This window comes from Candidatus Vesicomyosocius sp. SY067_SCS001 (genome assembly GCF_014706615.1).
Lineage (GTDB): Bacteria > Pseudomonadota > Gammaproteobacteria > PS1 > Pseudothioglobaceae > Ruthia.
Genome location: NZ_CP054877.1, coordinates 692,055 through 807,397 on the forward strand (window position 1 = coordinate 692,055; position 115,343 = coordinate 807,397).

Here is a 115,343-nt window from a genome sequence, read left to right on the forward strand (position 1 = left end):
ATCATTTAAAATTTGAGTGGTTTTATAGGAAATTGATAAATGATTAACTAATAACATTTAATAATAAAAATGATAATGATTCCTATCATTATATAAGATATATCAATGATAATATCATATTAACTAAATTTTACAAAAAGACTTTAATGGAATTCTTTTGTTATTATTAATATCTGTCATGACAGTATCAAAATCCTCTGGTTCTACCACCAGAAATTGTCCCATCATTCCTGCGTCTTCATGTTCCAATATATGACAATGATACATATAAGGGTATTGAGTATCTGCGTAGTGATCAAATTTGGCAACTACTCTTACAGTTTCTTCTGGCATAAGTAGTACGGTATCTTTCCAACCACTTTCATTTTCATTTGGCGGTGTTGGATCTGAACCATCTCCTTGTTCTCTATCAAGGATTTGAAATTGAATATCATGAATATGAAAAGGATGAGTAGTATGTGCACCGTTGGTAATTCGCCAAATTTCAATATCACCTTTTTTAACTACTTCATTAATCACATTCATGTCCATTTGAACACCATTAATTAGATGTAACATATACTCACCTTCAAGTACAATACCATTAATAACTTTAAACATGGAAGTGAAAACTCGTTTGTTGATTTTAAAACCACTCATAACTGTTAATCCAAAATTCCTAGTTTTAATAGCATCTGACTCTTTTAATCGGACTATTTTAGTGAGTTTATTAGGAATTTTTCTAACAACATTAGTACTTGATTTATTAACGTAAATACTCATGACATCAAAATTAACTTTATCTAACGTATCTACCGAATCCGACAAACGGCCTGTACCACCTACTTTAAACGGTCCACCAAACTGATGACCGTTAAGTTTTTGTTTATCATAATATTCAGCACTAAAACTCTTAAACCGTAAAATTGTATTCTTGCTATTACTCAAATCAAGCAAAATTTCTACTCGTTCTGCAGGACCTAGCAATACCCTAGTAAGTAAAACTGGTTTTTCTAAAAAACCACCGTCACTAGCAATTTGATAAAACTGAATATCTCCTTCAAAACCTAAATTGTAGATTCTTGCATTAGAGCCATTAAGTATTCTTAGTCTAATCACTTGGGCAGGTACATTTAAAATAGGTACATGCTTACCATTTACCAAAATTGTATAGCCTTTCATTCCACCTGATTTATCAAAATCACCTTTATTTAAATAAAGCAATTGGGCTTTTTCATCAAACCTCCTATCTTGAATAACCACAGGTAAATCATCAACGCCATAAGTTTTAGGAATATCTAATAATCTAGAAGTTTCATCATCAATTAAGAAAAAACCTGCCATACCCTTATACACTTGTTCACCCGTATAACCCTCAAGATGAGGGTGATACCATTGAGTTGAAGCTAATTGATTAATACGCCAACTAGGTTTCCATGTTTTATTAGGTGGAATAATTTGATACGGACCACCATCTTCTTTAGCCGGCAAATGCAATCCATGAAAATGTACGGTGGTATTAACTGATAAATAATTAGTTATTTCAAAACCCACATTATCCATATTATCCACCCGAATAGTTGGACCTAATAGACTATCACCATAACCTAATACACATGTTAACTTACCTTTAAAAATTTCTGTTGTATTATAATTAATTGAAAATTTAAATATTCTTTTACCGTTAACAACTATAGGTTTAATAAGTGGCGGAACAATAAAAGATCTGTCTGCATAATCAGGATGAATAAATTTATCAGAATGCTTACCACTACAGCCCACTACTAGTGCACTAGTAGACAAAATAGATGTTTTAATAAAATCTCTACGTTTCATAACTATTCTCTTTTAATCTTTGGAACCAAAATAATCTCATAAAATATGACATAAAATATGACATAAAATATGACATAAAATTCTTACTTTTTTATTTGTTTATAGATAACAATAAAAGGAAATAATAACAAATCTTTCAAACTTTTAAAGTTTCTCATCTGTGTTCTTTCTAAGCCAAATTTAATTTTAGTTATATTGTTTGAAAGAATTAATGTACCAAATAAATAGTCCCAAATTGACAAAAAACCACCAAAATTAGTATTCATATGATTCTTAGAATGATGAATTTGATGTTGTAGAGGAGAGATTAAAAATAGCTCAATCACATTTCCAAAACCTAGCTTGATATGAGAATGTCTAAGATTAGAACCTAATAATGAAAATATAAAAACAAACAAATTAACACCTAAGATATCATAGATACTCACCAAACTGCCAAATAAAAATACAAAAACACCTGTCACAAAACCGATACTTAAAGAATAGCGAAAACCGAACAACAAAAATTCAATAGGATGCACTCGATAAAACGTAAGTGGATTTAAAACTTTAGCACTATGGTGTACTTTATGAAACACCCATAGCCATGGCACAAAGTGTAATAAACGATGTAACCAATAACGGGTAAAATCACTTAAAATAAACAAAATAAATGTAAATAGCACCATTACTTGTGTATAAGAGAAAGTTTCTATTCTCACAAAACCGTATTGATTTAACAAGACAATATTAACAAACAATGCAACTTCTTTAGCACTTATGATCACTGGTAATATAATCATAACTCTAAAGAGTATAGAAAAAATAAAATAACTATAATCCAACAAACTAGAAGGATGTAGCCAAAGTTTTTTTGATAACACAATACGTTTTTGTTCTGGATGAAACTTTAAAAAAACAAACGCAATCATCAATGAACTTAGTAAAAATAACCAATAAATTCGCCTATGTGGATCCATTAAGTATTCAAACGGATTAATCTCCATCAGCATCTAACACCTTAGAGACAAATCCCAATTTATCCATTAAAGAGATATAATAAGCTTTCATAAGCCTATTGGTTGATTGATATAAAAGTTTACCTTTATCGTTAATAAAATCAAACTCAGACATATTATTAGCATTAGCAATTGAATCATTTAATGCACTAATAGCCTGGTCGATCTCTTTTCTTGCTTTAAATTGACGCGATATATCACCAAAATCTTGATAATCTGGTGAATTAATAACCTGAACTTGTGTTTCAAGAATAGCTTTAATAGCATTGACACTATTACCACTAGTTGCATACTCTGCTCTATAATTGTTGGGTTTATTCTTAAATTTTTTACTCAAACCAGCTACATCACCAACGCGCCACTCTTTAAGTTTATAGGTACCAGCAATTAAAGTATTTAGCAAAATTGCACTAGCATATTGCTCACTTTCAAGGAATTTTGACTGATACATTTTATAACCATCTAAAATTTCTAACAAATAGTTTTTGATTGACTTAGCAATTATTAACGCCATATTTTTAACTCTCGGATGAAACAAATCTTTTGTAAAAAGAATATATTCCAAAGCATTAATAGTTTTGTGTGAATACTTATACATAGCATTAAATAGCTCATCATTACTATTAATAATTAAATCTAATTGAGGTTTAATATCCTCGTTATTCCCATGAAATATATCAATGTATCTTGGTATATCTAAATAATCTTCATTTAAATCACCTAATAAATAAGTAGTTTCGACTTTTTTCCAACTTGAAACTAAGTTACCAAATTGCATTTTAATTCTTGTAGAATTAGATTGATTAATATCATCAATTAATAGCTCAACATTTTTAATAGCTAACATAATATTGACAATAATAACTTGGTTAAAAAATTTTTCACCGACTGCGTTTACAACAATCGATACAAACAAAATAATAACAACTAAGTATCTCATCAACTTACCCTATATCTCATTCAAAAATTGCAATATTTTACCTCTACTACTAACAGGTAAATTCATAAACAAAGTTTTAGACTTACCAGACTCACCACCATGCCAAATAATTGCCTGTTCTAGGTTGCGTGCACGACCATCATGCAAAAAATTCTTATTATCTTTAAGTATTAAAGAGACTCTGCCCAATCTCCACAATGGAGGTGTGCGCCATTCATTACCTAAAGCATCAAATTCTGAACGACCATCTGCTAAATCCTTTCCCATGTCATGTAATAGAAAATCACTATATGGATATATAGTAATATTAGGCAATAAATAACTTGGAACATGACATTGTGAACATCCTATTTTAGAGAATAGTCTTTGTCCTTGATATTGGCTAATAATAGATTTTGGTAGTTTCAAATGTGTCAAATAATAACTAATAGCATTTAATCTTTGCGCTGTTAGCTCATGTTTTTCTCCATCTTTTGATGAATTAATACATTCAACTTGCATTAATGTGCACGACTGATGTTCGTAAATAGGATTAGTTAAACCCATATCATTAACAGCAGCATTGGCTGATTGATACTTTACTGTTGGTGCAGAAGCTTTCCAAGCATAACGACCAATCTCAATTTTATTAGTCTGTTCTGACCAAACCCTATTAGCTTTACCAGAAATACCATCATGATTAGCATCATTAATATCTTCATTAGCTAGAATTTGTTCATCAGTAATTTGTTCTAATAACCCCAAACCCACAAGTGCTGGTGCAATTCTAGCAGAAATAATTGTATTAGGAAGCAAATCACCATAACCCAATTTCTCTAATTTAACTATTGGTTGTTGCAAACTGATGATAGTGCCATCAGTATAATGAATATTTTTAGTTGAATAATGCACCAAAGACTTAGCTTCAAAAGGCACACCAGGAACTCCATTAATACTAATTTGAACACCATAATTAGGTTCAGGAATAAAACCAAGTTTAGCTATTATTCCTTGATGCTCATCAGTACCATTTGAAGGTATGGATAAGTGTATTACGTGCGACTTATCAACAATATTATTTACTTCAAATACTTTTCCACGACCATTTTTTGCATGGCAATTAATACAAGTATTAGCACTAAATAATGGACCTAATCCATCACGTGCTGTTGTTGAACTAGGAGCCTCTACCCAAGGAATACGAAAAAAACTTTTTCCTAAAATAAACTTATCCAGTTTATCATTACTTAAATTAGGTTGAACTTGCGTAAAAGATTGATTTAACTCGTAAGTTGATAAATTACTAAAATCATTAGCAAAAACCATTTCCATTAGACTAATAACAAGCAATAGTATGATTAAAACTGCTAAATATTTATAGTTTAATTTCCCCAACATCCATTATATTTCCAACTGTTAAATCAATACCATTTGATTTTGCTACATAAATCATTTGATCACCAATGGCTCTTAACTCATTTTTAAGTTTTTTTATTTGCCTAGCTTGAGAATCATTCGGACGAATTTGATAATCAAAATGACGGCTTACTTGTGCCAATGTATTCATTTGATTAATTTTAGTATTTACTGATGCAATTAAACCCATTAACTTAGTCTTATCTTTCATAGCATCAATAAGTGCTACACCATAGTCAAAACTATTATAAGTACCGAACAACAAATTCTTAAAACCTTGAAAATTTTGCGTTATATCACGATGTGTATTATCAGAAAAACAACTATGCTCATCTTCTTCAGATGGTGTTAATACTGCTATTGCAATACGTTCATTAGCAAGTTCAGATTTAATAAAAATACCTAACCCAGAAAAAATTTGCTTAAGTGCCACCTTTGCATTAATATTCTTAGTCACATCAGAATTTTTACCCAATAATGCTGCTTTATAATTAGTACTATCGCCATCTGCCCAAGCCGAAGTTATTGACTCTAAATCAGCAATAATTAGACTTACTGCTGCATTTAAATATTGTTTACGACGATCAGCATTTGCATTAATCGTATAATCAGTAAGTGCTCTCTGACCTGCTAACAAAGCACCATGAGTTACATTATCTTTTATAAAATTAGCATAATCCTGATCTTGACCCCATAATAAAAACTCAATAACGTGATAACCTGTTGCAACATTAGCATAACCACCATTTCCATTAAGCGCTGCTAACACGTCAGAAGTAATTATACTTACATCAATTAATAAAGGATTTTCCCCGCCTGGATTAAACATACCTGGGGTGTCAATAATATTACCTGATGTTTTTCTACCCTTGGAATTGGTTATATAGTCAATCATATTTTCATCTAATGGCCAAGCATTTAATCGCCCTTCTGGTGCCCCATAAGATGTATGCCAACCTTCCTCTACATCAATAGGCCCATTAGACAATCTAAACGCTTCAGTTTGACCATAAGATTCACGAGCATTCAGCCATGCAGCTTTTGCATTTCCCATTGTTTCTATTGTAGGATTGTTTGTAAAATCTTTCAGTTTTGTCCCTAATTTTTTGGCATCATTCAGAGCATCCATATAGTTTACAGTTGCAATATTTGCATAAGTGATTAACAACGGATTAATCTCATCTCTACTCAAGAATACACTTGCAGCAGAAATTATCATTACCACTGTTAAACCAAATGAAATCATCAATTTTTTTTGAATTGTCATGTATATTTTCTCCTTACACTTATAAAAATTCTATAGTTGTTATTATTAACACACAAAAGCGTGTTAATAAACTATAAATTGATTTTTATCTGTCCATTTTATTATTTTCAATAAGATAATTACACCTTATAACTGATCAAAAACTATAAGCTAAGACCTAAAAATCATTCAACCTAAACCATTGCCTAAATTAGACCTTAAACGATAAGGATTAGAACTAGCATAACCCGTTATATCATTTTTAAAATAATTCACGCCAATAACAATAATATATCAACCACTGTATCTGTAATAATATTCATATACTTAATACTATTTATCCTATATATTTTAATTATAAATATCTACAAAACTACTTCTGCAGACTTGATGCCTGTGTATATTACTATTAATACACCTTCTTTTATTTTATGAAAAGAGTTAATTTCTTCAAGTTAATAAATGATATCAGTTATTATTTGCATTTATAATAAAATATAAAAATTATGTAATATATCATTTTCTTAGCTATTAAGAAAAAATAAAACCTCTTAAATACCAAGCTATGCTATTCATTAAATTAATTGCCATAGATCTAGCATTTGGATTTGATTTTATGATTTATATTATTAACAGTACATTTATTACAAAATCAAATTTATCTTAAAATTATATAAGCTCTACTTTTGATTTATTTATATGCTATACAGAAAAAAGTATGAATAAATTATTATCACCTCTGGATATATCTTAACTAATTGCATATTATAAAAATATAACATAAAATAAAATGGTCATTATTCATCTTTTTACCACTTTGGATTTAACTAAACGTACTCAAGCCAGTCAAAAAGTTACTCTTGTAGGTATTGCTGTTGATTTTTTATTAGCCATATTGAAAGTTATTACAGGTTCTATTGGAAATTCTGGTGCTTTAATTGCAGATGGTGCCCACTCATTTTCTGACTTATTATCTGATGGATTAGTTCTATATGCAACTAAACATTCAACCCTTGATGCTGACGAAGAACACCCTTATGGACATAATCGGTTTGAAACAGTTGCTATTCTAGGTCTTGCAATTATTTTAACCATTGTTGGTTTAGGTATTATTTTAAATGCAATAATTAAATTAACTAACCATATGACACTTTCACACAGTGCCTTGCTTTTAAATATTACTATCTTATCAATTTTTTCTAAGGAAGCTTTATATTGGTATACTCTAAAAGTAGCTAATGATTATGAATCTGATTTATTAAAAGCCAATGCTTGGCATCATCGTTCAGATGCATTATCTTCAATTGTAGTACTAATCGGCATTCTTGGCAGTTTAAATAATTATCCATACTTAGACAGTATTGCAGCTATCGTTGTGGGTGTTATGATTATTTATATTGCTTGGAAATTAGGTTTAAGTGCAACTAAAGAACTAGTAGACACCTCTATTGATGCACAACAAGTAGCAGAATTAAAGAACGCACTAGTACAAATTAATGATGTTAATAGTGTTCATTCTCTACGTACTCGCAAAATTGGACACACTATTTCTTGTGATGTACACATACAAGTTGATCCTTTTTTAAGTGTTAGCGAGGGACATATGATAAGTATTAGTGTTGAACGTGTAGCTAAAAAATGCTTAAAGAACTTAAACGATGTAACAGTTCATATTGATGTAGAAGATGATGAAACTAATTCTCCTTACAAAATATTGCCAGAACGTTCAGAAGCATTAGTAATTCTAACTAAAGCCCTACTTAATAAAAAATACAGCAGTGAAATTAGTCGTATTCAATTACATTATTTAGAAAGTAAAATTCATGTAGATTTTTACTTACCGCTTAAATGCATTCAAACTGACAATACTGCTGATAAAATACTCTCTAAATTACAAGAAATTGTTAACAATCTTGATAATTTTGGAAAGATTAAGGTTTATTTTAGCCAAAATTAAAAGACAACGATAAGTATGTTAATAGCACTTAATAATGTACCTACTACACCCTATCTGGAGTCTTTTAATAATCTCTTCGCACCATAAATAATGCCTATTCTTTTAACATCGTGTTATTTTTCCCACAATAGTTTTTAATTGAATTAGAAACTATACTCAACTATTACCTTGATAATTTATACCTGTTACTAAAATAATAACACCTCGATATACTCAAGTTTAATTACTATATTAAAATTTAAACGATTATAACTCATAAAAAGAACATTTAATGACTATAACATCAGACTAATATTTTGAAAAAATTTACTAGATTTATATAAAAATAGTCCTAATATACTCAACCAATATCTATAACCATTAAATTTAAACTTATTAGACTCAAATAAACCAAAATCAACCCCTAAAATTTCATTAAAAATATTTAATAATTTTTCTAGGTTTATCTGACACATATTACACCCTTATGATATACTTTTATTTTTTAAATTTTAAGGATTAAACAAATGGCAGTATTAGAACTAAATCTAAGTAATTTTGATGAAACCATTCAAAATAATGACATTGTTATACTAGATTTTTGGGCTCAATGGTGTGGTCCTTGCAAACAATTTGCACCCACTTATGATGAAGTTTCTAACAAAGTAGATAATGTTATTTTTGCTAAAATAAACACCGAAGATGAACAAAAACTAGCAAGTAATTTTCAAATTCGATCCATCCCTACTCTAATGATTTTCAGAGAACAAATTGAAGTATTCTCTCAACCAGGAGCAATGTCAGGTTCTAATTTAGAAGATGTTATCGCTAAAGCTAAAGCATTTGATATGAACAAAATACGTGAAGAAATTAAAGAGAAAAAATAATTATTATTATAACTTTAAATAATTTTTTTCACTAAATCCAACCATGATATCATCACCAATTATCAATATTGGGCGTTTGATAATTGTTGGGTTTTTCAATACTAATTCTAAAGTAATATTACCTTTCTCTTTATTATTTAAATTTCGATAAGTAGTAGAACGCTTATTAATAAGATTTTCCCAAGTGACTTTATCTACAAATGTTTGCAACTTAGTTTTATCAATCGGATTATCACGAAAATCAATAAATTCAAAATCAACCTTATGATTAATTAAGAATTTTTGTGCTTTTTTAATGGTATCGCAATTTTTAATCCCATACATTGTAATCATTGAACTACCTCATTATAAAATTCTAAAATTTCTTTATTATCATTATCAATAATGATACGTACACCTTTGATTAAATAATACAAATACGATACACTCTGACTAACCAATTCCACTCTACTAGGTTCACCAAATAGATTAATAATCATCTCTTTTGATAAATCTACTTTAGGTATAAAGGTTAATGACTTAATTTTTAGATCTAACATTGATATTTTAGTCATCAAATTAAACGTTGTTTTCCTAACGCCTGAAGGCATAACTCTTAATTCTTTAATGTTGTTATTTAAATATTTAGTGTCTTTTTGATCAAATATTAAATTTAAAATAACACTAGCATTAATACCACCTACTTTTGTGTTAGAAAAAAATACTTCTAATTCTTGCTCTTTACTATCACTTCCAAACATAGCAATCTCAGCCTCAGAACCAAATAAATGTATTGCGTCGATAAGACTACTATGACCCATGGTTAAATTAAACACAACCGTATTACCTTGACTATTAATAAAACTTTGCCAAGGCAAAGATTGATTCTGTGGCATTTGTATGTTACGAGTCAATAGGTAAAATAGAGTAAATATTACTACTGCTAGTAATAATGTTATTGATATAATTTTACTTTCTATCATTAATTATCGCTTAAATGGAGGTTTGTTAGCTTTAAAACGTAACCAATTAAGTGTTTTAAAGGTTAAGTTATGATTGATTAATTTAAGTTCTAGTTGTCGCTTACCTGGAAACTCCATTAAAAATAAACCTAATAAAATTGATATTAATCCTTGGCCTGGTGTCACTAACATAATAATACCAATAATTAATAATATTAAACCCATTAGTGTCTTAAGTATCAATTTAATCAAATTAAAAGGTCTTCTTGTTTTTAATTTATTTTCTGAATTTTTTAGAAAATAATTTAATGGCATTAGCCCTAATAAATAAGGTATTAACAATAAACTAATGATAAAAATCACTCCAGAAATTATACCTATAATTACTAGTATATCTTCTAATTGATTTATAAGTATTACTATACTATCTAATAACATAACAATAAAAATATCATAGGCCTATCCATTGGTTAAAGATACCTGTATATTAGTACCAAAAATACCACTAATAATCAACTCTTAATTTTAGTCAAAAATAATCAAGCAATGCTTTGGCTTTCCTTAATAACCTAGCGGTAGAAGAACCAGCTCTTATGCATAAATTTAGTATTAGCTACTAGAGTTAATTAAAAATTAATCAATAATGCCCTACCCGATATAACTTTAACCAATAAACTCATCCTTTTGATTCGCGTCATAATATACCTAATATAAATAACAATGATTTAATCATTTTATCTGTTTTTACTTGTTTATCATATTTTTCAACATCAATAAAACTAACAATCATTGATTGATTTTTTCCATAATTCACTATTTACTTTAACTTTAGCGTTCGTTACATGTTAAATTAAGGTTTTCATTATTAAGCAAGATATGAAATATCAGCAACTGATAAAAATAAAGATCTAACCCAGTTAATTAAATTTAAACGCTCTTGTCTTAATGCAATATCATCAGTATTAACCATAACTTTATCAAAAAACTCATCAATCATACCCTTGAGGGCAATAAGTTCTTTCATATTTTTTGTGTAATTAATAGAATTAGAAATGCGTTTAGCGAGTATTTTTGTTGCCTTAAATAGTGTTTTTTCCGCTGTTTCTATCAAAACTGAATCATTAACTTTGATTGATAAGTCCGAGCAATTCTTCAATATATTAGTAATACGTTTATTTATTTCAATCAGATTTTCTAATTCTTGATTGTTAGTAAATGTATTAAGCGCTCTAACACGTAGATGAAAATCATAAGGTGATTCTGGACACACTGCCAAAACTGCATCAAAAACCTGCATACTAACCTGATGCTTCTTGTAATAAGCCCGCAAACGCTCCATCATAAATTGATAAATATCGTTAGCTTTATTAGTATTTACAACAGATAAATGAGCATTTAATGATTTACTAATCAGTTCTTTAAGATTAATATGAAATTTTGACTCTAACATAATCCTTAATAAACCTAATGCCATCCTTCTAAGTGCATACGGATCTTTAGATCCAGTTGGGTCCTGGCCAATACCAAAAATACCAGTAATTGTATCTAATTTATCAGCAATCGAAACTACTAAACCTTCGCTTGTATTTGGTAAAAAATCACCTGAAAATTTTGGCTGATAATGTTCACTAATAGCCACCGACACTGCTTTATTTTCGCCATCATTAAGAGCGTAATACCCCCCCATTATACCTTGAAGGTCAGCAAACTCACCTACCATATTTGTAACCAAATCACTTTTACAAAGCAAGCCAGCACGACTACTGTCTTTAACATTGGCACCAATAACGCCAGCAATATATCCTGAAAGCATCTCAATACGTTTAGCTTTATCACCCATGGAGCCCAAAGATTTCATAAACAAAACTTGGTTTAACCTATCTAGACGAAATTCAAGGGTGTATGCCTTATCTTGTATCCAAAAAAATTCTGAATCATTTAAACGGGAACGAATAACACGCTCATTACCATCAATAATAACTGATAAGTCACTAGACTCAATATTAGCAACTGAAATAAATGATGGCATCAAATTGCCATTCATATCTAACATATGAAAATATTTTTGATGCGATTTCATCACAGAAATAAGCACTTCTTCCGGAATATCCAAAAATTTAGATGAAAAACTACCTGAAAATGCACATGGATATTCAACCAATGCACAAACTTCATCAAGTAAAGGTTCATCAATAACCGCCATAGCGTTGTTATTTTGCGCTACCTCAGTTACCTGTTTACGAATAATAGCCTTACGCATATTAAAATTAACCTCAATTTGAGCCTTTTCAAGAATAATTTTCTGATAATCTTTAGCGCAACTAATATCAAAAATACATTCACCTGTGAAACGCAACCCCCTGGTTATGTTTCTAGAAATCAAACCCATGATTGAGGCTGGTACGACATCAGATCCTAACATCATAATCAACCAATGTATTGGACGTACAAAATACGTATCCAAATTACTCCAGCGCATTGGCTTGGCAATAGGAATATTCTGAATAGCAGTATTAACAATAGATTCAAGTAAATCTATCGTTTTTAAACCTATTTGTTGTTTGGTAAAGAAATAATATTGCGTCTTGCAAAATGATTTTTGTGTTAACATATTCTTATCAACCCCACAGGATTTAGCAAAGCCTTCAATGGCTCTATCAAGCTCACTAATTAATGGCCCTTTACGTTCAATAGTTTGATTATTTTGCTGAAGTTGAAGGTCATTAACCAATACCGCTAAACGACGAGGCGTGGCAAAAGACTCAACTCTTGAATAAGACAACTTAAGATTATCAAATTCAGTAGTTAAGTTGTATGTAAGCGCATTAGATAGATGTTGCAGGCTTTTCGGTGGAAGTTCTTCACATCCTAATTCTAATAAAAAGTCTTGTGTATTCATAAAAGTTTGAATGTATATTTTATTTAAATAATTTAAAATCTAAACTTTCAGACTAATAAATCGATCATCACTCTATCTGATAAGCGCAATATAAATCTCTTATAAGTATCAAAAATAAAGATTAATTGTACGTTAAAAGACTGAAAAGATTATGCTTTCCTTATTATCCTGAATACTAATAAGCAAATACATTTACAGCTCTTTATAAATTATAAATATAGCTAAACGATATAACTACAGTACTTCTATTTAATCTTATCTAAAATAATCAGATCAAAAAATTCACTTCATTAATCAAACTTTTATATGCTATATATAAATTTATCCTGACATAAAATTAACATTATTTTAATTATTTTTAAACTTGTCTTAATTTTGTTAAATTTTAAATAGCTAAATAAATCTGGAATAAAGCTTAGAAAAATAGATCAAATCTGGTTTATCTAAGCGAATTCCCACTACTGCCATATTATTTTGCATCAATATTTTAACCAATACTGCTAAATCATTCGTATATAAATGTTATCCCCTAATTTAGGGGATAACAGGTACATATTGTTCTGTCTATTGTCACAACCTAAAGTACTAATTTCTTGTACTAATGTATCGATATCATTCATATGCACTCTTGAGATGCATAAAATGTCTTAGTCTTAGTTTTAGTTTTAGTTTTAAATTAATTAATTTTTCCATCCTTGTGTACAATCTAAAAAATACCAAACGCGCATCATACCAGTATCACCACTTAACATAAGTTCCAATGGGGTTTTGTGTTTAAATTTTTTAACCGGGCGCTTTAACCAAATTGTTCCATATTCTTTATTAATTGGAAAAGTTGTACCCAAAGACTCGTTAATACCTAAAATTATTTCAGTACGTTTTATCAACCTCTCATCAAAATCAAACGATTTATATAAATTCCTATACAAACGCAAATGTCTGGACTTAATAACCCCATGCAAATCTAATAGCTTCAGTTGCTCAATATCTTCTAAATGCCAATTCTCTAAGATTTTAAACAAATACAAAATAAGATTTGATTGAGCCTTAGAATCTAACTTTAAAATATCCATTAATTAACCTTAAAGTAAAACAAGACTTGTGCATCAAATATACTACTATCAGGAACATATGATAACGGAGAAGCTTTATAAACAGCACGCTCAATTGAATCTTTAAATGATTGTACCTTGATACTACTATCAATATTACAAGATTTAAGGTTAGCACTCTTTAACTTGGTCATCTAAATCTTGCAAAATCTGCACATCACAACTCCAACTATCTTTAGCGTCTTGATAATGCCATTTTTCTTTTATTCTTAACGCGATTTGATTATTGATATAGTTTAACTTTAGCTCATTTAAAATATATTCTTGAGCAATAAGTCTATCTTGATCTTCTTCAGCCTGAACTTCTTTTTTTAAAAAAGAGTTTAATTTGTTCTTTTTTTAATTTTTAGCTTCAAGAGCTTATTTTCCAACTTGTTTTCTCTCAATTTCAGCAATAATTTTAGCTTTCTTTTCTTGTTTAATCTTAGTCTTTAGTTGTTTCAAATGTTGCTGTTCCTTGTAACGCTTATTCTCAACTTTTTTCTATACACTGTAGTTCTTCAAGGCGCTTTTCTCGCTTTTGCTTAATATTAATTAACCGTTGTTTTTCTTTTTTAATTTCAGTTAAATCAATTATCATTGCTTTTGGTATTTAGCCTAACTTAACAGTCTGTTTTGGAATTTTCCAGCATTGAACATTTGAGTATAACAAACCAACAACCAACCCAACATGAAGAACAATTACCACCCAAAAAACAATAGGATATTGTCTAATAATTTTAGGTAATTTAACTTCTTTAAAGAAATTAAATTTCATTATCTAAAATCTAGAGATTCAATCACAATACCAACTTTATCAACCCCATTTTTTGTAAAATAGACATTAAAGATACAACAGTACCGTAATCCACTGGTCTATCGCCATGAACAAACACCTTTATTTTCGGATAAATCTCAAGCCTAACATTAACATAACCAACAATAACACTTAATGGTAGTTTTTCACCTATAACAACATCATAATCTACATCATTAAGTGAATTAATAAAATATTTACCTTGTTTATCAATGGTAATAATCGTAGGTTATTGCGTAAAATACACGATTTTTGCCTCAGCAAAAGGTGAGTCAACTTCAATACCTTATTCAATAATAGACGTAGTCATCATAAAAATTACTAATAACACTACCATCACATCAATATATGCTACAGTATTAATTTGTGCATCTATAGCAAGTCTGTAACGTTTTAGTAAAAAATCATTGTCTATTTTTAACTTATTTTTTGTCTTGGGAACAAAATAAATAATTGTTCAATAAAAGCTGAATATTTATTATTAATTAGACCTACTTGAGTAAATTAAACAATTATAGGTAATAGTAGCAGGAATAGCGAAAAATAAACCAAATACCGTTGCAATAAGTGCTTCAGCAATTCTATAAGCAACAATGGTGATGGTTGCCTACTTTACTGATGCCAAGCCAATAAAAGAATGCATAATCCCAAAACTATACCAAATAAACCAATATATGGGCTAGATGAGGAAATTCATAGCTAAAACACTTAAGACGTCATCTAGATAATCAACTTCATTATTAGCTATAATATTCATGCATACGATAAGCACTCTCAGCATTTATTACTAATTCTTGGTTAGTATAATTAAGCTCCTAATAACCTGCGTTAAAAATACACTCTATTGAACTTTGATTAGTATCTTTTTAGAAAGTTTGGTATGCTAATTTTTTCTAAATTAACATTAGTTGAAAACTTTTAATAAAAAATTTAATACCCTTGCTAGTATCAATCAAGATTTTCTTTTTTGATAAAATAAGCGTCCATGAATAAATACTCATAAATACCAAAATAAACATCACTACTTGCACAACAAAATCCGCACTAAGAATTAAGCTAAAAATTGATAAACTATCATCCATTGATTTTCTCCAAAATTACACTAGTAATATCACAAATATTTAGGACTAATTACATTCAAATAAGGCATAGTTATTTGCGTTCTAAATAATACCTTATTTTGCTCTAAACCCATTATTTTTGCAAAAAATCAAAGATTAACACATTATGATTTTTTTTCAAAATAAACGATTAATAAATCATTAAATTTGACTAGAAATCAACACTCAGAACATAAATAATTTGACAGTAAAAATAATAGCTTGATGCTATATTAATCGATCTTACTCAAAACCTAACTATCATGAAAATTTTCTACGTCCTCTTTAAATAAATCTAAAAGAATAATAAAAATACAACAGCATTAACAATATTCTCATATATAAACAAGAATATTTAACTTACTTATTAATTAAATAAATCATTCACCTTTAAACCCGTTAGTTAGTTAAGCCTAAATGTGCATAAGCTGCATCTGTAGTACTACGACCACGTGGTGTACGAATAATAAAACCCTGTTGAATCAAATATGGTTCTACCATATCTTCTAAAGTTCCACGTTCTTCACCAATAGAAGTTGCTAGTGTATTCAAACCAACAGGGCCACCAGAAAATTTATTCATAATAATAGATAGATAATCACGGTCTAATTGTTCAAGTCCAGCTTCATCTACCTTAAGTATTACTAACGCTTCTTTAGCAATATCTTGATGAATCATACTATTGGCTTTTACATCGGCAAAATCACGAACACGACGTAATAACCGATTAGCAATTCTAGGTGTTCCTCGAGAACGCTTAGCGATCTCTAATGCGCCTTTTGATTCAATTTGAATCTCTAAAATATCCGCCGAACGTTCAACAATCATTCTTAAATCTTCAACATTGTAAAACTGTAAGCGTTGAATAATACCAAAACGATCTCTAAGAGGTGAGGTTAGCATACCAGCACGAGCAGTAGCGCCAATTAACGTAAAAGGTGGTAATTCAAGTTGTACAGAATGCGAAACCGAGCCTTCACCAACCATAATATCTAATTTAAAATCTTCTAAAGCTGGATAAAGGATTTCTTCAACTACAGAGTTAAGGCGATGAATTTCATCAATAAATAAAACATCATAAGGATTAAGTTTTGTCAAAATTGCTGCTAAATCTCCTGAACGCTCTAATGCTGGACCAGAGGTTTTCTTAATACCTGTAGACATTTGATTGGCAATTACATTTGCCAATGTAGTTTTACCTAAACCAGGAGGACCATAAATTAAACAGTGATCTAATGTATCCTTACGTTTTTTTGCTGCTTTAATAAACAGCATCATTTGCGACTTAACATCATTTTGCCCAATATAATTATCTAAAGAATTTGGACGTATAGAAGTTATTACCAAATCTTTATTATCCTGGGCTTTTTCATCTATTAAAAATCTTCCTCTATCATGCTAAATTACTTAATTATTTATGCTATTTTAACCGATTAAAACTCATTAATTAGTAGTTTGATTTTAATAGGTTCGATCGTATTATTAAAACGAATCACCTTTGGATATTGAATAATATCAATCAAATTGATAACAACTAATTTTAGTTAGCCAATAACAAGTACTATTTATCTCATTTTTAAACAATATCTTTACTAAAATATCAATAGACAAGTACCATACTATTTTACTCCCCATTCATTGATTAAAAGTTATCCTAATTAGCTCAACATTAATCAATATTTTTCTGACTAGACTCAATCTAAGTAAAAACCAAAGGCTATGCTTTAATGTAGATTTATAATCATGGTAGTGAAAATTCACTTCAGAATCTAATATTTATGTATCATTATTAACGCTCACACTCAATCTATCATAAATTTTCCAAATACTTGGTAAAGTTTGTTGAAATGCTAACTTTATAGATTGGACCTTAGGTACTGATAAACTTGATAAAAACAAGGTATAATTATTATTATATCGTTTCATATAAGCAATCCTATTGTAGCGTGAAACTTGTCATTTGGGTATAATTAAGCATTTATTTGAGTTAGTTTTGCTGAATTTATGTCGCAAATTGCAATTTTAAGTATCAACCATCAACTTGCACCTGTTGAAGTGCGAGAAAAAGTCGCTTTTACACCAGATAAATTAACTCAAGCATTGAGTGATCTTCATGGTATTTATGGTATTTATGCTTGCATTATTTTGTCTACCTGTAATCGTGTAGAGATTTATGTTAATTCTGACAATGAAAACCCTAAAGAAGTATTAAGTAACTATCTTGCCAAAATACACGATATCACACGTGACAGAATTAACCCTTATTTAAATTATTTTGAGGACAATGAAGCGCTTACGCATGTTTGCAATGTTGCTACAGGTCTTGATTCATTGGTACTAGGAGAGCCTCAGATTCTAGGCCAATTAAAAGATGCATACCATATAGCAAAAGAAGCTAAAACCTTAAATAAATTATTAGAAAAACTATTCCAACACGCATTTTCAACGGCTAAAAAAGTACGTACTGATACTCAAATTGGTGTTTCACCTGTTTCAATTGCTTATTGTTCGGTTAAACTTAGTGAAAAGATCTTTGAACGTTTATCTGAACAAACTGTTTTACTTATCGGCGCAGGAGAAATGATTGAATTATGTGCACAATACCTAAACAAAAAAAAGGTGAGTAACATGATTATTGCTAATAGAACCATTGAAAATGCACAAAAAATTGCTAACTTATATCAGGCACAAGCTATTAGCTTAAAACAATTTTCATCTATTATACACAAAGCAGATATTATTATTTCTTCAACAGCAGCTTCAGTACCTATTATTGGCAAAGGACTGATTGAAAGTGCCTTAAAAAAACGCAAGCATAAACCAATATTTATGCTTGATATTGCCATACCTCGTGATATTGAACCTGAAGTAGGACAATTAGATGATATTTATTTATACACTATTGATGATTTAGAACAAGTGATTAATGATAACATTGGCAATAGAGAAAAAGAAAAAAACCTAGCACAGGAAATTATAATCAAACAAAACCAAGTGTTTAATCAATGGTTGAAAGTTTTACCTAATGAACAATTAGTACGATCTTATCGTTCTAATGCTAACTTAATTAAAGATAAACTCTTAGAAAAAGCCATAAAACAGATTAAACATAGTGGAAATTATGAGAATATTATTCGTAAATTTGCTGATCAACTAACTAACAAACTATTACACTTGCCTTCTAAAAATATAAAACAAACCTCTGCTAATAATCTATCTCAGTGCGAAGGTTGTATACCCAATATTAAAAAATAATGAATTCATCTATCCTGGCTAAATTAGAGCAATTATCAATGCGTCTTGAAGAAATAAGTATTATGCTATCTGATCCAGAGATAGTTAGTAATGTTAAAAAGTTCACAAAACTATCCATTGAATACGCTCAATTAACCCCAGTCAACCAACAATTTCAAACCTATTTATCACATCAAAAAAACCTAGAAGATGCACAATTAATGCTATTTGAAGACGACATGGAAATCAAAACTATGGCTAAAGAAGAAATACTTAATACTAAAAAAATTTTAAGTCAACTTGATCTAAAACTTAAGAAATCTATCTTACCAAAAAACCCTAACGATTCTCGAAATATTATTATTGAAATTAGAGCAGGTACAGGCGGCGATGAAGCCAGTATTTTTTCAGGTGATTTGTTTAAAATATACTGTCGATACAGCGAAAAGCAAAAATGGACAATAGAAATTATTAGCTCTAGTATTGGTGAACACGGCGGTTTTAAAGAAATTATTGCTCGTATTAGCGGAATAAATGTTTACTCAAAATTAAAATTTGAATCTGGTGCACATCGTGTACAACGCGTACCAACAACTGAAAACCAAGGTCGAATACATACTTCTGCTTGTACCGTTGCCATCATGCCTGAAGTTAAAAATATTGAAGAAATCAATATTAATATAAATGATGTTCGTATCGATACTTTCAGAGCCAGTGGTGCAGGCGGTCAACATGTTAATAAAACTGATTCTGCTGTACGTGTAACACATCTTCCAACTGGAACTGTAGTTGAATGCCAAGATGGTCGTTCACAACATAAAAATAAAGCCCAAGCAATGTCAGTATTAGCATCACGCATTCTTGATGCACAACAACAAGAACAACAAGAACAACAATCATCAACTCGTAAAGAGTTAATAGGTAGCGGCGATCGATCACAACGTATCCGTACCTATAATTACCCGCAAGGACGCATTACCGACCATCGCATTAATCTAACCTTATACAAACTAACAGAAATTATGGAAGGTGATTTAAATGCAATAATTAAGCCCTTAATTATCGAACAACAAACTAATCAACTAATTGAATTAAATAATCCTTAAAAAATACTATACCAATCAAATATAGAAAAACCATACTTATAGTAAATAGCTACCACTATGATTATTTAGATAAAATAAGAAAATATAATCAATTGTTAATATTTAGATCTTTAGATAGATTTTATACGGTTCTTAACCTATTACTACCTCTTAAAAGAGCTCAATCAAAATATTAAAATAACCAAAACTTTTTAAACAAAAATATTATTATTGGTAATGGCAGATTAAGATACAAATAGGGGTAGATACAAACACATATACACAACAGTAATCTAAGTTAGTAAACAATAAATATAATTTTACTTAAAAGTTCTTTCCACCTAAAAAAGAATTAACACAAACATTCTATTATTCATAACTATACTTCCTTTAATCTTACTGGACAAGAAGGCTAAATAATGTTTTTATTAAAATTATTCCCACAATATAAGTGAATATAATACTTTGACAAATCTATAAGATATTATTCACATTTTTTTAAAAGATGTGTCTTATTCTTCCTCTTTCTAAATATAAATAACTCCTTGAGTATTTATTTAAAGCAAAAAAATAATAATTATAATAAAATTCTAGATACTTCCTAAATTTTTTAGAAGAAATAATGGTCGTTTTATAAACTTCATAAGTTATATTAATCTCTTTAAATTAATTTTTTATATGCAAGTTGTGATAATAAGAATAACCCACCTAGAGTAATTACAATCGCTGGTCCTGTTGCTACATCATAAAACATTGAAACACTAATACCAATAGTAACTGCAACCATAGAAATAATAACTGACTGAAATACCATGCCGCTAGGTGTATTAGAAAATGCTCTAGCAACGGCTGGTGGAATAATCAATAAAGAGGTAATTAAAAGCACACCTACAATTTGTACTGAAACAGACACAGCTAACGCAATCATTAACATAAATAACAACTGATAAAAATCTCTATTAAGACCTTGTGCAACTGCTAATTCTTCATTTAAAGTTAGTAATAATAAACGCTGCCAAAAAATAATGAGTAGTAATCCAAGTACTGTCAAAATTACATACACCCAAATAATATCAGAGTTAGTGATAGATAAAATATCACCAAATAAGAGTGAAAAATAGTCCGTATTAGTTTCGCCAATAAAACCTAAAACGACAATACCTAACGATAAAAAAATATGTGAAAAAATACCTAAAATAGTATCGTTAGATAAAAAATTTTTTCGTTGCAAGATAACAATAAATATTGCAAATATTATACCTACCATTACCAAGCCAAAATGCATTCCTAAGCCACTAACAAAACCTAAAGATGTACCCAAAAGTGCTGAATGTGAAATAGATTCTGAGAAATAACTCATACGTTTCCAAATAACAAAACAACCCAATGAACCTGAAATAATTGAAATGCCAATGGCTGCTAAAATAGCCCTAAAAATAAAATCTTCCAAATGGATTAGTGACAACCCTTACAAAAACCGTATAAATACAAGCAATGATCGGTCAGTTGGTAACCATATTTATTAGCAATATCATGCTGATGTTGCTCAATTACCTCATCAGAGAATTCATCAATTTTACCACACTTAACGCATACTAGATGATCGTGATGTTCTACATTTGATAGCTCAAACACACTTTGACCATTATCAAAGTTAAGTTTATTTACCATGCCTGCCTCTTCAAACTGAGTAAGTACTCTATAAATCGTAGCTACACCCACTTCTGCACCTTGCATCATCAAAGTACGATAAATATCCTCGGCGCTCATATGATGATTATCACTAGTTTCTAAAATTTCCAAAATTTTTAATCTTGGTAGTGTAACTTTAAGCCCCGCACTTTTTAAATCCTGAGCATCCATATCTAATATCCTTAATGTAAAATTAGTTAATAATTTTCAACTATTTTAAATTAAAAAACCAGTAAATGAACAAATTAACTTTGATTGTATTCTTAATTCTATTTCTATCTGCATGTTTACCTAAAATACCAGGCATATCATTACCAATATTATATAAAAATGACATCCATCAAGGATCAATACTGGAAAGATTTAAAGTTAATCAATTAAAATTAGGAATGTCAAAAGATGAAGTACAAAATCTAATTGGTTCACCAAGCATTATTGATACTTTTCATAACAATCAGTGGGATTATATTAATCACTCTACTTTACATAAAAAAAACAATATTCATTATCGCCTGATATTGAAGTTTAATAATAACAATTTGATACATATCAATACCAGTGGTATTAGCTCATTATCACAGTTAACTGACAAAGAAAGAAAAATAGAAAACAAACGTATTAGAGATAAACAAACATCAGAAAAAGCTAAAGTAGTAGTAAAAATTACTAAAGAAAAAGCTTTGTCTAAAACTAAAATATTAAAGAGTAATTCAACCACCATATTCATAAATTAACAAATTAAATAGAAAATATTGTCAACAAATAAATAAGTTGTTAATATAAAAATACCTTGGTATAAATTCTAATAATTAACTACCTGTAAAATCCAATTAAATTTTTAGATATTAACTTATCACTAATAGCCAATGCAATACCATTAATACTTACTTCAGTTAATTGTTCTAATAGAGTCTTTTCTTTTTCAAATAAAACTCTTGAATCAATACCAATAATATGTTTAGCAACATAATTCGTATCTGCAATACCATCTATTAACCCTAATTTATTAGCATCTTGACCTAGCCAAATCAAACCTGTAAACAAATCTTTATGTTTTGATAGCTTGTCACCTCTACCTGCTTTAACAGCATTAATAAAATTTTGATGCAATTTATCTAATACATGAGTTTGAATGTGCTCTAATATTTTTTCATTTTCTGGAGAAAAAGGGTCTAACAAGCCCTTATATTTTCCTGCGGTATAGAGCCGTCTTTTAATACCTAATTTTTTAATGGCATCAACTGCGCCAAAACTAGACATAATAACACCAATACTACCAATAATTGAAGATTCATCGGCATATATTTCATCAGCAGCTGAAGCGATATAATAACAACCTGAAGCACAAACATCTTCAACCACCACATAAAATTTTTTATCAAATTGTTTTTTTAAACGAATAATAGCCTTATAAATCCTACTGGATTGTACAGGCGAACCACCTGGTGAATTAATTCTTAAGATAATAGCTTTTGCATTTTCTGACTTAAATGCACTACGTAATAACTCAATAGTCTCATCAGCATCAATTGAACCTGAACTTTGAATGGTGCCACTTAGCACTACTTCAGCAATAAAAGGAGATTCTTTTTTAAGTGCTATCTTTAATACGCCATTTTCGCTCACACCAATATAAGATATAAAAATAAAATAACTAACAAATAATATACTAAATATAATACGCCAACGATATTTGGATTTATTTTGACGTACAAATTCTTGTGCAATATCGGCTAGTTGTTCATCAGCGGTACGTTTCATATATAATCTTCATTTATGTTAAAAGTAGATAATCTTAGTTGCCAAAAAGGCTACAACCTTTTATTCAGCAATCTTTCTTTTAAAGTTAACTCAGGTGATATTTTACGCATTACTGGAACTAATGGTAGTGGTAAAACTTCACTTCTTAAAATTCTAGCCGGGCTTGATGTCCAAGAACAAGGTAATGTTTTTTTAGACAATCATAAACTCAAGTCAGAAGCCTACCAAAAAGAAATTTTTTATTTAGGCCACTTGTCAGCACTCAGTCAAGAATTAAGCACTCTTGAGAATCTTGAATTTTTGACAGAGCTTAATAAATCTACCAAACAAATACAATTAACTAAAGCATTAAAAAGTATCGGTTTAAAAGGTTATGAAAATGAATACTGTGACAAGCTTTCAGCAGGGCAGAAACGACGTGTTATCCTAGCAGGCTTATTCATTTCTAATGCGAAAATTTGGCTATTAGATGAACCTTTTACTGCACTTGATACTGAGGGGGTAACAATCATTGAAAGTAGAATTACAAAACACTGTAAGCAAGGTGGATTATGCTTATTTACTACACATCAAAATTCAAACCTCCTTAATCAAAAAGTGTTAGAACTATGAATATTTACCTACAAGCATTAAAACGTGACTTACGTATTGCTGTTCGCAACCCTTCTAGTATACTAAACCCTTTGTTATTTTTTATAATATCAGTATCATTATTTCCCTTAGCTATTAGCTCTGAGGCTGCTATACTCTCCACAATTGGATCAGGCATTATCTGGGTTACTTCAATGCTCTCCATGTTACTTTCACTTAATGCTTTATTTCATCATGATTTTGAAAATGGTGTTTTAGAACAAATAGTGATTTCTCACCATTCACTACCTTTACTTATTCTATCAAAAATTACCGCTCATTGGATTTTGACTGGTATTCCTATTATTCTATTATCTCCTTTATTTGGATTATTTTTATTTCTTGATAACAATGGTGTTTATGTATTAATGATAACGCTATTATTAGCCACTCCAAGTTTAAGTCTTATTGGAGCTATTGGGGCTTCACTTATTGTTGGTATAAAAAATTCTGGCATGTTATTATCTTTGCTGATACTACCTTTGTATATTCCTATTCTTATTTTTGCTTCAAGTGCTGTCTCTCAAGCACAATTTGGTTTAGTAATTACAGGTCAATTGTATTTTTTAGCTACCATTCTCATATTAAGTTTAATGAGTGCACCATTTATTAGTGGTATTGCTTTAAAGATAAGCCTAGAATAATCAGTTATTTGTGCTATAATTTTAACTATCACGCTGATTTGTCCCGATTGCTAGCGTTGCTACCAAAATAGGAAGCTAAAACAAGCTAAAGTAGGTGTTCTCCTTTATTTGGAAACCCGCTTTAAGGGTTTTTTTGTTTTTATAAAGGAGAAAAAAATGATATTCACTTCTGAATCTGTATCCGCTGGACACCCTGATAAGATTTGTGATCAAATTTCTGATGCTATCTTAGATGCAGCATTAACACAAGATAAAAACTCACGTGTTGCTGTTGAAACATTAGTTAAGGGTAATCATGTCGTACTAGCTGGAGAAATTACCACAGGCGCCAATATTGATTATGAAAAAATTGTGCGTAATACTATTATTGATATTGGTTATGACAAACAAGAGTATGGTTTTAACGGCAACACTTGTAATATTACCAATTTACTAGGCGAACAATCTCAAGACATTGCTATAGGTGTTAACGAATCATCTAATCACGAACAAGGGGCAGGAGACCAAGGTTTAATGTTTGGTTATGCTTGTAATACAACTGATACATTGATGCCAGCCCCTATTCTATATGCGCATCTTTTGGTTGCGCGTCAAGCGAAACTAATGAAAGATGGTGTATTACCTTGGTTACGCCCAGATGCAAAATCTCAAGTATCCATGATATATAACGGTCATAAAATCGTAGGTATTGATGCCGTCGTTTTATCAACCCAACATGATAATGATATTTCGCTTACAGATTTACGAAAAGTTATCTTAGAAAAAGTAATAAAACCCGTACTACCTAGTAAATGGCTAAGTAATAAAACTCAATATCACATCAACTCAACAGGTCATTTTGTCATTGGTGGTCCGGTAGGTGATGCAGGCTTAACAGGTCGTAAAATTATTGTCGATACTTATGGGGGTATGGCCAGACATGGTGGTGGTGCATTTTCTGGTAAAGACCCATCAAAAGTTGACCGTTCTACAGCATATGCAACACGTTATATAGCTAAAAATATTGTTGCTGCTGGTTTGGCTGATAGATGTGAAATTCAAGTCTCTTATGCTATTGGTGTAGCAGAACCTATCTCAATTAATGTAGAAACCTTTGGTACAGGAAAAATCAGTAATCAAGCAATTGAACATTTAATACATAAACACTTTGATTTACGTCCTAAAGGCTTAATTGAAATGCTTGATCTTAAACGCCCTATCTATCAACAAACCGCTAGTTATGGCCACTTTGGACGTACAGAAAATGACATTAGTTGGGAAAAAACTGATCGCGCTCACTTACTAAGATAAAAATATTATTGGTATAATAATCAAAGTGAATAACTCAACCTTAAATAATAAAGATTACAAAATCGCTGATATAAAACTAGCTGATTATGGTCGTAAAGAAATAGAGCTTGCAGAAGCGGAAATGCCAACACTTATGGCACTTAGAGAAAAATATAAAAATAAACAACCTTTAAAAAATGCTAAAATTATTGGCTGTGTTCACATGACTATTCAAACCGCTGTTTTAATTGAAACACTAATCGATTTAGGTTCTCAAGTACGTTGGTCAAGTTGCAATATTTTCTCCACTCAAGACCACGCTGCTAGTGCTATGGTAGTAGCTGATATCCCAACCTTTGCCTGGAAAGGCGAAACTGAAGAGGAATTTTTATGGTGTATTGAACAAACTATTTTAAAAAATGGTAAACCTTGGGCGGCCAATATGGTGATTGATGATGGTGGAGATTTAACCCAAATATTACACGAAAAATATCCAGAAATGTTAGCTAACATTCACGGTATTTCTGAAGAAACCACAACAGGTGTCCATCGCTTATTAGAAATGATGAAAAAAGGCTTACTTAAGGTCCCTGCTATTAATGTAAACGACTCAGTGACTAAGTCAAAAAATGACAATAAATACGGTTGTCGTCACTCTCTAAATGATGCTATTAAACGTAGTACTGATATGCTCATGTCAGGCAAAAAAGTACTAATAATTGGATATGGCGATGTTGGTAAGGGATCTGCACAAAGCCTACGTCAAGAAAACATGATTGTTAAAATCAGTGAAATTGACCCAATTTGTGCAATGCAAGCTTGCATGGATGGTTTTGAAATTATTTCTCCTTATATCAACGGCATCAATACAGGTTTAATTAACGACATTAATAAAGATCTGCTAAATACAACTGATTTAATCGTAACCGCTACAGGTAATATTAATGTTTGTGACAATGCCATGCTACAAACCCTTAAATCAGGAGCAGTAGTTTGCAATATTGGACATTTTGATAATGAAATTGACACTCAATATATGCGTGATAATTGGCGTTGGGATGAGATCAAACCTCAAGTTCATCGTATTTTTAGAACAGACAATAAAAATGACTATTTAATTTTACTGTCCGAAGGTCGTTTAGTAAATTTAGGCAATGCAACAGGACATCCAAGCCGTATCATGGATGGCTCATTTGCCAATCAAGTCTTGGCACAAATTTACTTGTTTAATGCAAAATTTGCCGATAATGGAGGTAATATTTATGTTAAAGTTCTTCCTAAAAAACTAGATGAAGAGGTAGCTGCAGGTATGGTGAGCGGTTTTAATGGCGTACTTACGATACTGACAGCTACTCAAGCTCATTACATTAATGTCCCAAAAAATGGTCCGTTCAAGCCTGAGAGTTATAAGTATTAAGCTATATTAAGTATTTCACAAAAAATACTCTGGTGCAGGACTTTTATAATAATTTTACGGTAAAATTTTTTATTATTTTTATTAAATTAATATGTCAATTCAAAATTTGGATACTTGTGTTTCATTCCAAAATTTAATCTTAAAACTACAAACTTTTTGGAACTCAAAAGGATGTGCTCTATTGCAACCTTTTGATATGGAAATGGGGGCTGGAACCTTTCACCCTGCTACATTTCTAAGAGCTATTGGTCCTGAACCTTGGAAAGCAGCTTATGTACAACCATCCCGTCGCCCTACCGATGGCCGCTATGGAAAAAATCCAAATCGATTACAACATTATTATCAATTTCAAGTGTTACTCAAACCATCACCAATAAATATTCAAGATTTATATTTAGAATCTTTAGCTAAAATTAATATTGATTTAACTAAGCATGATATACGCTTTGTAGAAGATAATTGGGAATCACCAACTTTAGGAGCTTGGGGTTTGGGTTGGGAAGTTTGGTTAAACGGTATGGAAATTTCTCAATTTACCTACTTTCAACAAGTTGGCGGCTTAACTTGTAAACCTATATCAGGGGAACTTACTTACGGATTAGAACGTTTATCTATGTACTTACAAGGTGTTGATAGTGTATTTGATTTAATTTGGGTTGAAGGAATTAGTTATTCTGATGTGTTTCATCAAAATGAAATTGAACAATCGCAATATAACTTTGAGATTGCTAATACCGAAGTATTATTCAGGCAATTCGATGAAGCAGAAACTATGCATGAAAAACTAATTGAAAGATTATTGCCCTACCCTGCTCATGAGCAAGTCATTAAAGCTTCACATTTATTTAATTTACTTGATGCGCGTCATGCTATTAGCGTAACAGATCGCGCACGGTTTATTCGTAAAGTACGTGCTATGAGTAAAAAGGTGGCACAAACTTATTACGACTCACGTAAAGCTTTAAACTTTCCAATGCTTAAACAACTCACGAAAGTCAAGCCAAGTAAGAAATAATATGAATATATTTGCCAAAATTTATTTAAGGATTCTTAACTTGGTTGAAAGCAAATATATCATTTACTACTTATCAGTAGTTAGTTTTTTAGAGTCTAGTATTTTACCTTACCCACCACCTGATATAATACTAGCGCCAATGACACTCAAACACCCTGAAAAAGCTTACTATTTTGCTTTTATTTGTACTATTTTTTCAGTATTAGGCGGCTTAATCGGGTACTTTATAGGTGAGATATTATTACAATTTTTGCTAAATTTTGAACTTATCAAACCAGAATCAGTCACATATATAAAGACATCTTTTAATACTTATGGTATTTGGGCAGTTGGTATTGTAGCATTTAGCCCTATTCCTTATAAATTGGCTACCATTACTGCTGGTATTATGTCCATGGCATTATTGCCATTTATTATTATTTCAATCATTACACGTGCAACTAGATATTATCTAGTTGTTTCACTAATCAAAGCTTATGGTCAACAATATGATCAGTGGCTAAAAAAATATATCAATCATTTAGGCTATATTTTAATTATAGTTATTGCACTAGGTGCTTGGTATGCCAGTTAAACTTTTAACTCTTGGGCTAAGCTTGTTATTAATAACAAGTTGTTTTTATCCTCAACAAGAAGTTATAATTATTGAGAAATCTACCAATCTACAAAACATTAAAAAGATAAACAAAAAAATCAATATATGGTCTATGCCAGTTGAAAGTAATATAAGCAAGACCTTCTCAATAAAAAATAAACATTTAGGATTAACTTTCAATACCAATACTGGAAAAAATGTACGTACTATTCGTAATGGTGAGGTAGTCTATGCTGGTGATAAAATAAAAAATCACGGGAAAATGATTATTATTCGTCACCCTTTTGGATTTTACAGCTCATATACACAAAATAAGACTTTAATGGTGAAAAATGGAGATTCTGTTACCAAAGGACAAATAATTGCCATTACTGGTAATGTTCCATTCTACTTTGAAATGAAAAAGTTTCAACAAACAATTAACCCACTCAAGTATCTAAAATAATAAACTAAAAATTAATTAAAATAAAATCAATGAATGATTTTTTAAAAAACATAATATCTTATCAGACTATTGCTCAAATTATTCAAAATACAGTACTGAAATTTATTACCCAACACAAATACTACAACTTCTCACTAAAGGATGCATAAGATGCAAAATAACCATTGTATAAATAAATTATACATTCGTACTTTTGGGTGTCAAATGAATGAATATGATTCTAATAAAATGGTTGATATACTTAAACATTCCCATGACCTAACACTAACTGATGATGCAACTAGTGCTGACGTATTATTACTTAACACTTGTTCAATTCGTGAAAAAGCCCAAAATAAATTATTCCATCAGCTTGGTCGTTGGAGTAAGTTAAAAGACAAAAATCCTAATTTAATTATTGGAGTAGGCGGTTGTGTCGCTTCACAAGAAGGTAAGTTAATCCTTAAACGTGCACCTTATGTGGATATTATTTTTGGTCCACAAACCTTGCATAGATTGCCAAAGATGCTTAATGATACACTCAATAATAAGAAAACTAGTATTGATATTTCATTTCCAGAAATTGAAAAGTTTGATCATCTACCAAAACCAAAAACCAATTCTGTTACCGCTTTTGTCTCAATTATAGAAGGTTGTAGTAAATATTGTACATTTTGTATTGTACCTTACACACGCGGTGAAGAAATATCACGTCCATTTAATGATGTCATAAATGAAGTTAAAATTTTAGCCAGTCAAGGTGTTAGAGAGGTTAACTTGCTTGGACAAAATGTCAATGCATATCAAGGTTCTATGAATGATGGAGAGATTTCTGATCTGGCGCTGTTAATCAATATTATAGCACAAATTAGCGGCATTAAACGTATTCGATACACTACCTCACACCCAACTCAATTTAGTGATAGTTTAATAGAAGCTTACGCTGAAGTACCAGAATTAGTTTCACATTTGCACTTACCTGTTCAAAGCGGCTCTGATAAAATTCTTAGATTAATGAAGCGCGGATATATGTCTATTGAATACAAATCTAAAATTAAAAAATTACGTAAAATTCGCCCAGATATATCTATATCAAGTGATTTTATTATCGGTTTTCCAGGCGAAAATGAAAAAGATTTTCTTGATACCATAACACTGATTGATGAAATTGGCTTTGATAAATCATTTAGTTTTATCTATTCCCCCCGACCTGGCACACCAGCTGCAAGTTATCCTGATAATGTCGATATGCAGGTTAAAAAACAGCGTCTAGCACTGATACAAAAAACAATAAACAACAACACTGAACACATCTCTAAATTAATGATTGGTAGTATACAAAAAGTATTGGTAGAAAATATAACTAAAAGAGGAAATGAATTATTTGGACGTACAGAAAATATGCGTAACACGCATTTTAAAGGTGACAAATCTCTAATTGGTCAAATTGTCAATGTAAAAATCACCAAAGGTCGTGGTAATTCTTTAATGGGTGATTTGCTAACTTAAATTTAGATAGGTTTTTAAAGAAAAAAGACTTTCCAAGTATTCTCCTTATAACCATGATTATGTTGTAAAATTAATGTACTTTTACTAAGTAAATATAAAACAAAAGATTTTTTATATTGTTTTTGTGAATTAAGATGACAAATTATAGTTAATTTACCAATAAACCTTATATCTATCTATTATAAGAATCAATATGTTTTTAAAATGCATAATAACAACATTTTATGTACTAATATTTATATTTCAATAATTATTAATGATAAATTCAATATCATCTGCAATTTTAATCGGGTCATGCGGAGTAGGAAAGCCAGCAAATATTTGCCCATCTGGATTGAGTAGATAAATCCAAGCGGTATGATTAATTAAGTAGCCAGATTCTAGAATATCTTTTGATAAAAGCTTATCATTTTTAAATATTATTAACTTACCATTTTTTTCATAAACCACCCGTTCATAATATACACCAAATGGTCTAATAAGCTGATTAATTTGTACTTGATCACCAGACACGCCTAAAAAGTCCTTATCAAAATGAGTCACATAAGTTTTTAACACACTAGGTGTATCTCTAGCTGGATCAAAGGTAATAGCAACAAGGTTTGGTATAATACTTACACCTCTTTTAATCAAAGTAGACTTGAGTATTGACATATCCATTAATACAGTAGGACATACATCTGGACAGTGTGTATAAATAAAGGATAGTAACGTCCATTTTCCTTTAAAGTTATTATTATCAAATTTATTATTGTTATGGTCAACTAACGAAAAAGAAGACAATTTTTTATCAGGATTATGAAGGATATAAGAAACTTTAAGTTGTTTTTCTAAATCTTGATAACCTTTACTAGAGTTTACAAAATATAATGTAGAAATGACCAACACAACTACCACAATACCACTAAATAATTTATTATTCATAAGACTAATACATAATGATTACTCATTATATTTCCTTAATTATATAAGATTTTACTTTATTGGAGAACTACCAAGAAATGGTTTTAACTTTCAACTATAGGATTAAATAATAACTTTGAAATAAATTCTATATACTTACTATTTCCACGCTATTAATCAAATTAGCATATTCAAATATAACTATTTTTGAATATGCAACAACTACAATAATTATCTTTGATAAAACTCTTAAGTAAATATTAAACAGATTTACTCCTAACAAGAAATAAATCATCTTTTAGAGACTTTTGCATAAGTAAGCGATAATGGTGTAATTATTACTTTAATAAAAAAGTTAAAACTTTTAGTATATACCTCTGTACTATTTTATAGCTTAATATTAATTAAGCAAAATCTTTTTAATATATTTCTTACTCGTGCATTATACTATGGTGATTATCTATCGTTTTCTTTCCTGTTCTAACTTCAGCATGTACAATTTTTGTCAAACCATTGTCAAAGATCAACTCAATCATCACTATATCACCTTTATGTAACACTAACTTAGGACTAATCAACATAATGTGCCAACTCCCTGGTTTTAAATGTAGCTTACCTTTAGCTGGAATTATCATAAATTTCTGTTTAACCATTTTCATCATATCATCTTGTGCCACAGTTCTGTGCAATTCAATACTCTTATAGTCACTAGAATTTACAGAAAGTAATTTAATATCATTATTGGTATTATTATTAATTTGCATAAAAAGACCCAATACTGATGCATTAGTTGGTGCTAAACGTATCCATGGATCATTTATCATAATTTCAGATGTAATCTGGTTCATTTGATGATGTTCCATTGTAATGGATACATACAAGATTATTAAAATAATAAATGCTAATATAAGTTTCTTTACTTTATTAAACATAATTTTTACCTTTATTAAAAATTAAAGTTGTTACTGTTATTCTGCTCTCAAATTAGAAACAGAATAACAAAATATCTTCGTATTTATGCCTATTAAAAACGCAAAAAAGTAGCATGCTCCAATCTAGCTACTTATAGCATATCATATTACCATAAACTATACTATAATCATTAATATAAAGGAAATACAAAGGTTTTTAAAGGAAATACAAAGGTTTTATTATGATGTCAACAAAATAGACAAGACATGAATAATTAAAACTGTTACAACATTTTAACTGAATATTATTTTGAATGACTACTGTAAAAGAGCTACATATATGTTTATCTATAAAATCAAAATAATATTTTGCGTTAGCAATTATAATGTCCAATACCTTGATATTTAATAAATATTAACGACAGCCTAAGCCTAATTCAACAAAATTTTGATTGTGCTGTTTATTGTCCGAATTAATACACACTTGTTTATAGCTCTATATCAAATATATTGTAAAAACTTACCACTTTGTTACATAAATAATATACACTCTATTTTTATTAACATAAATCATCTATGCATATATGCATACTTTATTCTTCAATATTATTAAAAATCAAATATGATGTTAATTATGCAAAGCTTTCTATTTAATTAATATCCATCTACACATATACAAAAATAATGGTTTTAAATGATAAAATATACACAATGTAATTTCATCTTTCAAATTAACAACACAAGAAAATTAATCAGATATTTTTGACTAGAACTTAAACCCCATTATAAATAGTTTAGGTATTTATATTACCAATAATAAGGATATATAATATTATAGAAAATAAACAACGCATGATCACTCATGTATTATAATATTTAGTGAAATTATTTAAGAAATAATACTATTATGATACATTAAGTGGAAATAATTATTAATACTCACTCAAAATAATAACTTAACAAAATAATGGTTATTCATATTAATAATTAAAATTAGCAAAACTATATAAATAACATTAAAAACTATAAAGGTACTAAACTTATTTTTCAGTAACACGCACCATTAAAACAATATATTCTAAATGATTAGAATACGTTCTGTAATTGAGGCATAAATTAGATTTTTACCTAGCAATATGAATAAAAAATTGACTCTTAATTTGTGCCTTATTTATGATGAAGTGTATGAAATAATGAACTTAAATTCCTGGATAAAATATAATTGAGATCGTACCACTAATATTTATACTAGGAAAAATTTTAAATAAGACAAGAAGTACCACTATAGAATAAAATTCTATTTTATTATTTTAATGTATGAAAAATTTAAATAAAAATACTAAAGTTATAGTTGGCTTATCAGGCGGAGTTGATTCTTCAGTAACTACGCTATTATTACTTAAACAGGGCTACCAGGTAGAAGCATTGTTTATGAAAAATTGGGAAGAAGATGACAAAGGCAGATATTGTAGTGCTAAACAAGACTTATCTGACGCACAAAGTATTACCGATAAACTTAACATAAAATTACATACTATTAACTTTTCAGTAGATTATTGGGACGATGTATTTACACATTTTCTAAAAGAATACAAAAAAGGTCGAACACCTAATCCTGATATTTTATGCAATCAAAAGATTAAATTTGGAGTATTTTTAAAACATGCTATATCACTGGGTGCAGATAAAATTGCTACAGGCCATTATGCTCGTATTGCTAAAAAAAATGGAACTTATCAACTCAAAACAGGCTTGGACCACAACAAAGACCAAAGTTATTTTTTACATCTTTTAAGTCAATATCAACTCTCAAAAAGTCTATTCCCTTTGGGTGATACCAATAAAATTGATGTACGTAATATTGCTACAGAAAATGGCTTTGTCACCGCTAAAAAGAAAGATTCAACTGGCATTTGCTTTATTGGTAAACGTAAATTTTCTGAGTTCTTAGCAAACTATCTACCAAAACAACAAGGTAATATTGTAGACGAACAAGGGCAATTTATTAAGCACCATCAAGGTTTGGCTTTTTATACAATAGGTCAGCGCAAAGGCTTAAAAATTGGTGGAGGTTTTGGTAAATCAGGTAAACCCTGGTTTGTAGCAGATAAATGTATTGAACGTAATGAGCTAGTAGTTGTACAAGGTGATCATACACTGTTATATTATCAAACCTTAAATACTTCTAAGCCTTATTGGATTAACACACCCCCAACACTACCACTGACATGCAATGCCAAAATACGCTATCGTCAGCAATCACAATCTTGTATGATTAGCCAGAATAATAACAAGCAATTAAAAATTATTTTTAAGCAATCCCAACGTGCCATTACTCCAGGACAATCCATTGTTTTTTATGATGATGAAACTTGTCTTGGCGGCGCAATTATTGAGTACAGATAAAATGAATAAATTACACGAACAAACTCTGGCACTAGCTAGTATATTACAAACTACAACACTAATTGATCAACTTGCTTCAACTGGCACTTGTGATGCAAATAGCAATCAAGCTAGCTTAAAAAGTATAATTACCAGTAGTACCAAACTTGAAGAGGTTTTTAATCAGAAACAAGATTTATTAGTTGGTATCGATGCGTTAAAAGTTGTATTAGGTAATAAAACTAAATGCATACAACATATAATATTTTACGCATTGGCCTTGATTAACCTTGAAAAGAAATTGATGAAAAATCAAAAACTACTCAATCAAATTACTTTAGAAATTGACTTAATTAAAAATCAAGATTTTTTTGAGATTTCTCATATAAACTCAGTAGCACGTTTAGCTAAACTTTATAAATCAACCTTAGGTGGTTTAAATCCTAAAATTATGATCAACGGACAACAAATTTACTTATCTAATAAACATACTTCAAATCACATTAGAGCGTTATTATTAGCTGGTATTCGGGCAGTATCTTTATGGAAATCTCAAGGTGGTAAAACTTGGCATTTATTACTAAATAAGAAAAAGATACTTAATTTAATTAATACCTTAGAAGGATTAAATTAATAATACCGACACTCTATAGACTTTTATCGTTGAAGAGTCTATAATCACATCCATATTCAATATATTTTATTACTTTATTTAACATAATGGCTAATTCAGCAAGTTCTAGAAAACGCGCAAGACAAGCGGTTAAACGCAATAAACACAATTCACAAATTCGCGCTAAAGTTCGCACTTTTATTAAAAAAGTTACTTACGCTTTAGAAGCAGGTAATAAGGAACAAGCACAGAATTATTTTACAATGATGCAAAAGATGATTGACCAAGCAACTAATAAAGGGTTAATACACAAAAACCAAGCGGCTAGAAAAAAATCACGCTTAAATTCACAAATCAAAGCATTATAAAATTAGCAATAAAATTATTAAAAACCTACTTTTAATAATTTTTGATGTTCTCGTTTATACAATAGTATAAACCATCTTTGAAAAGGTATAACTTTTCAAAAAATTAGTTATACTAATATCTCATCATAATCAATTTTAATAGAAAGTATCATGATAAGCAAGTCAGACAAAATATTATTTAGAAATACCATTAAAAACAGTGCCCCTATTAATAAAGACAAAATCGCACCTCAAAACTTAGCTAAGAAAAAAGCGTTTAAAGCCTATAACTATATTACTCACGGCAGTTTAACTGGGTCAGCTGTAATTAACTATGCCAAAAATAGCGTTTCACCAAAAATAATCAAAAGAATGAAACAAGGTAATATCAATTACGCACCAATATTAGATTTACACGGTCAAACTACCATTGAAGCCTGTCAATCATTATCTGAATTTATTCACTATCATCAACACCAGAAATTTATCCATATTATTCATGGAAAAGGTTATAATTCTAGCCAGGATAATGGGCTTTTAAAAAGTCAAGTAGTTAGTTTTTTAAGTCAACATCCTGAGGTATTAGCTTTTAATTCTTGCCCACCCAAAGATGGTGGAACAGGTGCAGTATTTACCCTTTTAAAACAAAACTAAGTTTGTGTTTAATATTGATGAGATTTACACAATCTCTAGTTTTCTATCTATCTGCAATAAAACCATTGAAAATAATATTCCTATTTGCTGGCTACAAGGAGAAATATCTAATTTAACACGACCAACATCAGGTCATTGGTATTTTTCTCTCAAAGATAATACAGTTCAAGTTCATTGTGCTTTATTTCGGTTCAATCAACGTTATATTAAGTTTAACCCTAAAAATGGAATGGAAGTTTTAGTTCGTGTTGTGCCTACCTTGTATGAAACTAGAGGTGACTTTCAGCTCGTTATCCAACGAATTGAACAAATAGGTATTGGTAATTTAAATCTTGCCTTTAAACAATTAAAAAAAGACCTTGATGATGAAGGTTTGTTTGATAATATCCATAAAAAACCATTACCTAATACTATTAACACTATCGGTGTTATTTCTTCATCCACAGGTGCAGTTATTCAAGACATTATTAAAGTATTGAATAACTGCTATCCATTTGTTAAAATTTTGTTATTTGACTCAATAGTTCAAGGTCAAAATTCAATAGAAAAATTTACAAATGCCTTGAATATAGCTGACCAATCTAGAAAGTGTGACGTTATTATTATTGCCAGAGGTGGAGGTTCATTAGAAGACCTGCAGGCATTTAATGAAGAGATATTAGCAAGAGCAATCTTTAACGCAAACACTCCAATTATCAGTGCAATTGGGCATGAAACTGACACTACAATTGCTGATCTTGTTTCTGATATTCGTGCACCTACACCAAGTTTTGCCGCCATGTTAGTTACGTCTAACCGATTAGAACTGCTCTCCAATACTCATAAATTATACAAGCAACTACATCAATCTTATCGACAGGCCTTATATTATTACCAATCTCGTCTTAATCAACTTAAATTAAAAATACCAAACCCAAACAAACAAATTGATTTTTTAAATCAAAAACTTAATTATTTAAGTACTAATCTTACTACTTGCAAAGAATCGATATTCACTTTAAATAATGCTAAACTTAATTCTCTTTTCACCACTTTAAAGCAACACTCTCCTATTAAAACAATTAAACACGCCAAGTCTTTGAATCAAATATCTTTGAATAAAATTAAAAACCAAATTAAGCAAATAATCAACACTAATAATAATATTCTATATTTAGTAACTGAAAGACTTCAAAATATAATTACAGCTCTAACTAATAAACATAAAACCAGATTATCTATTCAAGCCAACTCACTTCATCACTTGTCGCCACTTAATATACTTGCACGGGGTTTTAGTATTACTAGTAATACTAAAAATCAAGTATTATCATCAGTAACTAATATTAAAATCAATCAAACCATTATCACTCAAATAGCTAACGGAACACTCTACTCTAACATTGAAAAAATTGAAAAAAATTAACTTTATTATCCTGATTTTATGACAATATCTATCTATATTCAGCATATCAATACTTTCAAAAACAAGAAAGAAATACATTAATTATTAAAGATTTTACTACTATAAAAATTACTTTTACAGTACAAGCGCCACGCTAGTAAAAAGAAAAAATATTTCAATAAGCCTTAAACCTTAAACATATCAATCAAATTAAACACAAATTCCTTTTTATCAAAGACCAAAAAGCTATTTGCTTAAAAATCCTTATTTAATGGTAAATTTATCTAAATTTGTTAAAGACATTATTACCAGCCCATTTTTTTAGACTTAAATATTTTTATAATAAACAACCATATCTGCCAAACCTTCTAAAGAATATAAATACAAGCCCATCAGAAAATAATAAATGATATTAATAAAGTATTAACGATAACACTATATTTATTAACTACAAACAAGACTGGATCAGTGTTTATATTCACATACATAAACACCTAATAAAACAAAGTTAATTAGTTAAACAAGGAAATAAAATTAGCACTATTAGACAAGCTAGACGCGCCATAGTTCATCACTTACATTGATGTATTTATCTTAATCAAAATATAATGAATTCAGAATTGTTACTAAACACTAAATTAAAAATAATAAACGCTATGTCGTATGATGTTATCTTAGCATTTGCTTTGGTAAAAACACTAAATAGCAACTTTGTTTTATGTAATAACTCATATAAATCTTAACTCTATTATGAGTTAACAATGCTAGAAACCACTAAGCATGAAAGCTTAAAGGTTAAAAATTACATAAACAACAACAATATTACTCACAAATAAATGTCAATATAATTCTAGTTATATAGTTTAGATTTTTATATCAATTTTTTTGATAAAAGAAATAGAGTATTACACTACAATATTTCTAATATGATTTTATCAAAAATTGATTTGTATTAACATTACCAATAAAAAACCTATGCTATAATGATTATATATTATACAAGATATTGGGGATAAAGAATGAGTTCAACTATTGATAATAGTAATATAAGAGGCAATATTCTTATGTTAAGCACCTTAATTATAACTTTAATATTACCGCTAACATTAATTATCTTATCTTATATCGGTATTATCTCTGGTACGTCTGAATATATCTATGCATTTGCAGTCATAATATCTATGATTTATATTATTGGAGGTACCATTTGGATGTTTACCCAAGATTTAAAAGATAGTAAACAACTCTTTGACGGCTAATATTATCGCTTGTTCAGTTGAATATCAAAATATTTATACAGTTTATCCAAGTGTAGAAAAAACCAAATAATCTATTTATATTTTTTATAATTATCAGTCAGATTATAATTATTCTCTTAGTGTCATTAATTATACTAGTTAGTTTAAACGCTTGATAAAAAAATAAACAACTATCAATTAATCTTAAAACTAAATCAGAAGCAAATTTTAGAATCTATTGATAGATACAAATTTGAACTAATTAAAAAAGATGAGAAATATTATCCATTGAATCAATCAAGATAAAATTTAATTGAAAAATGTCTAACGATTATTATTTAATTATTCCTGCTGGTGGTATAGGTACACGTATGCACTCTGAAAAGGAAAATATTAACAGGAAAATTAAAATTTCTAAACAATACCTAAAATTATATAATGGACTAACTATACTCGACCAAACATTAAAGATATTACTTAGTATTGATAAAATCAAAGGCTGTATTATTGCACTTGCAAATAAAGATTATTTATTCAATAAATCAATATTTAATAACCACTCAAAATTAATAACAACAGTTATTGGTGGAAAAGAAAGAATGAACTCTGTTTTTAATGGACTTAAAGCACTCACATATTTTGCTAAAGACGATGATTGGATATTAGTTCACGATAGTGTTCGTCCATGTGTTAAAGCATCAGAAATAATCAATTTAATGAACCAACTAGAACATCACGAAACCGGTGGATTACTTGCAACTAAGGTTGTAGATACCATTAAACAAGCTAGCAATAATATTGTCAATACTACTATTGACAGGTCAAATCTTTGGCAAGCTCAAACACCACAAATGTATCGTTTTAGCGTGTTATTAAAAGCCTTAAATACTGTTATTAATGATGGTATAAATATTACCGACGAAGCCAGTGCTATTGAATATTTAAGACTGAAATCGGTCTTGGTTAAATCTAGCAAAAGCAATATTAAAATTACTAACTCAGAAGATTTAGAACTAGCAAATTTTTACTTAGCCCAATATAAAGAATGAAAATAAAAACTGGACTAGGACAAGATTCCCACGCATTTTGTGATACAAATAAACTGCTTATTTTGGCAGGTGTTGTGTTTGACTATCCAAAAAGTCTTAATGCTAATAGTGATGGTGACGTGGTTTTTCATTCAATTACAAATGCTATTTCTTCTATTACTGGTATTAACATATTAGGCAATAAAGCAGATACTTTATGTAAACAAGGCGTAACTGATAGTGTTGAATATTTAAAATTAGCATTTAATGATTTAAAAAAATGGAAAATTCAACATGTTGCTATTTCCATTGAATGTTTACATCCTAAAATTTCACCCATGATTGGAAAAATGAAACTTAGTATTTCTAAATTACTAAACATTGCACTTGAAGATGTGGGCATTACTGCCACTACTGACGAAGGACTAACTGAGTTTGGAAAAGGTAATGGAATTCAAGTTTTAAGTATTGTTACGGTGATAAAACAATGAAAGATTTGCGCATGGTGTTTAAATCTAGAATAACCAATATTCATTTTGTTGGTATTGCTGGCTCTGGTATGAGTGGTATTGCTGAGGTGTTGCATAACCTTGGTTATGGTATATCTGGTTCAGATATTAGCCAAAATAAAATTACCGACAGATTGAAAGAAATGGGTTGTCAAATTTATTATAACCACCATCAGGATAATATAAAAAATGCACAAGCGGTTGTTATTTCTAGTGCAATTAAAGATAACAATCCAGAAGTAATAAAAGCACATCAACTCAATATCCCAATTGTGCCTCGCGCAGAAATGTTGGCAGAATTAATGCGTTTTAGATTTGGTATAGCAATTGCAGGTACTCATGGGAAAACCACCACTACCAGTATTATTACCCATATTCTTAATATGGCTGAACTTGACCCAACTTATATTATTGGGGGAATATTAAATTCAAGTGGAATTAATGCCAAATTAGGTGAAAGTGACTATTTAATTGCTGAAGCAGATGAATCTGATGCTTCATTCTTACACTTACAATCCATGTTAAGTGTAATTACCAATATTGACCATGAACATATGGCAACTTATGACAATAACTATCAAAACTTAAAAGATGCCTTTGTTAGTTTTAGTGCTAATTTACCGTTTTATGGTACATGTATTATATGCATAGACGATAAAGGCGTAAAAGAAATATTAAGCGAAATTCATAGACCAATCATCACTTATGGTTTTAATAATGATGCTGATATTCAAGCCATTAATGTCAAGCAAGTTGATATGCAAATGTATTTTGATATTATTTATGATAAATATACAAAACCATTTCCTATTAAGCTAAATTTAATTGGTAAGCATAATATTCTTAACACATTAGCAGCCATTGGTATTTGCTGTGAACTTAATATTAAGATTAATATCATCCAAAAAGCATTGGCTAATTTTTCTGGCGTTGCTAGACGACTTGATTACCATGGAAAATTAAATATTAATAATCTCCAAATATCTTTGTTTGATGATTATGGTCATCATCCAAAAGAAATAAGTGCTGTATTTGAATCACTTAAAAATACTTATCAAAATAAACGTTTAATTGTTATTTTCCAGCCACATCGCTATTCTAGAACACAGGATTTATTTGATAATTTTACCCATATACTTAGCACTGCTGATGCACTCATATTACTAGATATATATCCAGCCCAAGAAAAACCAATTGCTCATATTAATTCTTCCACCTTAGCTGATGCAATTAGAAAATATTCTAGCCTAAATCCAGTGGTGATAAAAAACCCAAAAAAAATCTTAACTATATTACCTAACATTGTGCACAATAACGACGTACTATTAACTTTGGGTGCAGGCGATATTCATACATTACCTGAGTTGCTAAAATTCAACTATACCTAAAAATAACTGATTTGATATTATGTAATGAACCCATGAATTCACATTGTTCATTTAGAACAGGTGGATTAGCACAATATTTTTTTATCCCAAACGATTTAAAAGATTTATCTAATTTTCTTAAAACCAACACCAAGCCACTGTTATTTTTAGGGTTAGGAAGTAATTTACTTATACGTGACCAAGGATTTAAAGGTGTAGTAATTAAGTTGAGCAACTTCAAACAAACAAAAGTTGAAAAAAATACTCTATGGGTTGAAGCTGGTGTAACATTGGCAAAACTATCTAGGTTATGCTATGAAAACTATCTATACGGTGGTGAGTTCTTATCTGCCATTCCAGGTACTGTTGGTGGAGCACTAATGATGAATGCAGGGGCATTCGGTTTTGAATTTTGGCAACATGTTGTTAGTGTAACTACTATTAATCAATTAGGCGTTGTATTTAAACGAACAAAAGGTAATTTTGATATTGGATATCGACATGTTCACTCTCAACACTCCAACGAATATTTTATTAATGCAACATTAAAGTTTAATCAAACAAAACCACAAATAGATATCAAACAATTACTAGATAAGCGTAATCAATGCCAGCCTACTGGTAAGGCAAGTTGTGGCAGTGTATTTAAAAATTCAAAAAATTATTTTGCAGCAAAGTTAATTGAAGATAGCCAATTGAAAGGTGTTTGTATAGGTGGTGCTTGCATATCAAACAAACATGCTAATTTTATCATCAATCAAAATAAAGCCAGTAGTTCTGATATTATAAATTTAATTACGCACATTCAACAAACCGTAAAATCGAACTTTGATATTGACTTAGAGTTAGAGGTAATAATTAAATGATTGCAGTACTAATGGGAGGGAATTCCGCAGAAAGAGCAATTTCTCTTAGAAGTGGCGAAGCTATTTATCAAACACTCAGCAATCAAAATATTGATTGTTTTACATTTGACTGGTATGGGGATAACTTATCAGAACTTTGGAAACAAGAATTTGACCAAGTATTTATTATACTACATGGTCGTGGTGGTGAAGACGGGTATATTCAAAAACAACTAGAAGACCGAGGTATTTGTTATACAGGATCTGATTCGAATTCTAGTCATAACAGCATGGATAAAGCACGTACCAAAATAATCTGGAAACAGCACGATCTTACACTTGCACCTTCTATTATTGCAAATATTCACCGACCTATTAATCCTATTAGCTTTCCATTACCTTGGGTAGTTAAACCCACTTTAGAAGGTTCCAGCATTGGCATTAGTAAAGTTGATAATCAAATACAATTAAATGATGCATTAATGCTTGCCTGGCAATATGCTCCATATGCTTTAATTGAGCAATGGATTAAAGGTGATGAATATACAGTAGCAATTTTAGGTGATAAAGCCTTACCAGTTGTGAAAATTATAACTGATCAAAATTTTTATGATTATGAGTCAAAATATCACTCAAATAAGACTCAATATTTATGCCCTTGTGATCTAAGCCCAACTCAGGAAAAAGAATTACAAGACATTGCACTTAAAGCATTTTTTGCTATTAATGCCAAAGGATGGGGGCGAGTAGATTTCATTATTAATCAACATAATAAACCTTATTTATTAGAAATAAATACCGTTCCTGGTATGACTTCACATTCATTAGTTCCTATAGCGGCAAAAGCAATAGGCATAAACTTTAATAAACTAGTAACATCAATTATTAATGAAATATAAAAGTATAAATAGTTTAAAAACCTACTTATCAACTAATATTCAAAATATTTTCTACTATTCCATTTGAACTTGTTATATAAAATATAGAAAATACTCATATAAATGAATTCTTAAAAGTTGATATTTGATTGGAAAATTGATAAAAAACTTTTAATTTCATAACAAGCATTAATACAATAAATATTATCCTTTATCACTAAAATATATCAACTAGAGCAATAAGATAATCTAAAAAATAGATAAAAGTTAAATTCTATTTAAATATCTAAAGGCCAATCGATAGAAATATTGATAAAATTCCAAGTGGTTATAATAACTAAAAAATACATATTTAATTGAATGTATTACATATACCACAAAATTAACAATAAAATATATCATTGATATTATCAAATAACTTCTTTTTCTACTTAAATATTATTCATTCTGATAAGAATATCAGAGAAACTATAAAAAATAGAGCGTTAAGTCGGTACTAGTAGTATAGAAATTTACAGTATATATTTTAAATTCATAAATAAAAAAGTAACACTCTTAACGGTATTATCTTAATTAATCAGCAATACATTCATATTTTTATTTTATATTAGAATTAATAACATTAATAATAACAATTAATTTTTGTCTAGGCTGTAATGGTTGTTCATCTATCAATTGATTCCATTTTTTAAGTTGACTAATTCGCACACCAAATTTATGTGCAATGGTAGACAAATTATCGCCACTTTTAACATAATAAATAATTTTCCTATCAATGCTTATGCCTACATTGATTAATTCTGACAAATCTTTAGACTTTCTTGAATTGGGTTGCCATAATACCAATTTTTTACCTACTTTAAGTAGTCTTGTTTTAGTAATATGATTCCACTTTGCGATATTATCCACATGAATATTATATTTTCTAGCGATACTCCATAAACTATCGCCGTTCACAACCCTATGAACTACTTTAGTACCAATTTTTTCCGGATTTATTTTTTGAACTTCTCTTTTTTCTTTTGAGATAAAATAATATTTATCATGTTTTTGTGAAACTGGCACAATCAAATATTCATCTACTTTAACCATGTTATTATGCAAATTATTCACACTTTTTATCTGACTTATTGTAGTGTTAAATAGATGAGCAATCTTACTTAGACTATCACCATAATTAATCTGATAACGTACCCATTTCACTCTATTACTTTTTGGATATTTGGACAAATTTTCTTTAAAGATTGCAACTTTATCAATCGGTAATAGTAAATTATAAGAACCATCGCTTGGTGTTGCCCAGCGTTTAAGTCCTGGATTTAAAGTATATAACTGTTCTAAATCTAGTTGTGCCCATTCAGAAATTAACACTAAATCAAATTGCGAATCAAGCTTAATAGCTTGAACTTTAGGTGTATTGTTAACTACTGTGAGTATTTGTCCGTATTTTTTAGGATTCTTGATAAGTTCTGCTACTGCCAATAATCTTGGTACATAGCCTCTAGTTTCTTCTGGTAAATCTAGATGCCAAAAATCAGCTAGTTTACCTTGTTGTTTATTTTTAGTAATAGCTTTTTGTACACGCCCTGGACCTGAATTATAAGCAGCAATTGCTAATAACCAATCTCCATTAAATAGTTTATTAAGATTTTTTAAATACTTAACTGCCGCCTTAGTTGAAGCAAGTACATCACGACGAGCGTCATACCACCAATTATTTTCTAAACCATAGAGTTTTCCAGTCGAAGGAATAAATTGCCACAAACCTGAGGCCATACCATGTGAATAAGAAAATGGATAATAAGCTGATTCAATAATTGGCATTAAAGCAATCTCAATCGGCAACCCAGCAAGTTCTACTTCCGTTTTTACTAAATACAAATAAGGACGTGCACGCTTAGTAATACGCGTTAAATAGTCAGGATTTTTTTTAAACCAATCAATATGCCAAAACAATTCTTTTTGACTGGGTACGCTTAACATATAACGATTGGAAATATAACACCATAAATCCTTCTCAATAACCAAGTTATTAATAGTATTAATTTGTATAGGATTTGGCACTACTTTTGTAAGAGTATTTAAAACTATAGCACCCTCACAAACACCAAATAATAGGAAAAAAATAAAAAAAAATAGTTTACAAAACTTTAAGATGTTGAACTACCTACACATTTAGGCGAGTCTGGCACACCATTTTTCATCTGCCACTCAGCAGATGTATAAGTATGTATTGATAATGCATGAATATAAACCATCTCTTCTTTAAATAATTGGTTAATAAAACGATGCCTTTCAATCAGTTTTAAATCATCAAAATAATCACTCACTACAATTAACTTAAAATGAGATTCCCTACTAGGGCCAGAATGGTTATGAGATTCATTAAAAACCTTAAGATAACTTGGACTTAATGCTATTTGTAATTGTTCAGTTAAATATTGTTGCATATTACTCATATCACACTACCTTCAAAAAAATTCAAAATTATCAGAGAATAAATTTTCTCTAAATACGTCTTGTTTCACAAAAATATCCACTATAGTTTTAACTATTGACAATAGTTCACAAGCATAAATCTTATAATCACTAAACAATCAAAATTAGCTAACACACCTTCGTACATATAACCTACTTTTACCTTACAAGTATTATTTGCTTATGATAATATAGGAATAAGGTTAATATTTTTATGGTTTTTAGACTATTATTTAGTCAAATCTATCTTATCTCTAACACCCCACAATAAATATATATTATTCTCCTAAATTTAATATCAATTTACAAGCTTGACCATCACTATAATAGGGCTAAACTCAGTTTCTACAGCTACTAAAATAACTAATTTTTTATTTTTTCTATAAGATAAAAATTCCATTTAGGTTCTTTAATTTTAAGTAATGATGATTTTTATTACAACTTCTTAAAGAAAAAATTGGTAAATCTTCAATTAAACGAATGCGAAATTCAATCAAATCACTGTCACTAGATACATTAACAATAGAAAACAATAGAAAAAACATGAATATCAAAATCAGGATGGACTAAATCAATCTATTGCCATACTAAATATTCTAACAAATTAGAGCTAAGAATTTTTAAAAATATTTAAACTATATCATAAGGCAGTATTATCACTTTAATATCTACAATATTTCCTAAAACCCAACTACTACCAAATAAACATTAGTTTTTACTCCATAAACCAATCCATCATTTATAATATTATCCTCAGTATCAGGTTGGAGAATACTACTCTTGAATTAATCTTCAATTGTAAACATATGTTTATCATTTAATAAATTTGACACTGACATTATAATGTAGGTTATATTTCATTAATACCTAATAATTAAAAGCTTTTTATGCCAATCCAAATCAATAAAACTGTAATATTTTTAATGGGTCCTACCGCTTCAGGTAAGACTAATTTAGCCATTAAATTAAGCCAACAATTTAAAACTCGGCTTATTAGCGTTGATTCTGCTCTTATTTACAAAGGAATGAACATTGGCACTGCCAAACCAGATAAGGCAACCTTAAAAAAATATCCTCACCACTTAATTAATATTTGCAATCCAGAAAGTTCATATTCAGCCTTTGATTTTATACGTGATGCTAACAAACAAATCAAAACCGCTTTTGCTAGAAATGAATTACCCATTTTAGTAGGTGGTACCTCATTTTATTTTCATGTACTAGAACACGGATTATCCAATTTACCAGAATCAAGTGCTAAATCAAAAAAAAAATTCAACCAATTACTTAGGAGTAAAGGTGCAATTGAACTACACCAGGACCTTAAAAAAATTGACCCTCAAGCAGCTAATAAAATTCACCCAAACGATTCACAAAGAATCATACGTGCACTTGAAGTATTTAACCTAAGTGGAAAAACAATTAGTGAATTACAAGGCAACAAAAAACCTATTATTGACCATCCCATTAAAAAAATTATTCTCATGCCTAAACGAAACGAACTACATGCAAAAATTGAAACTCGCTTTTTATTAATGATGAAGAATGGTTTTTTAAACGAAGTTCAACATCTTAAACAAAATCCAAACATACACCAAAATTTATCTTCAATTCGTTGTGTTGGCTACCGACAAGCATGGCAATATTTAAACGGGAAAATAGATAAAACAGAAATGATAGAAAAAATTATCATCGCCACTCGACAACTGTGCAAACGCCAAAGCACTTGGCTAAAAAATGAAAAATACGCCTTAGTTTTAAACAATTCCAATCTTACTAAAGCAGTTACATTCATCAACTCATAAAATAATCGCAGAAATAGAACAACCTATCTCTTAGATTTTTGTTTTTCTTACCAATGAAATATACTTCTCATAAAGTCCATCTTTTATATTAACCAAAGCTATCCTAGTAGGACTTTTTAAAATCTAAACTAAACACAATCTTTAAACACACGTCCTCTATGCTCAAAATTATCAAACATATCAAAACTAGCACACCCTGGAGATAATAGAATTACACCCTTATTAATCATTGAACGAGCAATATTAACAGCCTCTTGCATGCTGTTGGCATAGATAAAGTTGTTAGTGTTAATTTCTTGCGAAAATTGGTAGGTACTTTGCCCTATAAGGACGACTCCAGTAATGCCCTTATTGATGAATTTGAATAATAGAGTGTAGTCTTCTTTTTTGGCAATACCACCTAGAATTAATACGATATTTTGATATTTGTACATTAAAGCTTGTATTGCTATTATGGTAGAGGTTGCATTAGTAGCTTTTGAATCATTGTAATAATCAATGTTTTGTTTTTTAGCTACCCATTCAAGTCGATGTTCTAATGCTTTAAAATTTTTAATGCTTTGTATCATAGACGATATTGGTAGCTTTATTTGGTCGCCTAAAGCAAGGGCTGCAAGTATGTTCTTTATATTGTGTTCCCCAATTAGTTGTACTTCATCAATACTCATCAATGTATTATCACCTTTAAGTAAATAACCAATATTATGGCAAGTAACCGTACCAAAATCATTTGCTTTTTTAGGTATATTAATACCAAAATATTTAACATTAGTTTGTTTAGGAATAAGCGGTTCGTCTAAATTAACTACCGAATATTGACAATATTGATATAGACTTAATTTAGAATTAATGTAATACTTAAAACTTTTGTATCTATCAAGATGATCAGGTGTAATGTTAAGAACAACACCTGTTATTAGATTCAAGTGATAGCTGTAATCTAATTGATAACTAGATAATTCTAATACGTAATATTCTATTTTTTCATTTAAACAATCCAGTACAGGAATACCAATATTGCCACCTATAGCAACTAACATACCTGAATCAGCAATCATTTGTGTTAACAATTTAGTCACAGTAGATTTGCCATTAGAACCTGTAATACCAATGACAGGCGCTTTTGCAAACCTTGAAAATAATTCAATATCACTAATAATAGGAATGTTCTTTTTCATTGCCAAACGAACAATCATTTCACTCTGAGCAATACCAGGAGAAATAAAAATCTCATCTACTTCTGTTAGAAGACTTAATGTCCACATCCCAAGAATGGGTTTTGACTTGAAAAACAAGCTAGTATATTTATATAAAAAAGGCGGGTTCATGCGACTATCAGCAATTTTATAATTAATATTTTGTTCTGATAAAAAACGAGCAATTGAAAATCCTGTTTTTCCTAAGCCTAAAATCAATTTCATACAGCTATTTATCTGTAAAATAACTATATTTTATACTTTCAAATACAGGACATAATTCATGAATACAAAAGTCAATACTCAAATACGTGACATTAACATTAATAGTATTTTAAAAAATACTTACCAATTACTATCTGCAACCTTGTTATTTAGTGGACTAATGGCATATTTTGCTATGTCTTTAAACCTACCAAACTTTGGTTTTTTAATCACCATTGGTGGTTATTTTGGATTACTATATTTAACCAATAAATTGAAAAATTCAAGTTACGGAATTTTAGCAGTATTCGCATTAACGGGCTTTATGGGACTAACATTAGGACCTATTATTGGCGCTTATACAACAACTTTTTCAAATGGCTCTGAACTAATTGCTATGGCAATGACAGGTACTGGTCTTATCTTTTTATCTTTGTCTTTTTATGCTGTTACTTCAGGTAAAGATTTTAGCTTTTTATCTGGTTTCTTAACAGCAGGTATTATTGTAGCATTTTTAGCAGGAATTGCCGCTTACTTTTTTACTATACCAGCATTATCATTGACTGTATCTGTAACATTTATTTTATTAATGAGTGGATTAATTTTGTTTGAGACTTCAAACATTATCCACGGTGGTGAAACTAATTACATTATGGCAACAGTAACACTATTTATTTCAATTTATAACTTATTTTTAAGTTTATTACAGTTGCTAGGGGTGTTTTCTGGAGAAGATTAGTTTTTAACAAAAAAGTAATCTGGATACCGAACTAATATTGGAATTATTGTTAACAATAATAAACGATTTTTCTCAGAAAATACTTTAAAACAAGATTAATGATAATTATCATTTTAACTAGAGTAAATTGGATACTATTTTTCAAGATTTATATGGGTAAATTGAATACTATGGATATATAAACGTTCTTAACAAATAGTAAAATAGTTACGCTACGATTTACTTGATTATCATATTAGACATAAACAAAAACTTATGTGTATATATCAGAAAAAAAATAAAGCTTAGTGATTTATTACATTATTACCCCAGATGATAAAATATCACACTTTCACAAGTAGAATTCGATAGTTAGATATAAGTAAATTATTAACACATTATTGAAAATAGAATTAACTTTAAATTAATAAATTACTTACCCATTAATAACTAATGTACACATAAATATCCTGTGAGTATAATGTAGCATTTGATTGTATTTAATATAGGAATGTTGCTTGTGAATATTGGAATTTTAGGACTAGGCACTGTCGGTGGTGGTGTAGTAAACGTATTAAATAAGAACCAAAAACAGATTATACGTCGATCTGGTAATAATATTAATGTAACTCATGCGGCTGTGAGAGATATAACTCAAACACGAATTTGCCCTACTAAAAATATTAAACTTACTCAGGACCCGTTTAAAATTGTAAATGATAATGATATTAGTGTCGTTTTAGAATTAATAGGTGGCGTAGGATTAGCTAAAAACTTAATCGAACAAGCAATTAAAAACGGCAAACATGTTGTAACTGCTAACAAAGCTCTAATTGCTACATATGGTAACGAATTACTATCCTTAGCAAAAGATTACAACACATATCTTTTATTTGAAGCAGCCGTTGCTGGTGGTATTCCTGTTTTAAAATCTTTAAAGGACGGATTAAGTGCTAATCAAATTGAACTAGTTGCTGGAATTATTAATGGAACAAGTAACTTTATACTAACTGAAATGCACAACAAAGACAGAAATTTTCAGGATGCCCTAAAAGAGGCGAAATCACTTGGTTATGCTGAAGCTGACCCTACTTTTGATGTAGAAGGGATTGATACAGCGCATAAATTAGCAATTCTTGCCTCAATGGCATTCGGATGTGAATTACAATTCAATCAAATTACAACCGAAGGAATTAGCAATATAAGTAGCGAAGATATTACTTATGCAACTAAACTAGGTTATACCATTAAACATATCGGGATTGCTAAAAAACTAGACGATAAATTACAAATGCATGTGCGACCAACTTTAATACCTACAACACATTTACTATCTAATGTTAATGGGGTAATGAATGGTATATTAATCAAAGGAAATGCAGTTGGTGAAACACTTTATTACGGTGCTGGTGCTGGTGATGAAGCGACGGCAAGTAGTGTTATTGCTGATTTAATTGATATTATCAGAAATACTGCAAACCATGATATTTTTGGTTGGAAATCATTAATTAGTATTGCAAATTGCAATACTAATAGTATTGCAAGTATTTTCTACTTACGTTTATTAGTCACTAATAAACTAGGGGTATTAAAAGATATTAAAAAAACTTTAGCTAATTATGATATTAATATAGAGGCTTTTTTTCAAAAGAAGATTAACCAGAAAAATAATTTACATATTGCCCTTATTACTAACCTTACTAATAACAGTAAAATAAACAAGGCAGTAACAGATATTCAAAAATATGATTACATTTTAGATAAGATTAAAATAATTTTTGTTGAAACACTTAATTAAGGAATATATAATGAGATATACAGGTTTAATTGAATACTATAAAGATAGACTCCCTGTGAATGATAAAACTAAACTTATTAGTTTAGGAGAAGGGAATACACCACTTATTAAGTTGGTAAATTTACCTAAAGAATTAAGTAAAGATGTTGATATTTATATCAAATATGAAGGTCTGAACCCTACAGGTTCATTTAAAGATCGCGGTATGACTATGGCAGTTACTAAAGCGGTAGAATCTGGCTCTAAAGCAATTATTTGTGCTTCTACAGGCAATACTTCAGCATCCGCAGCAGCTTACGCAGCACGTGCTGGTATTAAGGCGTTTGTACTAATACCTGAAGGTAAAATTACACTAGGTAAATTAGCTCAAGCAATGATGCACAGTGCTATTATTATTCAAATCAAAGGTAACTTTGATGATGGCATGCGTTTGGTTAAAGAAGTATCCAAACATGTCTCTGTATCTATTGTCAATTCAATTAATCCGTTTCGTTTACAAGGTCAAAAAACTGCTGCCTTTGAAATTATAGAAGAACTTGGATTTGCACCAGATTATCATTGTCTACCTGTTGGAAATGCAGGGAATATTTCATCACATTGCATAGGATATTCAGAATTATATAAAGAAGGAAAGGTAAACAATATGCCTAAAATGATAGGCTATCAAGCAGCAGGATCTGCACCTTTTGTTCAAGGAATTATGATAGATAACCCTGAAACTATTGCAACTGCTATTCGTATTGGTCACCCTCAAAACTGGGATTTAGCACAAAAAGTTAAGAAAGAATCAAAAGGATGGTTTAGTTCATTAACTGATGAAAAAATTCTAAGAACACAAAAATTACTGTCTGAAAAAGAGGGTATTTTCTGCGAACCTGCTTCAGCAACTGCACTAGCAGGTGCAATACATGATATTAAAAGCGGAAAAATTGTAAACGGTTCTAAAATAGTATGTACACTAACAGGTCATGGTTTAAAAGACTCTGATACAGCAATTTCACAATGTAACAATCAAATAATCAATATTAACCCAATAATAAGTGAAGTCAAAAATGCTATTTTTAACAATATGTAACTCCAACTAAAAAAAGTTATGATATTCAAAACTATTGAACAAACCATTGGCAATACACCTTTAGTAAAACTACAACGTCTAAACCCTAATTCATCAAACACCATCTTACTTAAACTAGAGGGTAATAACCCTGCAGGATCAGTTAAAGATAGATCTGTACTTAACATGGTTTCAAATAGTGAAAAACGAGGTGAAATATCTCCTGGCGATACCCTAATTGAAGCCACCAGTGGTAATACTGGTATTGCATTAGCCATGATAGCAGCTATTAAAAGCTATAAAATGATTTTAATTATGCCTGATTATCTTTCACAAGAAAGACGTGATGCCATGAGTGCTTATGGCGCCAAACTTATCTTAGTTACTAAGGATGAAGGCATGGAGGGTGCTAGAGATTTAGCTGATAAAATGGAAAAACAAGGTATAGGTAAACAGCTTAATCAATTTTCTAATCTAGATAACCCCAATGCTCACTTCAATACAACTGCTGAAGAAATCTGGCAAGATACACAAGGATCAATCACTCATTTTATCTCCGCTATGGGGACTACTGGCACTATTATGGGTGTATCAGATAGGTTAAAAGAAAAAAACCCAACAATTCAAATTATTGGCGTTCAACCTGAAGATGGTGCACAAATTGCTGGAATTCGCCGTTGGCCAAAAACATACTTACCAAAAATCTTTAATCTCTCTAAAATAGATACTATTATGAATATTTCACAAATATCAGCAGAGCAAACCACACGAAACCTAGCAACAATAGAAGGTATTTTTGCTGGTGTATCCTCTGGAGGTTCTATATTTTCAGCCATTGAATTATCTAAAAACGTTAATAACGCCACTATTGTTACTATTGCTTGTGACCGAGGAGACCGCTACCTTTCAACTGGTATATTTAGTTGATAAGATACCTCTCTCACCAACTCCCTAATAAACTAAAAATTTATATATTCTTAGCACTAAGTAGTATTATTACTGTTATTGTTATTAATTTCTTCCTCACTTATAGTGAACATGCCCAAAATATATTTAAGCATTTAATTTCTTCAAAGCCTTATTTAAGTTTTGTTATCACACCTGTTGTTTTTGTCTTAGTTGTATATATTACTAAGTACTTTTGCCATTATGTTCAAGGTAGTGGGATCCCCCAACTAATTATTGCCAATGATTCTCGCAATAAATCTATACGTAAAAAGCTATTATCATTTAGAGTGGCAACTGGAAAAATTATACTTATTTTTGCAGGCATGCTTGGTGGTGCGCCTATTGGCATCGAAGGACCTAGTATTCATATTGGAGGTTCAATATTTTTTGGATTTAATAAGTTTATCAAATTTAAACGTAAACTTCTCATTCATTCACTGATTGCGATTGGTGGTAGCGCTGGGCTTATCGTCGCCTTTAATGCGCCAATTGCAGGTTTTATGTTTAGTTTTGAAGAAATAGGCCGTAAACTAAAAAAACAAGCACTTATTTTAATCGCTATCGTTAGTGTGGTAGTTTACTTATTAGCAATTATATATCGTGGTAATAATATCTATTTGAGCGATATGTCAGCTAATTCTATTGATTTAATACTAATTTGGCAATTACTACCATTAGTGATATTATCCGGTATTTTAGGTGGTTTATTCTCAAAAATAACTCTTTACTTGATTAAAATATTTACAGCTTACACCAAAATCAAAGTTATTATAATTGCATTAATATTAGGCTTAATTATTGCACTATTTAATTATTTATCCAAAGGTCAAATTGCTGGTTCTGGTCGTGAAGAAGTATTGTTAATATTAACTGGCTATAAATTTGGTAATGATTTTATTGTGATGAAATATTTATCAACCCTAAGTTCTTTAGCCTCCACAATTCCTGGCGGTTTGTTTATGCCTAGTATTTCTATAGGGGCTGGTATTGGTAGTGAAATAAGCAATTATTATTCACAAATCAATCCACAAATTATTATCATTATGTCCATGATTGCTTATTTAACCGCTGTAATTAGGACACCACTTACTTGTACATTCGTCATTTTAGAAATGACGAATACACTTAATTTACTTATTCCAGCATTGATTGTCGCCTTTATCGCTAATTGGATATCTAAACAAATATCCACACCTCCAATCTACGAAGCATTGGCTAATAGTTACTTAAAGTTAACGCAAAAAACTAAAATGGTTTAACCACAACAAGTACAACAACACCAACTAATATTAATACAGGAAACTCGTTAAACCAACGATAAAAAATATGAGATCTGGTATTTTTATCAGCCTTAAAAACATCCACTAAATAGCCACAAAAAAAATGATATACTATCAACAACATTACTAATAATAACTTAACATATAACCAAAATTGAATTGAATAATATGCCCAACCATCAATGCTTAGATATAATCCTAATACAGTAGCTAGGATAAAACTTGGCATCATAATACCTGTATAAAGCTTATATTCCATCACTTTAAAACGATCAATACTAAGCTTGTCTTGACTCATTGAGTGGTAAACAAAAAGACGTGGTAAATAAAATAGTGATGCAAACCAAGTAATCACACTAATAATATGAAAAGCTTTTATCCACAACATACACAACCTCCGACCCCCTTTTCCCCCTATTAAAGCTTTTTAGGATTAATATACATCATTCAAGCATCAATTATAGTCATATAAATTTGCTTCGATATGTAATCGAAGAAAATAGTGAAATTCCATATAACTACATATTCTATGTTGATAAATAAATTGTATATCGTTTCTAGGTGTTAATAATAACACTATTAACACTCCTAGATGAGAATGTGATTACTCCCCTAAATAAACTTAATGCATTATAATAATGACATTGAATGTATTAATATTAGTTTATTTATTAGAAATAATAATTGCTACCATCGCCATAGTTAAAAGTTATTTTAAAAATCTAAAACCAAAAACTAATATTAATTAAGCATGATATAAGTTATACTTTAGTTATAATAAATCCAAGAATACATATACCAAATATATATTAGAAGTAAATTCTCTATACTCACCATACGATAAATTCATTGATAATAAGATTATATAACGAATAAAATAGTATTCAACATTTTTTTCATCATAATGAGTTGAATTTCTTATTATACATTGTTAAATATACAAAAATTTCACTTTGATAAAAATAAAGGATAGTAAAATCAATTTTTTTATACTTGAATTATTATGTTTAATTTTTTAAAAAAAAATCAGTCAAAATCAGAAAATTTAGACACAAACAAACAAACTTCATTAAAACAACGCCTAGATAAATCTAGACAAAAATTAGGATCTAGCTTATCTTCTTTATTATTGGGTAAAAAAGAAATTAATGAGAATTTATTAGAAGAACTAGAAACACTATTAATCACTGCTGATGTCGGTATTAATACCACAGATAAAATACTAAAATCTACACGTAAAAACGCTTCTAGAAAAACCTTAAAAAATGCTGAAAACTTGTACCAATTCTTAAAAGATGAATTGGCTAAATTGTTCATTGAAAACAACCAACTTAATATTAGTATTAATGAGACTTTTGTTATTCTAGTCGTAGGTGTTAATGGCGCTGGTAAAACTACCTTGATTGGTAAATTAGCAAAGTCTTTTCAAAATCAAGGCAAATCGGTTATGCTAGCAGCAGGTGATACTTTCCGCGCTGCAGCCATTGAACAACTCAAAATATGGGGACAACGCAATAACATCCCTGTTGTAGCAAAAACTTTAGGTGCTGATACTGCTTCTGTCATTTTTGATGCCTACCAATCAGCGCAAGCCAAGAATATTGACATTCTACTTGCTGATACTGCTGGGCGATTACATACACAAAACAATCTTATGAAAGAATTAACCAAAATTAAACGCGTTATTACCAAACAAAATATAAATGCGCCACATGAGACTATGCTAGTTATTGACGGAGGATCAGGACAAAATGTCATCAATCAAGCCAAAGAGTTTAATAAGGCAGTTAAACTAAGTGGTATTAGTATCACTAAACTGGATGGTACTGCTAAAGGCGGGGGTTTATTTTCGATTGCTGACGAACTTAATTTACCTATTCGCTATATTGGCATAGGTGAAGGGATTGATGATCTTAAAATCTTTCAACCTAAAGAATTCATAAACGCTTTGTTTGATCAATAATACAATTATTATAAGTTTAAGCTATTATATTAAACAATTCTTTATTTATTAATTATTAATCTACAAGATTAACGTGCTATTAGAACAACATTTTCATAACTTTTTCAACAAAATAGTTATGAAAATGAAAATCTTAATTAATCTTTGTTTTTAAATAAATAGAATTTTAGATAAACATTATCTAATCTGATAATTTAAACAACACCTTTAAATCAAATTGTATATTCACATTTTAATCTTTTAGAATATCCTTTGCGCCTAATAATATGAGTTTATTTGCCAACTCAATACCCAAAATTTCTGCTTGAGAAACATGACCAGAAATTTTCTCTTTTAATATCACACCAGTATCAACATTACCTACTAAACCTGTTAACGTTATTTGCTTATTATTAATTGTCGCAAAGCCTGCAACTGGTACCGAACAACCACCTTCAAGTCGTGTATTCATCGCTCGTTCTGCAATTATTCTATAAGAAGTCTCAATATCAATCAAAGGTTTAATTAAGTCTAATATTTCCGTATCATTTTCACGAATCTCAATGCCAATTGCACCTTGACCAACCGCTGGAAGGTTTTGATTCTCTGGAATTTGTTGCTTAATTCTATTTCCAAAACCTAAACGAATAAGCCCTGCGCAAGCAAGAATAATGGCATCAAACTCTCCATCATCTAATTTTTTTAACCGAGTATTAACATTGCCACGTAAATCTATAATTTGCAAATCAGGTCGGATAACTTTAAGTTGTACAATACGACGCATTGAACACGTACCAACTTTAGCATTTTTTGGCAAATCATCAATACTATAAAAATGATTAGAAACAAAAGCATCAAATGGGTTTTCACATTTTAAAATTGCTCCTAATTCAAACTCTTGTGGTATTTCATAAGGAACATCCTTCATAGAGTGTACAGCAATATCACTCACGCCTTTCATAATACTAACTTCTAATTCCTTAATAAATAAGCCCTTACCACCAATCTTTGACAAAGATGAATTCAAAATTTGGTCACCTTTAGTAGTCATTTTTACTAAAACAACCGTTAGATTAGGGTAAATTTTTTCTAATCTAGATTTAACATGTTGTGCTTGCCATAATGCCAATGGAGATTGTCGAGTTGCAATTTTCAGGATTTTATTCATGGTTTAAAAGAGTTTATATTAAAATAACTATATGTTTTGATCTTATCTAATTTTTCTGTGTCGCGAGATTTAACAAAAAATCTCTTAAAAGATACTCAGTTAGTACGCAAAGATAAAACTACCACTTTAATAAAGATTTCCATTCCTATATAATCATTATTATCCAGGAATAGAACAAAAAGTCATTACACTTATAAATAAATTAGGTAAATATAAAAATAAGACTATTATTTTCCATGTTAATACTAGTACACTAAAAAACATAAAGGATTCTAACAATAAAAACTCTAATCCAAATAGAGTTAATTTTGATACTGTAGTATTCTTTGTAAACAAATTTAGTACAAACTTATACAAAATAGTTAAGCGTGTTCAGAATGGATTATTATTAGACCGAACTTAACAAAGTAATTAACAAATCAATCATTAAACTTAATCAGTAAAAGGAAAAAATAATGACAAATAAACCACAGCAAAAACAACACATAGTAGTACCTAGGAAAAAGTCTAGACAGGTAACACAAACTAATCAATCTTGGGGTGGACGTTTTAGAGAACCAACAGATGAGTTTGTTAAAATTTTTAGTGCATCAATATTTTTTGATAAAATTTTAGCACCTTACGATATTCAAGGTTCAATTGCTCACGCCACCATGTTGCAGGAAGTCGGGGTGCTCACTAAATATGAAAAAGATCAAATCACTAAAGGGCTTGATAAGATTTTAAATAAAATTAAATCTGGTGAATTTAAATGGTCAATAACACTTGAAGATGTACATATGAATATTGAGGCACATTTAATTAAGATGATTGGAAATGCAGGAAAAAAACTACACACAGGACGTTCTCGTAATGACCAAATAGCAACTGATATCCGTCTTTATTTACGTGATCAAGTTGATAATATTATTAGAAAAATTAAACGCTTACAGCTAGTATTAACTAATTTAGCTGAAAGAGAGATGAACACAATCATGCCTGGCTTTACCCATCTTCAAGCCGCACAACCCATCAGTTTTGGTCACCATATGATGGCTTATTTTGAAATGTTAGCACGGGATGTAGAACGCTTATTTGATTGTCGTAAGCGTATCAACTCAATGCCGTTAGGTTCAGCTGCATTAGCAGGTACCACTTATCCCATTAAACGCACACGTACAGCTGAATTATTGGGATTTGAACGTATTTGTCTTAATTCACTTGATGGCGTAAGTGATCGAGATTTTGCCATTGAATTTTTATCCATAGCAAGCATAATCATGATGCATCTTTCACGTTTTTCAGAAGAATTAATTTTATGGTCAAGTACACAATTTAACTTTATCGAATTACATGATAATTTTTGTACAGGTTCATCCATCATGCCACAAAAGAAAAACCCAGATGTTCCTGAACTGGTTCGAGGAAAAACAGGCCGTGTGTATGGTAATTTAACTTCACTCCTTACTATTATGAAATCCCAACCACTAGCTTACAACAAAGACAATCAAGAAGACAAAGAGCCATTATTTGATACGGTTGACACTTTAAAAGCATGTTTACGTGTCTTTGCAGACATGATACCAACCATTCAAATAAAATGTGACAATATGTATAACTCAACTAAACAAGGTTATACCACAGCTACTGATTTAGCTGATTATTTGGTCAACAAAGGCTTACCTTTTAGAGACGCGCACGCAGTAGTTGGAAAATCAGTTTCTTACGGCATTAAACACAAAAAAGATTTAAGCGAACTTAGTTTGAAAGAACTACAAATCTTTGATAGTCGTATTGAAAATGATGTATTTAAAGTACTCTCACTAAAAGGTTCATTAAATGCACGCAATCATTTAGGGGCAACCAGCCCCAAGCAAGTAAAACAAACTATTAAAATAGCAAGAGAAAGTCTAAAGTAATGTACTCCAAAAGCACTTCTTTTAAGGCTCGTATAGCCTTTGCAGGCACGACTAAGTTTTCAGTAGCTATCTTAGAAACACTAATTAATGCTAGGTATAATATTGTTGGAGTATATTGCCAACCAGACCGCCCTAAAGGTCGTGGAAGAATCTTAACAGCCTGCCCTGTTAAAGAAAAAGCATTAGAATATAACTTAAAAATTTTTCAGCCTCAAAACTTACAAAACACCAAAACACAACAGATTTTAGCTAAGCTTAATGCGGATGTGATGATAGTAGTATCTTACGGACAGATATTGCCTGAGAGAATTCTCAACATGCTCAAATATGGCTGTCTTAACATCCATAGCTCATTATTACCACGTTGGCGTGGTGCAGCACCTATTCAGCGTGCAATTTTAGCAGGTGATAAAACAACAGGTATCAGCATTATACAAATGAATAAAAATTTAGATACAGGAGATATATTACTTGAAAAAATTTGTCCAATCACGCTTAACGATACAGCACAATCATTACATAACAAACTAGTCAAACTTAGCTCTAATGCTATTGTTGAAGTCCTAGATAATCTTGATAATTTATCGCCAACAGAACAAAGCAAAAACAACATCACTTACGCTAAAAAACTCAAAAAAAACGAAGCTTGGATTGACTGGACTCAAAGTGCCATACAAATCCACCAGAAAATTAGAGCATTTAATCCCTATCCTATTACCCAAACCAATGCATCAAGTAATAGATTTGATACTAAAATTCTACGTATTTTTTCTGCTTCTATAGTAATGACTAACGATAATTACAGTCCAGGGAATATTATTAAACATAACAAAGAGATATGTATCGTTGCCACTGGAGATGGCGCACTAAGTCTAGAAACTTTACAACTTTCAGGCAAGAAAGCACTCAATATTAAAGATTTTAGCAATGCCTATACACTTACTAAGCTATTTATTGGATTAATCTAATAAATAGCTTTTTAGCTTTAATTCTTGGATTGGTAATAACACTTACTAGCATTGAAAAAAATAATAAAATTTATTTATTACTTACAAATAAGATCACTTCAAAATATTTTATAATATACTGTCTTTAATTTGTTTTAGTATATCTAAAATTAATACCTTTGTTTTACCTTGAGTATCAAATATTTTATATTTAATATTCAAAACTTATTAACTTACTAATATTGTAATCACTATTCAAATCTGCGTCGAATCAGAAAATGATGATGCTACTAACAAAAGCAAATATTAATACAATGAATTTAACATAATACTTGAAATTTATCAATCATCCCATAGATAATTTATTATATATTATAAAGAAAATTCTATGAATTTTGATAAACTAACTGCACAATTCCAACAAGACTTAGGTACTGCACAATCCATTGCTATTACAAAAAATCACAGCGCCTTAGAAGCGGTACATATTCTAAGTAGCATGTTACAAAATACTAATAGCGATGCTAGTAATTTATTATCAAACATTGATATCCATCAACTTAAACAAGAAACAGATAAAGAAATTAACACACTAGCTACGATCAGTAATCCAACTGGTAATGTTAATATTTCTCAGAACTTATTACGACTATTAAATCAGATGGAAAAATTAGCTTTCAATAAAGAAGATTCCTATACATCAACTGAGATATTTTTATTAGTCATCATAAAAGGCAATGATATAACTACAAAACTTCTAAAAGCACATGGTGTAAATGAGATTAGTTTAAATCAAGCAATTGACAACCTTAGAGGAGGTAAAAACGTGAATAATCAAAACGCAGAAAATAACCGGAACACGCTAAATAAATACACTCAAGATTTAACTCAATTAGCTATTGATGGTAAGCTTGACCCTGTGATTGGTCGTGATAGTGAAATTCGTCGTGCCATTCAAGTATTACAACGACGAACTAAAAATAATCCAGTTTTAATTGGCGAACCTGGTGTGGGTAAAACTGCTATTGTTGAAGGTTTAGCACAACGTATTATTAACCATGAAGTATCAGAAGGTATCAAAGGCAAGCGTGTTTTATCGCTAGACATGACAGCACTGATAGCAGGTGCTAAATATAGAGGTGAATTTGAAGAGCGACTAAAAATCGTACTTAAAGAATTAGAAGACAAACAAGGTCAAATCATTTTATTTATTGATGAATTACACACCATGGTTGGTATTGGCAAATCCGATGGATCTATGGATGCTGGGAATATATTAAAACCTGCTTTAGCTCGTGGTGATCTACACTGTATAGGTGCTACTACACTAGATGAATATCGACAATATATTGAAAAAGATTCTGCTTTAGAACGTCGTTTCCAAAAAATATTAGTAGACGAACCAACTGAACAAGACACTATTGCTATTTTGCGCGGGCTTAAGGAAAAATACGAAGTTCATCATGGTGTAGAAATCACAGATCCTGCTATTATTGTTGCTGTAACTTATTCAACCAGATATATTACTGACAGACAATTACCAGATAAAGCCATTGATTTAATTGATGAAGCAGCCTCACAAATCCGCATGGAAATTGATTCAAAACCAGAATCAATGGATAAACTTGACCGTAAATTAGTGCAACTTAAAATTGAACGCATGGCACTCAAAAAAGAAAAAGACAAAGCTTCTAAAACACGATTAGAAGAATTAGTGAAATTAATTAAATCACTAGAAAAAGAGTACGCTAATTTAGAAAAAATTTGGAAAAAAGAAAAGCTAGTAGTCCAAAGTGCACACCATCTTAAAGAAGAACTAGAACAAGCAAAATCCGATTTAGAAAATGCACATCGTAACAATAATTTAGCCAAAATGAGTGAACTTCAATACGGAATTATTCCTGAATTAGAACAGAAAATTAACATGGCTGAAAATACTGAAACAGAAAAAATGACATTACTTAGAAATAAAGTCACTGAAGATGAAATTGCCCATATTGTTGCCCGTTGGACAGGTATTCCTGTGGATAAAATGATGACAGGTGAAAAAGATAAGTTACTACAGATGGAAACTATTATTCACAAACGCCTAGTTGGTCAAGATAAAGCTGTTAAAGTTATTTCAAATGCTGTACGTCGTGCGCGAAGTGGCCTATCTGACCCTAACCGTCCTGATGGTTCGTTTCTATTTATGGGTCCTACTGGTGTGGGAAAAACTGAACTTACCAAAGCCTTAGCAGACTTCTTATTTGATACCGAGAAAGCTATTGTACGCATTGATATGAGCGAATTTATGGAAAAACACTCAGTTGCACGTTTGATTGGCGCACCTCCAGGCTATGTTGGTTATGAACAAGGTGGTGTATTAACTGAGGCTGTGCGTCGCAAGCCTTATTCAATTATTTTACTTGATGAAATCGAAAAAGCCCATTCAGATTTATTTAATATTTTACTACAAGTACTAGATGATGGTCGACTAACGGATAGTCAAGGTCGAACAGTTGATTTTAAAAATACTATTATAATAATGACTTCAAACCTAGGTTCTCACTTAATTCAACAAAACCTAGGAAAAGATATATCCGTTGAACTTACTAAAATTGTTAGTGAGCACTTCAGACCTGAGTTTATCAATCGCATTGATGAAATCATAACCTTTAAACCACTAGAAAAATCTCAAATCAAAGGTATTGCACTCAGACAAATTGAGATCTTATCATCACGTTTATCCAAACTTAATCTTAGAATAACATTAAGCGATATAGCCATAAGTTTGATTGTTAACAAAGGCTATAACCCTGTGTTTGGCGCCAGACCCCTTAAACGTACCATACAACAATTATTAGAAAACCCTTTGTCAAAAAAAATCCTTGCTGGAGAATTTTTATCAGACTCAACCATTCATGGAGATGTTAAAGATGGAAAAATCGTTTTCTATTAATCTATTTTTATATAATCAAACCCTGCTGCTACTAAATCGATTTTGTATTACAATACAACAGGAACTACTAATTCTCTCAAAAATGTAATATTTTTATAAAAATAGTATTTTATAGCAGATAAAAACAACCATTTTCCCATATTTTAAACCAACAATACTCTAGAACTAAATTATCACAAAAAATACTTTCTAAAAACAGATTTGTCTATGTATTGTATATCCTTAATAAGGATATACAATACATAGACAAATAAAAACCTTATTGCTAGAAAATTGATATTTAATTAAGTATATAATAAATATTATGGATAACTATAATAAAATTATAAAAAATGGGTTGTGGGATAACAATCAAGCCTTAGTTGCTATTTTAGGTCTATGTCCCTTATTAGCAGTTACCAATAATATTGTTAATGCAATCGGACTTGGTCTGGCAACTACATTTGTTTTAGTAATGTCTAATGTAACTGTTTCTATTTTTCGTAATCATATTTCAAAAGAAGTTCGTATTCCTATTTTTATCCTATTAATTGCTTCATTTGTAACAATTGTTGAATTAATGATGAAGTCATATTTTTATGATTTGTATTTGATATTAGGTATTTTTGTACCTCTAATTGTAACTAACTGCGCTATTTTAGGGCGTGCTGAGGCATTTGCCAGCAAGAACACTTGGGATAAGTCTATACTAGATGGATTAATGATGGGTATTGGTTTCTCTGTTGTACTTATTATATTAGGTGCAATGCGTGAATTAATTGGTAATGGTACTTTATTTGATCAATCTGTATTAATACTAGGTGATTTTGGTAATACACTTAGTATTACTGTGTTTAAAAATTATCAAGGCACTTTATTAGCTATTCTACCACCAGGAGCATTTATTGGTTTAGGACTTATTGTAGCAATGAAAAATAAATACGACTTGGAAAGAAAAAAATTATAAACCAATTAATAATACTTTTACTAAAATAAAGATAATAAGAAACTATAGTTCTTACCCCTAAGCTAATCACGGAAGAATTCTAATAAATTATTCTTCCTAAGAAACCTCGTGCTATAGTAACAAATAGTAAATTTAACATAATTTACTACATTAAACAAAATTTAGTAAGCAAATAAGTTATACTTACCTCTATCAGAGCATTCTTTATGCATGTTTTAAGGATAAAGCAAAAGCATTAGAATTTGACAATCATGAATTTATAAATCTTGGATACTATTCAAAATTATTTAAGCAGTGACATAATTGATATAACACTACTACTATCTCTGGCTCTTAATAAAAACCATGCTCAACTTATTTCTCATAATAATTATCAACTAAGTAGTAACGAAAACAATCAACTTAATCAATTCATCAAACACAGACAGTCCGGTGTTCCATTTGCTTATTTAAGCGGAACAAAAGGATTCTATCATCTTGATTTTAAAGTTACTCCTGATACACTCATCCCTAGACCTGAAACTGAACTATTAATTGATATTGCTTTAGGCTTGTTCAATCACAATCAAACTTGTGAAGTACTTGATTTAGGTACTGGTAGTGGAGTTATTGCCATAACAATAAGTAATAAAAATCCAAACTGGAATTTAACTGCAACTGATTTTTCAATCAATGCACTTGCAGTTGCTAAACAAAACACAAAAACAAATATTAATTTTCAACTAGGTAGTTGGTTTGAAGCTACTCCTAATCAAACATTCGATTTAATTATCTCCAACCCACCTTATATCAAACAAAATGATATTCATCTTAATGAATTAAGATTTGAGCCCCAAAGTGCGCTTATTTCTGGCAAAGATGGTTTAGATGATATTAAAACTATAATTAATAACACACCACAATTTCTCAATGAAAAAGGCTATCTATTATTAGAACATGGTTTCAATCAACAACATAAAATCATACAATTATTAAAAGATAATTTCTTCAAAATTCAAAAATTTAAAGACTATAACCAAAAAAATCGTGCAATTTTAGCACAAATTAAACATTAACAATTATAAAAAACTATCTTAGTATCAAAAATCAGCATTTAACAAACTTATAACTACTAATTTAATAATAGAACTGTACGTGCTTGAATAATAATCTCACATATACTGTATTAACTACATCAAGTAAGTAAAAAATTAACCATTTAACTACATTGTTAATATTTGCCTTTATATAATTAATTAATAGACATTCAATAATTTACTATATTCATATTCATCTCAGAAATTAGCATTTTAATTATTCATTATAGTACTAATTATATCTTTTTAACCAACCAAAATGGCAACTATGATGGATTTCTATATCAATTAATTTAGAAATTGGATATCGTTCTATAAAAACTAAACTTGATACATATCTCATTAGAAACTATAGAAGAGGTATTTAATAATATACCAGATGTTTTTACCCTTATTTTACCTATCGATTCATTACTTATATCTTCTATTATAAGCGTTATTAATTAAGGTTTAGTAGCAATAATATCTCAAACAATACTATCATTTGCGTCTCAAGCATAAATAAGGTAAAATAATTATAATAATATTATTAGTATAATATGCTTACATATAGCAACTTATTTAAAGTGATAATTATGTATACTAATAATTAATCAACTTAATCAATAAACCATCCTGTCTTTAAAGAATTACAACCAAACAAATTATAGTTTTGATAAATCTTATTGTACTATCAATAATTTAGGTGGGATTGATAACTCTTCTAGCTTTTAAATCTCAATAATTCTAACCTTATTTCTATCCAAAACTTAATTAAAATTACTTACTATAGATTAAATCTATTTAAAAAAAAATTCCAATTAAAAAAAATACTCTCCTTAACTAAAATTAGATATGATAGAATAATAAGGATATTCAGGTACATATAATTTATGAAACTAATTATTAGTTAATATGTTAAATAACATTAATTGAATAATTCTTTTAAAAGTTCTTATTTTACAATAAGAACAAAATAAAACAAAAGAAGTCGGTCTATAAGCCGGGTTCTGTAATAAATGGTCATTCATCTACGTGTTTTGTTACCAAAACGCTTTAGCGCTCTACCCACAAACTGCGCGAGCAACGTTATCGTTAGTCTATTTGAGCTTACTCCAAGTGGGGTTTTCCTTGCCACGATTGTCGCCAATCCCGCGGTGCGCTCTTACCACACCTTCTCACCCTTACCTATTAAAAATAGGCGGTCTAAATCTCTGCATCACTTTCCGTTATGTCGCCATACCTAGCCGTTAACTAACACTTTGCTCTATGGAGCCCGGACTTTCCTCTGAAGAGCAATCTCCAGCGACCATCCGACCAACTTCGAGATAATTATACTCTAAGTCTACATCTCTAAAGCTATTAAATTTACTCAAAAAAATAATTTCACTGAAATATTTACCAATTTGCTTAATGAATCATCTGAATATCTTTAAATATACTATGAATATTATTACCTTGAGTATCGACTGCAACTGTAACTGGCATATCTTTAACTTCAAATTCATAAATTGCTTCCATACCCATTTCTTTAAACGCAATTTTTTTAGCTTTTTTAATAGACTTAGAAATCAAATAAGCTGCACCGCCCACTGCAATAAGGTATGTAACCTTATATTTCTTAATAATTTGTATACTATCCTCACCACGTTCTGCCTTACCAATCATACCCAAGATATTAGTATTATCCAATATCATATCGGTAAATTTATCCATACGCGTAGCAGTAGTAGGACCTGATGGACCAATTACTTCATCACCAACAGCATCTACTGGGCCAACATAATAAATAAATTTATTATCAAAATTTACACCATCTGGAAGGCCTTCTCCATTATCAATCATTTCTTTAAGGTACCTATGAGCTACATCTCTCCCAGTAATGATTAAACCTGATAATAATAATGTATCTCCAATATGCCATAGAGCCATCTTTTCACGAGTTAGATTACTTAGATCAATTTTTTTATATTGAGTATAGTCCATCTCTAATTGAGGATAACTATCCATATCTACCTGAGGAAGTTGCGCCACCCCTGAACCATCAAGTGAGAAATGTAAATGACGTGTTGCCGCACAATTAGGAATTATTGCCACCGCTTGAGAAGAAGCATGAGTTGGGTAGTCTTTAATTTTAACATCTAACACTGTTGTTAAACCACCTAAACCTTGTGCACCAATGCCTAAATGGTTAATCTTATCGAATAATTCAAGACGTAATTTTTCAAGATTACTTGGATTAGATTTCTGAGCAATGTCTTTGATATCAATCGGTTCCATCAAACTCTGTTTCGCCATTAACATTGCTTTTTCAGCTGTACCACCAACACCAATACCAATAATACCTGGCGGGCACCAACCAGCGCCCATAGTTGGTATAGCTTTTAAAACCCAATCAACAAGATCAATATCTGGTTCAAGCATGCTAAACTTCGCCTTATTTTCAGAACCACCACCTTTAGCCGCAACAATAAAATTAAGTTGTTCGCCTTTAACAACTTTCATGTGAATAACTGCTGGCGTATTATCTTTAGTGTTAACTCTAGTAAATAATGGATCTTTTACAATAGAAGCTCTAAGGGGATTATTTACATAAGTAAATGCCTGTCTAACTCCTTCATTAATCATATCTTCTAATGATAAATTAGCTATCCAAGTAACTTCCATACCCACCTCAACAAACACATTGACAATGCCAGTATCTTGACATATTGGACGCTTACCAAAGACTGCCATTTTTGAGTTAATAAGAATTTGTGTAATAGCATTTTTTGCGGCTTTGTTAGTTTCTTTTTCATAAGCATTTGTCATCGCTTGAATAAAATCAGGACTATGATAATAAGAGATATATTGCAAAGCATTAAAAATGCTTTCTATAACATGTTTTTGTTGAATTTTCATATTTATAAGGTATTAATTATTACTGATTATTTATAGTATTATATCTCTTTATTTTACAAATATTTAATTGGAAATTTTTATGTTTAATTTTTTAAAAGGGCAAAGTCTTGATTTTTTAAAAGGGCAAAGTCTTGATTTTTTAAAAGGACAAAGTCTTTCTATAGACTTAGGTACAGCTAATACATTAATTTGTATGGATGGTGCTGTAGTACTAAATGAACCATCAGTAGTTGCTATTCATAATGACAGAAGATCACTAGAATCAACTGTTATTGCTGTAGGTCAAGATGCTAAAAATATGCTAGGCAGAACACCCGGTTCTATTGAAGCTATCAGACCTATGAAAGATGGCGTCATTGCTGATTTTAAAATTACTGAAAAAATGTTGCAGCATTTTATTCGTAAGGTTTTACGCTCTGGCTTTTTTTCACCAAGCCCTAAAGTACTTATTTGTGTACCTTGCGGTGCAACTCAAGTTGAGCGTCGCGCTATTAAAGAAAGTGCTGTTGGTGCAGGTGCGCGTGATGTTTATTTAATTGAAGAACCAATGGCAGCAGCGCTTGGTGCAGGTATGGCAATTGAAGAAGCTTCAGGAGCTATGGTTATTGATATTGGCGGAGGCACAACTGAGATTGCAATTATGTCACTTAATGGTATTGTATATTCTGATTCATTACGTATAGGTGGCGATGTATTTGATGATACAATTGTCAAATTTATACGTCGTGAACACGGCATTATTATCGGATACTCAACTGCTGAAAAGATTAAAGAAGAGGTGGGATCAGCGTTCAAATCAAGCGCTGTTAAAGAAATGCAATTTAGAGGACGTGATGTTGCTAAAGGAATTCCAGTGAGCTTCAATATAACTAATACTGAAATTTTACAAACATTAAAAGAACCACTTAAGATAATTATCAGTTCTATTAAAACTGCATTAGAAAAAACCCCTCCAGAGTTAAGTTCTGACATTGCCGAAAATGGCTTAGTCCTCACAGGTGGGGGCGCACTCTTAGATGGTATTAATAAGCTTATTAGTCAAGAAACTAATCTGCCAGTACGTATTGCTGACGATCCGCTTACTTGTGTTGCTCGCGGTGGTGGAGTTGCACTTAATATGATCTCTAAACATAATATAGGGTTTTTAGCTGCTGAATAGTTAAATATTGATTAATTATTTATAGGGCTTTCCAATATGAAGTTTCTTGAACTTTTTATCCCTGTCATTATCTCTATAATACTTATACTATCTGATTATAAATTTTCTTATCTTAACCATCTAAGACAATCAATTGAAACCTTAATATCACCCATCTATATGGTAGTGAACTTACCTTCACAGATATATACCTGGATTGATAATCAAGGTACTAGCAAAGATCAATTAACCATAAATAATAATAATTTACATCGTGAACTATTAAAACTTAAAGCTAGATTACAAACCTACAATGCCTTAGTACTTGAAAATAAAAAACTCCAAGCACTATTAGATTCAAGTTATACCGTAAAACAACAAAAATTTACTTTAGCCCGAATAAGTGAACTTAGCCAATCTAGACTTAAAAAACAAATTATTATTAACAAAGGTAGTAGTAGTGGCATTAAAATTGGACAAATAGCTTTAAGTTCTAAAGGTATTATTGGGCAAATATCGAGAACAACACCACTATATTCAACTATATTAATGGCTAATGATCCAACACAACACGTTCCTGTTAAAAATGGACGTAGTGGTGTTCGGGGTATTAGCAAAGGTATAGCTGAGAATAATCATCTATTAAATGTTGAATTTATAGAGCCTAATTTAGACGTTAAAGTAGGTGATGTATTTTTAAGTAGTTCTATCGGATCAAAATTTCCAGATGGATACCCAGTAGGAACAGTAATTAGCGTAGAAAAAAACCAAAACGAACCATTCTTACATATCCAATTAAAATCTGCTCAAATACCAGAACAATTAGAATTTGTCATTATTGTAACAGACTAACCATGAATTCACAACGTCGTCCCTATATATTTCTAATAAAGATTACTTTTTTTGCATTAATTTTAAGTGTAATACCTCTAAACAATCTGTTATTAGGCGCATCTGCATTTTGGTTATTACTTCTTTATATTTACTGGATAGTATATTTTTCAACCAAAGTAAAATTTTTTATTGCGCTTATTCTTGGCATACTTGTTGATATTCTACATGGTGATATTTTGGGACAAAATGCCTTAGCGCTTATTTTTAGTAGTCTATTTATTAGCAATATAAAGCAATCATTTTTTTTATCTAACCTAAGTACTCAACAAGTTTATGTATTTATATCTAGCAGTATTTATTTGGCATTTTTCTTACTAATCTTTGTATTAACACAAGGTTTTATCATTAACTATTACTTATTTTTAGCGCCATTTACTAGTGCATTCATTTGGCCAATAGTTCAGTTCTTACTATCAAAATGCAAAGCATAAATAATCCTCAATTTGAAAATAAAATACTCTTTTATAGACTTAGACTAGCACTTATTTTTATTTTTTTACTCACTGCTTTATTAATAATTAGAATTTACAATTTACAAATAGTAAACTATCAATATTACTTAAAAAAAGCTTTAAACAATCAAATACATACTCTACCAATAACACCTAGTAGAGGAAAAATATTTGATCGTAATGGTAATGTTTTAGCTACTAACAAACTAGCATTTAAACTGACCTTAACACAAGAAAAAACTAAAAACATTACAAAAACACTACAACAGCTAAAACAGTATGGATTTATCAATAATAAGGATATTAAAATATTTAATCAAAAAATAAAACATTATCAAAAATTTCATAGTATTCCAATTAAATATAACCTTAATGAGATCCAAGTTGCAAAATTCTTAATTAGCAATATTTTTATTGGTGTAGATATAGAACCTTATTTCCATCGAATCTATCCCAACCAAAATTCTAGCGTTCATGTTATTGGTTATGTTTCTAGAATGTCTAAAAAAGATAAACTTATTTATGATAAGAAAAACTATTTAGGCACTTTATTTGTAGGTAAAACTGGCATTGAAAAACAATACGAAACACTATTACATGGTACTAACGGCTTACAACAAATCGAACGAAATGTAAATGGTAGGGTTATTCACATCAAAATCATTAAGCCTGCTATTACTGGTAAGAATTTATATCTAAGCATAGACTTAGACATGCAAAAAAAAGCAGAAGCACTCCTTAAAGGAAAACGAGGCTCAATTGTGGTTATAGATGTCAAAAATGGCGAAATATTAACACTCGTTAGTACACCTATTTATAATCCAAACTGGTTTGTAAATGGTATATCACACACCAACTACAACCAATTACAAACATCAAAAAATATCCCTCAACTTAACCGTGCAATTCAAGGGTTATACCCTCCAGGATCTACAATTAAACCTATGGTGGCTTTAGCAGGCTTAGAAGAGGGAGTTATTACTAATATAAGTAGCACTTTTTGCCCAGGATATTACAAATTACCAAATGTTAAACGCAAATTTAACGATTGGAAAAAAACAGGACATGGACATGTCAATGTCAAAGAATCAATAACACAATCATGCGATGTATTTTTTTATGACTTAGCAAATAAACTAGGTATTGACAAATTACATAATAATTTAGACTTATTTAATTTTGGCCGAAAGACAAATATTGATATTCCTGGAGAAAATTCCGGAATACTACCATCTAAAACTTGGAAGAAAATTAATAAACATAAACCTTGGTATCGTGGAGAGACCTTGATTACAGGTATTGGTCAAGGATTTATAGCTGTTACTCCTTTACAGCTTGCAGTTGCCACTACAGCAATTGCCAACAAAGGTATTCTATTTAAACCAACCTTGCTTAAAAATACGCAAACATCTGATGATATCATCATCGAATCTAAAAAAGATAGTCATATACAAATTCCAATTAAAAATATTCAAAATTGGGAAGATGTAATTGACGGAATGAAACAAGCTATTTATGCACCTAAAGGTACTGCTAGAAAGCTCAATAAAGGTTTAACCTATACATTAGCTGGAAAAACTGGAACCGCACAAGTATTTAGTCTTGACAATACTATAGAACAGTATATTGAAGAAAAACTTGATGAAAGATTAAGAGATCATGCACTATTTACTGGCTTTGCCCCCATTGAAAATCCAGAAATAGCTATCGCTATTATTGTTGAAAATGCAGGTAATGGTAGCTCAAAAGCAGCACCAATTGCACGTCAAGTACTTGATGTATATTTTGATAAACAATTAAACAATACTTTGCCTTAATAAATTTCAGTCAATTGGGACTATTAAAATCGGTAAACACGCTTTAAATTAATATAATCATGGATGGTTAATTAATTATACAAAATAATTATTTTAGCCTTAGATCAGTCCCATTATAAGATTACTATAAAAATTTAATATTGCTTACTCTATCTCTAAACTATGTATTTTAACTAAATCTAGCCATCAATACTTAACAAGTATTTATATTTTCTTTCTCTAATAAAACTCCAAACCTACTGAAAACTCTTATTTGATGAACATCAAAGTATAGCCTTCAAAATGATCACTAAAAAATAATAAATTATTACTCATAGGTATCCATATCCTTGTTGTTGGTAAAATTCTTTCTTAAAAATTGAAAATTTATTAATTTCAATAGCTCTACGCATTTGTAACATTAGGTATTGGTAATAATAAAGATTGTGAATAGTATTAAGTCTTGCACCTAAGATTTCATTTTTTCTTTGCAAGTGATGCAAATAAGACTTAGAATAATTTTGACAAGTATAACAATGACAACACTCGTCTAATACTGAAGTATCAAGTCTATACCGTGCATTACGAATTTTAACAATACCAATTGAGGTAAACAAATAACCATTACGAGCATTACGTGTTGGCATAACACAATCAAACATATCAATACCACGTTCAACTGCTTCTACCAAGTCTTTCGGTGTACCAACACCCATCAAATATCTTAACTTATCACTAGGCAATTGACTTGGAAGATAATCCAATACCTTTATCATCTCTTCTTTAGACTCACCCACACTCAATCCCCCAATTGCAAATCCATTAAAACCTATTTCAACCAAAGTAGCTGCCGATTGCATACGAAAATCCTCATGCATGCCACCTTGAACAATGCCAAATAAGGCATTTTTATTATTTAAACGATCATGCTCATTTTTTGATCGTTGTGCCCATCGCAAAGACAATTGCATAGACTCATAAACTGTTTTTTTATCAGCTGGATAGGGCGTACACTCATCAAAAATCATAACAATATCTGAACCTAACTTCTTCTGTATTTGTATTGACTCTTCTGGCCCTATAAAAATTTTAGCACCATCTTTAGGTGAACGAAAATCTACACCTTTTTCACTAATTTTTCTTGTTTCTCCTAAACTAAATACCTGAAAACCTCCAGAATCTGTTAATATTGGACCTTTCCAATGCATAAAATCATGTAAATTTCCATGTGCTTGAATAACATCCGTACCAGGTGTAATCGCTAAATGAAAACTGTTTCCTAAAATCATTTGCGCACCTAAGCTGCTCAATTCTTCTGGCGTCATGGCTTTAACTGAACCATAAGTTCCAACTGGCATAAATGCTGGTGTTTCAACCTCGCCTCTATCAAAAATTATTTTGCCACGGCGTGCTAAATAATTTATATTTTTTAATTCAAATTTCATCACTTTTCTCATTAACTTGTAACTGCCATAATTTAGCATATTCACCATTAGACTCTAATAACTTAGCATGTGTTCCACATTCTTGTACTTTCCCATCTCCAAGTACAATAATTTTATTACTATCAATAATAGTAGATAGTCGATGTGCAATTACTAAAATAGTATGTTTGCTAGATAATCTCTTTAATGCTTTTTGAACCATCTTCTCTGAATAAGAATCTAATGCCGATGTTGCTTCATCAAAAATTAAAATAGGCGGATTCTTTAGAAGTACTCTAGCAATCGCTAAACGTTGTTTTTCACCACCAGAAAGTTTCAAACCACGTTCACCAACTAACGTATCATAGCCTTCAGGAAGCTTATTAATAAAGGCGTCAATAAAACTAAGTTTAGCTACTTTTTCCACTTCATGTTGGTTTGTATCTTGTTTTCCATAAGCAATATTGTAATAAATACTTTCATTAAACATTACAGTATCTTGTGGAACAACACCAATAACTGATTGCACAGAATGTTGATTCAAATTCTTGATATTTTGCCCATCAATTAATATTTCACCACTATCCACATCATAAAATCGAAATAATAATTTCGCCAATGTCGACTTTCCAGAACCAGACTTACCTACAATAGCTACTTTTTGTCCAGGCTCAATGACAAAACTAACTTCTTCTAATACTTTATTCTTACCTTTATAGGCAAAAGAAATACGCTTAAACTCAATCTTTCCTTGACCAATTTTTATTTTTGGTGCATCCTTAGAACTATTTACTTTTGATTGACGATCAAGTAAATCAAACATGTTATTCATATCAATAAAATTATGTTTAATCTGCCGATACACAATTCCTAAAGAACCCAATGGCATAAATAACTGTAATAACAATACTTGAATCATAATCATATCACCAAGACTCAAACTTTCATCAACAACACCTTGAGATGCGAAAATTAAAATGATAGTTATTCCTACAGCAATAACAGCACTTTGAACAAAGTTAAGCGCCGTCATTGAAGTAAAACTTTTAGTAGCAATATTTTCCCAACGAGTCATAGTTTCATTATAACGATTAACTTCAGCATCCTCTTGATTAAAATATTTAACCGTCTCATAATTAATTAAACTGTCCACTGCATTCATATTAGCCTCAGATTGCATATCATTCATCTGATAACGGTACTTCATACGCCAATTTGTAATAGCCAATGTAAAGCCTACATAAAAAACTACCGTTAAAAATGAAATACCAGCAAAGAAAATATCATAATTAAACCACAAAACACCAATCACTAAACATATCTCAAAAAATGAAGGAATGATGTTAAACACAAAAATCGATAACAAGGTAGATACACTTTGAGTGCCACGATCAACATCACGGGTAATACCACCAATACGACGATCAAGATGGAAAGACAAATCCAATGTATGTAAATGCTTAAATACACTAATTGCAATCAAACGCATAATATGATAACGAACACGTACAAAAATCGCATCACGAAGCTCATTAAATAACGAACTAGCAAGTCTAAGCGCACCGTAAGCAAAAAGTAGTCCTAACGGTAAAATTAGCAAGATATTAGTCTGATTTAAAACGTCAACGATTTCTTTTAAAACAACTGGCACTGCAACATTAGCAAATTTTGCAATAATCAAAAATAACATTGCCAAAATAACACGTATACGCATTTTTAACAAATAAGGAAATAACTTTTTTAAAACTTTAATGTCTCTGGTTTTAAAATCATAAGCCTTAGTTTTATTATCAGTACCACACATAATATATAAGATTATTATTGGGTAGAGGTACGTCTTTTTTACAAGTAATTTTTATCATTTTATTGGTTTTAAACTAACCTTGATTATGTAATAATTCCTGTTAACAAGATATATAACTAACTAAATAGGTATCATCACAAACCAATACTCTATTCAATAACATATAATATTAGTGGTTTTTACCTGATAAACAAGGGTTTGCAAATTTCAATTACTCTAACCCTTTAGGTGACATTAATATAAATTAAAATTTATATTTCCTATAAAAGTTGCTTTAATATCACTTTTAGTCTAATAATAGCCTCAAAATATAACTAAACCTTTATAAAATTATTTATCAATCTGATACGGACTACTTATAGGGCTTATTTTTTCTGTTCATTCATGTTATTTTTCCTAGGTAGAATACTATTAATTGTTTATGCAAAATATTTTCACAATTATATCTGAAATATGATAACAACTTTTTCGAAAAATGAAACCCAAAATATGACAATTGCACTCAAACTTGCCTTACAAGGAAGATACGGTGTAAAGTCTAATCCTATGGTAGGTTGTGTAATTGTTAAACATTCCAAGATTATTGCCAAAGGATATCACAAAAGTTTTGGCCAAGAGCACGGAGAAATTAATGCCTTAAAACAAATTAACTATAAAGCTCTGGGTGCTACACTCTACGTCACTCTAGAACCTTGTTCACATCAAGGGAAAACACCGTCTTGTGCACAAGCCATTATTAACTCAGGTGTTAAAAAAGTTATTATCGCTATGCTTGATCCTAATCCTCTAGTCAATGGTAAAGGGGTTGTTATACTTGAATATGCAGGTGTTGAGGTTAAAATTGGTCTTTTAAAAAATGATGCATTAATTCTTAATCAAGGATTTATTAAGCGTATACAAACTAATAAGCCTTTTGTACGTTGTAAAGTAGCTATGAGTATTGATGGGAAAACCTCAATGAGTTCAGGTGAAAGTAAATGGATTACCTCAAAAATTGCAAGATTAGACGTACAAAAACTACGTGCCAATCACCAAGCAATTATAACTGGATCAGGTACAATTATTAAGGACAATCCTTTAATGACAGTACGTCTTGATGATGTTAATTCAAAACCACTACGTATTGTAATTGATAGTAAGAATCAAATAACAGATACCTCGCTTAATATATTTAACACTGATGCACCAACACTAATCCTAAACCCGGATAACACCAAGGTACTTGCCTCTGGCAAACTAGATCTTAATAATGTATTAATCCAACTAGGCAATCAAGGTATTAATAATGTTTTACTTGAAGCAGGTCCTAAACTGATTGGAGCTATGATTAAAATGAAATTAATTGATGAGTTTATTATTTATATGGCTCCTATATTAATGGGCAGTGATGCTAATTCAATACTTAATCTAGTTATTAAAGATATGACTTATAAAATCAAACTAGATATTATTGATGTTAAGATGATAGGTAACAATATTAAAATAACTGCTACTTTAAAATGAATAACTTAACTAATAAGCACATAATCATTGGTGTTAGTGGCTCTATTTCAGCTTATAAAGCACCTGATATTGTGCGTCGGTTACAAGATTTTAATGCTAAGGTAAAAGTAATTCTTACCAAAGGAGGCGCCAAATTTATTACTAAATGGTCATTACAATCAATCTCACAAAATAAAGTCTATCATAATTTATGGGATGAAGATGCTGAATTTGGCATGATACATATTGAACTTGCTAGATGGGCAGATGCTATTTTAATAGCTCCTGCTAGCGCCAATACTATTACCAATATCGCTATAGGTAAAGCTAATGATTTATTAAGTAGTGTTGTCTTAGCAAGTGACGCATTATTGCTCATCGCACCTGCTATGAACCTAAAAATGTATCAATCTAACGTTCTTCAAAACAACTTATCAATACTTACTAATCGGCATGCAATCATTATTAAACCAGGATCTGGTGAGCAAGTTTGTGGCGATATTGGTATGGGAAAACTCGCAGAGCCATCAAACATCGCAAAACAAGTGGTTCAGCAGTTCATTAGCACAAAACTAACTGGTAAAAAAGTACTAATTACTTTAGGTTCTACTATTGAAGCAATTGACCCAATTAGATTTATTTCTAATCACAGTAGTGGAAAAATGGGTATGGAATTAGTCAATACTTGTATCGAATCAGGAGCATCAGTAACCTGTATTTATGGCAATATCACCACCACTCTAAATGCAAAATCTAACAACATATCAATTGTTAACGCACAACAGATGTATGATAAAGTCATGGATAATATTACTAATCAAGATATTTTTATTGCTTGTGCAGCTGTAAGTGATTTTTCTGCTAAAAATACAAAAAATCAAAAAATCAAAAACAATAGAAGAAATCTAACACTTGAACTTATTCCAAATAAAGACATATTAGCAGATGTCTGCAAATTAAAAGAAAAACCTATTTGTATAGGGTTTGCTGCAGAAACACAAAATATGCTAAAAAATGCTAAAAATAAGCTTAAAAATAAAGGTTGTGATGTCATTATTCTAAATGATGTTTCAAATGCTAATTTTGGCTTCAATACGGATGAAAACGAAGTAACTTTTTTAAGTAAAAATTTAAACAAAAAAATTGCTAAAAGTAGCAAAAAAAAAGTAGCAAAAAAAATACTTGAAATATTTATTAAAGAATACTTTTAAATATTAAAATAACACTGTTAAATCAACACCCAATAGACTTACTCACAATACTGTGGATAAACGTGTTAATATCTCATTAAAAAGTACTTAAAACACTTATATATTACATCTTTTTGTGGTTTTAAATAAAAATTAATCAGTTATATTTTTTAATTAAAAATCAATAACTTATATAAACTTATATAAGATCACTACCTGAAAAAATATCTATTAAATTATTTAAAAACACTTTAGAGGAAAACTTAACAAGTTTAACGTGTTAAATTAAGACTTTATTGATATATTTAACGACAATAAATTAATAATACCTCTGATTATTATGTTAGTTTATCATTTAACAAAACCTTAACAATTAAACTCTGTATTGCGTGCAATCTTTGCTATTTTCATCATTTTTAAATAATGTAAAATACAAGATTATAAGATTTAATTAAACCTTATCTATTTTTTAAATAAGTCACAAATTTGTAATATAATATCTAATAAGTATAATTAGGATTTCTTTAAATCCATCAATAGCATCTTAGTATTATTTTTAACCTGTACATATATAAACTTATATTTGATTCTATATTTTTATGTTACGATTACTAGTCAACATACAAAATATAAATATGTTCTAGATTATTCGGTTAATCTAACATTCAAGTACTGATTAACCCTAACATAATACCTTATCTTTAATAACCAGATATTTATAATCCATTCTTGAATATCAACTTAATCAATACACTTGTAAAGTATTATTTTAATTTTTAAAAGTGATTTAATTTATAGGGAGCCATATACTCTACTTGCTAATGATAATAAACTTTGCTTACCTGATCTTGAGCTAAGACATTAACAGCATCAATTAACTGCTGATTAGGTGCCACTAAATAAACTTTGTTTAACAACATACTACCTATTAAATTATCAACAATATAAGTTATTTTAACTGGGCAATTGCCCTTATATTCAATCAGAATCTTAATAAGTTTATCAAAAATTGATTGGTGTTTAGTGTTTAATAATACTTCAAAACCCTTGGCATAACTTATTTTTACTTGCTCAATATTTTCAATTTTATTAACCACTAGTTGCCATTGATTTCTAAAATCTTTATTAATATTACCAGAAATAACCACCACTTCATCAATCATAAGTTGATTACTCACTAAAGTTAGAGTTTTCGTAAATACCACAGCATTTAATGACGTAGAGTCATCTTCAATTGTAATTATAGCAATTTGCTCTCCATTCTTAATAGAGCGATAACGTAGATCTGAAATTAACGCTAATACACGTACATCTCTATTATTTCTAAAGACAATCTTAGAAGGTAATACTACATTAATGTTCTTTAAATCGGTCACTGTATACTCATTAGTAGGGTGATTATAAAAATAATAGCCCAGCACGCTTTTTTCTAATTGTAATCTTTTTTTAAACGAAAAACTTGGTGCTAAAAGATAACGTGTTTCATATTCACTATGTGGAAATAATCCATTCTGACCAGAAAAATAGTCACTTTGTTTTTGTTCCGCTTGTCTAATAGCTATAGGATAAGTTTTAATTAGACTCTCCCTATTCACGCCTAATATATCAAAAGCACCACTATAAATTAATGCTTCAATAGCACGTTTATTCAAATAACACTTTTCAATTCTAGAACAAAATTCGAATAAATCCTTGTAGGTACCATTAGCACTACGTTCAAATACAACCGCATCAACCAAGGCTACACCAACACCTTTAATTGCACCAAGACCATACAAGACTGTCTTTTCATCAAGAATGCTAAATTCGTAATTAGACTCACACACATTTGGACCATTAACAATCAACCCTATTTGACGGGTCTCGCTTATAGTAAATGAAACCCTATCCGTATCATCCATCATGCCAGATAAAACTGCAGCCATAAAAGGAGCTGGATAATGAGACTTAAGCCAAGCAGTATGATAAGAAACATATGCATATGCCACCGAATGAGACTTGTTAAAACCATAGCCTGAAAACTTATCAATCAAATCAAAAATTTCATTGGCTTTTTTTTCATTAATACCCTTTTCAGCAGCACCTTTAACAAAAACACTACGTTGACGATTCATTTCGCTAGCTTTTTTCTTACCCATCGCGCGCCTAAGCAAATCTGCACCACCTAAAGAATATCCTGCCATCACTTGTGCAGATTTCATTACTTGTTCTTGATATAAAAATACACCATTAGTTGGTTTAAGAATTTGTTCTAGCATAGGGTGGGGATACTTAATCTGTGCACCATGTTTTACATTAATATAATCATCTACCATACCTGCATCTAATGGACCTGGACGATATAATGCCAGCATTGCAACAATATCTTCAAAATTATCTACTTGAAGTTTCTTTAAATAACTACGCATCCCTTTAGACTCTAATTGAAAAACACCAGTTGTATCACAACTTTGAAGTAGTTTATAAACTTTTTTATCATCTAATGGTAAAGTATCTAAGTTAATCGGTTCATCTGATAAACCATTAATACTAATTAGTTTAATGGCCTTGTGAATAACTGTTAAATTAGATAATCCTAAAAAATCAAACTTAACCAAACCAACTGCCTCAACATCATCCTTATCGAATTGAGAAACTACTCTATCATTCTCACCATAGCCTTTATATACTGGACAAAAATCACTAATTTTACTAGGTGCAATCACTACTCCACCTGCGTGAGTACCAACGTTTCTTACTAAACCCTCTAATTGCTTAGAAAGATTAATTAATGCTGTTACACTTTCTTCTGAATCATAACGAGCTCGCAATTCTTTAGAACCCCCTTTCTTAGGCTCACTCAAAGCTTTTTCAAGTGTCACCCTTAAATCGTTAGGAATTAACTTTGATATTTTGTCACTAAACCCATAAGGATGTCCCAAAACACGCCCTACATCACGCACTACACCTTTAGCCGCCATCGTACCATAGGTAATAATTTGTGAAACCTTCTCATGACCATACTTTTTAGCTACATAACTAATCACTTCATCCCGACGATCAGTACAAAAATCAATGTCAAGATCTGGCATTGAAACTCGCTCTGGATTTAGAAAACGTTCAAATAATAATTCATGCTTAATTGGGTCAACATTAGTAATACCTAGAACATAAGCCACTAAAGAACCAGCACCTGAACCACGACCTGGACCTACTGGTATATCATTTTCTTTTGACCATCTAATAAAGTCTGCTACAATCAAAAAATAACCTGAAAATCCCATTTGAATAATAATATCAAGTTCAAATTTTAAACGTTGTTGATAAATATTAACATCTACCTTTAAGTTTTTCAGACGTTGAACCAAACCACTCTCTGACTCTTCACTAAAAAATTGTTCTATAGTTAAGTGTTCTGGAATAGGAAAATCTGGCAAATGATTCCTTTTAAATAACTCAAAATGTACATTACAACGTTTAGCTAGCTCTAATGTATTTTCTAAAATTTCTGGTAAATCAGAAAATAACTTATGCATTTGTTCAGGTGATTTTAAAAATTGCTGATTAGAAAAATGTCGCTTACGCTGCGTGTCATCTAAGAGGCTACCCTGAGAAATACAAATCCTAGCCTCATGTGCATCAAAATCACTTTCATTTAAAAATTGTACATCATTAGTTGCCACAACAGCAATATCAAGTTCAAGTGCCAATTTAATACAAAGATGTAAATGCTTTTCATCAAACTCCCTTGAAGTTCTTTGAACACCTAAATAATAACGATCAACAAAAATAGCATGCCAAAACTCAGATTTATGCTTAGCTTCAACTATTTTATTTGATATTAAATATTTAGCTACATCACTATAAATAGGAGTTGCAATCATGATCAAGCCTTGATTATAGTCAATTAACTCTTGCTGTGTTATGCTGACACGCTCACATGAACGTCCTTGAGTATAAGACAAAGAAATCAATTCAGAAAGATTAAGATAGCCTTGATGATCTTGACATAATAATAAACCTGAAGAAAACTCACCTTCCTTGTCTTTAATATTAATTCTAGCACCAAATATTGGCTTTATCTTAGCAGCAATAGCGTTTTGATAAAATTTAACTGCTGCAAAAAGATTAGATTCATCCGTTAATGCAATTGAATCCATGCCAATTTCTTGTACTTTTTCAATAAATTTTGAAATACGTACTACAGAGTTTTCAACTGAAAACTCACTTTGACAATGTAGATGTACAAAACCAGGATTAACCATTAAAAATAATTAAAATAAATTTGATGAATACTTACCTATTTTACAAGTCTAAACAAACTAATCTTAAATACTTAATTTTATTTTAAATAGCGCTAATTTTCAAAAAAATATATAAAAAAATTTCAAATATAAAACAACAGAATATTAGAAAACTTAATATATCTTTTTATAATAAACAATAGAAAATAGAAGCATTATATATATATAAACCCACTAAATTTTCTTAGAACCTAGGACCTGCTGTTTTTGCTAAAATAGTTTGTAATGTTGCATTAACTGTTTGCTTATAAGCTTTATTTGCCAAGATAAGTGCCGCAACATTTTTACCTGATTTATACAATTTTCTGGCTTCTTTAATCATTTTTCCAGTATCACGCCATGCCATACTTTCAGCAAGATTATCTTTATAGCCAGTTTCAGCTGCCGCAATAACAGACTTAAATGAATTAGAGTCATTGTTCCAATTATGCAAACTACCCATGTAGCCAGCCAGAGCTGTTAAAGTAAATAATAATAAAGCTATTAATAATACTCTTTTTATTAGCATCTCTCTCCTATTTTCTATATCTATCGACAGTAATTTTAAGACCATTACTCATTGCCTGGTGGAAAAATTCCATATTACGAAGGGCTTCTGTTTGAGGTTTTAATGGATTAGCGCGCATATTCTTTAAACAACTAGAGTAGCGACGATGCAATGTACCCATACCACTCCATTTTACGCGATACATAGGTATGTGAGTAGTATGCCCTAATACAGGAGATAGAATATCAGCACGAGCTTTTCTACCTGCGTTATAAACATGACAATCTGCACAAGACATATTAAACTGACCACGCTTGGCATAAAAGAAAATCTTACCTTTCTCATAAGCCGCTTTAGCACCAAAAGACTCAACTTTTACATTAATCTTTTGTCCAGCTGCTTGGTCTGAAATCCAAGCGCTAATACGAGCAATTTTACCTTTATTGTAATTTAATTTATTACCAGTTTGGTTTTGATAACAATTTTTAATTGCAGTTTCAAGTGTGACTACTTGCTGAGTCGATTCATTAAAGTATGGATGTTTAATACGAGCTACTACTGGGTCTTTCAGTGAAAGACATTTGTTAAGACCAAACTTCAAATACTCCTTGCCACCATCCTCCACTGCCTCCTCATAAGGAGGAATACCATCTAAAATTTCTTCAAATTGTTCCCTTGAATCTTGATCAATCATATATACACCATCGGTATAGTCTGCAAATTCAACACTCGGAAAAATTGTTTTAAAATGATTAATAAGGGCCTTTTGGTCAAATTTAACATCAGCTAATACCACACTAACTAAAAAACCTAAACAAACCATTATGGTTATTATTTTTTTCATTAATTTCACATCAGTAATTATAAACAGTTATTTAGACTTTGCAGTCGCAGAACCTATTTCATCTTTATTGTCTTTGTACTTAAGTTCAATTATATCGCCTTTCTTACCAGTTACCTTAAACTTAAAATATGGATTTTTAGAAATCGAGCTACCAATATCAGCATCTACAACTTTGTTACCATTATGTAATATAACTATATTTTCAATATAATTCGCTGGGACTATTTTACCTTTTTTCTTACGTAAACCTGTTTCCATAGGGTGTTTAATTAAACATTTAATACTAATTACACCTTTTCTTGCCTTGGGTTTTAATTTAATACTTGCCATTTATATATACTCCATTTTAATATAATTAGTTAATTAACCACCACAACCACCAATTGTTACCTTAACTTCTTGAGTTCTAGAAGTTGTTATTCCACCCGCTGTCACTAACGCTATAACTGAAGAAGTTCTACCCATCTTAACACGGGTAGAAACATAACCATGAGCACCAGATAAATTAAATGAAGCCGCCAAGGGTGTAGAATTATTTTTAATATAAAAAGAAATATCTGTTACATCTTTAATTTTAGATGCGTCCACTGTCATAGGAACTACCTCACCATTTTCAGCAATCTTAGGTGCTTTAAATTTAAATAAGCCTTTTTTAGAACTTACAACCGAAGTACTTGCTATGTCTGATTTATCCTTAAAACTTGCAGAATTAGCAAAAACCATGCTTGGTGTTAATAAACCTGCACTTACTGCTGTAGCAACTGCAGGACCTGCTATTGCACTTTTTAAAAATAATCTTCTTTTCATATTGTTTTCCTTATTTTGAATAAATAAAATCTGTAATTTGATCAATTTGATTTTCAGTTAACACTTGATGCTTACCAAATGGAGGCATAATTGAATATGGATTTTTAATTGTTGCATCCCAAATTTGTTTTCTTAAATCAGCCTTATTTGGAAATCTTTCCTTCATTGCAAATAATGGTGGTCCAATTGTTCCTGGCAAACTACCACCTGGAATCATATGACATGCTAAACAATTTCCCAACTTACGACCAAAAGTTACTTCTTCGCTAGTCATCTCTTTAGCACCTGTTTGTGCTGATATCATAAATAATGTTATCAATATCAAAACTGTCGAGATAGAAGAAATAGTTTCCTTCATGTTGTTCTCCTATTTATATAAATCAACAAGATAATTAAACCTTGATAAAAATGAATGATATAGCACTTAAAAATACTTTGCAACTCTTTTATTAAAACGTTATATTATAATATTCTTTTTTAAAAAAAATTTAGCACAATGTTAGTGCTTTATAACTTTATTCAAGAATAATTTTTCGTATCAAATATAACTAATAATATTTTTAGTTATATTTTATCCACTTAAACTTGCTGTGCAGCTTTGATCAATGCTTGAGCTTTATGCATAGTCTCATCCCATTCTGATTGCGCTGTAGAATCATAAACAATACCTGCTCCAGCTTGAATATAAAGTATTTGCTCCTTAATCACGGCAGTACGAATAGCAATTGCCATATCCATACATCCATGCCAAGACAAATAGCCAATTGCACCTGAATAAATATTTCGTTTTAATGGTTCAACCTCATTGATAATTTCCATTGCTCGAACTTTAGGAGCGCCACTGAGTGTACCTGCTGGAAAAGTTGCTTTTAAAACGTCAATCACACTCACGTCATCTTTAAGCTCACATTCAACATTTGATACAATATGCATTACATGCGAATAGCGCTCAACAAACATTCTATCGGTCAACTTAACTGTACCAGTTTTTGCAATACGACCTAAATCATTACGACCTAAATCAATCAACATTAAATGTTCTGCGATTTCTTTTTCATCATTCAATAAGTCTTGTTCTAACTCTAAATCTTGAGCATGATCTTTACCTCGTGAACGAGTACCAGCCATAGGTCTAACAGTTGCACGTCTATTGTTATCTACACGAGTGAGAATCTCTGGTGAAGAGCCAATAATCATAATATCATCTAAATTAAGATAATACATATAAGGTGACGGGTTAAGACGTCTAAGTTGTCTATACAACTCAATTGGTGACGCTTTGAATGTTGCACTAAGTCTTTGTGAAGGAACTACCTGCATAACATCACCAGATTTAATATATTGTTGAATAGTATCAACAGCAATTTTATAGTTTTTCTCACCAAAACTAGACGTAAAATTTACATCACTAAAATGATGAGATTGATAATCTTTTTTAATTAAAGGTTGGTTAATCTGACGCTTGATTTTACTAAGTCTTAATTGTGCATCTTCAAAAGCTTGTTTAACTGGATTAATGTGTGTTATTAAAAAAGCTTTATTAGCTAAATTATCAAATACCACTAAATCATTAGATACCATAAGCATAATATCTGCAATATTAAACTCATCTTTTTGCTTAGAAAATTTTAATTTTGGTTCAATATAATGAATAATCTCATAACCAAAATAGCCAACTAAACCACCATTAAACTCTGGCAAGTTATTAATCTTTGGTACACTGTATTTCTGTTGATATTTTTCAATCCATAATAGTGGATCTGCCACTATAAGTGATTCAAGCAACTGTGCATCTTGTTCAATACGTACCTCATTGCCAAATACTTTAATGACAGTTTGTGCACTCAAGCCAATGATTGAATAACGACCCCATTTCTCTCCACCTTGCACGGATTCAAAAAGATAAGAATAAGGTGTATCTGCCAGTTTTAAATACAAACCTAATGCGGTATCAGTATCTAAAATCACTTCCTTAAAAACAGGAATATGATTATAACCTTGTTTAACAAATTGATTAAAACTAGATTGATTCATATAATAAAATTTATTGTAATAAAAAACCACATCAATTTTAATTAATGCGGTTTTCCTTTTCTAAACAAAAGTTAAATATCACTCCTCTTACGTTTGTTCCTCTGCTTCCTTTAATTGATCAGATAATGCTTGTTGTGCATCAACTGTTTGCGTAGTAATACTTTCAACATATTGAGCACGACGCACTTGATGATGTTTAAAGCCTGTACCTGCTGGAATCAATCGACCCACAATCACATTCTCTTTCAAACCTTGGAGTGTATCTACACGTCCTGTTGTTGAAGCTTCTGTCAGAACACGAGTTGTTTCTTGAAACGAAGCAGCAGAAATAAACGATTCAGTTGCTAAAGATGCTTTAGTAATACCCATTAGCAGCCTTTGATAATTAATCAAATCCTTTCCCTGTGCTTCTAGTTGATAGTTCATTTCGATCACTCTTCCATATTCAGCAGTTTCACCATTAACAAATGACGAATCTCCTGCATCAAGAATTTCAACTTTACGTAACATTTGTTTAACAATCACCTCAATATGCTTATCAGAAATATTAACACCTTGTAACCGATATACATTTTGTACTTCTCTAACAACATAATTAGCCAATGCTTCAACGCCTAATAGGCGTAAAATATCATGCGGATTAGATGGCCCGTCTGAAATTACATCACCTTTTTCAATCGTCTCACCATCAAATACATTAATTTGACTCCATTTATGGATCATCATTTCAGTAGCTTTACCTTCTGAACTAGTAATAATTAAACGATCTTTAGATTTAGTAGAGTTGCCAAAACTAATAACACCAGTTGCCTCTGCAAGAATGGAATGATCTTTAGCCTTACGTGCTTCGAATAAATCAGCAACACGTGGCAAACCACCTGTAATATCACTTGTTTTAGACAAATCTTTAGGGATTTTAGCTAATACTCCACCTGCTTTAATCACTTGATTATCATCTAGATTAATCTTAACAGTCGATGGTAGATAATGTGTTGACAATACAACTTCAGAATCATTTTCCTCAACCATTTTAATTAACGGCTTTAACCCCTTTGCTGCTGTTGATCTTTCAGCTTCATCAATCATCTCAAAGAACGTTAAACCTGTCAATGGATCAGTATTTTTATTAACTGTCATTCCCTCAACAAAATCTACAAAAATAACGCGACCTGCTTGCTCAGAAATAATAGGATGTGTATGAGGGTCCCAATCAGAAATCTTATCTTTTGCTGTAACTGCACCGCCTTCTTGTACATGTACAATTGCACCATAAGGGATTTTATAACGTTCAACCTCTTGACCTTTGTTATTACGAATCGTTACTTCAGAAGAACGAGAAATGACCACTAAATCATTATTTTCATTAGTAATTGATTTTAAATTTTCAAAATGTGCAATACCATCAGTATTAACATTAATACTACTGACTGCAGTAGAAGCAGATGCAGCACCGCCAATATGGAAAGTGCGCATAGTTAACTGTGTACCTGGTTCACCAATGGATTGTGCTGCAATAACACCAATTGCCTCACCTACACCAATTTTATGACCACGTGCCATATCATTGCCATAGCATGATGAGCACACACCATAACGTGTATCGCAAGTAATAGAAGAACGTACTTTAATCGATTCAATGCCTAATTCATTAATCTTATCTGAATCATCCAAAGATACTAAATGACCTTTTTCTAAAAACACCTCTACTGAATCAGGCATTAACACATCTTCAGCTGTTACTCGACCCAAGGTTGCTGTACCTAAGGTTTGTACAATATTACCACCATCAATTACTGCCTTCATAATCAAACCATTATCAGTACCACAATCGTTTTCAGTAATAACCAAATCTTGTCCAACATCTACCAAACGTCTAGTCAAATAACCAGAATTTGCTGTTTTCAGGGCTGTATCAGCTAATCCTTTACGTGCACCGTGCGTAGAAATAAAGTATTGCATATTGTTTAGGCCTTCACGAAAATTAGATGTAATTGGTGTTTCAATAATTGACCCATCTGGCTTTGCCATTAATCCACGCATACCTGATAATTGACGCATTTGTGCAGGAGAACCTCTAGCACCTGAATCAGCCATCATGTAAACCGAATTAAACGAGGCAAGCTTCTGAATCTTGCCATCAACATCAGTAAAATTTTCAAAACCAATTTCATCCATCATGGCTTTTGCCACTTTTTCAGAAGTACGTGACCAAATATCAATCACCTTATTATAACGTTCACCATCAGTCACAACACCTTTGGAAAATTGCTCTTGAATATCTTTAACTTGGATTTCTGCTTGTTCGATCATTTCAGCTTTAGAATCTGGAATAATCATATCATTTGAACAAAATGAAATACCTGATTTGGTTGAATATTGAAAGCCCATATACATCATTTGGTCAGCAAACATAACTGTTTGCTTTAGTTCTTGAGTACGATAACAAACATGAATTAGATTAGAAACTACTTTCTTACTAATAGCTTCATTGATTAAATTAAACGACAAACCATTTGGCAAAATTCTTGAAAAAATAGCACGACCTACTGTAGTATCAACAATACGTTTAGAACTTGGTTCAAACTTACCATTAACTTTCTGATAATCTTGAATACGTAGTTTCACCTTTGCATGCAAGGTAACACTATCAGACTCATAAGCATTAAGCGCTTCAGTTGCATTTACAAAAATTAGGCCCTCACCTTTTTGATTAATCATCTCACGAGTCATATAATAAAGACCTAAGATAACATCTTGCGATGGAACAATAATAGGTTCACCACTAGCAAGATGTAATACATTGTTAGAAGCCAACATTAATGTTCTTGCTTCTAATTGTGCCTCTTCAGATAAAGGTACATGTACTGCCATTTGATCACCATCAAAATCAGCATTAAACGCACCACACACAAGTGGATGTAACTGAATAGCTTTGCCTTCAATCAGTAATGGCTCAAATGCTTGAATGCCCAAACGGTGTAATGTTGGGGCACGATTTAGTAAAACTGGATGTTGATGCACGACTCTCTCTAAAATATCCCACACTTCTGGTGATTCGCTTTCAACCATTTTCTTTGCAGCTTTAATAGTTGAGGCTAAACCTTTAGTTTGTAGCCTATTATAAATAAATGGCTTAAATAATTCTAATGCCATTTTCTTAGGTAGACCACACTGATGTAACTTAAGGTAAGGCCCACAAACAATCACTGAACGGCCTGAATAATCAACCCGTTTACCTAATAAATTTTGACGGAAACGTCCTTGCTTACCCTTAATCATATCTGATATAGACTTCAAAGGACGACGATTATTACCCATCACAGCACGACCACGACGACCATTATCAATTAATGAGTCTACCGCCTCTTGTAACATACGCTTTTCATTACGAACAATAATTTCAGGAGCATCTAGCTCTAATAAACGTGCTAAGCGATTATTACGGTTAATCACACGACGATATAAGTCATTAAGGTCTGAAGTTGCAAAACGACCACCATCTAATGGCACTAAGGGACGTAAATCAGATGGAAGAATTGGTAATACTTTCAATACCATCCATTCAGGTTTATTGCCAGATTGGATTAATGAATTAACCAATTTAAGACGTTTATTATACTTTTTAAGTTTAGTTTGACTTTTTGTATTTAAACTATCTTCACGTAAATTAGCCGCCTCAACCTCAAGTTTCATATCAGACAAAACATCTTGAATAGCTTCCGCACCCATTTTCGCTTCAAACTCATCATCACCATATTCATCTAATGCGTCAAAATACATTTCTTCAGTTAATAGCTGCTTATGAACAAGTGGTGTTGAGCCCGGATCAGTCACCAAGAATGCTTCAAAATAAAGTACACGTTCAATATCCTTAAGTGTCATATCCATCAATAACCCCAAACGTGAAGGCAAAGATTTTAAATACCAAATATGCGCGACTGGTGCTGCTAATTCGATATGACCCATTCGTTCACGACGAACCTTAGAATAAGTTACTTCAACCCCACATTTTTCACACACAACATTGCGAAATTTCATACGCTTGTACTTACCACACAAACATTCAAAATCTTTCATTGGTCCAAATACCTTAGCACAAAATAAACCTTCTCTTTCAGGCTTAAATGTACGATAATTAATAGTTTCAGGCTTTTTAACCTCACCATATGACCATGAACGAATCTTCTCAGGAGAAGCTAGTCCAACTCTAATTGCATCAAAATCTTGCTCTTTTTGCTCTAACTTATGAATTTTTAATAAATCTCTCATTGAATCCTCCTAATTAGTGTTGTTCTAACTCAACATCAATACCTAACGAACGAATCTCTTTCACCAAAACATTAAACGATTCTGGCATGACTGATTCTGTTAAATTCTTACCATCAACAATACTCTTGTACATTTTTGCTCGTCCTGCAACATCATCAGATTTAACTGTTAGCATCTCGCGCAATGTGTGTGCCGCACCATAAGCTTCTAATGCCCACACTTCCATTTCGCCAAACCTTTGTCCACCAAACTGGGCTTTACCACTAAGCGGTTGTTGTGTTACTAATGAGTAAGGACCAGTAGAACGTGCATGCATCTTATCATCAACTAAATGGTTTAGTTTTAACATATGCATATAACCGACTGTTATATGACGATCAAATGGTTCACCTGTACGACCATCATATAATTGTTCTTGACCAGACTCTGGCAAATCGGCCAATCTAAGCAATGATTTAATATCTTTCTCTCTAATACCGTCAAACACTGGTGTTGCCATTGGCACACCTTCACGAAGATTATTAGCTAATTCAATAATTTCTTCATTACTAAATAATGTTAAATCTTCTTTCTTACCATGAAGGTTGTAAACCTTGTCTAAAAATACTCTAATCTGTTGAACCATATCAGAACGTTTTTCATCTAATATAGCAGCAATTTTATGGCCTAAACCTTTAGCAGCATAACCTAAATGAACCTCTAGTACTTGACCTACATTCATGCGTGATGGCACTCCTAACGGATTAAGTACGATATCTATAGTAGAGCCATCTGCAAGATAGGGCATGTCTTCAACTGGAGATACACGTGAAATTACACCTTTATTTCCATGGCGTCCAGCCATCTTATCGCCTACCTGCAGTGTTTTACGGGTTGCTACGTAAACCTTAACCATCTTCATAACACCTGGTGGTAATTCTGCACCTTCGTTAATTTTAGCTTTTTCTTTTTTAAAGAATTTCTCAAACTCAACTTTCTTAGCTTTGGCTTGTTTAACCAGTACTGCTACTTCTTTATTCACAGTTGCGTTTTCAACTTTAAACTTGGCAATGTCTTTATTATCAAATTTTTTCATCAATTTTGTACTTAATCTCTCACCTATTCTAATATCACCGATAGATTTACTTAGTACATTACCTAAAAGTTTCAAACGAATGCGACGAAAAATATCACCATCAATAATACTAAATTCATCATCAATATCTTTTTTAATTCTCTCTAAACGTTCTGCATCAATACTTAACGCTCTAATATCTTTTTCTACACGGTCACGTGTAAACACCTGTACATCAATAACAACACCTGATTTAGAAGCACCAATACGTAATGATGAATCTTTAACATTATTAGCCTTTTCACCAAAGATAGCTCTGAGTAATTTCTCCTCAGGAGAAAGTACTGTTTCAGTCTTAGGAGTTACTTTACCTACCAAAATATCACCACCTTTAACACGAGCTCCTACATAAACAACACCTACTTCATCTAACTTAGACAATGCTGACTCACTTACATTTGGAATATCTGAAGTAATTTCCTCAGGACCTAACTTAGTATCACGAGAATAAGCTGTTAATTCTTCAATGTGAATTGTTGTATAACGGTCTTCTTGAACAACCTTTTCTGAAATTAAAATTGAATCTTCAAAGTTATAGCCGTTCCAAGGCATAAAAGCAATCTTCATATTCTGACCTAATGCTAACTCACCCATATCAGTCGATGGACCATCTGCCAAGATATCTCCAACAGTAATCTTGTCACCTGTTCTGACTAATGGCTTTTGATTAATACAGGTATTTTGATTGGAACGTGAATACTTAGTCAAGTTGTAAATATCAACCCCCAGTTCATTCGCTTTAGTCTTCTTAGAATCTACACGAATAACGATGCGTGATGCATCTACTGCTTCAACTACACCACTATGTTTAGCAGTGACACAAACACGAGAATCCTTCGCTACAACACGTTCAATACCTGTACCAACTAATGGTTTTTCAGCTTTTAACACAGGAACAGCTTGTCGTTGCATGTTTGAACCCATCAACGCACGATTAGCATCATCATGCTCCAAAAAAGGAATAAGTGATGCTGCCACTGATGAAATTTGCTTAGAATCAATATCAATTAGTGTTACTTTTGATGAATCTACTAAAACAAATTCATTCTTATGACGACAAGAAATAAGATCATCCATTAATTTACCTCTATCATCCACTAATGCATTTGCTTGTGCAATTGTATGTGTGATTTCATCAATAGCTGAAACATAAATTACTTCTTTACTCACCTTACCATTTTTAACTATTTGATAAGGTGTTTCTAAAAAACCATAACTGTTTGTCTTAGCATAAACAGCTAATGTATTAATCAAACCAATATTAGGGCCTTCTGGTGTTTCAATTGGACACAAACGACCATAGTGCGAAGGATGAACATCACGTACTTCAAAACCAGCACGTTCACGAGTTAACCCTCCAGGACCCAAAGCAGAAATACGACGCTTATGAGTAACTCCAGATAAAGGATTCACTTGATCCATAAATTGAGATAATTGAGAGGATCCAAAAAATTCCCTAACTGCTGCAGATACAGGCTTCGAATTGATCAAATCTTGTGGAGTTAATTCATCTGTTTCAGCTAAATTCAAACCTTCTCTTACCGCTTTTTCAACCCTAACAAGACCAATCCTAAATTGATTTTCAATCATTTCACCAATTGCTCTCACACGCCTATTGGCTAATGTATCAATATCATCAACAGAATCATTACCATCTTTAATATTAATTAGTAATTTAATTACTCTAATAATATCGTCATTAGTTAATACATGTTCACCTGTTTCACGTGAGATACCTAGACGGCGATTAAGCTTCATACGACCTACTTTTGATAGATCATAGCGATCGTTTTTGAAAAATAAATTATTAAATAATAAATTAACTGCATCTTCAGTAGCAGGTTCGCCAGGACGCATCACATGATAGATAGACATACGGGCTTCAATCTCAGTTTGAGTTTCATCTAAACGTAATGTATCTGAAATATAAGCACCTGTTTCAGATGAATTAATGTAAAGAATTTCTATTTTCTTAACTTTATTAGTATTTAATAACTCCAATACTTCTTCAGAAATAACAATATTAGCTGATATTAAAATTTCACCTGTGTCTTTATCAATAATATCAGCACAGATCACCTTATCAAGTAAATACTCTAACGGAGCATTGATTGATTTAATACCTGCTTTCCCCAATAATTTAACATGCTTAGCAGTAATTCTACGACCTTTCTCAACCACTATATCTTGATTAACAACAATATCAAATTCTGCAATCGTACGTTGTAAATGAGTCGGTAACATACTTAAATCACATGATTTAGCTTTTAATTTAACGGAAGTCTTTTCAAAAAAGGTCTCAAGTATATCCTCACTACTTAAACCCATAGCACGTAACAAAGTAGTAACTGGTAATTTTCTACGTCTGTCAATTCGAACATACAAATGCTCATGATGGTCATATTCAAAATCCAACCATGAACCACGGTAAGGGATAATGCGTGAAGAAAATAAAATTTTACCTGAAGAATGTGTTTTACCTTTATCATGTTCAAAAATAACACCAGGAGATCTGTGTAATTGAGACACAACAACACGTTCAGTGCCATTAATAACAAAAGTACCTGTTTCAGTCATTAGCGGTAATTGCCCTAAATAAACATCTTCTTCAATAATTTGCTTAACTTTACGCTTTTTCTTCAAAGTTGAACCATTTTTATCAAATAAAACCAAATTTAATTTAACACGCAATGTAGATGCAAATGTTACACCGCGTAACTTACATTCTTCAACATTAAATTTAGGTTCTTTTAATTGATAATCAACATACTCAATTTGAGCATAGCCATTAACCGCAGTAATCGGAAATACTGATTGAAGAACGCTATGCAAACCAATATCTTGCTTGGTTTTATTATCCGCTTGGATAAAACTGTTAAATGAATCAATTTGGATTGCTAATAAATCTGGTTCAGTCAATATTGATTCTCTAGAACCAAAGTTATTTCTAATTCGCTTTTTTTCGGTAAATGAATAAGCCATGAATACCTCGTATTGAGTTGATCGTGTTATAAAAAATTTTCTTAATCAACAAACTTCAATCAATATTCTTAAAAAATATCTCATCTAGTTTGTACTTTAATTTAGTCTATAAAATTAGACACTAAAATCCCCTTATCGAGGATTTTGGTATCTAATTATATTTAACCAATTATTTTAATTCTACGCTAGCACCAACTTCTTTAAGTTGCCTTTCTATATCTTCAGCTTCTGTCTTAGATGCACCCTCTTTAATTACTACCGGTGCAGATTCAACCATATCTTTAGATTCCTTAAGACCTAGTCCAGTAATACTACGCACTGCCTTGATAACAGCAACTTTTTTCTCTCCAAATGAGATTAACATAACATCAAACTCATCTTTTTCAAGCACTGTATTATCCACATCTGCTACTACCGCAACTGGTGTTACTGCCGTTGCAGATACACCAAATTTTTCTTCCATTGCTGACACTAATTCAACAACATCCATTACCGACATATCGGCAATTACATTTAAAATATCTTCATTGGTTAATTTAGCCATAATATTTACTCCTTTTATTTATTTATGATTTCTTTTGGTCACAAACTGCTTTCACTACTCGAGTTACTTTCGTTGGAACCTCAATTAATGTTCTAGCTAGTTTCTCAACTGGTGCTAACATTAATGCCATTATGATGCTAATTGCTTGATCTCTGGTTGGTAAGTCTGCAATACGTTTAAGCTGATTTGACTCTACAAATTCGCCTGAAACACCCAAACCCTTAACGACTAAATCCTTATTTTCTTTAATAAAGTCTTTAAATACTCGTGCTACTGCACCTAGATCTTGCTGTGAAAAACCTAAAATAACTGGTCCACTAAGAATAGGCAATACACATTCGCATTTTGTACTTACCAATGCTCTTTTTGCTAATGAATTTTTTACAACACGTAAAACCACATCAGCATCAATCGCACTTGAGCGCAAATTAGTCATTTGCTCAACTGTCAATCCACAATACTCAGCAACACCGACAGAAACTGACACTCTTGCTAGCAAATTTACTTGTGCAACAACTGCCTTTTTTGCCATCAAATTTAGAGCCATTTACCTCTCCTGAACAATTTAAAAAGAAAGTCATCTCTTGATAACTTTCGCCACAGAGTATTTACATACCCTCTACATAGGCAGATTGAAGACATCAATCAATTAAACAAACATACCAGAAGACATGTTTATACCTATGGTCTCTGAGGGTTATGCAAGATAAATCTTACTACCCAAAGAATTATTTTAATAAAACTTAAATATCAACACTTGCCAAATCAACACTAAACCCAGGCCCCATAGTAGAAGAAATACTTAATTTTTTAAAATAAACACCCTTAGCTGAACTAGGTTTTGATTTTTTAAGCGTTCCTATCAAAACGTTAATGTTTTGCGCTAGTGCGTTTACATTAAATGATACTTTACCAACACAACCATGGATAATACCAGCCTTATCAGCACGATAACGCAATTGACCTGACTTGGCATTATGAACAGCCAAGGACACATCTGATGTTACTGTTCCTACCTTAGGATTAGGCATTAAACCACGAGGACCTAACACTTGACCTAGACGACCTACAACTCCCATAGCATCTGGAGAAGCAATTACCACATCATAACTTAGATCTCCGCCTTGCATAGACTTCATTAAACCTTCCATACCAACAACATCTGCACCAGCATTTTGTGCTTTAATCACATTATCACCTTGAGTAAACACAGCAACACGAACTGTTTTTCCTGTACCATTTGGCAATACTACTGAACCACGAATATTTTGGTCATATTTCTTGACATCAATGCCTAAATTGATACTCACATCAATAGACTCGTCAAATTTTGCTATTGCACATATTTTTAATAAATCTAAAGCATCATTAATTGAATAATACTTGTTATACTCAACTTTATTTAAAATATATTTTTGATTTTTTGTTAATTTAGCCATCAAATCAACCCTCCACCATAATACCCATTGATCTAGCCGTACCAGCAATAATATTAACTGCTGAATCCATGTCGTTTGTATTTAAATCTTTCATTTTCATACTAGCTACTTCTTCCAACTGAGCACGAGTAATGCTGCCCACTTTATCCAAATGAGGTAAACCACTACCTTTTTTAATATCGGTTATTTTTAAAATTAACAAAGCTGCTGGTGGTGTTTTAGTAACAAAAGAAAAGCTACGATCACTATAGACAGTAATTACTACTGGCACTTTCATACCTTTGTTAGTCTCCTGAGTCTTAGAATTAAATGCTTTACAAAATTCCATAATATTAACGCCATGTTGACCAAGTGCAGGACCAACCGGTGGTGATGGATTTGCTTCTTGTGCAGCTACTTGAAGCTTAATATAGGATTCAATTTTTTTGGCCATTTTTCTTCCTTGAGGAATTTACCTCGTTCTGGGTACAAACGCCAATTAAGCTCCCCTTATTAAATCACAACTTTAAAAGTTATTTATCGTTTAAGTCTTCTCTACTTGAGAGAATTCTAACTCTACCGAAGTAGAACGTCCAAAAATTAATACTTCTACTTTCAATAAATTCTTTTCATAATCAACCGCCTCAACTAAACCATTAAATTCATTAAAAGGCCCATCAACAACTAAAATTTCTTCACCTGGCTGATAAGCCACTTTAGGTTTAGGCTTATCAGCACCTTCTTGTACGCGCATAAGAATTTTATCAACTTCACGCTGTGTGATGGGAGAAGGTTTACCTGATGAACCACCAATAAAGCCAATAACATTATTGGTATTTTTAACCAACAACCAACTAGGTTCAGTAAGCTCCATATTGACCAGCATATAACCTGGAAAAAATTTACGTTCTGCCATTTTTTTCTGTCCATCTTTTAGTTCAACAACTTGTTCGGTTGGTACCAACACTTCACCCACTAAATCTTCAAGACCTTCTCTAATAATAGACTCTTCAATTGCAATCTTAACCTTCGATTCAAAACCACTTCTTGCATGAAACACATACCATCTTTTAGACATTTTAGTCCTCTCAATTTGTTAACAAATAAACCATCCATGAGAATAGCGCATCAATTATCCACAAAAAAATAGCCACAATCACAACAGCAACCATAATCATACCTGTGGTTTTAATAGTTTCATCGCGTGTAGGCCATACAACTTTACGTAATTCAATTTTTGTCTCAATCAAAAACGAGCTAAAGCGAACGCCTTGAGGTGACTTAAAAAATACAAACCCGGCTAACAAAAAACCGGGTAACAAAAATAATACTTTGTACAATGTTGTACTTAATTCTAATGGATTTAAATAAAAAAAAACAAAAGATACAACCACGATAAAAATAGATACAATCATTCCTAGCAATGATTGTTTTGCTTTAGGTTCTATTACTTTAGTCACATTACATCCTTTAACATGGCAGGCAAGGAGGGACTCGAACCCCCAACCAATAGTTTTGGAGACCATTACTCTACCAATTGAGCCACTTGCCTATAAATCTCAAAAACTTGAACTATTGTCCAAACCACCTTCTTCATTTCTTTTTTAAATTAATTTAAGTTTTAACTTTTGATCAATCTGTCACTTTAGAAACTACACCTGCACCTACCGTACGACCACCTTCTCTAATAGCAAATCTTAAACCATCTTCCATAGCTATTGGTGATAATAGCTCTACTTTCATTTTCACATTATCACCTGGCATAACCATCTCTATGCCATTAGGTAACTGACAAGCACCTGTAACATCTGTAGTTCTAAAATAAAACTGTGGACGATAATTGTTAAAAAATGGTGTATGACGACCACCTTCATCTTTGCTTAAAATATAAATTTCTGCTTCAAACTTTGAATGTGGTTTGATTGACCCTGGCTTAGATAATACTTGACCACGTTCAACTTCTTCACGTTTTGTACCACGAAGCAAGACACCAACGTTATCACCAGCCTCACCTGAAGCAAGTAATTTTCTAAACATTTCAACACCAGTACAAGTAGTGGTTTTAGTATCTTTAATACCAACAATTTCTAGCTCATCGCCAATATTAACAATACCTGCCTCAATACGACCTGTTACCACAGTACCACGACCTGAAATTGAAAATACATCCTCAATTGGCATAATGAAGGATTTATCCGTATCACGCTTAGGAGTTGGGATATAAGAGTCTAATGCGTCAACTAGCTTTAAGATAGAAGGAACACCAATGTCGGAAGTATCACCTTCTAAGGCTTTAAGTGCTGAGCCAAAAATAACTGGCGTGTCATCACCTGGAAAATCATATTCATCTAATAGCTCACGAATTTCCATTTCAACTAATTCAACCAATTCCTCATCGTCAACCATATCAGCTTTATTCATATAAACAACTATATAAGGCACACCTACTTGTTTAGATAACAAAATATGCTCACGGGTTTGAGCCATTGGACCATCTGTAGCAGCAATTACAATAATAGCTCCATCCATTTGGGCAGCGCCTGTAATCATGTTTTTAATGTAATCAGCATGTCCTGGACAGTCAACATGTGCGTAGTGACGCATCTCACTTTCATACTCTACGTGAGCTGTTGAAATGGTAATACCGCGTTCTCTTTCTTCAGGAGCATTATCAATATCTGTATAATCTTTGAATTCTCCACCACGAACTTCTGCCATTACTTTAGTAATGGCAGAAGTAAGTGTAGTTTTACCATGATCAACATGACCGATTGTGCCAACATTAACGTGTGGTTTGGTTCGTTCAAATTGTTCTTTTGACATTTTATTCCCCTACATGTAACAAATTAAATTTTTTGGAGCTCACCAGTGGATTTGAACCACCGACCTCTTCCTTACCAAGAAAGTGCTCTACCGACTGAGCTAGGTGAGCACAATCACTCTATTTAGAGCGGGTAACGAGAATCGAACTCGTCTCATTGGCTTGGAAGGCCAAGGTAATACCAATATACAATACCCGCAAAACCTACTATGCCTTTATGGTGGAGGGGGAAGGATTTGAACCTTCGAAGGCAGAGCCGACAGATTTACAGTCTATTCCCTTTAGCCACTCGGGAACCCCTCCAAAAAATAATCAGGAATTATCCCATAACTATCTTTATAGTGCAAGCGTTAATTTAAGGTTTTATTGTTTTTTTAAAAGTCTGTCTTTTGCTAAATTACAAGCGTGAAACACCACTTGAAACAGCAACATCAAATACTGCTTTAGGTACTACCTCAATCAATCTTGGATCAAAAGGCTTAGGAATAATATAATCCTTACCAAATGTCATGTACTTTGTACTATAAGCCTTTAAAACACTATTTGGTACTTCTAATTTTGCTAAATCTTTAAGTGCATAAACTGCTGCTATTTTCATCTTTAAATTAATTTCACTAGCTTTTGCATCTAACGCACCTCTAAAAATAAAAGGAAAACCTAATACATTATTAACTTGATTGGGATAATCACTTCGACCTGTTGCCATGATTAAATCGTCACGCACCGAATTAGCATCTTTAGGCGAAATTTCAGGATCTGGATTCGACAAGGCAAACACAATAGGCCTATCTGCCATTGACTTAATCATCTGTTTTGATACTAAGTTAGCAACAGCAACACCAATAAATACATCCGCACCGTGCATAACATCTGTTAAGGTTTTTTTATCTGTTTTCGTACCATATTGAGCTTTAAATTGACTAACATTTTCCATATCTTTAGAAATAACACCTCTACTATCAACTAATAAAATATTGTCCTTTGACAAGCCCAATTCACATAATAAGTCCAAAGTAGCAATTCCTGCTGAACCAGCACCTAAACAAACTAATTGAATTGTTTCAATATCTTTATCTTGAATTTCAAGTGAATTTAACAATCCTGCTGCAATAATAATAGCCGTTCCATGCTGATCATCATGAAAAACAGGAATATCCAACATTTTAATTAAACGCTTTTCAATCTCAAAACAGCGAGGCGCTGAAATATCTTCAAGATTAATACCGCCAAATGTTGGAGCAATATTCTTAACTGTTTGTACAAAATCATCTACATCTTGAGTATCAATCTCAATATCAAATACATCAATATCTGCAAAATGTTTAAACAATACTGCTTTACCTTCCATAACAGGTTTAGATGCCAATGGACCAACATTTCCAAGTCCCAAAACTGCTGAACCATCAGAAATAACAGCAACCAAATTACGTTTAATGGTAAAGTCATAAACCTTATTTGCATCTTGTGCAATTTCACGAACAGGAATAGCAACACCAGGTGTATATGCTAAGCTCAGATCTTCGCATGTTACTAATGATTTATGTGATGAAACAATGATCTTTCCTGGACGATTACCTTTATGATATTCTAGCGCCAATTGATAAAATTTTGAACTCATTATATAGTTTTTAGATTAAATTAATATTTTCATTATCCAAGATATCTTGTTTACCATTGCAATATATTATATATATATTAATATATTAGGAAATATACACATAATAATACCTATTATTTAAATAACTACTAAATCCTTTATACTGAATTATCCGAAATAAGTTTTTACTCTTTTCTAAATTCAATTAGACCTGAGAATAATAATGATAAACAAATTATCCTTGTTATAAAATAGTAGTATTTACTTACATTTTTACAAACTAACACAAACTCCATAACTAATCTCGTCAAAAGCTTATTTTTTAACTAAACTATTATTTACTTCTAATATATGGTCTAGTCTGTATATATTCTGTATATATAATATAACTACATTACTAGATAATCCATATTAAATAAGATTAATCTATCGTCAAATATTTAATCACTGAAAAATCATTAGAGCACTACGATTCACTTTAAATATTATTAACCTCTATCAAGATATCCGTTAATAACTAATAAACAACCACAATGATATCTTTATTTTGTATAGCTAACTGGCTATAACATCTCTAAAAATAAAATATCAAAAATAACATTATGAATTTTATAATTTGCTTCATCTTCTAAGATGAAATATTTTATAAATTACCAAAATTAACATACCATTATAACTATAAGTTATATAGTTGTTTTTAGCAACAAGCTTAAAACAAATACTAAGATGTCTAGCTCAAAATTCATTACTCATTGTGAGTACAGTATTTTAATAAATACAAAGAACTAAATTTTATCTGATTAATGGTATATTTTGCTTGTCACAAATAAGACTTGTAACCACTTTCAGACTATTTATTAATGAATAAAAAATATATTAGAATCAAAAAGAGAAAATTTTTTTCTAAAAAGGTAAGCTATCCTGGTGGCCAAGTCAGTACCCGTCCGCCAAAACAATGAAGGTGAATATGATAAACTGTTTGTCCGCCTTGTTTATTACAATTCATCACCACACGATAACCCTTATCAGCAAAGCCAAGCTCTTTAGTAATATTACTTGCTATTAATATTAATTTTCCTAATAACTTTTCATCATTAGTATTATTTAAAGTTTTAATATGTGTTTTTGGAATTACTAAAAAATGGTATGGTGCTCGTGGTTTGATATCATAAAATGCAAGAACATATTCATCTTCATAGATTTTATTAACTGAAATATCTCCATTAATTATTGTACAAAATAAACAATCAGTCATAGCCCCAAGATAAAGATTAAAATAAGTAAATTTAAACGTAATAGTGGTAAGTTTATTTCAATCAGCAATAATTAACCTTACTGATTTAACTATACCTGACATACCTACCTAAAAACGCTTTAATATTATGAATATAACAATAATCTATAATGGAAAATCTTTACAAGTGCACTATTAATATGGTAAAAAATACGTTGATAATAATTGTTTATTCCATTATCAATGGCTGAAATTATGCTCCAAATAAAAATAAACTCGATATAATTTGTTTAGATCATTATCCATTGTCAATCTGAACCAATAGAGTTAATCAAACTCTATTGGTTCAATACCCCCAAAAACAAGCGTCTAATATTAAAATTTAATTGAAGTATTCTTATATATAACTATTAAATTAAAGAGCACACTCCTTAAGTGTATTAACTCTAACACATTCAGATCCATCATCTTTATAAAGCAACAATACCTAATAATTTTACAAAGTTTTCAACAGTTTACCGATATTGACGTAAATACCGCCAACTAAAAATCTGTTTAGCATAATGCATCAAACGACAACTTGGTAACATTAAACCACCTTTGAGTGTTCGGGATATATATATACCTTTATTATTTGAATCAATAATGCACATCAACTCAACCTTAAAGGTATGACTAGTAGGCTTATCATTCAAAACATCCAATACATTTTTAGCAGCAGCTATGGCTTGTAAATCTGCCATATGTGCCTGCTTGGGCATCCAATCTGGTCCTGGAAAAGAACCTGAATCTCCTACAACAAATATATTTTCAGCGCCTTTAACTTGACAGAACTTATCCGCTTTAAGTAAACCACCTTTACTACGTTCAAGTTCAGTATTGTCAAACCAATGATTACCAGTCATCCCTGGCATAAATAAAATCAAATCTGCAATAAACTCACCACCCTCAGTAATGACTTTATTAATCTCAAAAGACTTTATTTTATGACCAAGATGAGTGTTAATATTGCGCTTTCTCATCTCACTTAGTAAGTTTATCACTGCTTTTTCGCCCAAACGAACGCCTGGTTTCTTTGTAGGACTAAAAAAAATTAAATTAAATTTATCACGTCGACCCTCTTGTCGTAATTGTGTATCCAAACCAAATAAAAATTCAAACATCGGACCGCCACGTGTCGCGCTTAATTCATTAGGATTAGTAGCAAAACCAATAGCAATATTACCACTATCCATAACTTGAATTCTATCACGTATCTGTTCGACAGCGCTCAATCCATCACATGGCGTAATAGCATGCTCAATACCAGGCAACTTCTTAATAAACCGCCCGCCTGACGCGATAATAAGTGCATCATTTTCATACTCACCTATTGAAGTAATTACAGTTCTAGCACGGTTTTCCAAACCTATAACTTTACCAGAAATATGACAAATATTCATACGTTTAAAAAAACGATTAAGAGGGATAACAATATCTTTGTTATTGGCTATACCTGACGGTATCCAAATCAAACTTGGCATATAAACAAACTCTGCCTTGGGCGATATTAAGGTAATCTGTATGTGTTTATCGTTTTTTCTAAGAGTTCTGACAGCTGTTAATCCTGCAAATCCTGACCCAATAATAGTGATTTTATTCATTGTTACTTTCTTCTAATAATTTTTCCAATTCAATTTGTAATTCATCGTATAAATTTTGTAACTCATATAATATGGTTTCACTAACTGTATCATCAATTGAGACAATTTCACCTTGTACAGAGCCAAACATACTATCTTGTTTATATTCAAATTCTATACCCGCCTTTCTTAAATGGTTTTTAAATTTATTTAATAACTTAGTATCAAAAAATATATAATCTAGCATATTTATTATTTATTAACAGTTAAAGGTATTTTAATGCTTAACAAAGATACACTGGACACTTTATTTCGTCATGCAAGAAGCCATAATGGCTGGTTGAAACAAGATGTGTCTAAAACACAATGTCATCAAATTTATGAGTTGATGAAATTTGCTCCTACTGCAACCAACAACTGCCCTGTACGCATTACTTTTATTAAATCACATATTGCTAAACAACGTTTAAAACCGCATCTTAACGAAGGAAACATTGATAAAAGCATGAACGCACCAGCTATTGCTATTATTAGCTATGACACAGAATTTTACAAAAAATTACCATTTTTATTTCCTCATACTAATGCCAAAAATTGGTATGAGGGCAAACCTGAAAAAATAAAATTAGCAGGAAATCTAAACGCTACTTTGCAAGGTGCTTATTTCATCATGGCTAGCCGTTCTATTGGGCTAGATTGTGGTCCAATAGGGGGATTCAATAAGGAAACCCTAAACGATGATTTTTTTAAAGATGGTAAAACAAAATCTATTTTCTTATGTGGAATTGGCCATGGTGATCATAATAAAATTTTCCCGAGATTGCCGCGTTTAAGTTTTAATGAAGCATGCAAAATTATTTAAACATCTTTACTTTTATTTATTATGTTATACCTTCTATGTCTATAATCAATAGGAGCATATCGTCTAATGTTAATTCAAACTCACACACATTACTATCATAAACAAATAATACAAATAGGATATCTAGTAAACTAAAGTAGTTTACTAGATAATTATACATTTTTAAAATAAAATACAAAATTATACCTTCAGATGATCTATATGGGCCTAATACTTTTGCAGCATACAGATTCTTACTAGAGTCCGATTTTTCCATAGCTACATTTAAGCCTTCAACTACTTCCACATTATTGGCTGGTACACGTTCACGCTTAATTATTGGAACTCTAATCACAGCAAATACTTCCCTAACAACGTTAATACTTGAATGTTGGGTCTATTGAATAACCCTTCATGATATTTTTTTCTCTCAATTATAATTTTTTGGCACCACAATCTTGATTAGCAGGTACTGCAACATGGATTTTCTTAGGTAAGTCTAATTCAATTTTATTTACTCTAGAAATAAATATTTGTTTATCTACATTTAAACCAATCATTTCGTTGAATTGTTTTTCTTCCCAGATTGAACTCATCGTTCTTCCTTCGTAATCATGAGCAGGATAAACTAAAGTTTCATCAGGTAAGGTAAATATTTTTTGAATAGAGTCATATAATTTTTCCGCTGAACCACCTTGAAAATCACACCTGCCACAACTTCTAATCAATAATGTATCGCCTGTAAAAACCTGATTACCTACCACATAAGACATACAGCCATTTGTATGCCCTGGAGTTGTCATAGCACTCAAAGTATAAACACCAAATGATAAAGTATCTCCATCATTAAGCAAAATATCCGCACAAATAATTTCATTAGCTGAACCTAGTACGATTTTAGCCTGAGTGAAGTGACGCTTTAGAGGATAAGAACTAGTAATATGATCAGCATGCACGTGCGTTTCAATAATATATTTAAGATTCAAGCCCAACTCTTTAATAAAGGTAACATCTCTTTGCATTGTTTTATCCACTGCATCAATGATAATAGCATCAAAAGTTTGCATATCGGCCAAAAGGTATGTATAAGTTGAACTAGTTTTTTCAAATAAAGGACGTAATAATAAACTCATGGTAATACCTTTTTAAATTGTTTAACAATAACGCTAGTAAGCACTAGACTTAATATAAGTTCTAAAAATAAGACTATACTAATACTAGTAAGTCTGTAAAGCACTTACACCTTTACCCTACTAACAAAGAAGACCTACCCTAGCAAAATTAAACATCCTTGATCACTTAATATGTGTTGAAAGTAGCAACATTATTTTTTCTAACGAATCCTTAATATTTTGTGGAATAATAGCATATATATAACTTTTTTCAAACTTTTTCCATATAATTATATTGATTAATAGCACTTTAAATCCAAAAATACAGTCATATATATTTGTTTAAGACATCTCTAATACATCTTTCATTGAATAAATGCAACCTCTATCAGATGGTACTTTACCCAACCACTCTGCTGCACGAATTGCACCAAGTGCAAATGTCATTCTTGATGAAGCTTTGTGGGTAATTTCCACACGTTCACCTTGCATAAAAAAACTCACCGTATGCTCACCTACCACATCACCACCACGAATTGTAGAAAACCCAATTATATTCCTATCTCTTATCTGTTCAATACCTCTTCGTCCATAAACAGCACACGTTTTTAAATCTCTACCCAATGTATCAGCAATCACTTCACCCATCTTTAATGCAGTACCACTAGGTGCGTCCGCCTTAAAACGATGATGCATTTCAACAATTTCAATATCGCTATCTTTCCCTATTACTTTTGCCGCTATTTCCAATAATTTTAAAGATAAATTAACACCTACACTCATATTAGATGCAAATACAATGGGTATATTTTTTGTAAGACTAACTAATTGATTGAGTTCATCATCATTAAAGCCTGTCGTACCAATAACCATTTTCTTACCAGCCTTAGCACAAATTGATAGGTAGTTAAGTGTAGCTGCTGGACAAGTAAAATCAATTAAAACATCAAATTTATCTAAATAATTAGATAAATTATTATCTTGATCAATCTTAATAACTAATTTAATACTATTTGATTGTTCGATTGCTTTAATAATTGCCTGACCCATTCTACCGTTACTACCTGATACTGCTATTTTTAGCATTTGTTATTCCTTTAAATTAATTCACAATAATATAATAAGAATTATATCTACTCATAAGTTAATATTAGAAATATTAGTATACTTCATATTCAATTAATACCACACCTAAAGAATTAAACTCTACAAACTGTCTTCCAAAAAACCATTTTTCTTAGTAACAACATCTAGTTCCTGTAAGGTTTTAAGTAATTCATCCATTTTATCAATCGGCAACATATTTGGACCATCACTTAACGCTTCATCAGGGTTAGGATGGGTCTCTATGAAAAATCCTGATATACCTACTCCTATAGCCGCCCTAGCAACCACAGGCACCATTTCCCTCTGCCCTCCTGAGGTTAATCCATTACCACCAGGCTGTTGCACTGAATGAGTTGCATCAAATACTATCGGGCAACCTGTTGAACGCATGGTAGATAAACCACGCATATCAGAAATCAAAGTATTATAGCCAAATGAAGTACCACGTTCACAAATAGTAATTAATCTATTACCTGTTTCATAGGCCTTATTCACAACATTTCCTATATCCCATGGCGCTTGAAATTGGCCTTTTTTGATATTCACAGGAATACCTTGTTTACACACATCTTGAATAAAATTAGTTTGACGCACTAAAAAAGCAGGAGTTTGCATCATATCTACCACAAATGCTACCTCACTTAGAGGCGTGTCCTCATGCACATCAGTTAATACTGGTACACCGACTTCATCCTTAACCTTTTGCAAAATACGCAAACCTTCCTTCAAACCCAGACCTCTAAAGCTATTAGTACTGGTTCGATTAGCCTTATCATATGAAGACTTATAAATAAAATTAATACCTAAATTCTCAGTAACTCTTTTTAAATAAGTGGCAGTTTCCAAAGCTAATGCTTCAGATTCAATAACACAAGGACCTGCAATTAAGAAAAATGGGTGATTAATACCGACTTCAAAATCTAACAATTTCATGACTTATAGTTTATACAAAAATCAACGTTTATTATATAGTTAGAGTGATGTATTAGACATTATTTGATAAAAATAGTGAAAACTAAATTTTTCACTCATAACACGTATTATTACATATATTATTAGAAAATAATTTAATTTAATAAATTTTTATCTAAACCATACCTCAATATAATTGTTTCATCGTTTAAAATAGTAATTTATGATTAGTACACCTGATATTTTAAAGAAAATTATTGCACGTAAAAAAGTTGAAATTGCAGAATGTAAAAACAATATTCCAGAAAGCCAAATACTTGATGTTGCGTATAAAAAACATAATACAAATAACTTTTACCAAGCATTGAAAGATAAAGTAGATGCAAAGCAAAATGCTATTATTGCAGAAATCAAAAAAGCATCTCCTTCTAAAGGTCTGTTACGTGAAAATTTCAACCCTGTTGAAATAGCCGAAAGCTACGAAAAATCAGGTGCAACTTGTTTATCAGTTGTAACCAATAAAGACTTCTTCCAAGGGAAGAATCAATATTTAATTGATATATGCGAAGCAATATCAATACCAATCTTACACAAAGAATTTATTATAGACCCTTATCAGATTTACGAGTCTAGAGCCTTAGGTGCAGATTGTATTTTACTAATTGCCGCTTGCCTAAGTGATAAACAAATAGAAGACTTTACAATGCAAGCCATTGACATTAATATGGATGTTTTAATTGAGATACACAATGTAAAAGAATTAGAACGTACATTGCAATTACGCCTGCCAATGATTGGTATTAATAATAGAAACTTACACACCTTTGATGTTTCTTTAGAAACGACTATTGAACTAATGAAAGAAATCAAAGAAGATACTTTGATTATTACTGAAAGCGGTATCCTGACTTCAAATGATGTTACTTTTATGAATGGGCATAATATTTACAGCTTTTTGGTTGGTGAAGCATTTATGCGTCAAGATAATCCAGGAGAAGCACTACAAAAAATTTTTGGAAAAAATAAATGAATACAACAGTTAAATGGATTAATGATATGATGATAGTTGGCGAATCAGATAGTGGTCACGCCATAGTAATGGATGGCCCCCAAAATTTAGGTGGAAAGAATCTAGGTATCCGCCCGATGGAAATGTTACTCCTTGGCATGGGTGGCTGTACAACTATCGATGTGATATCAACACTGAAAAAAATGTGTCAAGAAGTACATACTTTTCATGCTGAAATCACATCAGAACGTGCTAAAGAACATCCAAAAATATTCACTAAAATTCACATCCACTTTGCCGTTAAAGGAGTTAATTTAAACGATAAAAAGGTTAGTAAAGCAGTCAATTTATCTATTAATAAATATTGTTCTGCTTTAATTATACTTGGAAAATCTGCCACTATAACACATGATTTTAAAATTCATAAATAATCTATACAATCAGTTTATATACTTTTTACAAAGTACTAATAGTGAGTAGTATTTTTCTAGTATTTAAGAAAATAACAGAGAAGTGACTGAAGGAAGTTCAATTTAAAATTAACATAGAAGTTAAATATAAATATAGTTTCTAATCCTATTTCAAATTATTATTTCTTAAGCGTATAATTTATCTCTTCGGAGAGTTGGCCGAGTTGGCTGAAGGCGCACCCCTGCTAAGGGTGTATAAGGTTTATCCCCTATCGAGGGTTCGAACCCCTCACTCTCCGCTATACTACTTCGTCTTTTTTTTGAAACCTATCTTACAAACGTAAAAATACTTAATAGTACGATTTAAAAATACAAAATTAAATTAAATTAAATCTTTAAACTTTTTTCACAGTAAAATACTTAATTACCATGATTGACACACCCTTAGTAATTGCCAAAAAAACTTACAACTCTCGCTTGTTAGTTGGATCAGGAAAATATAAAGACCTTAATGAAACCAAACTGGCAACGGATATGGCAGAAGCTAATATCATCACTGTTGCTATTCGCCGTACTAATATTGGACAAAATGTCAATGAACCTAATCTATTAGATATTATCTCACCAAACAAATACACTATTCTACCAAATACTGCAGGTTGTTATAATGCTAAAGATGCTATTCGAACTTGCCAATTAGCACGTGAACTGTTAGGTGGACATAATTTAATTAAATTAGAAATATTAGGAGATAAAAAAACACTTTATCCTAATATTGTTGAAACCCTATCTGCCGCAAAAACACTAGTTGATAATGAATTTGATGTTATGGTTTATACCAATGATGATCCAGTCGTTGCTAAAGAATTAGAAAACATTGGTTGCGTTGCAATAATGCCACTTGCCTCATTTATCGGCTCAGGTCAAGGTATTACCAACCCAACACAAATAAAACTCATCAAAGAACACGCTACTGTACCAGTATTGATTGATGCTGGTATTGGTTGTGCAAGTGATGCCACCAAGGCAATGGAACTTGGCTGTGATGGTGTGCTAATGAACTCAGCCATTGCAAATGCAAAAAACCCAATTTTAATGGCAAGCGCTATGAAAAACGCCATTATCGCAGGACGAGAATCCTTTCTTTCTGGTAGAATGATGAAGAAATCCTACGCTTCTGCTTCATCACCAAAAGTGGATTTAATTTAGCATTAAAACCTAAACAATACGCCTATAGTTCAACTGAAATAGTTTATTATATATATTCATCATCAGAATAATATCTATCATTTTAATTATTCTAAACTACTACTAAAAATTAGTGTCATTCTATCAATCAATATCAACTACTCTGTTGTCTTCTTTTAAATACTATAAAAACACTACTCACTATTTTAAAACTCTTTAATGTTAAATAATTTATAATAACAGAATCTAGATTATCATATATAAATCACGTCATAACAAACATTATTATTACCGTAAAGATAATTAAAGTTAAAAACTATACATCTTCAAATAATTTTTTATTGTGCCTACGTTTAATATATTTATATAGTCCGCATCTAATTGCTTCAACCGCTCTAGATATTTGTTTTCAGAAGTACAAGAACTAAATATTCTTATGACTTGTCTAAATAATAGTAAGAGTTTGATTATATTGTATCATCAATACTACCTATAAACTATAAAATAAATTCATGGACTTCTCACAAGATCTATCAAATCTTAAGCAAAATTATCTTTATCGTACAAGAAAAATATCTAAAAATACTCAAATTAATATTAATGGAAAATCATTGATAAATTTTTGCTCAAATGACTATCTATCGCTTGCTAGCCATCCACAAGTTAAAGAGGCATTTAAACAAGGAATTGATAAATTTGGTGTTGGCGCTAGCGCATCACACTTGATTAGCGGCCATACAGCGGCACATCAAGCGTTAGAAGAAGCATTAGCTAATTATACAGGACAAGAAAAAGCCTTGTTATTCTCAACTGGTTATATGGCGAATATTGGAGTATTTTCTGCACTTAAGGATAAACTTGATTGGGTATTGCAAGATAAATTTAACCATGCTTCACTCATTGATGCAAATCATTTAATCGGTTTACCACTTCAACGATATTTACATAATAATCTTAAATCATTAAAGAAAAAAATAAATAAGCAAACTGGACAAGGATTAATTGTAACTGATAATGTATTTAGTATGGACGGTGATCAGGCTAACATTAAAGGTATTGAAAAAATTGTAGAAAAAACTGATACATTCTTGATGCAAGATGATGCACATGGATTTGGTGTATTTAAGCCAATTATTCCAAAAAATTCAATTTACATGGCAACACTAGGTAAAGCTGTAGGTACTATGGGGGCTTTTGTAGCTGGCAATGAGGATTTAATTGATTTTTTAATCCAAAAATCACGCCCTTATATTTATACAACAGCAATTGTACCTGCTTTATGTAGTGCCACACTAAAAAGCTTAGAACTAATTAAAGAAGGTGAACAAAATACTAAATTATTAGCTAATATTCATTATTTCCAAAATCTTTCTAAAGCACTAAACCTACCCATTAAAGCATCTAATAGTGCTATACAGCCACTAATTTTAGGTAATAATAAAAAATCAATTAACATCTCAAAAAAGTTATTCAGTACAGGCTTTCATATCAGTGCCATTCGCCCACCAACTGTACCAAAAAACACAACTCGTTTAAGAATAACACTAAATGCCGACCATACACAAAACCAAATTAAAGAACTTCTTATCCAACTTAAATATGTTATACAGTAACACAGAAGGTTTTGGGGTTGATTTAGTATTACTTCATGGTTGGGGATTTAATTCAGAAATATTTAATAGTTTATTTTATAATTATAAAAATCAATACCGCATCACACTTATTGATTTACCTGGACATGGTAAAAGTACTAATATTTATGGTGGACTTAATGAATGGAGTGATGAAATTATCAAAATTTTACCAAGAAATCCTATTCTATTAGGATGGTCTTTAGGTGGATTACTTGCCATTAATATTGCTAGTAAAATAACTGTATCAAGCCTTATTCTTATTGCATCAACGCCAAATTTTATCCAAACAAATAATTGGGAATTTGGCATAGATAAGAATAATTTTAAGCAATTTTCAAATGCTCTACAACTAAATTTATCTAAAGGTTTAAAACGCTTTATTAGTTTGCAAACCAAAAATAAATCAAAACTTAAAGCATTAAATAAAGTTATTGAACAATACTCAACAACAACACAAGCACTTAATCAGGGATTGGAAATATTACTTAACACAAACCTAAATAATAAATTTAAAAAACTATCTATACCAATAGAAGTAGTACTGGGAAAATATGATACCTTGGTGCCAATTAAAATTAGCCATTGGTACAATCAAAATCACATAAAAACTTGTATCTTAAACACTGGACATTTGCCTTTTCTACATCATGATTTTGTCCTACCATCAACACTTAAAGTTAAGTATAATTCAAGTAATACTTAACTTTGGAGAAATTGATGAGTGTACTAGTGGGTGTTATTATGGGATCAAAATCAGATTGGATAACCATGAAAAACACAGTAACCATACTCAAAGAACTTAATATTCCATACGAGGTTAAAGTGATTTCTGCACATCGAACACCGGATTTAATGTTCGACTATGCATCAAACGCACTTGAACGTGGGCTTAAAGTGATTATTGCAGGTGCAGGTGGTGCTGCGCATTTACCAGGCATGGTAGCTAGCAAAACTATTGTTCCAGTATTAGGTGTACCTATTCAATCATGTGCACTTAATGGTCAAGATTCTTTATTATCTATTTCTCAAATGCCTGCTGGTATCCCTGTTGGTACATTAGCTATTGGTAAAAATGGTGCTAAAAATGCAGGTATTTTAGCTGCACAAATTATTGGCAATGAAAACCAAGCTATTAGAAGTATAGTAACTAATTTTAGAGCTAAACAAACTCAGGATATTTTAGACAATCCTAATCCACAAGAATAACAGATGA

At 30.9% G+C, this 115,343-nt stretch carries 103 protein-coding genes, 5 tRNA genes, 1 other RNA gene and 1 pseudogene (2 of these 110 cut by a window edge); 51 read left to right on the plus strand and 59 right to left on the minus strand.

Annotated features, from left to right (window positions below):
• The 6 genes from HUW60_RS03320 to HUW60_RS03345 all read right to left on the minus strand — a co-directional run.
• A protein-coding gene (locus tag HUW60_RS03320) for an ABC transporter ATP-binding protein (RefSeq protein WP_190600129.1) crosses the window boundary here: on the minus strand, positions 1 to 57 show its 5' portion. 594 nt of this gene lie to the left of the window's left edge; 57 of the gene's 651 nt are visible here — the first part of the coding sequence; it begins with the start codon at positions 55 to 57; the stop codon falls past the left edge of the window.
• A gap of 66 nt (positions 58 to 123) precedes the next feature.
• A complete protein-coding gene (locus HUW60_RS03325) occupies positions 124 to 1,815 on the minus strand; it encodes a multicopper oxidase family protein (protein WP_190600130.1) in 1,692 nt (563 codons plus the stop codon).
• 83 nt (positions 1,816 to 1,898) lie between these two features.
• A complete protein-coding gene (locus HUW60_RS03330; RefSeq protein ID WP_238924441.1) occupies positions 1,899 to 2,801 on the minus strand; it encodes a sterol desaturase family protein in 903 nt (300 codons plus the stop codon).
• A complete protein-coding gene (locus HUW60_RS03335; protein WP_190600132.1) occupies positions 2,791 to 3,753 on the minus strand; it encodes an imelysin family protein in 963 nt (320 codons plus the stop codon). The genes HUW60_RS03330 and HUW60_RS03335 overlap by 11 nt, the downstream gene beginning before the upstream one ends.
• Before the next feature lie 9 nt (positions 3,754 to 3,762).
• Positions 3,763 to 5,130: a di-heme oxidoreductase family protein gene (locus tag HUW60_RS03340; protein ID WP_190600133.1), complete on the minus strand. Its 1,368-nt coding sequence runs from the start codon at positions 5,128 to 5,130 to the stop codon at positions 3,763 to 3,765.
• Positions 5,108 to 6,415, minus strand: coding sequence for an imelysin family protein (locus HUW60_RS03345; RefSeq protein WP_190600134.1), 1,308 nt, complete (start codon positions 6,413 to 6,415; stop codon positions 5,108 to 5,110). The genes HUW60_RS03340 and HUW60_RS03345 overlap by 23 nt, the downstream gene beginning before the upstream one ends.
• 769 nt (positions 6,416 to 7,184) lie before the next feature.
• On the opposite strand from HUW60_RS03345, the gene HUW60_RS03350 reads away from it, so the two are divergent.
• The gene (locus HUW60_RS03350) at positions 7,185 to 8,351 is read left to right on the plus strand and encodes a cation diffusion facilitator family transporter (RefSeq protein WP_238924442.1); all 1,167 of its coding nucleotides are present in this window, start codon (positions 7,185 to 7,187) and stop codon (positions 8,349 to 8,351) included.
• A gap of 506 nt (positions 8,352 to 8,857) precedes the next feature.
• A complete protein-coding gene (gene trxA / locus HUW60_RS03355; protein WP_190600135.1) occupies positions 8,858 to 9,217 on the plus strand; it encodes a thioredoxin in 360 nt (119 codons plus the stop codon).
• A gap of 6 nt (positions 9,218 to 9,223) precedes the next feature.
• Here trxA and HUW60_RS03360 read toward each other — a convergent pair whose 3' ends face one another.
• From HUW60_RS03360 to HUW60_RS03405, 11 genes and pseudogenes are all read right to left on the minus strand, one after another.
• Entirely contained in the window at positions 9,224 to 9,550 is a 327-nt protein-coding gene (locus tag HUW60_RS03360) for a Spx/MgsR family RNA polymerase-binding regulatory protein (protein WP_190600136.1), read from the minus strand.
• Positions 9,547 to 10,179, minus strand: coding sequence for a hypothetical protein (locus HUW60_RS03365; RefSeq protein WP_190600137.1), 633 nt, complete (start codon positions 10,177 to 10,179; stop codon positions 9,547 to 9,549). The genes HUW60_RS03360 and HUW60_RS03365 overlap by 4 nt, the downstream gene beginning before the upstream one ends.
• A gap of 3 nt (positions 10,180 to 10,182) precedes the next feature.
• Positions 10,183 to 10,383, minus strand: a complete 201-nt coding sequence (locus tag HUW60_RS05005) for a PGPGW domain-containing protein (protein WP_238924443.1) — start codon at positions 10,381 to 10,383, stop codon at positions 10,183 to 10,185.
• 640 nt (positions 10,384 to 11,023) lie between these two features.
• A complete protein-coding gene (glyS, locus tag HUW60_RS03375; RefSeq protein ID WP_190600139.1) occupies positions 11,024 to 13,057 on the minus strand; it encodes a glycine--tRNA ligase subunit beta in 2,034 nt (677 codons plus the stop codon).
• 680 nt (positions 13,058 to 13,737) lie between these two features.
• Positions 13,738 to 14,130, minus strand: a complete 393-nt coding sequence (locus HUW60_RS03380) for an antitoxin Xre/MbcA/ParS toxin-binding domain-containing protein (protein WP_190600140.1) — start codon at positions 14,128 to 14,130, stop codon at positions 13,738 to 13,740.
• Entirely contained in the window at positions 14,130 to 14,303 is a 174-nt protein-coding gene (locus HUW60_RS05010; protein ID WP_238924444.1) for a hypothetical protein, read from the minus strand. Before HUW60_RS05010 ends, HUW60_RS03380 begins: the two co-directional genes overlap by 1 nt.
• A 458-nt stretch (positions 14,304 to 14,761) precedes the next feature.
• Positions 14,762 to 14,926, minus strand: a complete 165-nt coding sequence (locus tag HUW60_RS05015) for a hypothetical protein (RefSeq protein WP_238924445.1) — start codon at positions 14,924 to 14,926, stop codon at positions 14,762 to 14,764.
• Positions 14,927 to 15,446: 520 nt separating this feature from the next.
• Positions 15,447 to 15,566, minus strand: coding sequence for a MotA/TolQ/ExbB proton channel family protein (locus tag HUW60_RS05045; protein ID WP_370545351.1), 120 nt, complete (start codon positions 15,564 to 15,566; stop codon positions 15,447 to 15,449).
• Positions 15,567 to 15,858: 292 nt separating this feature from the next.
• Complete coding sequence (locus HUW60_RS05020) at positions 15,859 to 16,047, minus strand: hypothetical protein (RefSeq protein WP_238924447.1); 189 nt, start codon at positions 16,045 to 16,047, stop codon at positions 15,859 to 15,861.
• Positions 16,048 to 16,464: 417 nt separating this feature from the next.
• Positions 16,465 to 17,462: pseudogene (gene ruvB, locus HUW60_RS03400) on the minus strand (Holliday junction branch migration DNA helicase RuvB).
• 379 nt (positions 17,463 to 17,841) lie between these two features.
• Positions 17,842 to 17,991, minus strand: coding sequence for a hypothetical protein (locus HUW60_RS03405; RefSeq protein ID WP_190600141.1), 150 nt, complete (start codon positions 17,989 to 17,991; stop codon positions 17,842 to 17,844).
• Positions 17,992 to 18,069: 78 nt separating this feature from the next.
• On the opposite strand from HUW60_RS03405, the gene hemA reads away from it, so the two are divergent.
• Positions 18,070 to 19,320, plus strand: coding sequence for a glutamyl-tRNA reductase (hemA, locus tag HUW60_RS03410; RefSeq protein ID WP_190600142.1), 1,251 nt, complete (start codon positions 18,070 to 18,072; stop codon positions 19,318 to 19,320).
• Positions 19,320 to 20,405, plus strand: coding sequence for a peptide chain release factor 1 (gene prfA / locus HUW60_RS03415; RefSeq protein WP_190600143.1), 1,086 nt, complete (start codon positions 19,320 to 19,322; stop codon positions 20,403 to 20,405). Before hemA ends, prfA begins: the two co-directional genes overlap by 1 nt.
• Positions 20,406 to 21,045: 640 nt before the next feature.
• Here the strand turns inward: prfA and HUW60_RS03420 are convergent.
• On the minus strand, positions 21,046 to 21,834 hold the full coding sequence (locus HUW60_RS03420) for a metal ABC transporter permease (protein ID WP_190600144.1): 789 nt from the start codon (positions 21,832 to 21,834) through the stop codon (positions 21,046 to 21,048).
• 5 nt (positions 21,835 to 21,839) lie between these two features.
• Positions 21,840 to 22,247 (minus strand): ferric iron uptake transcriptional regulator, encoded by a 408-nt coding sequence (fur, locus tag HUW60_RS03425; RefSeq protein ID WP_190600145.1) that lies wholly within the window; start codon positions 22,245 to 22,247, stop codon positions 21,840 to 21,842.
• Positions 22,248 to 22,312: 65 nt separating this feature from the next.
• Between fur and HUW60_RS03430 the strand changes: the two genes are divergently transcribed.
• Positions 22,313 to 22,810 (plus strand): outer membrane protein assembly factor BamE, encoded by a 498-nt coding sequence (locus HUW60_RS03430; protein WP_190600146.1) that lies wholly within the window; start codon positions 22,313 to 22,315, stop codon positions 22,808 to 22,810.
• Positions 22,811 to 22,889: 79 nt separating this feature from the next.
• On the opposite strand, the gene sppA is transcribed toward HUW60_RS03430, so the two are convergent.
• Positions 22,890 to 23,837, minus strand: a complete 948-nt coding sequence (sppA, locus tag HUW60_RS03435) for a signal peptide peptidase SppA (protein ID WP_190600147.1) — start codon at positions 23,835 to 23,837, stop codon at positions 22,890 to 22,892.
• A 15-nt stretch (positions 23,838 to 23,852) separates the two neighbouring features.
• Between sppA and ccmA the strand changes: the two genes are divergently transcribed.
• From ccmA to miaB, 8 genes are all read left to right on the plus strand, one after another.
• Entirely contained in the window at positions 23,853 to 24,449 is a 597-nt protein-coding gene (gene ccmA / locus HUW60_RS03440; RefSeq protein WP_190600148.1) for a cytochrome c biogenesis heme-transporting ATPase CcmA, read from the plus strand.
• Positions 24,446 to 25,111 (plus strand): heme exporter protein CcmB, encoded by a 666-nt coding sequence (gene ccmB, locus HUW60_RS03445; RefSeq protein ID WP_190600149.1) that lies wholly within the window; start codon positions 24,446 to 24,448, stop codon positions 25,109 to 25,111. Before ccmA ends, ccmB begins: the two co-directional genes overlap by 4 nt.
• A gap of 156 nt (positions 25,112 to 25,267) precedes the next feature.
• Positions 25,268 to 26,401, plus strand: a complete 1,134-nt coding sequence (metK, locus tag HUW60_RS03450; protein ID WP_238924450.1) for a methionine adenosyltransferase — start codon at positions 25,268 to 25,270, stop codon at positions 26,399 to 26,401.
• A gap of 25 nt (positions 26,402 to 26,426) precedes the next feature.
• On the plus strand, positions 26,427 to 27,797 hold the full coding sequence (locus tag HUW60_RS03455; protein ID WP_190600150.1) for an adenosylhomocysteinase: 1,371 nt from the start codon (positions 26,427 to 26,429) through the stop codon (positions 27,795 to 27,797).
• A gap of 91 nt (positions 27,798 to 27,888) precedes the next feature.
• Entirely contained in the window at positions 27,889 to 28,812 is a 924-nt protein-coding gene (glyQ, locus tag HUW60_RS03460; RefSeq protein WP_190600151.1) for a glycine--tRNA ligase subunit alpha, read from the plus strand.
• Between the two features lies 1 nt (position 28,813).
• Positions 28,814 to 29,386, plus strand: coding sequence for a YqaA family protein (locus HUW60_RS03465; RefSeq protein WP_190600152.1), 573 nt, complete (start codon positions 28,814 to 28,816; stop codon positions 29,384 to 29,386).
• The gene (locus HUW60_RS03470; protein WP_190600153.1) at positions 29,376 to 29,852 is read left to right on the plus strand and encodes a murein hydrolase activator EnvC family protein; all 477 of its coding nucleotides are present in this window, start codon (positions 29,376 to 29,378) and stop codon (positions 29,850 to 29,852) included. The genes HUW60_RS03465 and HUW60_RS03470 overlap by 11 nt, the downstream gene beginning before the upstream one ends.
• A gap of 150 nt (positions 29,853 to 30,002) precedes the next feature.
• Positions 30,003 to 31,340 carry a tRNA (N6-isopentenyl adenosine(37)-C2)-methylthiotransferase MiaB gene (gene miaB, locus HUW60_RS03475; protein ID WP_190600154.1) on the plus strand — a complete coding sequence of 446 codons (1,338 nt, stop codon included), beginning with the start codon at positions 30,003 to 30,005 and terminating at the stop codon, positions 31,338 to 31,340.
• A 243-nt stretch (positions 31,341 to 31,583) separates the two neighbouring features.
• Here the strand turns inward: miaB and HUW60_RS03480 are convergent, their stop codons facing one another.
• Both HUW60_RS03480 and HUW60_RS03485 read right to left on the minus strand, forming a co-directional pair.
• Complete coding sequence (locus HUW60_RS03480; protein WP_190600155.1) at positions 31,584 to 32,264, minus strand: SCO family protein; 681 nt, start codon at positions 32,262 to 32,264, stop codon at positions 31,584 to 31,586.
• Positions 32,265 to 32,674: 410 nt separating this feature from the next.
• Positions 32,675 to 33,175, minus strand: coding sequence for a copper chaperone PCu(A)C (locus tag HUW60_RS03485; protein ID WP_190600156.1), 501 nt, complete (start codon positions 33,173 to 33,175; stop codon positions 32,675 to 32,677).
• A 1,296-nt stretch (positions 33,176 to 34,471) separates the two neighbouring features.
• Here HUW60_RS03485 and mnmA point away from each other — a divergent pair.
• The 11 genes from mnmA (at position 34,472) to HUW60_RS03540 (ending at position 44,423) form a co-directional block, all read left to right on the plus strand.
• A complete protein-coding gene (gene mnmA, locus HUW60_RS03490; protein WP_190600157.1) occupies positions 34,472 to 35,560 on the plus strand; it encodes a tRNA 2-thiouridine(34) synthase MnmA in 1,089 nt (362 codons plus the stop codon).
• 1 nt (position 35,561) lies between these two features.
• Complete coding sequence (hflD, locus tag HUW60_RS03495) at positions 35,562 to 36,173, plus strand: high frequency lysogenization protein HflD (protein ID WP_190600158.1); 612 nt, start codon at positions 35,562 to 35,564, stop codon at positions 36,171 to 36,173.
• An 86-nt stretch (positions 36,174 to 36,259) separates the two neighbouring features.
• A complete protein-coding gene (gene rpsT / locus HUW60_RS03500; protein WP_190600159.1) occupies positions 36,260 to 36,520 on the plus strand; it encodes a 30S ribosomal protein S20 in 261 nt (86 codons plus the stop codon).
• Positions 36,521 to 36,670: 150 nt separating this feature from the next.
• The gene (locus HUW60_RS03505) at positions 36,671 to 37,153 is read left to right on the plus strand and encodes a Smr/MutS family protein (protein WP_190600160.1); all 483 of its coding nucleotides are present in this window, start codon (positions 36,671 to 36,673) and stop codon (positions 37,151 to 37,153) included.
• Between the two features lie 4 nt (positions 37,154 to 37,157).
• Positions 37,158 to 38,558, plus strand: a complete 1,401-nt coding sequence (gene xseA, locus HUW60_RS03510) for an exodeoxyribonuclease VII large subunit (protein WP_190600161.1) — start codon at positions 37,158 to 37,160, stop codon at positions 38,556 to 38,558.
• Positions 38,559 to 39,601: 1,043 nt separating this feature from the next.
• Positions 39,602 to 39,796: a hypothetical protein gene (locus HUW60_RS03515; RefSeq protein WP_238924452.1), complete on the plus strand. Its 195-nt coding sequence runs from the start codon at positions 39,602 to 39,604 to the stop codon at positions 39,794 to 39,796.
• Between the two features lie 299 nt (positions 39,797 to 40,095).
• Positions 40,096 to 40,824, plus strand: coding sequence for a 2-C-methyl-D-erythritol 4-phosphate cytidylyltransferase (gene ispD, locus HUW60_RS03520; protein WP_190600163.1), 729 nt, complete (start codon positions 40,096 to 40,098; stop codon positions 40,822 to 40,824).
• Positions 40,821 to 41,294, plus strand: coding sequence for a 2-C-methyl-D-erythritol 2,4-cyclodiphosphate synthase (gene ispF, locus HUW60_RS03525; protein WP_190600164.1), 474 nt, complete (start codon positions 40,821 to 40,823; stop codon positions 41,292 to 41,294). The genes ispD and ispF overlap by 4 nt, the downstream gene beginning before the upstream one ends.
• On the plus strand, positions 41,291 to 42,700 hold the full coding sequence (gene murC / locus HUW60_RS03530) for a UDP-N-acetylmuramate--L-alanine ligase (protein ID WP_190600165.1): 1,410 nt from the start codon (positions 41,291 to 41,293) through the stop codon (positions 42,698 to 42,700). The genes ispF and murC overlap by 4 nt, the downstream gene beginning before the upstream one ends.
• 11 nt (positions 42,701 to 42,711) lie before the next feature.
• Positions 42,712 to 43,545: a UDP-N-acetylmuramate dehydrogenase gene (murB, locus tag HUW60_RS03535; protein ID WP_190600166.1), complete on the plus strand. Its 834-nt coding sequence runs from the start codon at positions 42,712 to 42,714 to the stop codon at positions 43,543 to 43,545.
• Positions 43,542 to 44,423 (plus strand): D-alanine--D-alanine ligase, encoded by an 882-nt coding sequence (locus HUW60_RS03540; protein ID WP_190600167.1) that lies wholly within the window; start codon positions 43,542 to 43,544, stop codon positions 44,421 to 44,423. The genes murB and HUW60_RS03540 overlap by 4 nt, the downstream gene beginning before the upstream one ends.
• Before the next feature lie 576 nt (positions 44,424 to 44,999).
• Here the strand turns inward: HUW60_RS03540 and HUW60_RS03545 are convergent.
• Both HUW60_RS03545 and HUW60_RS03550 read right to left on the minus strand, forming a co-directional pair.
• Entirely contained in the window at positions 45,000 to 46,466 is a 1,467-nt protein-coding gene (locus tag HUW60_RS03545; RefSeq protein WP_190600168.1) for a LysM peptidoglycan-binding domain-containing protein, read from the minus strand.
• 86 nt (positions 46,467 to 46,552) lie between these two features.
• Positions 46,553 to 46,861, minus strand: coding sequence for a BolA family protein (locus HUW60_RS03550; RefSeq protein ID WP_190600169.1), 309 nt, complete (start codon positions 46,859 to 46,861; stop codon positions 46,553 to 46,555).
• 906 nt (positions 46,862 to 47,767) lie between these two features.
• Here HUW60_RS03550 and miaA point away from each other — a divergent pair.
• Positions 47,768 to 48,685, plus strand: coding sequence for a tRNA (adenosine(37)-N6)-dimethylallyltransferase MiaA (gene miaA, locus HUW60_RS03555; protein ID WP_190600170.1), 918 nt, complete (start codon positions 47,768 to 47,770; stop codon positions 48,683 to 48,685).
• Between the two features lie 128 nt (positions 48,686 to 48,813).
• Here miaA and murD read toward each other — a convergent pair whose 3' ends face one another.
• Positions 48,814 to 50,106, minus strand: coding sequence for a UDP-N-acetylmuramoyl-L-alanine--D-glutamate ligase (gene murD / locus HUW60_RS03560; protein ID WP_190600171.1), 1,293 nt, complete (start codon positions 50,104 to 50,106; stop codon positions 48,814 to 48,816).
• Between the two features lie 58 nt (positions 50,107 to 50,164).
• Here murD and HUW60_RS03565 point away from each other — a divergent pair, with 58 nt between their 5' ends.
• From HUW60_RS03565 to HUW60_RS03585, 5 genes are all read left to right on the plus strand, one after another.
• On the plus strand, positions 50,165 to 50,824 hold the full coding sequence (locus HUW60_RS03565; protein ID WP_190600172.1) for a Bax inhibitor-1/YccA family protein: 660 nt from the start codon (positions 50,165 to 50,167) through the stop codon (positions 50,822 to 50,824).
• A gap of 490 nt (positions 50,825 to 51,314) precedes the next feature.
• Complete coding sequence (locus HUW60_RS03570) at positions 51,315 to 52,601, plus strand: homoserine dehydrogenase (protein ID WP_190600173.1); 1,287 nt, start codon at positions 51,315 to 51,317, stop codon at positions 52,599 to 52,601.
• A 10-nt stretch (positions 52,602 to 52,611) separates the two neighbouring features.
• On the plus strand, positions 52,612 to 53,676 hold the full coding sequence (thrC, locus tag HUW60_RS03575) for a threonine synthase (protein WP_190600174.1): 1,065 nt from the start codon (positions 52,612 to 52,614) through the stop codon (positions 53,674 to 53,676).
• An 18-nt stretch (positions 53,677 to 53,694) separates the two neighbouring features.
• Positions 53,695 to 54,582: a cysteine synthase CysM gene (gene cysM / locus HUW60_RS03580; protein ID WP_190600175.1), complete on the plus strand. Its 888-nt coding sequence runs from the start codon at positions 53,695 to 53,697 to the stop codon at positions 54,580 to 54,582.
• The gene (locus HUW60_RS03585; protein WP_190600176.1) at positions 54,579 to 55,862 is read left to right on the plus strand and encodes a chloride channel protein; all 1,284 of its coding nucleotides are present in this window, start codon (positions 54,579 to 54,581) and stop codon (positions 55,860 to 55,862) included. Before cysM ends, HUW60_RS03585 begins: the two co-directional genes overlap by 4 nt.
• Here HUW60_RS03585 and HUW60_RS03590 read toward each other — a convergent pair.
• Entirely contained in the window at positions 55,849 to 56,271 is a 423-nt protein-coding gene (locus HUW60_RS03590; RefSeq protein ID WP_190600177.1) for a CopD family protein, read from the minus strand. The genes HUW60_RS03585 and HUW60_RS03590 overlap by 14 nt on opposite strands.
• A gap of 615 nt (positions 56,272 to 56,886) precedes the next feature.
• Between HUW60_RS03590 and ftsY the strand changes: the two genes are divergently transcribed.
• The gene (ftsY, locus tag HUW60_RS03595; protein WP_190600178.1) at positions 56,887 to 57,846 is read left to right on the plus strand and encodes a signal recognition particle-docking protein FtsY; all 960 of its coding nucleotides are present in this window, start codon (positions 56,887 to 56,889) and stop codon (positions 57,844 to 57,846) included.
• 232 nt (positions 57,847 to 58,078) lie between these two features.
• On the opposite strand, the gene hemC is transcribed toward ftsY, so the two are convergent.
• Positions 58,079 to 58,993 (minus strand): hydroxymethylbilane synthase, encoded by a 915-nt coding sequence (gene hemC, locus HUW60_RS03600; protein ID WP_190600179.1) that lies wholly within the window; start codon positions 58,991 to 58,993, stop codon positions 58,079 to 58,081.
• Positions 58,994 to 59,448: 455 nt separating this feature from the next.
• Between hemC and argH the strand changes: the two genes are divergently transcribed.
• The 5 genes from argH to prmC all read left to right on the plus strand — a co-directional run bounded on the left by argH (position 59,449) and on the right by prmC (position 66,780).
• The gene (argH, locus tag HUW60_RS03605) at positions 59,449 to 60,891 is read left to right on the plus strand and encodes an argininosuccinate lyase (protein WP_190600180.1); all 1,443 of its coding nucleotides are present in this window, start codon (positions 59,449 to 59,451) and stop codon (positions 60,889 to 60,891) included.
• A complete protein-coding gene (fmt, locus tag HUW60_RS03610; protein ID WP_190600181.1) occupies positions 60,891 to 61,859 on the plus strand; it encodes a methionyl-tRNA formyltransferase in 969 nt (322 codons plus the stop codon). Before argH ends, fmt begins: the two co-directional genes overlap by 1 nt.
• 367 nt (positions 61,860 to 62,226) lie before the next feature.
• Positions 62,227 to 64,779 (plus strand): ATP-dependent chaperone ClpB, encoded by a 2,553-nt coding sequence (gene clpB / locus HUW60_RS03615; protein WP_190600182.1) that lies wholly within the window; start codon positions 62,227 to 62,229, stop codon positions 64,777 to 64,779.
• Between the two features lie 304 nt (positions 64,780 to 65,083).
• A complete protein-coding gene (locus HUW60_RS03620; protein ID WP_190600183.1) occupies positions 65,084 to 65,725 on the plus strand; it encodes an electron transport complex subunit E in 642 nt (213 codons plus the stop codon).
• A gap of 266 nt (positions 65,726 to 65,991) precedes the next feature.
• A complete protein-coding gene (gene prmC, locus HUW60_RS03625) occupies positions 65,992 to 66,780 on the plus strand; it encodes a peptide chain release factor N(5)-glutamine methyltransferase (RefSeq protein ID WP_190600184.1) in 789 nt (262 codons plus the stop codon).
• A 983-nt stretch (positions 66,781 to 67,763) separates the two neighbouring features.
• Here the strand turns inward: prmC and rnpB are convergent.
• Both rnpB and HUW60_RS03635 read right to left on the minus strand, forming a co-directional pair.
• Positions 67,764 to 68,105: RNase P RNA component class A (gene rnpB, locus HUW60_RS03630), an RNA gene on the minus strand.
• Positions 68,106 to 68,190: 85 nt separating this feature from the next.
• On the minus strand, positions 68,191 to 69,681 hold the full coding sequence (locus tag HUW60_RS03635; RefSeq protein WP_190600185.1) for a fumarate hydratase: 1,491 nt from the start codon (positions 69,679 to 69,681) through the stop codon (positions 68,191 to 68,193).
• 79 nt (positions 69,682 to 69,760) lie between these two features.
• Here HUW60_RS03635 and HUW60_RS03640 point away from each other — a divergent pair, with 79 nt between their 5' ends.
• From HUW60_RS03640 to mrdA, 4 genes are read left to right on the plus strand one after another with little or no spacing between them, the layout of a single operon-like run.
• On the plus strand, positions 69,761 to 70,840 hold the full coding sequence (locus tag HUW60_RS03640) for a rod shape-determining protein (protein WP_238924456.1): 1,080 nt from the start codon (positions 69,761 to 69,763) through the stop codon (positions 70,838 to 70,840).
• Between the two features lie 36 nt (positions 70,841 to 70,876).
• Entirely contained in the window at positions 70,877 to 71,671 is a 795-nt protein-coding gene (mreC, locus tag HUW60_RS03645; protein WP_190600186.1) for a rod shape-determining protein MreC, read from the plus strand.
• A 2-nt stretch (positions 71,672 to 71,673) separates the two neighbouring features.
• On the plus strand, positions 71,674 to 72,144 hold the full coding sequence (gene mreD / locus HUW60_RS03650; protein ID WP_190600187.1) for a rod shape-determining protein MreD: 471 nt from the start codon (positions 71,674 to 71,676) through the stop codon (positions 72,142 to 72,144).
• Complete coding sequence (mrdA, locus tag HUW60_RS03655; RefSeq protein ID WP_190600188.1) at positions 72,132 to 73,982, plus strand: penicillin-binding protein 2; 1,851 nt, start codon at positions 72,132 to 72,134, stop codon at positions 73,980 to 73,982. Before mreD ends, mrdA begins: the two co-directional genes overlap by 13 nt.
• Positions 73,983 to 74,293: 311 nt before the next feature.
• Here the strand turns inward: mrdA and tgt are convergent, their stop codons facing one another.
• Positions 74,294 to 75,406: a tRNA guanosine(34) transglycosylase Tgt gene (tgt, locus tag HUW60_RS03660; protein WP_190600189.1), complete on the minus strand. Its 1,113-nt coding sequence runs from the start codon at positions 75,404 to 75,406 to the stop codon at positions 74,294 to 74,296.
• The gene (locus tag HUW60_RS03665) at positions 75,396 to 77,189 is read right to left on the minus strand and encodes an ABCB family ABC transporter ATP-binding protein/permease (protein ID WP_190600190.1); all 1,794 of its coding nucleotides are present in this window, start codon (positions 77,187 to 77,189) and stop codon (positions 75,396 to 75,398) included. Before HUW60_RS03665 ends, tgt begins: the two co-directional genes overlap by 11 nt.
• 453 nt (positions 77,190 to 77,642) lie before the next feature.
• On the opposite strand from HUW60_RS03665, the gene ribD reads away from it, so the two are divergent.
• Together ribD and coaBC are read left to right on the plus strand one after the other, a co-directional pair.
• On the plus strand, positions 77,643 to 78,692 hold the full coding sequence (ribD, locus tag HUW60_RS03670; protein WP_190600191.1) for a bifunctional diaminohydroxyphosphoribosylaminopyrimidine deaminase/5-amino-6-(5-phosphoribosylamino)uracil reductase RibD: 1,050 nt from the start codon (positions 77,643 to 77,645) through the stop codon (positions 78,690 to 78,692).
• Positions 78,689 to 79,882, plus strand: a complete 1,194-nt coding sequence (gene coaBC / locus HUW60_RS03675) for a bifunctional phosphopantothenoylcysteine decarboxylase/phosphopantothenate--cysteine ligase CoaBC (protein WP_190600192.1) — start codon at positions 78,689 to 78,691, stop codon at positions 79,880 to 79,882. The genes ribD and coaBC overlap by 4 nt, the downstream gene beginning before the upstream one ends.
• A 797-nt stretch (positions 79,883 to 80,679) precedes the next feature.
• On the opposite strand, the gene dnaE is transcribed toward coaBC, so the two are convergent.
• The 24 genes from dnaE to HUW60_RS03795 all read right to left on the minus strand — a co-directional run bounded on the left by dnaE (position 80,680) and on the right by HUW60_RS03795 (position 106,164).
• Positions 80,680 to 84,105 (minus strand): DNA polymerase III subunit alpha, encoded by a 3,426-nt coding sequence (gene dnaE / locus HUW60_RS03680; RefSeq protein ID WP_190600193.1) that lies wholly within the window; start codon positions 84,103 to 84,105, stop codon positions 80,680 to 80,682.
• A gap of 223 nt (positions 84,106 to 84,328) precedes the next feature.
• Complete coding sequence (locus HUW60_RS03685; protein WP_238924458.1) at positions 84,329 to 84,652, minus strand: beta/alpha barrel domain-containing protein; 324 nt, start codon at positions 84,650 to 84,652, stop codon at positions 84,329 to 84,331.
• A 7-nt stretch (positions 84,653 to 84,659) separates the two neighbouring features.
• Positions 84,660 to 85,475, minus strand: a complete 816-nt coding sequence (gene soxA / locus HUW60_RS03690; protein WP_190600194.1) for a sulfur oxidation c-type cytochrome SoxA — start codon at positions 85,473 to 85,475, stop codon at positions 84,660 to 84,662.
• Positions 85,476 to 85,502: 27 nt separating this feature from the next.
• Positions 85,503 to 85,805, minus strand: coding sequence for a thiosulfate oxidation carrier complex protein SoxZ (soxZ, locus tag HUW60_RS03695; RefSeq protein ID WP_190600195.1), 303 nt, complete (start codon positions 85,803 to 85,805; stop codon positions 85,503 to 85,505).
• A 33-nt stretch (positions 85,806 to 85,838) separates the two neighbouring features.
• Entirely contained in the window at positions 85,839 to 86,282 is a 444-nt protein-coding gene (locus HUW60_RS03700) for a thiosulfate oxidation carrier protein SoxY (protein ID WP_190600196.1), read from the minus strand.
• A gap of 10 nt (positions 86,283 to 86,292) precedes the next feature.
• Positions 86,293 to 86,640 carry a sulfur oxidation c-type cytochrome SoxX gene (gene soxX, locus HUW60_RS03705; protein ID WP_190600197.1) on the minus strand — a complete coding sequence of 116 codons (348 nt, stop codon included), beginning with the start codon at positions 86,638 to 86,640 and terminating at the stop codon, positions 86,293 to 86,295.
• A gap of 221 nt (positions 86,641 to 86,861) precedes the next feature.
• Positions 86,862 to 88,316, minus strand: coding sequence for an anthranilate synthase component I (gene trpE / locus HUW60_RS03710; RefSeq protein WP_190600198.1), 1,455 nt, complete (start codon positions 88,314 to 88,316; stop codon positions 86,862 to 86,864).
• Positions 88,317 to 88,403: 87 nt separating this feature from the next.
• Complete coding sequence (gene rpoC, locus HUW60_RS03715) at positions 88,404 to 92,585, minus strand: DNA-directed RNA polymerase subunit beta' (protein WP_190600199.1); 4,182 nt, start codon at positions 92,583 to 92,585, stop codon at positions 88,404 to 88,406.
• 13 nt (positions 92,586 to 92,598) lie between these two features.
• Positions 92,599 to 96,681 (minus strand): DNA-directed RNA polymerase subunit beta, encoded by a 4,083-nt coding sequence (rpoB, locus tag HUW60_RS03720; RefSeq protein WP_190600200.1) that lies wholly within the window; start codon positions 96,679 to 96,681, stop codon positions 92,599 to 92,601.
• Positions 96,682 to 96,850: 169 nt separating this feature from the next.
• Positions 96,851 to 97,225, minus strand: a complete 375-nt coding sequence (gene rplL, locus HUW60_RS03725) for a 50S ribosomal protein L7/L12 (protein ID WP_190600201.1) — start codon at positions 97,223 to 97,225, stop codon at positions 96,851 to 96,853.
• A gap of 22 nt (positions 97,226 to 97,247) precedes the next feature.
• Complete coding sequence (gene rplJ / locus HUW60_RS03730; protein WP_190600202.1) at positions 97,248 to 97,772, minus strand: 50S ribosomal protein L10; 525 nt, start codon at positions 97,770 to 97,772, stop codon at positions 97,248 to 97,250.
• Between the two features lie 196 nt (positions 97,773 to 97,968).
• Positions 97,969 to 98,664: a 50S ribosomal protein L1 gene (rplA, locus tag HUW60_RS03735; protein WP_190600203.1), complete on the minus strand. Its 696-nt coding sequence runs from the start codon at positions 98,662 to 98,664 to the stop codon at positions 97,969 to 97,971.
• A 4-nt stretch (positions 98,665 to 98,668) separates the two neighbouring features.
• Positions 98,669 to 99,097, minus strand: coding sequence for a 50S ribosomal protein L11 (gene rplK, locus HUW60_RS03740; protein ID WP_190600204.1), 429 nt, complete (start codon positions 99,095 to 99,097; stop codon positions 98,669 to 98,671).
• A 90-nt stretch (positions 99,098 to 99,187) separates the two neighbouring features.
• The gene (gene nusG / locus HUW60_RS03745; protein ID WP_190600205.1) at positions 99,188 to 99,721 is read right to left on the minus strand and encodes a transcription termination/antitermination protein NusG; all 534 of its coding nucleotides are present in this window, start codon (positions 99,719 to 99,721) and stop codon (positions 99,188 to 99,190) included.
• Between the two features lie 10 nt (positions 99,722 to 99,731).
• Positions 99,732 to 100,103 (minus strand): preprotein translocase subunit SecE, encoded by a 372-nt coding sequence (gene secE / locus HUW60_RS03750; RefSeq protein WP_190600206.1) that lies wholly within the window; start codon positions 100,101 to 100,103, stop codon positions 99,732 to 99,734.
• A 16-nt stretch (positions 100,104 to 100,119) separates the two neighbouring features.
• A tRNA-Trp gene (locus HUW60_RS03755) sits at positions 100,120 to 100,195 on the minus strand.
• 80 nt (positions 100,196 to 100,275) lie between these two features.
• Positions 100,276 to 101,466 (minus strand): elongation factor Tu, encoded by a 1,191-nt coding sequence (gene tuf / locus HUW60_RS03760; protein WP_190600207.1) that lies wholly within the window; start codon positions 101,464 to 101,466, stop codon positions 100,276 to 100,278.
• 33 nt (positions 101,467 to 101,499) lie between these two features.
• Positions 101,500 to 101,575, minus strand: a tRNA-Thr gene (locus HUW60_RS03765).
• A 17-nt stretch (positions 101,576 to 101,592) separates the two neighbouring features.
• Positions 101,593 to 101,663 (minus strand) — tRNA-Gly (locus tag HUW60_RS03770).
• 19 nt (positions 101,664 to 101,682) lie between these two features.
• A tRNA-Tyr gene (locus HUW60_RS03775) sits at positions 101,683 to 101,767 on the minus strand.
• A gap of 94 nt (positions 101,768 to 101,861) precedes the next feature.
• Positions 101,862 to 103,082 carry a malic enzyme-like NAD(P)-binding protein gene (locus HUW60_RS03780; RefSeq protein WP_190600208.1) on the minus strand — a complete coding sequence of 407 codons (1,221 nt, stop codon included), beginning with the start codon at positions 103,080 to 103,082 and terminating at the stop codon, positions 101,862 to 101,864.
• A gap of 895 nt (positions 103,083 to 103,977) precedes the next feature.
• Entirely contained in the window at positions 103,978 to 104,316 is a 339-nt protein-coding gene (locus HUW60_RS03785; RefSeq protein WP_190600209.1) for a histidine triad nucleotide-binding protein, read from the minus strand.
• A gap of 494 nt (positions 104,317 to 104,810) precedes the next feature.
• Positions 104,811 to 105,938, minus strand: a complete 1,128-nt coding sequence (locus HUW60_RS03790; protein ID WP_190600210.1) for an NAD(P)/FAD-dependent oxidoreductase — start codon at positions 105,936 to 105,938, stop codon at positions 104,811 to 104,813.
• Positions 105,931 to 106,164 carry a hypothetical protein gene (locus HUW60_RS03795; RefSeq protein ID WP_190600211.1) on the minus strand — a complete coding sequence of 78 codons (234 nt, stop codon included), beginning with the start codon at positions 106,162 to 106,164 and terminating at the stop codon, positions 105,931 to 105,933. The genes HUW60_RS03790 and HUW60_RS03795 overlap by 8 nt, the downstream gene beginning before the upstream one ends.
• Positions 106,165 to 106,197: 33 nt before the next feature.
• Between HUW60_RS03795 and HUW60_RS03800 the strand changes: the two genes are divergently transcribed.
• Entirely contained in the window at positions 106,198 to 106,779 is a 582-nt protein-coding gene (locus tag HUW60_RS03800; RefSeq protein WP_190600212.1) for a malonic semialdehyde reductase, read from the plus strand.
• 19 nt (positions 106,780 to 106,798) lie between these two features.
• Here the strand turns inward: HUW60_RS03800 and HUW60_RS03805 are convergent, their stop codons facing one another.
• The 4 genes from HUW60_RS03805 to kdsA form a co-directional block, all read right to left on the minus strand.
• Positions 106,799 to 107,113 (minus strand): hypothetical protein, encoded by a 315-nt coding sequence (locus HUW60_RS03805; protein WP_190600213.1) that lies wholly within the window; start codon positions 107,111 to 107,113, stop codon positions 106,799 to 106,801.
• A gap of 79 nt (positions 107,114 to 107,192) precedes the next feature.
• Positions 107,193 to 107,891: an MBL fold metallo-hydrolase gene (locus HUW60_RS03810; protein WP_190600214.1), complete on the minus strand. Its 699-nt coding sequence runs from the start codon at positions 107,889 to 107,891 to the stop codon at positions 107,193 to 107,195.
• Between the two features lie 321 nt (positions 107,892 to 108,212).
• Positions 108,213 to 108,956, minus strand: a complete 744-nt coding sequence (gene dapB, locus HUW60_RS03815) for a 4-hydroxy-tetrahydrodipicolinate reductase (RefSeq protein ID WP_190600215.1) — start codon at positions 108,954 to 108,956, stop codon at positions 108,213 to 108,215.
• Between the two features lie 120 nt (positions 108,957 to 109,076).
• Complete coding sequence (kdsA, locus tag HUW60_RS03820; RefSeq protein ID WP_190600216.1) at positions 109,077 to 109,910, minus strand: 3-deoxy-8-phosphooctulonate synthase; 834 nt, start codon at positions 109,908 to 109,910, stop codon at positions 109,077 to 109,079.
• Positions 109,911 to 110,112: 202 nt separating this feature from the next.
• On the opposite strand from kdsA, the gene trpC reads away from it, so the two are divergent.
• The 8 genes from trpC to HUW60_RS03860 form a co-directional block, all read left to right on the plus strand.
• Entirely contained in the window at positions 110,113 to 110,919 is an 807-nt protein-coding gene (gene trpC, locus HUW60_RS03825; RefSeq protein WP_190600217.1) for an indole-3-glycerol phosphate synthase TrpC, read from the plus strand.
• Complete coding sequence (locus tag HUW60_RS03830; RefSeq protein ID WP_190600218.1) at positions 110,916 to 111,329, plus strand: OsmC family protein; 414 nt, start codon at positions 110,916 to 110,918, stop codon at positions 111,327 to 111,329. Before trpC ends, HUW60_RS03830 begins: the two co-directional genes overlap by 4 nt.
• A 188-nt stretch (positions 111,330 to 111,517) precedes the next feature.
• Positions 111,518 to 111,607, plus strand: a tRNA-Ser gene (locus HUW60_RS03835).
• Between the two features lie 130 nt (positions 111,608 to 111,737).
• A complete protein-coding gene (locus HUW60_RS03840; protein ID WP_190600219.1) occupies positions 111,738 to 112,517 on the plus strand; it encodes a thiazole synthase in 780 nt (259 codons plus the stop codon).
• 491 nt (positions 112,518 to 113,008) lie between these two features.
• Positions 113,009 to 114,109: an aminotransferase class I/II-fold pyridoxal phosphate-dependent enzyme gene (locus tag HUW60_RS03845; RefSeq protein WP_190600220.1), complete on the plus strand. Its 1,101-nt coding sequence runs from the start codon at positions 113,009 to 113,011 to the stop codon at positions 114,107 to 114,109.
• On the plus strand, positions 114,096 to 114,833 hold the full coding sequence (locus tag HUW60_RS03850) for an alpha/beta fold hydrolase (protein ID WP_190600221.1): 738 nt from the start codon (positions 114,096 to 114,098) through the stop codon (positions 114,831 to 114,833). The genes HUW60_RS03845 and HUW60_RS03850 overlap by 14 nt, the downstream gene beginning before the upstream one ends.
• Before the next feature lie 14 nt (positions 114,834 to 114,847).
• Positions 114,848 to 115,336 (plus strand): 5-(carboxyamino)imidazole ribonucleotide mutase, encoded by a 489-nt coding sequence (gene purE, locus HUW60_RS03855; RefSeq protein ID WP_190600222.1) that lies wholly within the window; start codon positions 114,848 to 114,850, stop codon positions 115,334 to 115,336.
• Positions 115,337 to 115,339: 3 nt separating this feature from the next.
• Positions 115,340 to 115,343 carry the beginning of a 5-(carboxyamino)imidazole ribonucleotide synthase gene (locus HUW60_RS03860; RefSeq protein WP_190600223.1) on the plus strand. Its footprint extends 1,085 nt past the window's final position, so the window shows 4 of its 1,089 coding nt (coding positions 1-4); it begins with the start codon at positions 115,340 to 115,342; its stop codon lies beyond the right edge, outside the window.

What these genes read in the sequence shown, in the direction of transcription:
- rplK (WP_190600204.1), bottom strand. Translation starts at nt 99,097, where the DNA reads ATGGCCAAAAAAATTGAATCCTATATTAAGCTTCAAGTAGCTGCACAA.
- HUW60_RS03505 (WP_190600160.1), top strand. Translation starts at nt 36,671, where the DNA reads ATGATAAGCAAGTCAGACAAAATATTATTTAGAAATACCATTAAAAAC.
- ftsY (WP_190600178.1), top strand. Translation starts at nt 56,887, where the DNA reads ATGTTTAATTTTTTAAAAAAAAATCAGTCAAAATCAGAAAATTTAGAC.
- hflD (WP_190600158.1), top strand. Translation starts at nt 35,562, where the DNA reads ATGAATAAATTACACGAACAAACTCTGGCACTAGCTAGTATATTACAA.
- metK (WP_238924450.1), top strand. Translation starts at nt 25,268, where the DNA reads ATGATATTCACTTCTGAATCTGTATCCGCTGGACACCCTGATAAGATT.
- mnmA (WP_190600157.1), top strand. Translation starts at nt 34,472, where the DNA reads ATGAAAAATTTAAATAAAAATACTAAAGTTATAGTTGGCTTATCAGGC.
- HUW60_RS03465 (WP_190600152.1), top strand. Translation starts at nt 28,814, where the DNA reads ATGAATATATTTGCCAAAATTTATTTAAGGATTCTTAACTTGGTTGAA.
- HUW60_RS03325 (WP_190600130.1), bottom strand. Translation starts at nt 1,815, where the DNA reads ATGAAACGTAGAGATTTTATTAAAACATCTATTTTGTCTACTAGTGCA.
- HUW60_RS03665 (WP_190600190.1), bottom strand. Translation starts at nt 77,189, where the DNA reads ATGTGTGGTACTGATAATAAAACTAAGGCTTATGATTTTAAAACCAGA.
- rplJ (WP_190600202.1), bottom strand. Translation starts at nt 97,772, where the DNA reads ATGGCTCTAAATTTGATGGCAAAAAAGGCAGTTGTTGCACAAGTAAAT.
- HUW60_RS03830 (WP_190600218.1), top strand. Translation starts at nt 110,916, where the DNA reads ATGAATACAACAGTTAAATGGATTAATGATATGATGATAGTTGGCGAA.
- HUW60_RS03380 (WP_190600140.1), bottom strand. Translation starts at nt 14,130, where the DNA reads ATGGATATTTTAAAGTTAGATTCTAAGGCTCAATCAAATCTTATTTTG.
- HUW60_RS05020 (WP_238924447.1), bottom strand. Translation starts at nt 16,047, where the DNA reads ATGGATGATAGTTTATCAATTTTTAGCTTAATTCTTAGTGCGGATTTT.
- HUW60_RS03800 (WP_190600212.1), top strand. Translation starts at nt 106,198, where the DNA reads ATGCTTAACAAAGATACACTGGACACTTTATTTCGTCATGCAAGAAGC.
- HUW60_RS03485 (WP_190600156.1), bottom strand. Translation starts at nt 33,175, where the DNA reads ATGTTTAATAAAGTAAAGAAACTTATATTAGCATTTATTATTTTAATA.
- rplL (WP_190600201.1), bottom strand. Translation starts at nt 97,225, where the DNA reads ATGGCTAAATTAACCAATGAAGATATTTTAAATGTAATTGCCGATATG.
- HUW60_RS03780 (WP_190600208.1), bottom strand. Translation starts at nt 103,082, where the DNA reads ATGAGTTCAAAATTTTATCAATTGGCGCTAGAATATCATAAAGGTAAT.
- miaA (WP_190600170.1), top strand. Translation starts at nt 47,768, where the DNA reads ATGCCAATCCAAATCAATAAAACTGTAATATTTTTAATGGGTCCTACC.
- rpoC (WP_190600199.1), bottom strand. Translation starts at nt 92,585, where the DNA reads ATGAGAGATTTATTAAAAATTCATAAGTTAGAGCAAAAAGAGCAAGAT.
- HUW60_RS03365 (WP_190600137.1), bottom strand. Translation starts at nt 10,179, where the DNA reads ATGATAGAAAGTAAAATTATATCAATAACATTATTACTAGCAGTAGTA.
- ccmA (WP_190600148.1), top strand. Translation starts at nt 23,853, where the DNA reads ATGTTAAAAGTAGATAATCTTAGTTGCCAAAAAGGCTACAACCTTTTA.
- ribD (WP_190600191.1), top strand. Translation starts at nt 77,643, where the DNA reads ATGATAACAACTTTTTCGAAAAATGAAACCCAAAATATGACAATTGCA.
- HUW60_RS03515 (WP_238924452.1), top strand. Translation starts at nt 39,602, where the DNA reads ATGTTAAGCACCTTAATTATAACTTTAATATTACCGCTAACATTAATT.
- HUW60_RS03405 (WP_190600141.1), bottom strand. Translation starts at nt 17,991, where the DNA reads ATGAAACGATATAATAATAATTATACCTTGTTTTTATCAAGTTTATCA.
- HUW60_RS03790 (WP_190600210.1), bottom strand. Translation starts at nt 105,938, where the DNA reads ATGAATAAAATCACTATTATTGGGTCAGGATTTGCAGGATTAACAGCT.
- rplA (WP_190600203.1), bottom strand. Translation starts at nt 98,664, where the DNA reads ATGGCTAAATTAACAAAAAATCAAAAATATATTTTAAATAAAGTTGAG.
- trpC (WP_190600217.1), top strand. Translation starts at nt 110,113, where the DNA reads ATGATTAGTACACCTGATATTTTAAAGAAAATTATTGCACGTAAAAAA.
- HUW60_RS03785 (WP_190600209.1), bottom strand. Translation starts at nt 104,316, where the DNA reads ATGACTGATTGTTTATTTTGTACAATAATTAATGGAGATATTTCAGTT.
- argH (WP_190600180.1), top strand. Translation starts at nt 59,449, where the DNA reads ATGACAAATAAACCACAGCAAAAACAACACATAGTAGTACCTAGGAAA.
- rpoB (WP_190600200.1), bottom strand. Translation starts at nt 96,681, where the DNA reads ATGGCTTATTCATTTACCGAAAAAAAGCGAATTAGAAATAACTTTGGT.
- HUW60_RS05015 (WP_238924445.1), bottom strand. Translation starts at nt 14,926, where the DNA reads ATGAAATTTAATTTCTTTAAAGAAGTTAAATTACCTAAAATTATTAGA.
- murD (WP_190600171.1), bottom strand. Translation starts at nt 50,106, where the DNA reads ATGAAATTGATTTTAGGCTTAGGAAAAACAGGATTTTCAATTGCTCGT.
- HUW60_RS03330 (WP_238924441.1), bottom strand. Translation starts at nt 2,801, where the DNA reads ATGGAGATTAATCCGTTTGAATACTTAATGGATCCACATAGGCGAATT.
- HUW60_RS03795 (WP_190600211.1), bottom strand. Translation starts at nt 106,164, where the DNA reads ATGCTAGATTATATATTTTTTGATACTAAGTTATTAAATAAATTTAAA.
- fur (WP_190600145.1), bottom strand. Translation starts at nt 22,247, where the DNA reads ATGGATGCTCAGGATTTAAAAAGTGCGGGGCTTAAAGTTACACTACCA.
- HUW60_RS03550 (WP_190600169.1), bottom strand. Translation starts at nt 46,861, where the DNA reads ATGAGTAATATGCAACAATATTTAACTGAACAATTACAAATAGCATTA.
- HUW60_RS03345 (WP_190600134.1), bottom strand. Translation starts at nt 6,415, where the DNA reads ATGACAATTCAAAAAAAATTGATGATTTCATTTGGTTTAACAGTGGTA.
- HUW60_RS03590 (WP_190600177.1), bottom strand. Translation starts at nt 56,271, where the DNA reads ATGTTGTGGATAAAAGCTTTTCATATTATTAGTGTGATTACTTGGTTT.
- HUW60_RS05010 (WP_238924444.1), bottom strand. Translation starts at nt 14,303, where the DNA reads ATGACCAAGTTAAAGAGTGCTAACCTTAAATCTTGTAATATTGATAGT.
- glyS (WP_190600139.1), bottom strand. Translation starts at nt 13,057, where the DNA reads ATGAATACACAAGACTTTTTATTAGAATTAGGATGTGAAGAACTTCCA.
- soxA (WP_190600194.1), bottom strand. Translation starts at nt 85,475, where the DNA reads ATGAAAAAAATAATAACCATAATGGTTTGTTTAGGTTTTTTAGTTAGT.
- HUW60_RS03640 (WP_238924456.1), top strand. Translation starts at nt 69,761, where the DNA reads ATGTTTAATTTTTTAAAAGGGCAAAGTCTTGATTTTTTAAAAGGGCAA.
- HUW60_RS03700 (WP_190600196.1), bottom strand. Translation starts at nt 86,282, where the DNA reads ATGAAAAGAAGATTATTTTTAAAAAGTGCAATAGCAGGTCCTGCAGTT.
- hemA (WP_190600142.1), top strand. Translation starts at nt 18,070, where the DNA reads ATGTCGCAAATTGCAATTTTAAGTATCAACCATCAACTTGCACCTGTT.
- kdsA (WP_190600216.1), bottom strand. Translation starts at nt 109,910, where the DNA reads ATGAAATTGTTAGATTTTGAAGTCGGTATTAATCACCCATTTTTCTTA.
- HUW60_RS03480 (WP_190600155.1), bottom strand. Translation starts at nt 32,264, where the DNA reads ATGAATAATAAATTATTTAGTGGTATTGTGGTAGTTGTGTTGGTCATT.
- sppA (WP_190600147.1), bottom strand. Translation starts at nt 23,837, where the DNA reads ATGAAACGTACCGCTGATGAACAACTAGCCGATATTGCACAAGAATTT.
- tgt (WP_190600189.1), bottom strand. Translation starts at nt 75,406, where the DNA reads ATGAAATTTGAATTAAAAAATATAAATTATTTAGCACGCCGTGGCAAA.
- dapB (WP_190600215.1), bottom strand. Translation starts at nt 108,956, where the DNA reads ATGCTAAAAATAGCAGTATCAGGTAGTAACGGTAGAATGGGTCAGGCA.
- HUW60_RS03620 (WP_190600183.1), top strand. Translation starts at nt 65,084, where the DNA reads ATGGATAACTATAATAAAATTATAAAAAATGGGTTGTGGGATAACAAT.
- mrdA (WP_190600188.1), top strand. Translation starts at nt 72,132, where the DNA reads ATGCAAAGCATAAATAATCCTCAATTTGAAAATAAAATACTCTTTTAT.
- HUW60_RS03565 (WP_190600172.1), top strand. Translation starts at nt 50,165, where the DNA reads ATGAATACAAAAGTCAATACTCAAATACGTGACATTAACATTAATAGT.
- nusG (WP_190600205.1), bottom strand. Translation starts at nt 99,721, where the DNA reads ATGTCTAAAAGATGGTATGTGTTTCATGCAAGAAGTGGTTTTGAATCG.
- HUW60_RS03470 (WP_190600153.1), top strand. Translation starts at nt 29,376, where the DNA reads ATGCCAGTTAAACTTTTAACTCTTGGGCTAAGCTTGTTATTAATAACA.
- murC (WP_190600165.1), top strand. Translation starts at nt 41,291, where the DNA reads ATGAAAGATTTGCGCATGGTGTTTAAATCTAGAATAACCAATATTCAT.
- soxZ (WP_190600195.1), bottom strand. Translation starts at nt 85,805, where the DNA reads ATGGCAAGTATTAAATTAAAACCCAAGGCAAGAAAAGGTGTAATTAGT.
- ispD (WP_190600163.1), top strand. Translation starts at nt 40,096, where the DNA reads ATGTCTAACGATTATTATTTAATTATTCCTGCTGGTGGTATAGGTACA.
- HUW60_RS03840 (WP_190600219.1), top strand. Translation starts at nt 111,738, where the DNA reads ATGATTGACACACCCTTAGTAATTGCCAAAAAAACTTACAACTCTCGC.
- hemC (WP_190600179.1), bottom strand. Translation starts at nt 58,993, where the DNA reads ATGAATAAAATCCTGAAAATTGCAACTCGACAATCTCCATTGGCATTA.
- tuf (WP_190600207.1), bottom strand. Translation starts at nt 101,466, where the DNA reads ATGTCAAAAGAACAATTTGAACGAACCAAACCACACGTTAATGTTGGC.
- glyQ (WP_190600151.1), top strand. Translation starts at nt 27,889, where the DNA reads ATGTCAATTCAAAATTTGGATACTTGTGTTTCATTCCAAAATTTAATC.
- prfA (WP_190600143.1), top strand. Translation starts at nt 19,320, where the DNA reads ATGAATTCATCTATCCTGGCTAAATTAGAGCAATTATCAATGCGTCTT.
- soxX (WP_190600197.1), bottom strand. Translation starts at nt 86,640, where the DNA reads ATGAAGGAAACTATTTCTTCTATCTCGACAGTTTTGATATTGATAACA.
- rpsT (WP_190600159.1), top strand. Translation starts at nt 36,260, where the DNA reads ATGGCTAATTCAGCAAGTTCTAGAAAACGCGCAAGACAAGCGGTTAAA.
- purE (WP_190600222.1), top strand. Translation starts at nt 114,848, where the DNA reads ATGAGTGTACTAGTGGGTGTTATTATGGGATCAAAATCAGATTGGATA.
- mreD (WP_190600187.1), top strand. Translation starts at nt 71,674, where the DNA reads ATGAATTCACAACGTCGTCCCTATATATTTCTAATAAAGATTACTTTT.
- HUW60_RS03635 (WP_190600185.1), bottom strand. Translation starts at nt 69,681, where the DNA reads ATGAAAATTCAACAAAAACATGTTATAGAAAGCATTTTTAATGCTTTG.
- HUW60_RS03685 (WP_238924458.1), bottom strand. Translation starts at nt 84,652, where the DNA reads ATGCTAATAAAAAGAGTATTATTAATAGCTTTATTATTATTTACTTTA.
- HUW60_RS03430 (WP_190600146.1), top strand. Translation starts at nt 22,313, where the DNA reads ATGAACAAATTAACTTTGATTGTATTCTTAATTCTATTTCTATCTGCA.
- miaB (WP_190600154.1), top strand. Translation starts at nt 30,003, where the DNA reads ATGCAAAATAACCATTGTATAAATAAATTATACATTCGTACTTTTGGG.
- HUW60_RS03845 (WP_190600220.1), top strand. Translation starts at nt 113,009, where the DNA reads ATGGACTTCTCACAAGATCTATCAAATCTTAAGCAAAATTATCTTTAT.
- HUW60_RS03540 (WP_190600167.1), top strand. Translation starts at nt 43,542, where the DNA reads ATGATTGCAGTACTAATGGGAGGGAATTCCGCAGAAAGAGCAATTTCT.
- HUW60_RS05005 (WP_238924443.1), bottom strand. Translation starts at nt 10,383, where the DNA reads ATGGGTTTAATATTATTAATTATTGGTATTATTATGTTAGTGACACCA.
- cysM (WP_190600175.1), top strand. Translation starts at nt 53,695, where the DNA reads ATGATATTCAAAACTATTGAACAAACCATTGGCAATACACCTTTAGTA.
- ispF (WP_190600164.1), top strand. Translation starts at nt 40,821, where the DNA reads ATGAAAATAAAAACTGGACTAGGACAAGATTCCCACGCATTTTGTGAT.
- HUW60_RS03340 (WP_190600133.1), bottom strand. Translation starts at nt 5,130, where the DNA reads ATGTTGGGGAAATTAAACTATAAATATTTAGCAGTTTTAATCATACTA.
- HUW60_RS03360 (WP_190600136.1), bottom strand. Translation starts at nt 9,550, where the DNA reads ATGATTACAATGTATGGGATTAAAAATTGCGATACCATTAAAAAAGCA.
- trxA (WP_190600135.1), top strand. Translation starts at nt 8,858, where the DNA reads ATGGCAGTATTAGAACTAAATCTAAGTAATTTTGATGAAACCATTCAA.
- ccmB (WP_190600149.1), top strand. Translation starts at nt 24,446, where the DNA reads ATGAATATTTACCTACAAGCATTAAAACGTGACTTACGTATTGCTGTT.
- fmt (WP_190600181.1), top strand. Translation starts at nt 60,891, where the DNA reads ATGTACTCCAAAAGCACTTCTTTTAAGGCTCGTATAGCCTTTGCAGGC.
- dnaE (WP_190600193.1), bottom strand. Translation starts at nt 84,105, where the DNA reads ATGGTTAATCCTGGTTTTGTACATCTACATTGTCAAAGTGAGTTTTCA.
- HUW60_RS03570 (WP_190600173.1), top strand. Translation starts at nt 51,315, where the DNA reads ATGTTGCTTGTGAATATTGGAATTTTAGGACTAGGCACTGTCGGTGGT.
- HUW60_RS03850 (WP_190600221.1), top strand. Translation starts at nt 114,096, where the DNA reads ATGTTATACAGTAACACAGAAGGTTTTGGGGTTGATTTAGTATTACTT.
- HUW60_RS03335 (WP_190600132.1), bottom strand. Translation starts at nt 3,753, where the DNA reads ATGAGATACTTAGTTGTTATTATTTTGTTTGTATCGATTGTTGTAAAC.
- HUW60_RS03810 (WP_190600214.1), bottom strand. Translation starts at nt 107,891, where the DNA reads ATGAGTTTATTATTACGTCCTTTATTTGAAAAAACTAGTTCAACTTAT.
- trpE (WP_190600198.1), bottom strand. Translation starts at nt 88,316, where the DNA reads ATGAATCAATCTAGTTTTAATCAATTTGTTAAACAAGGTTATAATCAT.
- thrC (WP_190600174.1), top strand. Translation starts at nt 52,612, where the DNA reads ATGAGATATACAGGTTTAATTGAATACTATAAAGATAGACTCCCTGTG.
- coaBC (WP_190600192.1), top strand. Translation starts at nt 78,689, where the DNA reads ATGAATAACTTAACTAATAAGCACATAATCATTGGTGTTAGTGGCTCT.
- HUW60_RS03350 (WP_238924442.1), top strand. Translation starts at nt 7,185, where the DNA reads ATGGTCATTATTCATCTTTTTACCACTTTGGATTTAACTAAACGTACT.
- mreC (WP_190600186.1), top strand. Translation starts at nt 70,877, where the DNA reads ATGAAGTTTCTTGAACTTTTTATCCCTGTCATTATCTCTATAATACTT.
- clpB (WP_190600182.1), top strand. Translation starts at nt 62,227, where the DNA reads ATGAATTTTGATAAACTAACTGCACAATTCCAACAAGACTTAGGTACT.